This is a genomic window from Frankia sp. CpI1-P (assembly GCF_001421075.1).
GTDB lineage: Bacteria > Actinomycetota > Actinomycetes > Frankiales > Frankiaceae > Frankia > Frankia torreyi.
In genome coordinates, this window is sequence record NZ_LJJX01000015.1 from 57,672 (window position 1) to 145,545 (window position 87,874).

The following is an 87,874-nucleotide window of genomic DNA, read 5'->3' on the forward strand; positions in this document are numbered from 1 at the left end:
GTCGACCACGACTGCAATGCCGGGACCCGCGATCCCACGCCGGCGATGCGCATCGGCCTTCGGCGACCGCGGCTGGTCCTTCGATGATGACGAGAACCGGCTGAGTCGGACCACTGCGGACGCGCTTCTCGCCTGACGGTCCACCGGTGGCGGCCAAAGGTCAGCCGATCCCGCCCACGTGGTCGGGATGCCGGACCGGACCGGCCCGGCCGGTCAGATCAGGCCGACCGCGCCGCGCACAAGCCGCTGGGTGGCCCGGACAAGGCGGTCGTCGCTGAGCCGGTAGTCATGCCGGAACGCCCTGTCGAAGGCGTGCATGGTCGTGAAGAACAGCACCGCGGTCGCCTCCACGTCCTCGACGTGGTACGCGCCGGCGGCAACACCGGCGGTGAGCAGAGCGGCGATCGCCTCGACGAGGCGGTGATGGGCGGCGGTGTGGCCCAACTCCTGCGCGGCGGGACCCTCCCGGGGGTCCGCGTGGGCGCCGGGCAGATGCTGGAACAGCACGTCGTGCAGCTTCTCTTCGGCCCGGAAATGCTCGCAGCACACCAGAACCGCGGCGTCGAGCTTGCCCGGCCAGTCCGACCGCTCGGCTGCCGCGGTCGTGACGTGCGCGGCGAACTCGATGGCGAACTTCTCCTGTAGCGCGAAGACCAGTCCGTCCTTGGACGGGAAGTACTGGTAGAACAGGCCCTTGGAGACTCCGGCCCGCCGGGTGATGTCGTCAAGCGTGGCCGCCGCGACCCCCTTGGCCATGAAGATCTCGGCTCCCGCAGCCAGCAGGTCCGCCCGCCGCTCGTCGGCTGGCTTGGTTCTGGGCATCGGCCCACCTCCACCCACGCCCGCCCATGATACGGAGCCCGACTGACCGCCGGTCATTCCATTGACTGACGGTCAGTCGGACCGTAGTCTGCACCCGACGGAGATCAGTTCGTCGCGGACCGCAGCCAGCAGGCAACCTTCGGCCAGGCAAGCCACCGGCCGCAGAACCACCAACCACAGAACCACCGACCGCAGAACCACCGACCCAGGGCAGGACAGCCATGGACGAACGTCTCGCGCGATTCATCGGTGACCACCCGGACGCCGCCATGATCACGTTGCGGCCGGACGGGTCGGCGCACGCCGCGCGCATCGAGGTGGCGCTCGTGGAGGGCCGCCTGTGGAGTTCCGGCGCCCAGGCCCTGACACGGACCGGGAACCTGCGCCGCGACCCGCGCGGGACGCTGTTCGTTTTTGCCCCGCCGCCGGATCCTCGCTGGGCCGGACTGGCGACGACCGTTCGGCTGCTCGACGATCCGGACGCGCCGGACCTGCATGTCCGCCTCATGCGGGCCCGCCACGGCGACGCCGCCCCCGCCGGGATGCTCCTCGCCCACGACGACGCGGTCGGCGGCGACCGTCCCTGGCTGCCGGACGAGTACCGGACGCACGTCCAGGCCGAGCGGCGACTCATCTATGACTTCACCGTGACCCGGGCATACGGGAACTACTGATCTCACCTTCGCCGACCCCACCGTCACGGCCCTGCCACCGCCGCACCCGGTCCCCGGTCACCTCGGGCCGGCGCGAAACGTCAGACCATCACCGTCCGCCGCCGCGGGCGCTCCGGCCGGTTCCGGCAGTCCGGACGCGGCGCGCGGCAAACGATGTTCCAGGCCTCAGGGAGAGCTATGGATCGGAAGTGGTGGACGCTGCTGGTCGTCTGCGGCGCCACGTTCATGCTGTTGCTCGACGTGACGATCGTGATCGTCGCGCTGCCCGAGATCCAGAGCGGTCTGCACGCCGGCTTCGCCGACGTCCAGTGGGTCATCGACGCCTATGCGCTGACCCTGGCGGCGCTGCTGCTGACCGCCGGCTCGCTCGCCGATCTCTANGGGCGCCGGCTGCTGTTCACCATCGGGTTCACGATCTTCACGGCGGGGTCGCTGCTGTGCGGGCTCTCGCAGTCGGCGATCATGCTGATCATCTCGCGGGGCGTGCAGGGCGTGGGCGGCGCCGTGCTGTTCGCGACGTCGCTGGCGCTGCTCGCCCACAGCTTCCGCGGCCGGGACCGGGGAATCGCGTTCGGGGTGTGGGGTGCGGTCACCGGCGTCGCCACGTCGCTGGGGCCCATCCTCGGCGGCCTGATCACCAGCGGCATCAGCTGGCGGGGCATCTTCCTGGTCAACGTGCCGATCGGGATCGTCGCCGTCGCCCTGACAGTGTGGAAGGTCGAGGAGTCCCGGCCGCCGGCGGCGCACCGCCCCGACTGGCCCGGTTTCGCGGTGCTCACCGCGGGGCTCGCCGGCGTGGTCTACGGCCTGATCCGGGCGGGCGAGACGGCCTGGTCGGACACCGGCGTCGTGATCAGCCTGGGCCTGGGCGTCGCGTTCCTCGTCGCGTTCATCGCCGTGGAGGCCAGGGTCGCGCACCCGATGTTCGACCTGTCGCTGCTGCGCACCCCGACGTTCCTCGGCGGGTCGCTCGCGGCGGTCGCGATGAACGGTTCGCTGTTCGCGATGTTCGTCTACCTCGTCCTCTACCTGCAGAACGACCTGGGCTACTCCGCACTCGGGTCGGGCGTGCGGCTGCTGATCGTGAGCGCGGGCAGCTTCGTCGCCGCGACCGCGGCCGGGCGGCTGAGCAGCGTGGTGCCGGCGCGCTGGCTCATCGGTCCCGGCCTGGCGTTGGTCGGCGTCGGCCTGCTGCTCATGTCCGGCCTGGACGCGGGCAGCTCCTGGACGCACCTGATCCCGGGCTTCGTCCTGGCGGGCATCGGCAGCGGGATGGTGAATCCGCCGCTGGCCTCCACCGCCGTCGGGGTGGTGCCGCCGGCGCGTTCCGGCATGGCGTCGGGCGCGAACACCACGTTCCGCCAGATCGGCATGGCGATCAGCATCGCGGCCCTGGGTTCGATCTTCGCGGCCCGGTTGGAAAGCGGCATCAACGGTGCCCTGCGCGGGGTCCCGGCGCTGCGCGGGCAGGGTGGGCGGATCGCCGACACGCTGCGCCGCGGCGACACCGACCAGCTCTTCGCCGCCACGCCCCCGAGCGCCCGCGGCCCGCTGGCCGGCGCGGTCAAGGCCGGCTTCGCCGGTGCGATCAACGACCTGCTCCTCGTCACCGGGATCGTCGCGCTCGTGGGCGCGGTCTGCGCGCTCATCCTCATCCGCCGCAAGGACTTCGTCGCCCAGGGCCAGGCCGACCCCGCTCCGGCCGGCCCCACCTCGACCGGCGGCACGCCCGAGGATTCCCGGACGCCCTCGACCGTCGGTCCCGGGCCGCGACCGGGCGGCTGACCCGCTCACCGGTACCCGGCGTCCGGCCGGACGCCGGCCCGCTCAGCGGATGGGGTCGGGGATGACCGCGACCGGGCATCGCGCGTGGTGCACGCACTGGTGGGCGACCGAGCCCAGCAGCAGGCCGGCGAAACCGCCCTGACCACGGGCGCCGAGGACGAGCAGCCGGGCGTCGGCGGCCTCGGCGAGCAGGCTCCGCGCCGGCCCGCCGAGCGCCAGCCGGGTGTCGAGGGTGACGTCCGCCAGCCCCTCGTCGACCAGTCCCTTGCTGACGCTGTCGTCGAGGACGGCGTGCGCGGACTGTTCGAGCGCCGCCCGGTCGCGCGCGGCGCGGTGACCGGTGGGCAGCAGTGGTGGCTGCCAGGCGTGCACGACCCGCAGCGGTGCCGCGTGCAGCGCGGCCTGCTCGGCGGCCCAGCGCAACGCGGCCAGCGACGCCGCCGATCCGTCCACGCCGACCAGCACGGGCCGGCCGCTGCGGTCGTCCTCGGCGCTGCGGCCGTCCTCGGCGCTGCGGCCGTCCTCGGCGCTGCGGCCGTCCGCCCGGACGACGACGACCGGCCGGGTCGCCTGATGCAGGCAGGCGGCGGAGACCGACCCGACCAGGTACCGGCGCAGCCGGCTGGTCCCCCGGTAGCCGACGACGATCATGTCTGCGCCCGCGCCGGCCGACAGCAACGCCTCGACGGCGTCGGCGTAGACGGCCCGCTCGGTGACGGGCACCGGCCGGCGCGGGTCCTGGGTCCGCTGGACGCACTCCCGCAGCAGCGCCAGGGCGGTTTCCTCGATCGTGTGGGGGCCCGGCGCATAGGCGCGGTCGAGTACCTCGCGCGGGCAGTCGTCCGGGGTCCAGGCCAGGATCGCCTCGAGGCGGTCGCGGCGCAGCCACGCCTCTCCGGCGGCCCAGCGCAGCGCCGCGTCGGCGTCTCTGGATCCGTCCACTCCCACCACGATGCAGCCCGACACCACAAGCTCCAGATCCCCGATTGCCGGCTCCCCGGTCTCCATTCCAGGATGCCTGCCGCGACCCGGGCCGGCGAGTGCGCGGTGGCCCCCGCGGGGGATCCGAACGGCCCGCCGCCGGGGGTGCGTTCGGCCGCCGTCTCCTCCCCGTTCGGGGGGTACCGTGCGGCCGCGAGACCACCTCGGCTGGCCCGATCGGGGCAGGCAGTCCACTCCCCCGCCCGGTCGGGCGGGGCGGCGGCCCGTCCGGGGCATGGTCCGACGACCCGGCCGGTGAAGCCGGCGTCCGCAACGGACGCCCTGGCAGCGAGGGGTGGCAGGCCGCCCTGGGCCGGTCTGGGCCGGTCTGCGGCCGGCACGGTGCGGATCGCAGGGTAGGAAGTGCTCCACGATGTGCGCCTAAGGTCCCTGGGCGCCGGGGTGGGGCGGGGCCGAACATGGCAGATGACGTGTTGACCCGCCGCAGGTCGACCCGGGGCGCGCTGAGGCCGACCGCGCAGCGGCGAAACGGCGAAAGGCGCGCGGCGGGCCGGGATGGCTGACCCGGTGCCTTGGCCGCCGGTCCGGGCTCCGGTCGGTCGACGTGGTGGACAGGAGGCTACCCGTTGAGGGTGCGCGAAGTGAGGACGACGCGGATGCATGCCGTCGAGGCCACGGGACGAACCGCGCAAGCCGAACAGGCCGGGCGTGCCGGGCGTGCCGGGCGTGCCGGGCAGACGCGAACCCCCGCGGAACCGCCCGCGCCAACTCCACGATGACGTGGCGCCCACCACGGACGGATGGCCCCCGCCGGGACCCGCGGCCCATCCTCGCCGGGAACGTCTCGGCCGCGATCCGGATCTCGGCCGCCGCTCGGCGCGGATCGGTTATCGTGCTGGAAGCATGGAGTCCGAACGGGACCTCGCGCCGGCCGGCGCAGGGACCTCCGGGGCGGCCTGCGGGCAGACCTCCCCGTCAGGGTCGTCGGGAGATCTGATCTTCCCCGCTGTCGCTCGGCTCGAACTGGACGAGCTTCTCTCCCAACTGGTGGAGCGGGCCCAGGATGTGTTGGCCACCCAGGGCCGGCTGCGAGGTCTGCTGCGGGCCAACCGGATGGTCACCGCCGACCTCAGCCTCGACGTGGTGCTGCGACGCATCGTCGAGTCCGCCTGCGAGCTGGTCGACGCCCGCTACGGCGCGCTCGGCGTCATCGCCCGCGACGGTCACCTCGAACAGTTCATCCACGTCGGGATGGACCCGGGCCGCGTCGAGGCGATCGGCCGGACCCCCCGCGGCGACGGGGTGCTCGGCCTGCTCATCGCCGAGCCGGGGCCGGTGCGCCTCGACGACATCGCCGACCATCCCCGTGCCGTCGGCTTCCCCGCGGGGCACCCGCCGATGCGGGCGTTCCTCGGCGTGCCGATCAGGGTCCGCAACGAGGTCTTCGGCAACCTCTACCTGACCGAGAAGCGCGGCGGGCGGATCTTCACGGCCGAGGACGAGGAGCTCGTGCTGGCGCTCGCCGCCAACGCCGGCGTGGCGATCGACAACGCCCGCCTGTTCGGCGAGGCCCAGCACCGTCAGCAGTGGTCGCAGGCGTCGGCGGACATCACCCGCCACCTGCTCGCCGACGGCGACGACCCGTTGGAGCTGATCGTCCAACGGGCCCGCGACGTCGCCAGGGCGGACACGACGGCGCTGGCCCTGTGCGACCCGACGGCGCGGGAGCTGTCCTTCGACGTCGCCGAGGGCAACGACGCCGACCTGCTGCGCGGCCAGCGGGTGCCGCTGGAGACGTCGCTGGCGGGGCGGGCGGTGCACGACCGGGCCCCGCTCGTCGTCGCCGATGTGCGCACGCTGGGCGGCTCCGAGATCGACAAGCTCGACGTCGGCCCGATCATGATCGTGCCGCTGATCGCCTCACAGGTCACCTCCGGGGCGCTGATCCTCGGCCGGCGCCGCGGCGGCATCCTGTTCAGCGACGAGGACCTCGAACTCGCCGCCGCGTTCGCCGCCCACGTGGCGCTCGCTCTGGAACTGGCCCGCTCGCGGGCGGCGCGAGGCCGGCTGTCGCTGCTGGAGGACCGCGACCGGATCGCCCGCGACCTGCACGACCACGTGATGCAGCGATTGTTCGCGGTGGCGATGGGCCTGCAGGGCCTGGCCGCCAGCGAGGAGCGGGCGGCGCGCGCGGAGCGGATGAGCACCTATGTCGAGGACCTCGACGAGACCGTGCGGGAGATCCGCCAGACGATCTTCGAGCTGCGCGGCCGGGCCACCCCGGCCACGGGCAGCGGGCTGCGGGCGCAGATCCTCGGGATCATCGACGACATGGCCGGGGCGTTCGGCTTCACCCCGCGGCTGCACCTCGACGGCCCTGTCGACACGGCGATCGACGCCGCCGTCGGCGACCACCTCATCGCCGTGGTGCGCGAGACCCTGTCGAACGCCGCCCGCCACGCCCACGCCCGCGCCGTCGAGGTGACGGTGGCCGTCGCGGACGGCCGGGTGAGCGTGGACGTGGTGGACGACGGGGTCGGCCTGGGACCGACGACGCGGCGCAGCGGGCTGGCGAACCTGCGCGGCCGGGCCGAGAGCCTGGGCGGAACCTTCGCCGTGGAGCCCGGCCCCGCCGGCGGCACCCGGGTGCGCTGGTCGGCGCCCACCGGCTGAACCGGGCGCACCCGCCCCCCGGGCTGCGCCGGCGCGAGTCGCCCGCCGAAACGCCGCCACCCCGCCCCTCCCCCTCGGGCGGAACGGGGAAGGGACGGGGTGCGACGGGGTCGGCTGCGGAGTCGGGTGTCAGGCGCTGCCGCTGCCCGCCGCTGCGCCCGAGACGGCGGCCGCATCGGACTCGACCTCTTCGTCTGCGAACTCGTTGTCACGGGACTCGCCGTCCCGCCGCGGGCCCGCGTTCGTGGTGACGCCGTTCGTGGTGGCGCCGCTGGCGGGGGCGCCGCTGGCGGGGGCATCGCTGGCGGGGGCATCGCTCGTGGTGACGTGGTGCGGGCGGGTGCCGGCGGCGGCCTCGGCCTGCTCGGCCTGGCGGGCCGCCATCGCCGCGCCCTGCGCGGCCAGCATCATCGAGACCGGCTTGCCGCGCTCGGCCCGCAGCCGGGTGCGGCGGTTGAAGAACGGCCGGCCGACCGCGGTGAGCACGATGCCGACCGCCGCGTAGACGCCGATGACCGTCGCGCCGCGGCCGATCCCCGGCCCGGCGTCGTACACGATGCCGCGCAGCACGTCGAGGACACCGGTGCCGAACACGTACGGATGCAGCCACTTGAAGGGCTCCGGCACGAACGCGGCCGGGAACGCCCCGCCCGACGCCGGGATGTTGAGGAAGACGAACAGGATGAGCGCGGCGCCGGTGACGAACCGGCCGATGAAGTAGGACAGGCCGTTGACCACCAGGCCGACCGAGATCGTCGTCAGCCAGCCGAGCAGCCACAGCGACAGGAAGTGGCCGTGCACGGCGCNCACCACCGGACCGGCGAACAGCGTGCCAAGCAGCGAGAACACGAAGCCGGATCCGACGATCAGGCCGAGGCGGACGTGGTGCTTGAGCGTCTGGCCCATCATCCCGATGAACATGCCGACCATGTAGCCGGCGATGGTCCAGACCAGCGCGAGGTAGAAGCCCGAGGTGCCGTAGGAGTCGTGCTTGGGCAGCGGGGCGAGGTCGTCGACGGCGAGGGTGGTGCCCTCGGCCGCCGCCACGGGGGCGAACGTCTGCTGGACGACCTCGGCGAGCTGGAACTGCGCGCCGCTGGCGATGAGCAGCCGGGCCGGCTGGTTCGCCGCGCCGGGGGTGAAGGCCGCCGCCAGGTCGCCGTCGCGCACGTCGCTGCGGGCGGCGTCGACCGAGCCCGCCATCGACACCGACAGCATGCCGTTGCTCGTGCCCTCCAGCCGATCGGCGAGGGTCGCCGCCGCCGGGCCCGTCCCGACCACCGCGACCTTGATGTCCTTCGGCGTCGGCTGGTGGAAGGCGTTGATGTAGCACAGGCAGAAGGCGATGACGAAGACCAGCGGCAGCCAGAGCTGCAGGCCGATCATCTGGACCGGCGGCGAGAGCCGGGAGTACTGCCNCCGGAAGCGCATCCACGGGCCGAGCCCGGTCGCGGGCGCCCCGCTGGACGCCATGGTCTCCGCAGTCATAGGTCACTTTCCCGCGCGTGAAGTCCGATGAGGGGTACAGGAGGGCCAGCGGGCCGGCGCTGTGCCCGGGATGTCGCCCGGGGCTCGGTTCGCTGGGAGGTTCGAGTTCGCTGGGGAGGTTCGACCGGTGGTCGCAGCGAAACTGTAGCCCAAAGATGAGACTCAGTCCAACATGTGAGCCGGGATGCCGGATCTGGTATCCTCGTTTCGTGGTGAAGAACCCCGCGGCAGTCCCCGCCGACGCCGCAACCCCCGCGCGGGGCACCGATCTGCGCAGCCGGACGAGGCGGGCGTTGCAGGCGGAGATCACGGCCGTCGCCTTCGACCTGTTCGACCGACAGGGCTTCGAATGCACGACGATCAACCAGATCGCCGCCGAGGCCGGCCTGTCGCGCAGCAGCTTCTTCCGCTACTTCGCCACCAAGGAGGACGTGGTCCTGCTCGGGGTGGAGGAACGCGGCCTGGTCCTGCGCGACGCGCTCGCCGGCCGTCCCGCGGACGAGACGCCGTGGCAGGCGCTGCGTCAGGCGCTCAACGCGATCATCGGTTTCAACGTCGAGAACCCCGAACGGGCCCTGCGGCTGTCCCGGATGATGGTCGACACGCCGTCGTTGCAGGGCCGCCAGTTGCAGCGCCAGAACAGTTGGCAGCGGCTACTCGCCCCCGAGCTCGCCCGGCGCCTCGCCATCCCGCCGACGGACACGGCCGACCCGCGCCCACGCGCACTGGCCTCCGCGGCGCTCGGCTGCTACGACGCCGCCCTGACGGTCTGGCGCGACTGCGACGGGACGGCCGACCTCGCCGCCCTGCTCGATCAGGCGATGTCCGTCCTGACCGGCTGAGTCCCTGACCGGCTGACCGCGACGGTCAGGGATGCGTGGGCACGCCGTCGACGGACACCGTCACGCGTTCGTCGTAGAAGCAGACCAGGCCGGTGATCCGGGCGCTCTCCGGCAGCGGCGTGCGGTAGGTCCACACGACGTCGTCGTGGCGCCGGCCGTCGACCTCCACCGAGAAGTACTCGGCGTTGCCCTTGTACGGGCAGTGCGTGCGGGTGTCCGAGGGGCGCAGCAGCTCCTGACGGACGTCGACCAGGGGCAGGTAGTAGCGCGGCACCAGGCCGGTCTCGAACAGGATGACCGGGCGGTGGGAGTCTGCGACGACCACCCCGTCGATCTCGACCCGGACGTGCCGGGAGCTGGGCAACGCGTCGATGCGGGTGTAGGGGCTGCGCGGGTGGACGTAGACGGGCTCGTCCTCCTCCAGCCAGCGGTCCATTGCGGCCCAGTCGAAGCGGACCAGGTCCCGCAGTCCCTCCAGCGGGGACTGCGGGTACGCCCAGGCCGCCGCCGGCGCGGTGTGCCCCTCGACGACCACGTCGTAGTAGACGGCCTCGCCGCGGCTCGGGGAGTGCTCCGTGCGGGCGGTAGGCACCAGTTCGGCGACGACGTCGACCCGCGGCAGGTAGTAGGCCGGATAGTGCGGGTTCTCCCAGACCAGCGCCGGGCTGGTGGTGTCGACGACCAGCCGCCCGGCGAGGTAGGCGCGGACCCGCTTGCGCCCCTGCTCCAGCCGGACCCGGCCCCGCGCCTGCTGCGTCGTCGTCATCGGATCTCCCTCCCGTCGCCTCGCCTCAGCGCGCTCGCGTCGGCCCGCTGGTGGGCCTGTCCGCGCCGCGGCGGCGGGCGTCATCGGCCTCGTTCCGAGCAACCGGCGACAGGCCGGGAGCCTTCCCGTGATCCGGCCGGCGCCGGCCACGGGGAACCGGTGCCCGCCCGGGCGGGCTGGTCGGCGACGGGGGCCGTGGCCCGCGTGGGCGGGGCGAACTCGGCGGCCAGCAGGGCGACGTCGTCCCCCAGGGTCGCCTCGGTCCAGCGCCGCAGCGCCGCGACGAGATCGGCCAGTCCCGCGTCGAGCCGCCGGGCCGGGGCGAAGGCGGCCTGGGCGGCCGGCAGCATCGGGAAGAACTCCCGGGTTCGTGGGTGGCGGGCCTCGGCCAGGCCGTCGGTGTAGAACAGGAGCCGGTCGCCCGCGACGAGGCGGCTGCGTACGACGGTGGTGCCGGCCGCACCCAGGCCGAGCGGGGTACGCCGACCGGTCGCGTCGAGCAGGCGCGGCGCGCCCCGGCGCAGCAGCACCGGGTCGGGATGGCCCGCGTTGACCATCTCCAGCCGGGCGCCGTCGATCTGCGCGAACACGGCGGTGACGAAGTCCTCCGGCCCGCCCGAGCGGACCACCTCGGCGTCGAGGGCGGCCACGATCTCCTCCGGGTCGGCCAGGTGGCGGGCGAGAACCCGGAAGGTGGCCATCACCCGGCTGGCAAGCCGGACGGCGTCGAGCCCCTTGCCCCGGGCGTCGCCGACGAGGATCCGCACCCCCCACCGGGTCTGGGTCACCTCGTAGAGATCCCCGCCGACCCGGGCCTGCGCGGCGGCGCTGTCGTAGTTCACGGCCAGGCGCAGATCGCCCAGTCGGGCGGGGACGACGCCGAGGATGGCCCGCTGCGCCACGTCGGCCACCCGGGTGACGTCGCGCAGCTGCGCCTCGCGCAGCTGCCGGTCCCGGCTGGCGGCGACCGCGATGGCGCCGCCGACCGCGATCACCGCCAGCCGGATCAGCTGGGCAACGGGGCTCTCGTGGCCGACCCCGGTGTAGTAGCCGAGCGGGATGGCCTGCAGCGCGCCGAACAGCAGTGCCGCGCCGGCATAGGCGGCGGTCACCCGCGGCCCGGTCAGCGCCGCGGCGAGCAGCGGGCTGATCACCAGACTGGTGATGATCACATAGCGCCGGTCGCCGGTGAGGTCCATGACGACCACGGCGAGCAGGACGACCAGGGGGATGAGCGACCGCCCCCAGCTCGCCTCGGACGAGCCCACCGGCCGCCGCTCGGCGCCACGGCGGCTCGCTGACCTTCTGTCACGAATCACTACTACGAGTATGCGCGCCCCCGCCGCGGCGAGCCCGCCCGAACGGTGGCGAGGTTGCGCCGAGTGGCACGTCTACGGACGAAAATCCGCAATGGCCGTCGGCCCTCGGATGCGCAAGTCTGGCGGGACGGCAGCCGGCGTGGCGCCGGGCTGTGGGTGTCACCGCGCGTCGGGCCCGGCTACATCCGGCACCGAGCGACCAGCGGCTCGACGTCCCTGGAGGGCACCACCATGCAGACCGAGAAGACGCTCGACGCCACCGACGCCGCGAAGATCTTCGATGCGCAACGCCGGCACCGCTGGGTTACGAAGACGTCGACTGTCGAGGAGCGCACCGCGCATCTCACCCGACTGCGGACGGCGATCACCGATCATCTCGACGAGATCCGGGCCGCGCTGCACGCCGACCTGCTGCGCCCCCCGCGCCCGCGAATCCCGTCCGAGGTGGCGGCGGTGCTCGCCGACATCGACGACGCCGTCGCCCACCTCGCCGAGTGGACGGCGCCCACCCCGCTGACCCCGCCGCCGTACCTCGGCACCGGGGCCGCGGAGTTCGTGCAGTACGAGGCCCGCGGGATCTGCCTGCTGTTCGCGCCGTGGAACTTCCCGTTCGGCCTGCTGTTCCAGCCGCTGGTACCGATCATCGCCGCTGGGAACACCGCCATCGTCAAGCCGAACGAGCTCGCCCCGGCCACCTCCGCCATCAGCGCGCGGATCATCCGGGAGGTCTTCGACCCGGAGCACGTCGCCGTGTTCACCGGCGGGGTCGAGCTGGCGAACACGCTGCTGGAGCTGCCCGTCGACCACGTCTTCTTCACCGGCAGCCCCACGGTGGGGCGGGTGGTGATGGCCGGCGCGGCCCGCCATCTCGCCTCGGTCACCCTCGAACTCGGCGGGAAGTGTCCGGCGATCGTCGACGGGACCACCGACCTCGCGACGGCCGCGGCCCAGATCGCGCAGGCCAAGCACACCAACGCCGGGCAGATCTGTCTGTCGCCGGACCATCTGTGGGTGCGCCCGGAAGTCCGCGACGCATTCCTCCGCCATTACCAGACGTGGGTCGACCAGAACCTCTACCGCGAGGGGAGCCTCGTGCCCGAGGCTCTCGGGCGGATCGTCGACCGGCGCAACCTGGAGCGGCTGACCGGCTACCTCGACGACGCGGTCGCCCGGGGCGCGACGCTGGTCGGCGGCGGGGCGCCGGATCCCACCGGGACCGTCCTGCCGCCCTCGGTCCTGCTCGACGTGACCCCCGACATGAAGATCATGACCGAGGAGATCTTCGGGCCGATCCTGCCCGTGCTGACCTTCACCGACCCGGCGCAGGTCGTCGAGCATGTCCGCGCGGGTGGCAAGCNGCTGGCGATGTACGTCTACAGCGACGACCGGGGCCTGGTCGACGCGGTGCTCGCGGGCACGTCATCCGGCGGGGTCACCGTCAACGGCTGGGCACTGCACTTCGTCGACAGCCAGCTCCCCTTCGGCGGGATCGGCACCAGCGGGATGGGCAGCTACCACGGCGTACACGGATTCCGGGAGCTCTCCCACGCCCGATCGGTGTTCCTCGCGCCCGCCCCGCCCGCGCCGACGCCGGCCGGTACGGCGGCATGACCACCGTTCCGCCGCTCGCCGACCCTGTCGGCCCGGCCGGCCCCGCAGTCCCCACCGATCCCGCCGACCTGCGGCTCGATCACCAGCGCAGTGCGCCGAGGCGGTGCGCGGGCTGCTGACCGGCCCGGGTGCCGGCCCGGCTGCCGGCCCGGTCCTGCTGACCCGGGCCGAGCCCGACCAGGCTCGCGCGGCGCTCGCCGCCAACCCCGGCGGGACGGCCACCGGCACCGGGCCGCGGCACGTCCTGCTCGCCTGGCGGCCCGCACCGGCCCGGCCCGGCTTCGTGCCGGTGCTGACGGCCGGCACCGCGGACCTGCCGGTCGCCCGCGAGGTCGCCACCGGGCTCGGCGCCTACGGCTACGAGCCCCAGCTGGTCGGCGACGTCGGCGACGTCGGCGTGGCCGGGCTGCACCGGGTGCTCGCCGAGGCCGACCGCATCCGCGACGCCGACGTGCTGGTCGTCGTGGCCGGCATGGAGGGCGCGCTCGCCAGCGTCGCGGCCGGGCTGACGGCCGCGCCCGTCATCGCGGTCCCACGAGCACGGGGTACGGATCGGGGCTGGACGGTGTCATCGCCCTGCTCGCGATGCACGCCTCGTGCAGCCAAGGCTCAGGTGCGGGCGGCGTCGCGGGCCTGGGGGCTGGTGACGGCAGACAAGCCGGCCGCGGCCTGCCTGTCCAGCCGGATCGCCTACGGGCTGAGCACGCCCACAACCCGGACGCCGACGGCCGATGAACGTGTCATCAGGTGTCATCTTCGGCGTAAGGTGACACGTCGGGCGTCGCGCGATCCCGCCTTCGCGGCTGCACGCCCAGCAGACAGCCAACCCACAGCGGACAGGAGCGGCCGTGCGAGTTCTGGTCACCGGATCCCGAGGCAAGATCGGCTCCCGCGTCGTGGCGCGGCTGGGCGCCGACGGCCACCAGGTCGCCGGGACGGACATCGTCGCCGCCCACTACGGCCCGCCGTTCGACCCCTACCTGCGCGCCGACCTCACCGACTACGGGCAGGCCATCGCCGTTGTCCTGCGCACCCGTCCCGACGTCGTCATCCACACCGCGGGCATCCCCGAGCCCTCGCACGACCCCGGGCACGTCATCTTCGCGACCAACACCCAGTCGACGTACAACATCGCCGAGGCGATCGCCCGGACCGGCGTGCGCCGCCTGATCTACACCTCCAGCGAGACCGCCCCCGGCTTCGTCACCGCCGAGCGGCCGTTCCTACCCGACTACCTGCCCGTCGACGAGGACCACCCGCTGCGCCCCCAGGACGCCTACGGCCTGTCCAAGGCCCTCGGGGAGAACATCTGCGATGCGCTCGTCCGCCGCAGCGACGCCACCGCCGTCTCCGTGCGCCCCAGNCTCGTGCTGACCCCCGACGCCTACGAGTCCGTCCACGCCGGCGTGACCACCGATCCGCGCCGGGGTGCGTTCAACCAGTGGTCCTACGTCGACGCCGACGACCTCGCCGACCTGATCGCCCTCGCCGCGACCGCCGACACCGCCGGCCACGAGGTCGTCTACGCCGCCCAACCCGACAACATCGCCGGCCGCCCGCTCGCCGAGCTCGCCGCCGAGGTGTTCGGCCCGGACGCCCCACCGCTGCGGGAGCTGGACCGCCCCGACGCCGGCGGCATCTCCATCACGAAGGCCCGCGCCCTGTTCGGCTGGAAGCCCGGCCGCTCGTGGCGCGACCACGCGCACGACGGCGGCTGATCCCCCGACCCGACCCGTGATCCCCCGACCCGACCCGCGGACGCTCCGACGAAGGATGACGCCGATGAAGCACGTACGGCTAGGCCGGACCGGCCTGCACGTCTCCCGCCTGTGCCTGGGCACGATGACCTTCGGCCTGCAGTGCGACGAGGAACGCTCCCGGGCCATCCTCGTCGTCCGCGCGGGCAAGGTCCGCTACGTCGGTGTCTCGAACTACCTCGCCTACCAGCTCGCCCGCGCGATCGGCCGCAGCGAGACGCTCAACCTCGTCCGCTTCGACTCCGCCCAGCCCCGCCACAGCCTGCTGTTCCGCGAGGTCGAACGCGAGCTGTTCCCCCTGTGCCAGGAGGAGGGCGTCGGGGTCATCCCCTACAACCCGCTGGCCGGCGGACTGCTGTCCGGCAAGCACGACCGCACGAAGCCCCCGGCCGACGGCAGCCGGTTCACCCTCGGNACCGCCGCCGACCGCTACCAGCAGCGCTACTGGCAGGAGCGGATGTTCGACACCATCGACGAACTCGCCGCCGTCGCCGCGGACCTCGGCGTGACCCTGCCGACCCTGGCGGTCGCCTGGTCGCTGAGCCAGCCCGCGATCATCGCGCCGATCATCGGCGCCAGCCGCCCCGAGCAACTCGACGCCACCCTCGCCGCCGTGGACCTGCACCTCGACGACGCGACCCGGGAACGCCTCGACAAGATCACCATCGAATACCGCCGCGGTGACGCCGGGATCTGACCGCCGCGGGCGCCCCGTCCCCGATGGCCGTCCCCGGTCGGTGTCCCGGACCACCCCGATGGCAACCCGACGGCGACCCGTTCAGCGACCCCTTCGGCAATCCAATGGCTGACCCCTTCGGCAACAAGGAGTGACGATGAAGGTCGGTGACCTGAACGTTCAGCCCGTGTGGGACGGCGACGCCCGGGTGCGAGCCCGCGACGTACTCACCCCGCCTGGCGGCGACGAGGCCCACTGGGAGTGCAACGCCGAGCACTTCACCGCCGCCGGCGAGTTCGAGATGGCGCTCGGCGGCTTCCTGATCCGCACCGGCGACCAGGTCGTCCTCGTCGACGCCGGACTCGGCCCGCTCTCCGCCCGCGGCTTCCACGGCGGCCACCTCCTCGACAGCCTCACCGCGCTCGGCGTGCGGCCCGCCGACGTCACCGACGTGCTGCTCACCCACCTGCACGGTGACCACACCGGCTGGACCGCGCTCGAGGACCGGCCGGTCTTCCCGAACGCCACCTACCGCTGCCACGCCGCCGACTGGCACCACTTCGTCGACGGGCCGCAGCCCGACCGGCGCACCGCGGCGAAGCTGGCGCCGATCACCGGACAGGTCGAGCTGTTCGACACCGACCTCACCCTCGCCCCCGGCATCGACGCCCGCCACACCCCCGGCCACACCCCCGGCTCGACGATCTTCGTCGTCTCCAGCGGCCAGCACCGCGCCCTGCTGCTCGGCGACGTCGCCCACTCCCCCCTCGAACTCCTCGACGCCGGCTGGGAGACCGTCTACGACACCGACAGCCTCGCCGCCCAGGCCGCCCGCGCCCGCCTCATCGACGAGATCGAGTCCGACGGCACCCCCGTCGCCTCCCCGCACTTCGCCGGCCTGCGCTTCGGCCGCGTCCTCGCCGGCACCACCAGCCGCCGCTGGCTCTACCTCGACCACTGACGATCTTCGACTCCCGACGGCCTCGCCCCACCGACGCCGATCGCGGTGGGGCGGCCGGTTTTGACAGCGGGTCGCCGCTCATGGTCCCGTGAGACCGCTATGGAGATCGGACAGCTCAGAGCCTTCGTCACCGTCGCCGAGGAGGGCAACGTCGGCCGCGCGGCGACGCGGCTGCACCTGACTCCGTCGCCGGTCAGCCGCAGCATCCGCGCGCTGGAGCATGAACTGGGCGTGGAGCTGTTCGCCCGCGGCCATCACTCGCTGACGCTCACCGAGGCGGGCCGAGCCGCACTGCCTCGGATCGAGGCGGCGCTGCGCAGTCTGGAGGAGGCGCGCTTCGCCGCCCGCCAGGCCGCCGGCCACGTCGCGCCGCTGCGCCTGGGATCCACCCACTTCGCGCCGCCGCACGTCGTCGACCGCGTCGTCGACCGCGTCGTCGCGACCATCACCGCGTTCCCGACCGGCGCGCCGGGCCAGACCCCCACCTCGGACGTCCCGGACGCTCCGAGCGGCGGTCNGGCGGAGCTGGTCCACGGCCCGTCCAGCGAACTGCTGCCGACCCTGGCCCGTGGCGAGCTCGACCTCGCCCTGGTGCACCTGCCCGTCGACGATCCGTCACTGGATGTGCTGCCCCTGGTCACCTACCGGTTCCGCGTCGCGATGCGCGCCGACGATGAGCTGGCGGCCCGCACCTGCCTGTACCTGGCCGACCTGCGCGACCGGGAGATCCTGCTGACCCCCACCCGACTGCAGCCCATCGCCATGCGCCGGCTGCAGGACCGACTGGAGCAGGCGGGTCACGCGCACGTCGTCACCATGCGCGAGCAGGACCTGCTGCTGCTCGCGACCACCATCCGNCGATCCCGTCAGCTCACCCTGACCGGCTCGGCCAACTCCGGGCCCGCCGGACGGGTGTTCGCCGACCCGGCGTTCGCCCTGGTCCCACTGGCTCCCGGCGAGATCGACTTCCAGCTCGGCCTGGTCTGGTCGCGCGCCACGGCCGCCCGTGATCCACGGATCACCGCCGCCGTCGACCACCTGCGCGCCGCGTTCCCGTCCCGGTAGGACCGCCGCGCCGCACTGCGTCGGTCCGGAGTCCCTGCGGGCCGATCCGCCGGGTACGTCAAGCAGGCAGGCCGCCAACGCGTCGACAGACGTCACGGAACGCCGTCGTCATCGAGGTGATCGGCGGATGGATCCCGGCCTGACGCCACCCCCATCGCGCCACGTATACGGGGAATCTCGTCGACACCCCTCAAGGTAAGCCAATAACCCATACGTGTTACTTTCCGCACTACGTCGGACCCTGCCCGCAGGGCCCCTCGAGGAAAGGCGGGAAGTGACCGCACCGCACCTGCAGTACGACGCCGTGGACAGCGCGAGGGTCCTCCCGCCCCGGTTGGATCCGCGGGGGTCAGGACCCGGCCGGTCGGGACGTGGCGCGGGGCCCGGCGGGCCTCCCCCCCGGCGCCGACGCGGGTTGCTGGCCTTCCTCTCTCTCGTGTCCTGCTGCGTGCTGCTGGTCACGGTCGGCGGCTGGGCCGCCTACTCGTTCATCAACGGCAAGGTCAACCGCATCGATCTCGGCCTCTCCGACGGCGGCTCGAGCGGGGTGGGGGTGGCGAACTACCTGCTGGTCGGCACCGACAGCCGGGCCGGCACCGGTGGGGAGTACGGCGACGTCGAGGGGCAGCGCTCCGACACGACGATCCTCGCCCACCTGGACAAGGACGGGACCACGACGATGATCTCGTTCCCCCGGGACATGTACGTGACGATCCCCGAGTACACCGACACGAACGGCAAGCGCCACGCGTCGACGAAGGACAAGTTCAACGCGGCCATCTCCTCGGGCGGCCCGCCGCTGCTGGTCAGGACCATCGAGAGCCTCACGGGCATGCAGGTGGACCACTACATCTCGATGGACCTGCAGGGCTTCAAGAAGATCACCGATGCCATCGGNGGCGTCGAGGTCTGCATCAAACCGTCGAACGCGCCGCCCCAGCGCTTCCAGGACGACAACGGCCGGTGGCGGGTCAGCACGAACACCAACGACCCGATGAGCGGCTTCCGCGGAGGCCCGGGAACCATCCAGGTCAACGGGGACCAGGCGTTGGCCTTCGTCCGCCAGCGCCACGGCCTGCCCGCCGGCGACACCGACCGGATCAGCCGCCAGCAGCAGTTCATCGGCGCCATGTTCCACAAGATCATGAATGGCGACACGCTGTCGAATCCNATCAAGGCCGAACGGCTGGTGTCGACCGCGGCGGGCGCGCTCACCCTCGACGAGCACACGACCATCGCCGACCTGCGCGGCCTCGCGACCCGCATCAAGGGCCTCACCAACGGCGGGATCCGGATGCAGACCGTGCCCACCCACGCCCCGACCCGCGCCGAGGGCGCCGTCGACGACATGGGCGACATCCGCCTGCACGGCACCCGCGCGTCGGTGCAGTTCTACCAGCCCGACGACCTGCTGCGGATCGTCAGCCCACTCGGCGGCCGCGTCGAGGGCGCCAGCTCCTCGGGCGACGCGGGCGCGGGCGCGGGCCCCGCGCTCGCCCCGGGCGCCACCGCGGCCCCGTCGCAGGTGCGCGTCACCGTCTACAACGGCTCCTCCCGCTCCGGGCTTGCCTCCCAGGTCACCGGCGCGCTGACCAGCAAGGGCTTCCACGCGCGCAACGCCGGCAACGCCTCGGCGCTCACCCACGTGACGTCCCGGGTCATCTACGGACCGGGCCAGGATGCCGAGGCGCGCACCGTCGCCGCGGCTGTGCCGGGATCGAGCGTGCTGGCCGACTCCAGCGTGACCGGCGTCCAGCTCGTCCTCGGTTCCGGGTTCACCGAGGTCGTCACGCCGAGTGTCTCGTCGAGCGTCGGGACCTCCGGCGCCGCCCCAGCCCCGGCGGCCGGAACCGCGGCCGGCGGCGCGACGGCCGGCGTCCAAGGCCCGACCGCCCCGCCCGAGGCCCCCACCTGCACCTACTGACCAATCCCGCGCGGCCGGCGACATCGTCGCCGGGCCATTACCCCGGACATTCCTCGGGCAATGCGAAAACGGGCAATGGGAAAACTGCGACCGGATCCCATTGACGATTGGCCGAAAGTGCACCGGCGGCCACCCCGAAAAGGTAATGACGACCGCCTTACCGGCGGTTCTTCCGCGCCGGAAATCGCACGCCGAGTACGGGGCCGGCGGCGGGGGTGTCCGCGCGTCCGCTCGCCCGCGTCAGCGGCCGCCCACCGGGGTCGGGTGGGGCACCTCGGAGGGCGTGAACACCCGGCCGCGCTCGGCGGCGGCGACGAGGGTGAGCACGCCGTCGCGCCAGACGGGTCGCACGTGGTTGCGGGTGCGCAGGAGGTCCGACCGGCGGGGCTCCGCCTGCCCGGTGGGCACGACGACCCGGCCCACCGCGGTCTGCCCGAGCACGGTCTCCACCAGCACGGTGCCGCGCAGTCGGCCGACCCCCGGGTAGACGACGGCTCGCCCGCCCTGCCGGCCGGCGTGGTCCGCGACGGCCTGCGCGGCGCCGTCCGCGAGCTCGGGCGGCCCGATCCGCTCAGCCCCGCAGGCCAGCCCCACCGGCCCCGAGACCAGCGCACCGATGCCGAGGAACTCGACCATCGGCCCGGCCACCGCACCGGGCGCGCCGGCGCTGTCAAGCCCGCCGACCAGGTGTCCCGCGACCAGGTGTCCCCCGATCGGGTGCCCCCCGACCGGGTCTGCCCCGACCAGCGCGGCCGCGGCGGCGCGTCGGGCCGCCGCCAGCTCCACGATCGCGAGCTCACCGGCAAGGTGCGCCACGCGCCGCCAGCTGCCCGGCTCGCGCCACGTCGGCGGCAGCGCGAACGACAGGGCCACGTGTACACGGTGCGCGTCGACGAGGTGGGTGCAGGCGACGGTGTCCCCCGGCAGGTCCAGCAGCTCCACCAGCCGGTGGATCAGCAGGTCGGCGTCGTGCAGGGAGGCGCAGCCGGCGTCGACCCCGACGATGAGCGACCCGGTCATCGCGCGGGCGCCAGCACGGCCGGCGCCGCGGTGTCGGGCGGCGTCAGCCCACCGGCCGCGGCGGCCGGGCCCGGACGCCGACGCCCACCGCGACGATCCGCCCGGTGCTCGTGATCCCCCATGTCGATCCTTTCGATGACCGCCGCGCCGCACGTGAGCATCCGGCGCGCCGAGCAGAGGGTGGCAGCGCTGGATGAACGTCCGGCCAACAGGAGAGGGCCACACCGTTGTGACCACATCCTTTTTAGTCAGAAAACGGCAATGCGACTCGTTCCGTAGCCCATCTCGGCTATGACAAAGAGGCCGTTCCTAGTCACCTCACCTTTTGGTCAGTAGTTCCACGGATTCCGCCGGCCGATGGGGGACCACGATCGGGGGGGCGAGCCGGCGGCGCGCCACCGTGCGTCCGGTGGCACGCCCAGTCGGCACGCAACGCAATGGCGTCGACGCGACTACCGGGTGTTCGCTGGATCCGGCGCACACGATCGAGCGACGGCTCGGCCGGCAGGCGGGGATTCGTCCCCGCTCAGACCTCCTGCCAGCCGAGCGGCCAGGCAGCCGCGCGCGGTTCGCACCGCCGGCGCGGCGAAGGGAGACCCCATGACCGGTCGAACTGGGCCCCCCGGCGTGGACCTACCGCTGGCGGGGGTGCGGGTGCTGGACCTGGCGGACGGCCGCTGCGAGTCGACCGGCCGCTACCTGGCCGACCTCGGCGCCGAGGTGCTGCGAATCGAACCGCCGGGCGGNGCGGCGTCGCGACGGGTGGGGCCGTTCACCGAGGACGGGACGAGCCTGTCGTTCGCGGTCCACTCGATCAACAAGCGCGGCGTGGTGGTGGACCTGACCACGGCGGCGGGTCGGGAGCTCCTGGGCACGCTGGCGACGACCGCGGACATCCTGCTGCACACCGCCCGTCCGGACCGGCAGGCGGCGCTTGGCCTCGACCCCGAGGGCCTGCTGGCCGCCCACCCGGGCCTCGTCGTCGTCTCCATCACCGATTTCGGGCTGACGGGTCCGTACCGGGACTGGACGGGCAGCAGCGACGTGCACGTGGCGATCGGCGGCCTGCTGTCCCGCTCGGGTCTGCCCGGCCTGCCGCCGCTGCTGCCGCCGGCGTTCCTGGCCGACGAGTGCGCCGCCGCGCAGGCCGCCTGGGCCGCGCTGGTCGCGTACGCCAGCCGGCTGGACACGGGGCGCGGCGACGTCGTCGACTTCTCGGTGCTCACCGCGGTCGCCCAGGTCCTCGACCCGGGCTACGGCATCTCGGGCAGCGCCCGCGCGGGGGCGACGGTGCGCGACCTCCCGCGGGGGCGACCCGACGCCCGCCACCTGTACCNGATCTTCCCGGCGGCCGACGGCTGGGTGCGGATCTGCCTGCTCGCGGCGCGGCAGTGGCAGGGGATGTTCCGCTGGCTCGGCGAGCCGGCCCAGTTCGCCGATCCGAAATATGACAACATCGGCGTCCGCTTCGCCGCCGCCGGCGAGCTTTATCCGCTGATCGGGAAGCTGTTCGTCGAGCGCACCATGGAGACGATCGTGGCCGAGTCGATCGGGTTCGGCGTGCCCGCCGCCGCCCTGCTCGACGCCGCCGCGACGGTGGCCGGCGAGCACGTCCGCGCGCGGGGGACCTTCGTGCCCGTCGAGGTCGCCCCGGGCGTGACGGTGCCCGTCGCCGACGGCCTGGTGGAGATCGACGGCGTCCGGGCCGGCCGGCGGTACGGCCCGCCGCCGCTCGGCGAGTGCGACCCCACGGTCCTCGCCACCGCCGCGACCACGGCGGCCGCCCCGGGCCCGGGCGCCGGCGTCCCAGGGCTCCCTACCGCGCTCTCGGGGCCGGACACCGGGCGAGCGGACGTCCCAGCCGGTGCGGCGGCGGCACCACGCCATCCGTTCGCCGGGCTGCGGGTGCTCGACCTCGGGGTGATCGTCGTCGGGGCGGAACTGGGTCGGCTGTTCGCCGATCACGGCGCCGAGGTCATCAAGGTCGAGAACAGGGCGTTCCCGGACGGCTCGCGGCAGAACCGCAGCGGCGGGGAGATCAGCGAGAGCTTCGCCTGGGGCCATCGCAACAAGTCGAGCCTCGGGCTGAACCTGCGCGACCCGCGTGGCCAGGCGATCTTCCTGCGGCTGGCCGCGTCCGCCGACGTCGTGCTGTCGAACTTCAAGCCCGGCACGATGGAGTCGCTCGGACTCGGCTACGACGAGCTCGCCCGGGTGAACCCGGGGATCATCGTCGCTGACAGCAGCGCGTTCGGCTCGACCGGGCCGTGGAGCCGCCGCCTCGGCTACGGGCCGCTGGTGCGGGCCACCGCCGGTCTCAGCAAGCTGTGGCGCTACCCGGACCTCCCGGACGGGTTCTGCGACGCGATCACGATCTACCCCGATCATGTCGCCGCCAGGGTGAGCGCGGTGGCGGTGCTGGCGCTGCTGCTGCGCCGGCGGCGCACCGGCCGCGGCGGCACGATGAGTGCCGCCCAGATCGAGACGATCTTCTACCAGATGGGGGTCGGTCTCGCCGAGGAGTACCTGCGCCCGGGGTCGGTCCGCGCGGAGGGCAACGACCGGCGCGGCGACGCCCCACGCGGGCTGTTCGCCTGCGCCGGGGACGACGAGTGGTGCGTCGTCGACGTGAACGCCGGCGGCGACGGCGACGGGACGTTCGGCCGGCTCGCCGACGTCGTGGGCGAGCCGCGGTGGCGGGACGACCCCCGGTTCGCCACCGCGGCCGGCCGCGACGCCCACCGGGCGGAGATCAACGCCGTGGTGGGCCGCTGGACCGCGGCCCGCACCCCGGCGCAGGCCGCCCGCCGGCTGCAGGAACACGGCGTGCCCGCCGGGCAGATGCTGCGGGTGCACGAGCTGCCGGCCGATCCGCAGCTCGCCGCCCGGCGCCTCCTCGTCGAGCAGGACCAGCCCCAGCTTCCGCCGCCGCTGCTGACGCTGGGCGGTGCGGCCCACTACCGGGACGTCGCCGACCCGCTCGTCGGCCCGGCGCCGCTGGTCGCCGAGCACACCCGCGAGCTGGCCGAACGCCTGCTCGGGCTGTCCCCCGCGGAGGTGGACGAGCTGGTCGCCGCGGGCGTCCTCGAAGCGCCGCGAACCGCTCCACCCGTGCCTTGACGCGGGATCGGCCCGCGCCCGTCCGCGCAGGCAGAGTGACCAGCCACGTTCGGCACAACCAGGAGAAGCGATGAGCGCCCTCGACGGTCTTGATCCCGCGACCCCGGTGCTGGTCGGGGTCGGCCAGCACGCCGAGCAGCCCGGCCAGCCCGGCTACGCGCGGCTGTCCGCGGTGGAGCTGGCGGCGGCGGCGGCCCGGCGGGCGCTCGAGGATGCCGGCATCGATCCGGCCGCGATCGACACGATCGCCGGGGTCCGCCAGTTCGAGATCTCCGGCCCGCGGGCGAAGGCCCCGCTGGGCCGGTCGGACAACTACCCGCGCTCGGTCGCCGCCCGCCTCGGCGCCGACCCGGCGCACGCCGTGCTGGAGGTCGTCGGCGGCCAGTCGCCCCAGCACCTCGTCAACGAGTTCGCCGCCGCGATCGCGACCGGCACCGGACCCGACGTCGTGCTCCTGGTCGGCTCGGAGGCGATCTCCACCACGCGGGCACTCGCCGACGCCCCCGACCGGCCCGACTTCACCGAGCACGTCGGCGGCCAGCTCGACGACCGCGGCTACGGGCTGGCCGGGCTGTCGTCGCGCTACCACGCCGCCCACGGCCTGCTCGGCGCGCCCAGCCAGTACGCGCTGTTCGAGAACGCGCGGCGCGCCCGACTGAAGCTGTCCCGCGCCGACTACGCCCTCGCCATGGGCGCGCTGTTCGCCCCGTTCACGACGGTCGCCGCCGCCAACCCCTACGCCGCCNCCCCCGTCGAACGCGACGCCACCGAACTCGCCACCGTCACCGAACGCAACCGGATAATCGCCGATCCCTACCCACGGTTCGTCGTCGCCCGTGACCAGGTCAACCAGGGCGCCGCCGTCCTGCTCACCTCCGCCGGCACCGCCCGCCGCCTCGGCGTCCCACCCGAAAAACGGATCTTCCTCGCCGGCCACGCCGACCTGCGCGAACGTGACCTGCTCGCCCGCGCCGACCTGTCGGCCAGTCCCGCCGCGGTGCTGGCCGTCCGCCACGCCCTCGACGTCGCCGGCCGCGCCCTCGACGAGATCAGCACCTTCGACCTGTACAGCTGCTTCCCCATCGCCGTGTTCAACATCCTCGACGGCCTCGGCCTCTCCCCCGACGACCCCCGCGGGTTCACCCTCACCGGCGGCCTGCCGTTCTTCGGTGGCGCCGGCAACAACTACTCGATGCACGCCATCGCCGAGACCGTCACCCGCCTGCGCGCCACCGGCGGCCACGGCCTCGTCGGCGCCAACGGCGGCTCGCTGTCGAAGTACTCCGTCGGCGTCTACACCACCACCCCCACGCCCTGGCGGCCCGACGGCAGCGCCACCCTGCAGGCGGAGGTCAACTCCTGGGAGCCCGTCGAGGTGGCGACCCGCGCCGACGGCCCGGCGACGATCGAGACGTTCACCATCACCCACGGCCGCGACGGACGGCGCACCGGCATCCTCGTCGGCCGCCTCGACCACGACCACCGGCGCTTCCTCGNCACCACCGTGCGCGGCGACACCGACCTGCTCGATCTGCTGGCCGGCGAGTCCCCGTTCGGGGAACGGATCTTCGTGCGCGCCACCGCGGACGGCAACCGGGCCGCCGTCAGCCGCGCCGCCCTGACCGCCCTGCTACCCACCCGCAGCCCTGGTTTCCGCGACAGCTACGAGCACATCCTCGTCCNCCGAGACGGCCACCTGCTCGAGGTCACCATCAACCGGCCGCAGGCCCGCAACGCGCTGCATCCGCCGGCGANCACCGAGCTGGCCGAGGTCTTCGACGCCTACTTCGCCGACCCCGACCTGTGGGTCGCGATCATCACCGGTGCCGGGGACAAGGCGTTCAGCGCCGGCAACGACCTGGTCTGGACAGCCAGCGGCAAACGCGGCTCGGTGCCGCTGACCGGCTTCGCCGGGCTCACCAGCCGCCGGGACATGACCAAACCCGTCATCGCCGCCGTCAACGGCTACGCCCTCGGCGGCGGCTGCGAGATCGCCCTCGCCTGCCACCTCGTCGTCGCCGACACCACCGCCCGGTTCGCCCTGAGCGAGGTCCGTGTCGGCCTCGTCGCCGGCGCCGGCGGCCTGGTCCGCCTCCCCCGCGCCCTGCCGCCGAAGCTCGCCACCGAGATGATCCTCACCGGCCGCCGCCTCGACGCCGCCGAAGCCCACGCCCACGGCCTTGTCAACCGGATCGTGCCCGCCGGCACCGCCCTCGACGGCGCCCGCGCGCTCGCCGCCGAGATCCTCGCCGGTTCACCCACCTCGGTACGCGTCTCCCTGCAGATCATGAACGAGACCGCCGGGATCACCGACCCCCACGACGCCGTCGCCCACGACTCCCCCGCCATGGACGATCTTCTTCTCAGCGAGGACATGCTCGAAGGCCTCACGGCCTTCGCCGAGAAGCGCACCCCCCACTGGCGCAACCGCTGACCGCACTCAGCCGTTGGTGTAGGTCGGCGGGCGCTTCTCGCGGAACGCCGAGATCTGCTCGGTGTGGTCGCGGGTGAAGGCGGTCATGACCTGGGTGCGGTTCTCCAGGTCGATGCCGGCCTGCAGGCTGCCGACCTCGAGCTGGCTCCAGGCCACCTCCTTGGTCATCCACACGCCCATCGGGCTGTTCGCCGTGATCTGGGCGGCGATCTCCAGGGCGGCGTCGAGGGTCTCGCCGTCGGGGACGACCCGGCTGACCAGGCCGAGCCGCTCCGCCTCGGCGGCGTCGACGAGCCGGCCGGTGAGCAGCAGCTCGTGTGACCGCCCGGCGCCGATCAGCCGGGGCAGCAGCCAGCTCACCCCGATGTCGCAGCCGGACAGGCCGATGCGGACGAACGCGGCGTTGAACCGGGCGGAGGTGGCGGCGACCCGGATGTCCGCGGCCAGCGCCAGGCCGAATCCGCCGCCGGCCGCCGGCCCGTTCACCGCGGCGATCACCGGCTGTGCGAGGTTGCGCAGCCGGGGGACGAGAGCGGCGATGGCCTGTTGGGTGTGCAGGCGGGCCTGCGGGGAGGCGTCGGCCTCGCCCGCCCGCCTGCCCGGCATGCTGAACAGGTCCAGGCCGGCGCAGAACCCCCGCCCGGCGCCCGTGAGGACCACGACCCGGCAGTCCTCGTCGGCAGCCACGTCGTCGAGGGCATGGTGCAGGTCGCGGATCAGCTCCCCGGACAGTGCGTTGAGCCGCTGCGGCCGGTTCATCGTCAGCACGCGCACACCCGGCGCGGGCTCGGTCACCAGCACCGTGCGGCCCTCGGCCTCGGTGTCACGCAGATACAGATCGCCGTTGAGGTACACGGGCCCGCCCTTCGCTCGGATCGGCCGTCTCGGATCGCCAGCGCCGGCGCCGCGCCTTCGGGCACCGTGGGCGGCGCCGGCCCGGTCGGGTCAGCCCGTCGTCGGGGGCATCGGCCTCGGCCGGCTGGACTCGCGGTGGACGCGGAAGAGCGCCTCCTGGCTCAGGCTCGCGCCGAGGACCCCGTCGGCGGTGTGGATCGTGCCGGAGTACAGCCCGCGTCCCCCCGCCGCCGAGTTCGGGACCAGGTCGAGCAGCACCCAGTCGTCCATCCGGATCGGCCGGTGGAACCAGACGGCGTGGTCGAGGCTCGCGCCCGAGAGGGCCGCGCCGCCGGGGAACGCCGCGAGGCCGGTGAAGGTGTCCGACAGGTACGTCAGGACGCAGGCGTGCAGCAGCCGGTCGTCGGGCAGCGCGACGGTGCTGCGCGCCCACACCCGGGTGGGCCACCCGGAGTCCTCGTAGGGCTGCTTCGGCAGCCGGCCCTCGATCGAGAACAGCCGACCAAAGCGCAGCTGTTCGGCCGTGTCCGGGGCGCCGGCGTCGGGCATCGGGTCGACCTGATGGTCGGCGCCGTCCTCCGGGACCTGGAACGACACCGACATGTTGAAGATGACCTTGCCGCCCTGGACGGCGACGACCCGGCGGGCGGAGAACGACCGGCCGTCCCGGTCCCGCTCCACCCGGAAGATCGTCGGCCGAGAGGCGTCCCCACTGCGCAGGTAGTAGCCGTGCAGGGAGTGCGGGACGCGCCCGGCGGGCACCGTGCGTCCGGCGGCGAGCAGCGCCTGGGCGGCGACCTGCCCGCCGTAGAGGGAGTAGGGGTCCTGGAACACCGTCAGGGCCCGGTAGAGGTCCTGGTCCAGCTCCTCCAGCTCCAGCAGATCGAGAATCGAGGTCGTCGGCTCGGCCGGCGGCGGCACGCTGTTCACATTCGTCTCCTGCGTCAGCCGGCGGTGGCCAGGCCCCAGGCCTGTCTCACCTGAGCGAGGGTGGAACTGCCCACGGCCGGCCCCATCTCGGCGACCCGCCCCGGGGTGCGGGAGAAGCGCGGCGCCGGGGCCGGGGCCACCTCGTCGCCCAGGTCGACGAACACCCCCCGGGCGGCCAGGTGCGGGTGCGCACGAGCCTCCGACCAGCTCAGCACGGGCGCCGCGCAGGCGTCGGTGCCGTCGAACACCTGCTCCCACTCCGCCCGGGTGCNGCTGGCGAACACGGCGGCGAACGCCGCGCGCATCTGCGGCCAGCGGCTGGCGTCGTCCTGGAAGTCCGCCCACTCCGGCAGGCCCAGCAGCTCCACGAGCTTGGCGTAGAACTGCGCCTCGATGGCGCCGACGGAGAACCAGCCGCCGTCGGCGGTCTCGTAGACGTCGTACCAGGGCCGGCCAGTGTCCAGCATGTTCGTGCCCCGCGGCTCGCCCCACTCCTTGCGGGAGATCATCGACCACATCATCGCCGACAGCGACGCCACCCCGTCGACGATGGCACAGTCGACGACCTGCCCCCGGCCGGAGTCGCGGGCCTCGTGCAGCGCGGCGAGGATGCCGACGACGAGGTACAGCGCGCCGCCGCCGAAGTCGCCGACCAGGTTCAGCGGCACCTGCGGCGGCCCGCCCGCCCGGCCGATGGCGCCCAGCGCCCCGGTGATCGCGACGTAGTTGATGTCGTGGCCGGCGGAGCGCGACCAGGGACCCTCCTGGCCCCAGCCGGTCATCCGGCCGTAGACCAGCGCGGGGTTGCGGGCGAGCAGCGCCTCGGGGCCGAGGCCGAGCCGCTCGGTGACCCCCGGCCGGTAGCCCTCGATGAACACGTGCGCGGCGTCGAGCAGTTCCAGCAGCCCGGCGTGGTCGTCGGGGTTCTTCAGGTCGAGCGCGATGGACGGCCGACCGCGGGTCAGCCAGTCGGGCTGCGTGCCCACGGTGGCCGGCTTGTCCACCCGGATGACGTCCGCGCCGAGCTCGGTGAGCAGCGTGGCCGCGAACGGCGCCGGGCCGATGNCGGCCAGCTCGATGACCCGCACGCCGTGCAACGGGCCGTACGCAGCCGCGGGAGTGGGGGTCGAGGTGTCGGGCATCATCGCTCCTTCGGGTGGATCGCACCGACGAGGTGGATCGCGGCTTGCGGGTTGATCACGGCTTCGGGATGGATCATGACTTCGGGTGAAACGGGTCCTCCGCTCGGATCATGCCGTCCCCGCCCGCATGATGCCTGCTCAGCCGGCGGTGGGGACGCCGGAGGCGGCCGGCGCCGGGACGGCCGGAGCAGGTGTCCGAGCCCGCAGGAGACGCCGGGCGATGGCGTGCTTGTGCACCTCGGTCGGGCCGTCGTACAGGCGGAACGCCCGAATGTCCCGGAAGATCATCTCGACGACGGTCTCGTCGGTCACGCCGATGCCGCCGAGGACCTGCACGCAGCGGTCGGCGACGCGGAACAGCTCCTCGGACACGTAGCACTTGACCTTCGACGCCTCATGCCGGCCCTGCTCCCCCTGGTCGAGCAGCCAGCAGGCGCGCCAGATCGCCAGCCGGNAGTTGTCCAGCGCGATCTCNTTGTCCGCGAGCTGGAAGCCGACGCCCTGGTGCTCCCCGATCGGCCGGCCGAACGCCGTGCGGGTGCGGGCGTGCTCGACGGCGATGCTGTGCGCCCGGTCCGCCGCGCCCAGCCAGCGCATGCAGTGCGTCAACCGGGCCGGGGTGAGCCGGAGCTGGGCGTAGCGGAAGGCGTCGCCGGGCGTGCCGAGCACCGCCGAGGCGGGCAGCCGCAGGTCACGGAAGTTCACCACGCCATGTCCCTCGACGTAGTTGCGGTCCATGGTGTTCATGACCCGCTCCACCTCGATGCCGGGTGTGTCCCCCCGGGTGAGGAACAGCGTCGGGCCGCCCAGCCCGTCGGCGCCGGGGGCCAGCCGAGCCATGATGATCCAGGTCTGCGCGCCGTTCGCCCCGGTGATCAGCCACTTGCGCCCGTTGAGCACGTAGTCGTCGCCATCGCGGACNGCCTCGGTGAGCAACTGGTTCGGGTCGGAGCCGGCGCCGCCGGGCTCGGTCATCGCGAACACCGAGCGCGCCCCGCCCTCGATGACCGGCCGCAGGAACTCCTCCTGCTGTTCCGGGTCGGCGATCTTCGCCAGCAGCCCCATGTTCGCCTCGTCCGGGGCGGCGCAGTTCATCGCCACCGGCCCGAGCGTCGACCAGCCGGCCGCCTCGTAGACCACCGCCTGCTCGACGTGGGTGAGCTCCCGGCCGCCGAACCTCCTTGGTGCCTGGATGGTCAGCAGGCCGGCCTTGCGCGCCAGCCCCACGAGGTCCTGGCGCAGCTCGTCGGTGGGGCCGTGCGCGGTCAGCCGCGGATCGCGCTCGAACGGCACGATCTCGTTGTCNACGAACGACCGCACCCGCTCGCGGAGATCCACCAGTTCCTGCGGCAGACTGAAATCGATCATGATTCTTCCCTGCGGTCTCGTCGGAATGTTCCTGGTGCGCCAGGACGGCCGGGGCCAGGCGCGGCGGGGCAGGCCCCGGGCGGCTCAGGTGCAAGGCAGGTCAGGTGCAAGGCGGCTCAGGTGCAAGGCAGGTCAGGTGCAAGGCGGCTCAGGTGCGGGTGGCGGTGAGGTCCGCAGTCCAGCCGAGCACGGCGTCGGCGATCCGCGCGAACCCGGCGTAGCGCGGGCCGGCCACCGGATCGTCGGCGAAGCGCCGGTGGAGCTGCATCCAGGCGATCGCCAGCCGCAGCCGGGCCAGCGCCAGGTGGAAGCCGAGGTCGGCCGGCGGTCGGCCCGCCGCGGCGAAGTAGGCCGCGGCGACCTGCTCGCGCCGCGGGAAGCCGGGTTCGAGCGAGGGCACCTGGCGCAGCTCGTGCAGGGCCGGTGGGTCATCCGGCTCGATCCAGTAGGACAGCAGCACCGCCAGGTCGAACAGGGGGTCGCCGCGGGTCGCCATGTCCCAGTCGAGGACGGCGACCGGGGCGAGGGTCACCGGGTCGACGAGCATGTTGTCGAACTTGAGGTCGCAGTGGATCAGCCGCACCTCGCCCGCCGGCACGTCGGCGACGGCGTCGCGCAGCCAGCCGATCACCGCCGTGGCGGCGGCCGGCAGGCCCTCGGGGTACACCGCGGCCGCCCGCCGCGCCCAGCCCTCCACCTGCCGGCCGAGGAACCCCCCGGGCCGACCGAGCTCCCCAAGCCCGACCGACGCCGGGTCCAGGGCATGCAGGGCGGCCATCGCCGCCAGCAGGGTCGCGGTCAGCCGCCCGGGGACCGAGCCGGCGCCGGGCGGGCCGAGCCCATCGGGCCGCACAGGCGACGCGGGCCGCACAGGCGACGCGGGCGGTCGGGACGACGCGGGCGGCATGGACGGCTCGGACGGCATGGACGGCATGGACGGCATNGGCGGCATGGGCGGCTCGGCCGCGGCGAGCGCGGGCGGCACGGTGGCGCCGACGGTGACGCCGTCGCGGTACTCCAGCAACTGGAACTGGGCGCCGAGGACGCCGGTGTCGGTGCAGAAGTGCACCCCGCGCGGGGCGAGCGGGTAGCCCGCGCCGAGCTGGCGCAGCACCCGCCACTCGCGCGCCATGTCGTTGGCGCCCTCCGCCGACGGCCCGGGCGGCGGGCAGCGCAGCACGGTTGGGCTGCCGTCCACGGACACCAGGTAGTTGAGGTTCGCCAGGCCGCCGGCGAACTGCCGGGGGGCGACGTCGGTGTCCAGGTGCAGCCCGTGGCGGGCCAGCTCGGCGGCGACCCGGTCCCAGGGCTGGGCGACGGTGGCCTCGGGTGGGCGGAACCGCGGGTCGGCGTCGGTCACCCCGCGTCTCCCGAGCCGAACGCGGCGGGGGTGGCGGACGCGGCGGGGGTGGCGGAGGTGGCGGAGGTGGCGGAGGTGCCGTCCGCGGCGGGGGTGGCGGCGAGCTGGCCCCGGTTCCCGGCGACGATGCCGGCGCGGCGACCGGCGACGCCGCCGGCGTCGAAGCCGCGGTCCAGCCACGCGGCGGCGGCGCGCGACTCGGCGGCCAGCGCGTCGGCGGTGCCCAGCGCCGCGATGGCCCGCGCGGAGGCGAGGAACGCCACCCGGGTCGCCGGGTCCGACGCACGGATGCGCTGGCCGAGGCGGTGGGCGGCGGGCAGCAGGTCGTCGTGCGGGACGACCTCACTGACCAGACCCGCGTCCCGGGCGGCCACCGGGTCGAGGAATTCTCCGGACAGGCTCATCCGCAGCGCCCGACGCTCGCCGACCGCCCGCGCAAGAAGGACACTCATTCCCCAGCTCGGCAGGACGCCGACCCGGGTATGGGTGTCGGCGAACGCCGCCTTCTCCGAGGCGATGAGGATGTCGCAGTGCAGCGCCAGCTCGAAGCCGCCGGTGATCGCCGGGCCGTTGATCGCGCCGATCAGCGGCTTGCCGGTCGGCTCCCAGGGCAGACCGGGCGGCAGGCCGCCGTCGCCCGGGCGGGTCAGGGCCATGCGCAGGTTCTCGCCGCTGCCAGCGACCTCGCCGAGGTCGAGGCCGGCGCAGAACGCCGGATCGGCGCCGGTGAGGACGATGACGTCGACCGCGTCGTCGGCGTCCGCCGCGGCGAGCGCCGCCCGCAGGGCGCGGATCAGCCGGGCGGTCAGGGCGTTGCGCGCCTTCGGCCGGTGCAGGGTGAGGACGGCGGCCCCGTCCACCCGCTCGACCAGGAGATCATCGGTACCGGGATCGGCGTCGACCATGACGGCTCCTCGTTCGGAAGGGTTCGGATGTCGGGCGACGACGCGCCGGTCACAGCGGGGGAACCGCCGGCAGGTCCGGGTAGTCGGGGGCGCGCCCGCCCGCGCGCCCGCGCAGCGCCTCGGCGACCTCCTCGGCCTGGAAGGCCCCGGTCTGCCAGGTCGCGATCTGGTCGAGCCCGGCAGCGACGCCGTGGTCGCGGGCGTAGAGCAGGCTCTCCTTGCTGCCCCACACCGCCAGCGGGCTGCGTTCGGCGATCTCGGCGGCGACGGTGCGGACTCCCGCGAGCAGCGCGTCGTGGTCGGCGAACACCTCGTTGACGAGGCCGAGCTCGCGGGCCCGCGCGGCCGGCAGGCGCCGTCCGGTGTAGGCCAGTTCCCGGGCCACCCCGGCCGGGATGAGGGTCGGCAGGCGCTGCAGGGTGCCCAGGTCGGCGGTGATGCCGATGTTGGTCTCCTGGACGACGAAGAAGGCGTCGGCGGTGGCGTACCGCAGGTCGCAGGCGGTGATCAGGTCGAGGCCGCCGCCGAGGCAGCCGCCCTGCACGGCCGCGAGCACCGGCATCCGGGCCCGCTCCAGCGCGGTGAAGGCGTCCTGCATCCGGGCGATCAGCCGCTTGCGGCCGGCGTTGGCGCGCGCCGGGTCGCCGCCGGGCAGCAGGTCGGTGTGCTCGAAGGAGGACAGGTCCATCCCGGCGCAGAAGTGCCGGCCGGTCGAGGAGATGATCAGCGCCCGCACGTCACCGGCGTCGCTGAGCCGCGCGACGGCGTCGGGGAACTCCCGCCAGAACTCCGGCAACAGGGTGTTGAGCGCGGCCGGCCGGTTGAGCACGAGCTGGGCGACCCGACCGGCGACGTCGACCTCGAAGCAGCGGTGGCCCACGGCAGACTCCTTCTCTGTGCAGCACAGCTCCTCGGCGGTCCGACAACGACCAGCCCTCGGGTCTCCCGACCCCAGTCCCGATAAGAGTAAACTAAGTACACTAACTTGGCGACAACCGCCGGGGGTTCGCGCGGGCCCGTCGACCTGCCGTGGCCGGCCCGCGCGGGTCCACGGTCGACCGACTCCGGGGGCGCGGCGAGCGGGCACGACCGCCCTGCCGTGAGGTGGCCGATACCGGCGGCCGCGTCCCCGGGCCACCCGCCCCCCCCGGCGGAGATGTGCCGCGGGGGGCGAGCGGGGTCGGGGCCCGGTGGGTCGGGGCCCGGTGTGGTCAGGACAGGATGTAGCCGCCGTCGACAACGATCTGCTCGCCGGTCTGGTAGCGGGACGCCTCCGAGGCCAGGTAGACGGCGATGCCGCCCAGGTCCGCGGGGGTGCCCCAGCGCCGGCCCAGCAGCCGCGGCAGCGAGCGGGCGGCGAACTTCTCGTCGTCGAGCAGGTCGTCGGCCAGGGCGGTGCGGATGTAGCCGGGCAGAATCGCGTTGACCCGGATGCCGTCGCGGCCCAGCTCCACCGCGCAGCTTCGGACCAGGCCGGACAGCGCCGCCTTCGCCGTGCCGTACGCCTGGGTCCGCGCGAAGCCCCGGTTGGTCCCGATGATGCTCGACACCGCGACGAGGCTGCCACCCGCGCCGGCGGCGACCATGTGCCGCGCCGCGGTGCGGAAGGTGAGGAACACCCCGTCCAGATTGATCCGCAGGACCTGGTGCCACTGGTCAAGGGTCAGGTCCGTGAAGCGCATCGGCTCCCCGCCGATACCGGCGTTCGCGAAGCAGGAGTCGATCCGCCCGAACGCGCCCACCGCCTGCTCGAACGCGTCGATGACCTGCGCCTCGTCGCCGACATCGCAACGCAGCGCGAGCACCTTGCCGCCGTGGGCGGCAAGGGTCTGCTCCGCGGCGGCGTTCTTGCGCTCGTTCGTACCGAGAACGACGACGTCCGCCCCGGCGGCGGCCAGCGCCTCGGCGATGCCGAGGCCGATCCCACCGTTGCCCCCGGTGACGAGCGAGACCCGACCTCGCAGGTCGAAGGATGCGACGGCCGCCTCGGCGGGACGGTCCGTCGTGGCCGGCTGGCTCATCGTGTCGCGTCGAGCAGCAGCGGCCACAGCGCCGGGTCGGCCTTCCAGGTGTCGTAGAAGGCCGTCCGGGTGTAGATGCCGCTGATCTTCGCGATGAGGCCCTTGCCGACCTCCGCCGGCGTGCCGACGACCGAGAAGGTGTGCAGGATCTCGTCGGTGATGAGGTCGGCCATGCCGTCCCACTCGCCGCGCTTGGACAGGTTGGTCAGCTCCGGCTGCAGGTCGCCCCAGCCGTGCACGTCGAGGACGGCCTTGTAGGCCGGGGTGGAGGCGTAGAAGGCGATCTGCTTCTTGGTCCCGAAGACCGCCGCCGCCAGCTCCTCCTCGGTGCGCCCGACCGTCACGAACGACGGCCCGGCGATCGCGAAACCATCCAGATCGGCCTTGCCGGCCTTGGCCCGCCCGCGCAGCAGCGCCGGGACGGTGACCTCCTCCAGGTACTTCTTCGTGCTGAACGGGTGGACGAAGAAGCCGTCGGCCACCTCGCCGGCGACCTCGGTCATGCCCTCGCCGACGCCGGCGAGGTACACCGGCGGCGGGCCGTAGGGGTGCGGCGACGGCGCGAAGAACGGCGTCATGAGGGTGTGGGTGTAGAAGTCGCCGCGGAAGGCGAGCTTGGTGCCGTTCTGCCAGGCGTCCCAGATCGCCCGGGTGGCCAGGACCAGCTCGCGCATCCGGGCGGNCGGGTGCGACCAGGTCATCGAGAACCGCTTCTCGATGTGCGGCTTGATCTGCGAGCCCAGGCCCAGGATGAACCGGCCCTCGCTGTACTGGGCCAGGTCGTAGCCGAGGTAGGCCAGCGTCATCGGAGTCCGCGCGAAGGCGATCGCGATCGACGTGCCGACGCTCGCGGTCGAGGTCGCGTTGGTCGCCTGCAGCGTCTGCAGGAACGGGTCGTGGCGGGTCTCCCCCACCCAGATGCCGGCGTAGCCCTCCTTCTCGATGCGCGCCGCGCCCGCCGGCGTCGCCGCGAGGTCGTCCGACAGGTTTGCGTCGATCTTCATCCGCTCTCCTCCTGATGGCGGGGCCTGTCGACGACCGCCGCGCCCGTCTCATCATGCCGCCAGGCGCCNGCAGATGACCTGCCGACGTAGTTAACAAAGTATTCTTTGATGATGCCGGGCCGCGGCGCGACGCGCACACCCCCGGCCCACCGCGGCGATCGATACGGACAGCATCCGGACGATTCCGGGAGGTGCCTCCGACTCGGGAACCATGCGCCGCACCGCCAGGCCGATCGCGACCGCCTCGCCCGACGATCCTCAGCCCCTAGAAGGTTGACATAGTTTACTAGGTATTCGATGACGAGTGCCACGTGGCCGTGAGGCGCGGCGTCATCGACCGTCGGCGAGGATGTGGACGGGGGCGGACCGCCCGGCCGGGGCGGGCCGGACCGCCTCCCGACAGGGGCCGGACCGCCTCCCGACAGGGGCCGGACCGCCTCCCGGCGGGGGGCCAGCCGGCCCGCCGCGGCACCCGCAACCACGCCGCATTACCTGATTCGCGGGTAGGACGAAGGTGCCACCGTGGGCGACCTTCGACACGCGCGGTGCCCGTCTGGTTCTGCATCGGCGCGGCCGGACGCTGCCCGGCGCACTGTCCGCGGATGGCGACATAGCCGCCTGAGCAGGGAATATGCCAGACATCAAGAGCGGATCTCGGTGAACCGCCCGGCGAAGCACGGGATGCTAGCCCGCACCTGGATTACCGCGGGTAGCTGCCCCCGACCGGACTTTCGCCCCTATTACTGGCCACTCATCCATAAATGTAGGATGTTCATGTCGATCAGTCATCGACGCCCAGGCCGGGGCGATTACCGGCCTCAATCTTCTCCGCAGAGTGGCCGCGAGATGTCCGCGCGGCCACAGATCCCATAATTCCGCGGTTCCGACAATCGGAGGACGACGGCGTGACCGACAACGCCGCGGCGGCTCAGCCGCTGCACGTGCAGGGTCGAGATGCGGTGATCGCNGCCTCGCAGGGCGTGACCTGGCGCGACGGGGAGCCCCCGGACTACCACCTGTCTCACCAGACCATGCCGGCGGAACNCACCGTGCACCACGAGCCCGGTTCGCTCGCCGACATCGTGGAGCGGGTCGTCCAGGTCTTCGAGATGGAGCTGTCCCACAAGAAGAACCCGTCCGAGTGGGTCAGCATGGTCGCCGACAAGGTCAAGGTCAGCGTCAACGGCGGGCCCAAGGTGGGCAGCGCCGAGCTGGCCGAGCGGGGCAGCTACAACGTCCTGATCGGGGAGAACCCGTACTACTCGGCCAACGAAGAGTCCTTCGAATCGTCGCACCACGTGTTTCACGAGGCATTCCCCGGTGGCTTCTTCTGGGAGGTCCTGGAAGTTTACTCACCGCCGCCCGTGATCACCTTCAAGTGGCGACACTGGGGTACCTTCAGCGGCCCCTACAAGGGAGTCGAGCCCACCGGCGAGCGCATTGAGATGTACGGCGTGACGGTGGCCCATGTGACCGACGACCTGCGCCTCACCGATACCCAGCACTTCTACGACAACACCGATTTCCTGGGCCAGCTCGCCCGCGGTCAGCTCGCGCCCAACCCGCACGCCCACCAGTAGGAACCGCACTACCGGCCCCGGCCGGGCGCCGGCGACGGCGTTCTACCCGCGGGCGGATCAGTCGGCGGCGCCGCCGCGTGCGGCGGCGCCGCCGATCATTGCCGTGGACCGGCCCCGCGCCCCGCCGGGGCGCCGGCACCGGCGGTGGTGGAGGAGTCTGCGCTGGTGGAGGAGTCGGCGGCGGTCGCGGCGCCGATTGCGGCGACCTCGTCGTCGGTGAGCTCCACCCAGGCGGCGTCGACGTTGGCGTCGAGATGGCGAATCTTCGACGTGCCGGGGATCGGCAGCAGCACCGGGGAACGACGCAGCAGCCAGGCGAGCGCGACCTGCGCGGCGATCGCGTCGTGCGCGGCGGCGATGGTGTCGAGCACCGTGCCGAGGCGCGCGCCGACCAGCACCGGCGCCCACGGCAGGAACGCGAGTCCGTCGCGCTCGCAGACGGCCAGCACCGCCTCCGCCGTGCGGTCCCCGGCGTTGTAGCGGTTCTGGACGCTGACCACCTCGCCGAGCGAGCGGGCGAGCGCGAGCTGCTCGGGCGTCACGTTCGACACGCCGATGTGGCGGACCTTCCCCTCCCGCTGGAGGTCGAGGAAGGCCCCGACGGTGTCCTCGTAGGGCACCTGCGGGTCGGGGACGTGTACCTGGTAAAGATCGATGGCCTCGACCCGCAGCCGGCGCAGGCTCTTGTCGCACTCGGCCCGGATGTGCTCGGGGCGGCCCAGCGGCGGCAGGCTCGTCGCCCCCGGGGCGACCTTTCCCGGCCGGAAGCCCGCCTTCGTGGTGATGAGCAGGTCGTCGGGATAGGGGTGCAGTGCCTCGGCGATGATCTCCTCGGACTCGCCGTAGCCGTAGATGTTGGCGGTGTCGATGAGGTTGACGCCGCGCTCGTACACCCGGCGGGTGAGCGCGACGGCCTCCGCGCGGTCGCGGACCCCCTCGGCGTTGCGGGCGCCGGAGATCCGCATCGCGCCGAAGCCGAGGCGGCGCACGGTGTGGCCGGCCAGGGGGAAGGTGCCGGTCGTGGTGTCGTCGAGGGTGCGGTGTGCCATGTCTCGATCACAAGCCTTTCGCTGGCGGGATGGTGGCGGATCCCGGGGCTGTTCGCCCGACAGCGGCATCAAACGAGGNGATGTGGGACCGTACGTCAGGTGGTCGACGGTCCGTTCGCCAGCCCGCGCGGCCCGTCCGGGACGGCGTGTCGGCGGGTGCCGCCGCGGCCGTGGGGCGATCCGTCGCGGCGCGCCGCGACGGATCGATGACCACGGTGCACACCCCGCCATTAGAGCACTAAGTTAACTACCAGAACGCGGATTCCGGCCCGCCCACCCGGCCGGCCGCCCTCCGGGGCAACCGCAGCCGAAGCAATACAGTTTACTGTTTATACTTTTAGTCGGTCCCTTCGTCGCGAGTCCCACCTGCCGACGATCGGGCCGCCGCACCAGCTGGCCTGGCCGGCCCCGGGCCACCGTCCTTCCGAGAGGAACTCACGTGCAGATCGCGGATTCAGTCGCAGTGGTGACCGGCGGGGCGTCCGGCCTCGGCCTCGCCACCGCCACCCGGCTCGTCGACGCCGGCGCGAGCGTCGTCCTGCTCGACCTCCCGAGCTCCAACGGCGCCGCGGTCGCGGAGAAGTTCGGCAGCGCCGTGCGCTTCAGCCCCGGCGACGTCACCTCGCCCGCGGACGTCACCGCCGCGTTGGACGCGGCCGCCGAGCTCGGCCCGCTGCGGATCGCCGTCAACTGCGCGGGCATCGGCAACGCCGCCAAGACGCTGGGCAAGCAGGGGCCGTTCCCGCTCGACCTCTTCGAGCGGGTCGTGCGGGTGAACCTGATCGGCTCGTTCAATGTCATCCGGCTCGCGGCGGAGCGGATCAGCCAGGTTGAGGAGATCGAGGGCGAGCGCGGCGTCATCATCAACACCGCGTCGGTGGCGGCGTTCGACGGTCAGATCGGCCAGGCGGCCTACTCCGCCTCCAAGGGCGGCATCGTCGGCATGACCCTGCCGATCGCCCGCGACCTGGCCAACCTGAAGATCCGCGTGGTCACCATCGCCCCCGGCCTGTTCGACACCCCGCTGCTCGCCTCCCTGCCGGAGCCGGCCCGCATCTCCCTCGGCCAGCAGGTGCCGCACCCCTCCCGGCTGGGCTCTCCCGACGAGTACGGACTGCTCGCCACCCAGATCATCGTCAACCCGATGCTCAACGGCGAGACGATCCGCCTCGACGGCGCGATCCGGATGGCACCCAAGTAAATCGGCGCACCCCGCAGATCGGCGACCCCGGCGCGGCACGTCCATGACGGCGACCCGCGCCGGGAACCGCCGGCCGCACGAACATCCAGGTTCGTTCTAAGTTCGTCTAGATCCGTCTAGGTTGCCTGCCCCGGGGCGGGGACAGCCTGGCCGGGACTGCGCTGGGCGGGGACCGCAGGGCTCGCCGCCCAACTCGGCCGCCGCCGCTGCGCCGGGCGTTCGACCAGGTAGTAGGAGCCGGCGGCGAGCGCCGTGCTCAACACGATCGCGATCAGGACCTGCGGCAGGCTGCCCACCCGGTCGCCGAGCCTGTCCCGGACGGTGCCGGCGACCGGGAAGTGCCACAGGTAGAACGCGTAAGAAATCCGGCCGAACCAGGCCATCGGCGCGCTGCCGAGCACGACCGCGAGCGGCGCGTCGCGGCGCCGGTCGATGGAGCAGATGACCAGCCCGGCGAGCAGCGCGACACCGGTGAAGCCACCCAGGTCCATCGCGGTGATCCCGTCTCCGGGCTCGGGAGCGGTGACGGCGAGCACCACCAGGGCAGCCAGCGCCACCGGCCCGCCCACCGCCAGCAGCGTCCCGGACGAGGCACGCAGGCGGGCGGCGAGACCGGCCATCCGTACCGCGCCGGCGAACCGCCGCAGCCGGGTGCCCCGTGCACCCGCCGACGTGGGTAGCTTCGCGCCGGCCCAGCCCCAGGCGGCGAGACCGGCTCCCACCAGCAGCGCATCGGCCCGGGTGTCCAGGCCGAAGTAGATCCGGGGGTCGCCCACCCCGGCGGCGATGAGGATCTCCCGCCAGGCGAACACGGCGACGGCCGCGGCCCCGAGGATCGCCGGCAGCCGCCGCCGCGCCGCCGGGCGCCGGCACAGCAGGACCAGCACCGCGGGCCAGATCAGGTAGAACTGCTCCTCCAGCGACAGCGACCAGGTGTGGCCGAACCACGCGCCGCCGGAGTCCGGCCGGAACACCCGGTAGTAGTTGTTGACGTAGAGCAGCGAGGTGAGCGCGTTGTCGAGGAAGTCCCACTGGTCCGCACGGGTCTTCACCGCGACGACGAGCACTGCCCCGACCGCGACGAAGACCCCGAACGCCGGCAGCAGCCGGAAGGCCCGCCGCACGTAGAACCGACCCAGCGAGACGGCGCCGGTGCGGTCCCGCTCGGCCAGCAGCAGGCCGGTGATGAGGAAACCGCTGAGCACGAGGAACACGTCGACGCCGAGGTAGCCGCCGGACAGGGCGTTCATGTGGAAGCAGAGCACCGCGAGGACCGCGAGCGCCCGCAGCCCGTCGAGCGCCGGGTTGTACCCCACGGCCGCCCGCGGGACGCGGCGCCGACCGAATCCCCCATCGGCTTCGCCGACCGCCGGACCGACGCCGACGGATTCAGACGTCATTCTCCCACCCCCACGACAGAACGATCTGGTTCGCGCGGGGCCCGCCGACACGGGGCGCCACGCCGACACGTCCACATCCGGGCAGCTCACTCGGCCCTGTGCTACGCGACACCTGCGGACTCTAGTGCGACGTCGCCACGGAACGTGGACGNCTCGGACGGAACACGTCCGAAGGGCCCGGGCAGGCTCCCGCAGCCGTGCTGTGCCGGACATCTCGCCCCGAGTGCGGGCATCGGGCGTCCAGGCAGGCAAAAGTGGAACGGAAGGTCGTGCCGCGGGGCGCGCGGCCCGACGACGGGAGGGACACGGTGGCAGACGGGAGAGATGCCGGCGGCGCCGAGAAGTCGGCCGCGGAGCACCGCGAGTTCGTCGACCTCATCGAGGCGCTGCGCGCGGCCCAGGACACGATCACCGGCGCCAGCCCGCCCGAGGACGTCGCCCGCAAGGCCCGGGAGGGGCTGGAGGAGGTGATCCGGTTGCTCGCTCCGTTCACCGTGAGCGAGGCCGAGCAGCTCGCCGGCTACCTGATCACCGAGCCCGGCCACGCCCAGGCGCTCGCGCCGGTGCTCCACGTCGACGAGAGCAGCACCGAGCATGTCCGGGGCCGCCTGGTGCTCGGGCGTTACTACCTGGGCGGCAACGGCGCCGCGCACGGCGGCAGCATCCCGCTGTTCTTCGACGACGTGCTGGGCCGGCTGGCGAACGACGGCGGGCGGGGCACCTCCCGCACCGCCTACCTGCACGTCAACTATCGCAAGATCACGCCGGTCGGCCCCGAGCTGCTCGTCGAGGCCCACGTCGACCGGGTGGAGGGTCGCAAGCGCTTCGTGGTCGGGACGATCCACGACCCCGAGGGCGACCTCACCGTCGACGCCGAGGGACTGTTCATCGCGTTGCGCCCCGGCCAGCCCTGATCGCCCTCGCGACCGGGCCGGCGGGACGGACACCGACAACGACAACGACAGCGAGCCCTCGCGGGCGGCCCGAGGATTGGAGGAAGCGGTGNCAAGGGCGGGACATGCCTGGGGCCATGACGTGTCGCCCGCGGAGCACCCCGAGTTCGTCGGGCTGATCGAGGCGCTGCGCGCGGCGCAGGAGACGATCACCGGCGCCCGGCCACCGGAGGACGTCGCCCGCACGGCCCGGGAGAACCTGGCGGAGATCACCCGGCTGCTCACCCCGTTCACCGTGGGCGAGTCCGAGCAGCTCACCGGCCAGATGCGCGGCATTCCGGGCCGGGCGCAGGCACTGGCGCCGGCCTTCCACGTCGACGTCGAGGGCGACGGCCGGATAGCGGGCCGGGTCGTGTTCGGTCGCTTCTACCTGGGCGGCAACGGCGCGGCGCACGGTGGCAGCCTCCCGCTGCTGTTCGACGAGGTGCTCGGCCGGCTGGCGAACACCGGCGGTCGCAGCCCCTCCCGGACCGCCTACCTGCACGTCAACTACCGCAAGATCACCCCTGTCGGCCCGGAGTTGCGGGTGGAAGCCCACTTCGACCGGGAGGAAGGCCGCAAGCGTTACCTCGTCGGGACGATCCGCGATCCCGAGGGCGACGTCACCGCGGACGCCGAGGGACTGTTCGTCGCGTTGCGCCCCGGCCAGCCCTGACCGCCCCCGCTCGCCGCGTTCACCCCGGCTGAGCTGGGATTCTGCTTCAGCCCCACAGCGAGGGGGTAGTTGAGGCAGCATGAGGCTCGACCGCGACACGTGGCCCCCTCACCTGCTCGGCCCAGGTTGGATGCGGCCCGTCCTCGGGCTCGGCGGTGCCCCACGTTGACGGCACTGTCATCTCGGCCGGGGCGTTGGTTCACCGCACTGCTGCCACTGCTCATGTTGGCCGGGGTCGCCGCGTTGGAACTGAGCAACCGGGAGTGGACCGTCCTGGAACTGGCGGTGCTGAGCCCGATGCTCGCCGCCACGTTCGGTGGCCCTCGGTTGACCGCGCTGTACGGGGTGCTGGCGATCGGCGTGGGCGTCATGCTCGGCATTTACGATCATCTGTTCGGCCAGAGCGATGGCGGCCCGACCGCCCAGGCGGTACGCCTGGGCGGGGTTGCCGTGGGCGGTGTGCTGGCAGTGCTGGTCAGCCGGTACAACACCCGGCGGGAGACGAAACTGCAGAACGTCACCCGGGTGGCGGAGGTGGCCCAGCAGTCGATCCTCGCCGCGGTGCCGCGCTCGTCCGGGGGCCTGCACTTCGCGGTGCGCTACGAGAGCGCCGCGGCCGAGGCGCGGATCGGCGGGGATCTGTACGAGGTCGTCGACACCGCGTGGGGCACCCGCCTGCTCGTCGGCGACGTGCGCGGCAAGGGCCTCGACGCGGTGCGCATCGCCAGCCGGGTGCTCGGCTGCTTCCGGTTCGTCGGCCGGGCCGCGGACAACCTGCCCGCGGTGCTGGCGGGTCTGAACGCCGAGGTCGCCGAGGTCTGCGAGCTCGACGACTTCGTCACCGCGGTGGTCGGGCAGATCGACGGCCGGCGGCTGTGGCTGGCCAACGCGGGCCATCCCGATCCGGTGTTGGTGCGCGCCGGGCGGGCGAGCCTGCTCTGCGTCCCCACCCGGCTGCCGCCGTTGGGCCTGCTCGCCGATGCCACGGGCGCCATCGGGGGCGCCACCGAGAACACTGTCGAGGTCACGCTGCGGCCCGGGGATCGTCTGCTGCTCTACACCGACGGCATCACCGAGGCCCGCGACCCGACGACTGGCCGCTTCTTCCCGCTGCTGCCCGCGGCGCAGGCGGCGCTGTCCCGCGGCACNCTGGAGGAGTCCGTCGCCGACCTGGTGGACCGGGTGCGGGCGTGGAGCCGCTCGACCCTGAACGACGACGTGGCCCTGCTCGCCGCCGAACTGCCCCGCCCGGCGGGCCGGCAGCGCCGCGGCCCGCCGGGTGGCTGAACCTCCGCCGGGTGGCTGATCCCCGCCGGGTGGCCGGTGACGGCCGAGTCAGGAGGAGCGGGCGACGGCGCCGTCGCGGAACCGGTTCATCCGTTCGAGCCGCTCGTCGATCTCGTCGCGGAAGGCCGCCAGCCGGCTGATCTTCTCGTCGATCTCCGCGCGGAGCTTGACATACGCGGTCTCGCCCTCGGACAGCAGCCGCAGCCGGTCGCCGTCGTCGGAGGCGGCGTGGAACTCCACCCGGACCTGGGCGAGCCGGTCCTCGTAGGCGAGGATGGTCCCGATCTCATCCAGGTTGAAGCCGAGCAGGGTCTGCAGCTCCCGGATCCGGCGGACCCGGGCGAGGTCGGAGTCGGCGNAGAGTCGGTTGCCGCCGGAGGTCCGCCCGGACGGGGTGAGCAGGCCCACCTCCTGGTAGTACCGCAGCGCCCGCACCGAGACTCCGAGCTCCTGCGCGGCCTGGCCGATGCCGCACAGCTCGCGCGCCGTCTTCTTCACCTCGTCCTTGTCACGCACCCCACGATTGTTTCTCACGCCTGCGCCGCGGGCGGGTGGCGCCTCCTCGTCGTCGGCGGTATCGCCCATCGGCTGTCAGGACCTCTCTGGGCTGGGACGTGCCGGGTCAGGGGCCGCCCTCATCGTTCGGCGGCCCTTACCGTTCGGCGGCCCTTACCGTTCGGCGGCCAGTGTGTCACTGTCCGCCGTGGGCAGGGCGCTGCCCGCGCCATCCTCCATCGCCGCGATGTCGCCGGCGCCGGCCAGGCCCTCACCGACATCCTCGCGCAGCGAGTGGCGCACGTGCGGGGCGTCCTTGCCACGCAGCCAGGACAGCACCGCGCCGAGCGCGCAGGCGATGGCGGCGAAGTAGAAGGCCAGGTGCAGGCCGTCACCGAACGGACTGGCGATGAGGTTCGGGAAGAACGTGTGCCCCGTGAGGAACTGGGCCTTGCTCGGGGCGAGGGCGTGCAGCGTGTCCGGACCGAGGAGCTGCTCGGTCGGGTTGATCCCGAGGAACGCGGAGAACAGGCTGCCGATCGGCGGCAGGTTCGCCAGCTCGTGGGCCTTGGCCGGGTTGACGCCCTGCGCGGTGAGGCCGGAGAACATGGCGTCCGGCAGGCTGGAGGCGAGACCCAGCGCGATGANGGTGAAGAACACGCCGATGGACAGCACGCTGGCCGAGTTCTGGAACGTGTTGAGCATCCCGGCGCCGGCACCGNGCTGGTTCGGCGGCAGGGTGTTCATCACGGCGCTGGTGTTCGGCGCGGCGAACAGGCCCANGGACAGGCCCATCAGCAGCAGGATGGCCGCGAACGCCACGTAGTTGAAGTCGATCGGGATCACGTTGAACAGCAGGAACGCGACGGCCGTGGCGACCAGTCCGAGGGTGGCGAACGGGCGCGCGCCGTAGCGGTCGGCGAGCCGGCCGGCCACCGGTCCGGAGAGCAGGAAGCCGACGGTGAGCGGGATCATGTAGATGCCGGCCCACAGCGGCGTCCGCTCGAAGCTGTAGCCGTGCAGCGGCAGCCAGATCCCCTGCAACCAGATGATGATCATGAACTGCAGACCACCACGGGCGAGCGCGCCGAGCAGTGCGGCGAGGCTACCCATGGTGAAGGCGCGGTTCTTGAACAGCTCCAGCTTGAACATCGGGTCCNACGAGCGCAGCTCGATGAGGACGAATCCGATCAGCACGGCGAGCCCGCCGAACAGGCAGACCAGCACGAACGGCTTGGTCCAGCCCATCGTGTGGCCGCCGTAGGGCTGCAGCCCATAGACGATGCCGGTCAGGATCGCGATGAGCCCGATGGCGAAGGTGATGTTGCCGGCCCAGTCGATCCGGGCCTGGGTGCGCACGCCGTTGTCGCGCAGCTTCAGGTAGGCCCAGACCGTCCCGAAGATCCCGAACGGCACCGACACCAGGAACACCAGGTGCCACTCGACCGGGGCGAGNAGGCCGCCCACCAGCAGGCCGAGGAACGACCCGGCGATGGNCGCCACACCGTTGATGCCCAGGGCCAGTCCACGCTCGTTCTCCGGGAACGCGTCGGCGATGATCGCGCTGGAGTTGGCGAACAGGAACGCGCCGCCGACGCCCTGCCCGACCCGCATGATGATGATCCACAACGCGGCGGTCGTGCCGTGCATCCAGGTGACGGCCAGCAGGATCGAGAACGCGGTGAAGACCGCGAAGCCGAGGTTGTACATCCGCACCCGGCCGAACATGTCGCCGACCCGGCCGAGGCTCACCACGAGCACCGACGTGACCAGCATGAATCCCATCAGGGTCCACAGGAAGTACGAGGTGTTCCCCGGGGCGAGCGGGTCGACCTTGATGCCCCGGAAGATGTCCGGGAGCGCGATGATCAGGATCGAACTGTTGATCGTCGCCATCAGGATGCCGATGGTCGTGTTCGACAGGGCGATCCACTTGTAGTTGTCCGAACCGGACACGGTGGGGACGTCATCGGCCCCGGGCGGCGAGGTGCCGGCGGTGGTGTCGGAAGTCGTCACGGCTGGAAGGCTAGTGCCTCCATCTCACGTCAGCGGTAGATGTGATGCGGCTCATAGTGGCCGGGAGCACAAACGGGAACCTTCCACGCACCACCACCTCCGTTCCACCACCTCTGACGTGCATACGACACCCTTGGGCGGCAATTTCGCGGTATGGTTCATACCGTGAATACGGAGCCGAGCCGGACGTACCGGCAGCGCCGGCGGGCCGAGACCACCGACGCGAACACCGAGCGGATCCTGCGCGCGGCCACCGAGCTCTTCGTCGATCGTTCGTTCGAGCACATCACCCTGCCGGCGGTCGCCGAGCGGGCCGNCGTCGGCCTGCAGACCGTCATCCGCCGCGTCGGGACCAAGGACGGCCTCGTCCGAGCCGTCAACGGCTGGATCGTGCCGCAGATCGCCGCCACCCGCGGCGACCCGGGCGACATCCGCCCGGCCGGCGACGACCTCGCCGGGGTGACCGACCGGCTGGCCCGGCACTACGAGCAGTGGGGGCGGATCACCGAACGCGCCCTGCACCAGCAGGACGCCTCCCCGGCGCTGAAGGAGAGCGCCGACGCCGGCCGACGGGCCCACCGGGAGTGGATCGAGGCGGTCTTCGCCGCCGACCTCGATCCCCTGCCCCCCGCCGCCCGGGACGACCTCGCCGGCCGCCTCGCCGCCGTCTGCGGCGTCGAACTCTGGCTCGTCCTACGCCGCGACCAGGACCTGTCGGTGGCCGCCGCGCGCGNGGCCGTCGCCGACCTCGTCTCGGCCTGCCGCCACCATGCCCGCCTTCCCGCCCACTCGCCCGCCCACCGTCCCGCTCATCCAGAGGGATAGATCGGGCCCGGAAGCCTCTGGATAACCGGGGGCTCGTCCGTCAGACCGCGCGGCGACGACGTCCGCGCCGACGCCCGCCAGCGATCCCGATGCCCGCCGCAGGCCCGATGCCCGCCGCAGGCCCGACAGCCGCCGCAGCCCGGCACAGGTCGGGAGTCGGCGGTGGATGTCGCACGCCCTCCTCCGCTCCCCCACCCCGCCAGACCCCTGCAACGCCAGACCCCGCCACGCCAGGAGACCGCCATGACGCGTTACCTCGTCCACTGCTCAACCGCCGCCGGGCACCTGTTTCCCCTCGTCCCCGGCCTGCTCGCGCTCCAGGAACGCGGCCACGACGTCCGGCTGCGCGTCGGTGCCGCGCTCGTCGACACCGCCCGGCGCGCCGGTCTCGACGCCGAACCTCTCGATCCGCGCATCGACGAGATCGTCGTGCGCGACGACGCCGCCGGCAGCGGCGCCGACCAGCTCCGGCTGGCGCTGGCCGGGCTGATGGCCCGAGGACCGCTCGAACGGGCCGACCTGACCGCGGCGATCGACGCCGTCGACCCCGATGTCGTCCTCGTCGACACCAACGCCTACGGCGCCGCGGTGGCCGCGCAGGCGTCCGGCCGGCCGTGGGCGATCACGCTGCCGTCCCTCATCGCGCTGCCCGGACGCGGCATCCCGCCGTACGGGCTGGGCCTCGCCCCGGCCCGCGGGCCCCTCGGCTGGGTGCGGGACCGGGCGCTGTGGCCGCTGGTGATCCGCCAGTACGGCAAGGCGATGCTGCCGCCGCTCAACGCGCTGCGCGCCGGGGCGGGCCTGCCCGCGCTGACGAACCCGCTGGACCACTTCCTCAGCGCCGACCGGCTGCTGGTCCTCGCCGGCGACCCGCTGGAGTACCCGCGGGTGGACGCGCCGGCGAACGTCTGCTTCGTCGGCGCCCAGGTCTGGGACCCGCCGGCCGCGGTGCCCGACTGGCTGGCCGAGCCCGGCGACCCCTGGGTGCTCGTCACGATGTCCACCGACTACCAGGGCGACGAGCGGCTCGCCGAGGTGGCCGTCGAGGCGCTGCGCGACGAACCGGTACGGGTGCTCGTCACCCTCGCCGACGCCCACGGCCGGGTCGACCTGCCGGCGGCGGCCAACGTGCGCGCCGAGCGGTTCGTCCCGCACGGTCCGGTGCTCGAGCGGGCGGCGGCGGTCGTCTGCCACGGCGGGATGGGCATCGTCCACAAGGCGGTGGCGGCGGGGGTGCCGATCGTCGCGGTGCCGTTCGGCCGCGACCAGCCGGAGGTCGCCCGCCGGGTGGTCCAGGCCGGCGCCGGGGTCAGCCTGCCGGCGAAGCGGCTGACCCCCGACCGGCTGCGCGCCGCCCTGCACGCGGCGATGGCCGGCCGGGCCGGCAGCGCCGAGGCGTCCCGCCGGCTGCGGGCCCTCGCCGCGACCTCGGCCGTCCCGAGCGGCGACGTCGACCGCGCCGGCGACGTCGAGGATGTCGACGGGTTCGATCCGGCCCGTGGACCGGCCGGGCTGGGCGGGGCACGCTTCGCCGCCGCCGCGCAGGAGCTCGCCCTGCTCGCCCCGGCGGCCGGCGACACTCGGGCGACGATCACGGCGAGGTGAGCGGTGGACGTCCAAGCAGCGGCGTCGGCCCCAGTGATCGGGGTCAGGCTCCGGCCAGTGCGGGCGCGGCAGGGGAGGCGGGTTTCCAGCCCAGGGCGGGTGCGACCTCGGTGGCGATGAGTTCGAGCGCCCGGATCGCCACATCGTGGTCGAGGACCGCCGGGTTGAACTGGGCGATCAGATCCGTGGCGACCGGCAGGACCCGCTCCTGNCGCAGCTGCGCGACGATCTCCTCCGGATGGCCGTAGAAGGAGTGGAACCGGCGCAGCGCCTCGTCGGTGTCGATTCCCTTCGGGAAGGCGCTGTGTCCGTTCGGGAAGGCGTCGTGCTCGGAGAACCGTCGTGCGGCCGCGAGCACGTGCGGCCCGATCTGGGCCAGTGCGGTCCGCCGGTCGGCCGCGGGAAAGATGAACCGCGACAGTCCGATGCGCGGCGGGCGCGGCCGGTTCCACGCGGCGAGGTAAGCGTCGGCCCAGGGCCGCTGCACGGTGTCGGTGGGCTCGTCGTAGCCGTAGGCGGCGCGGTTGAGCAGCAGGTTCGAACCCGAGGCCGCGGCGTACTCGGCACCCGGACCGCTGAAGACGCCCTGCCAGATCCGGTCGGTGAAGTCCCGAGNGGGTGGCTGGATGGTGAAGCCGGGCGCGCCGACCTCCTCGTTCGCAAGCGCCTTGCGCAGCACCGCCAGCCCCTCGCTGGTCAGCTCGCGCCGGCGACCCACGTCCCGGCCGAAGGCGGCGTACTCCAGCTCGCTGCCACCGCTGCCGACGCCGATCTCGACCCGGCCGCCGCTGAGCGTGTCGACGACCGACACGTCCTCGGCCAACCGGACCGGGTCCTCCAGCGGCAGGATCGTGATCGCGGTGGCGAGCCGGATGCGCCGGGTGCGCGCGGCGGCGTAGGCCAGGAACGTCCAGGGTGAGGGCAGCCCACCGCCGCCCAGGGAGACGTGGTGCTGGGCCACCCAGCCGACGTCGAAGCCGAGTTCGTCGGCGGCGACGAACAGCTCCTGCGCGTGGTCGTAGGTGGCTNCCAGGTCGCCCGGACCCTGGACGTGGGTGAGGAAGCCGAGCCGGAAGCGCGGCGAAGCGGATCCGCCGGTGGCGGACTCGGCAGTGGCGGACTCGGCAGTGNCGGACTCAGCGGTCATACCGACGCCTTTCAGGATCGAGCGGATGCGGTCGCGCCGGCAGGGACGGNGACCTGCTCGACGCCGACGACCTGCTCGACGCCGATCACCTGGCCGGCACCGATCACCTGGCCGGCACCGAGGACGAGGTCGAGGACGGCGCCGGCGCCGGCGGTGGGAAGCTCGGCGCCGCGCCAGGCCACGTGCTGGTCGGGGCGGACCAGCACGTTGTCGGCGCCGTACAGCGCGCGCACCGCCGGGTCGGTGAGGTGGACGACCGTGAACGGCAGCGATCGGACGAGCGCCTCGGCGACGAGGGCCCGTTCCACCTCCCGGTCCGCGGACAGCACGAGCAGCGCGAAGCCGTTGCCGATGCGGTCGTAGAGGGTGCCGCCGTAGGGGTCGACGAAGCCGTCCGGTGCGCGGTGTCCCGGCCGCGGGTCGTCCTGGTAGACGTCCGCACGCCACGGTGGTTCGGCGTCGAGCTGGCCGTCCTCGTACCAGATCGCCGACGACGCGTCGTAGCGCTCGTCGAAGGTCACGCCGGGCGCGCCGAGAGCGCCCTGGCTGATCCGGGCGCGGATCTCGGCGCGGCGCGCCTCGGCCTGCGGGCTGTCGTCGGCGTCGTCGGGGATGCCGAGCCGGCGCAGTTCCGCCAGCAGTGCGTGCGAGTGCCGCGAACGCTCCAGCGCGTGCTCGGCGATCCGCCAGTTGTGCCGGCGGCGCTCCTGGTCGTAGGAGTCCAGCAGCTCCTCGGGGGCCTGACCGGCGAGCACGGCGGCGAGCTTCCAGCCGAGGTTGACCACATCGCCGAAGCCCTCGCCGAGGTTGCCGCCGGGGGTGCGCACGTGCGCGGCGTCGCCGGCCAGCAGCACCCGCCCGCGGCGGAACGTCCGCGCGATCCGGGTGGCGTCGTAGAAGGTCGTCGACGAGACCAGTTCCAGGTCGAGATCGAACCCGAAGGCGGCCCGGGCGGAGTCGAGCAGTTCCGCCTCGGTGGGGGTGTGGTCGAGCGGGTACGGCCCGGCGTACACGCGCCACTCGCGGGTGNTCACCGCGGCGAGGAAGCCGGCGGCCCGCTGGTTGAACACGATGTTGGTACCGCTGGGCGCCGGGCCGACCCGGTCGGAGATGTCCTGCGTGCGCACGATGAGCCGCAGCCGCTTCTCGGTGGCGTGGGCGCCGTCGCGTTCGATGCCGGCGAGCCGGCGGACGGTGCTGCTGCCACCGTCCGCGCCGAGCAGGTAGCGCGCCCGGATGGTGCGCCGCGCGCCGGACTCACCATCCTCGGGGAGCACGTCGGCCTCGATCCGGTCGACGCTCTCCCGCAGCGCCACCAGCCGCCAGCCGCCGGCCACCCCGACGCCGCGCCGGTCGAGGTGGTCGAGGAAGACCCGCTGCAGCGCGCTCTGCGGACGGCGCAGCGCCTCCGCGGCCGAGTGGCCACCGCCGGCCGAACCCGCGAAGGACGGGCGGCGGGGGGCGAGGAGCTCGTGACCGACGAGCGAGGTGACCAGCCGGATGCCCTGGTTCCACTCCGGCGGGAAGGTCCACTCGTCGCGGATCCGTTGCAGCAGCCCCCAGCGGCGGAAGTGCTCCACCGTGCGCGGGCTGTGGCCCATCGCGCCGGCCCGGACCAGCGTCGCGGTGCGGGCGCGGTCGACGACGGCGACCCGCACCCCCCGGGCGGTGAGCTCCACGGCCGCCGACAGGCCCACCGGGCCGGCGCCGACGATCAGCACGTCGACCTCGGTCGGCGGCGTGGCGGTGGGGAAGTGCACGGTGTGGACGTCGCGCCCACCCGTGGCCGAGTAGGCCAGGTCCGAGTCGGCCAGGCCCGCGGGAGCCTGGTCCGCCGAATACTCCGTCATGGTGGTCCTCCTCAGGCCTGTGCGGCCGCGGTCTCGCGCTCGCGCGCGTAGCGGTTGACCGGGATCGGCAGGCCGAGGTTGTCCCGCAGCGTGTCGCCGGTGTACTCGGTGCGGAACAGGCCGCGCTTCTGCAGCGACGGGACGACGTCGGCGACGAAGCGCTCGAGGTCGTCGTGGGTGCGGAAGCGGAGGTTCAGCCCGTCGGCCGCGCCGGTGGTGAACCACTGCTCGATCGCGTCGACGACGGTGTCCGGCGCGCCGGTGAACGGCGACGGCGCGTACTCGGTGACCGTCTCGACGACCTGCCGCAGGGTGAGCCCCTCGTCGCGGGCCTGCCGGACGATCTCCAGGCCGCGGGTGCGCCCGCCCTTCTCGGCCAGGTGCGCGAGGTCGGGGAACGGCGCGTCGAGGTCGTGCCCGCTGAAGTCGTAGGCACCGAAGCTGCGGCCGAGGAAGCCGAGCTTGCGGTCGAAGTCGTTGTCGGCCTCGAAGATGTCGCGCGAGAGCCGGTGCGCGTCGGCGTCGGTGGCGGCGACGACGGGGCTGGCGCCGACGAGGATGACGACGTGGTCGGGATCGCGCCCGAGCGCCGCGGCCCGCCGCTTGATGTCGGCGTAGTAGTCCTGCGATTCCGCCAGCGACCCCCCGGGGGCGTAGATGCCCTCCGCGACGTGGGCGGCCAGGGTGCGGCCCTCCTCGGAGACGCCCGCCTGGAAGATGACCGGCTGACCCTGCGGCGACCGGTCGAGGTTGAGCGGCCCGGCGACCTTGAAGTGCTCGCCGACGTGATCGAGGGCGTGCAGCTTCGTCGGGTCGAGGAAGAGGTTGCGTTCGACGTCAGCGGGGAAGGCATCGGGCTCGTAGGAGTCCCACAACCCGCGCACGACCTCGACCGCCTCGAGCGCCCGGCCGTAGCGGGTGCCGTAGTCGAGGTGCTCGTCGAGCCCGTAGTTACGCGAGGTGCCGGTGTCGAAGCTGGTCACGACGTTCCAGCCGGCGCGCCCGCCGCTGATGTGATCCAGCGAGGCGAACCGGCGGGCGAGGTTGAACGGCGAGTTGTACGTCGAACTCGCCGTACCGATCAGGCCGATGTGGCGGGTGTGGGTCGCGACCGCCGACAGCAGCGTCAGCGGTTCGAGCCGGCTGAGGTAGTGCGCCGGGTAGCCGGCGTTGATGAACTGGCTGTCGACGATGAAGTACGCGTCGAACAGCGCCTGCTCGGCGGTCTGCGCCTGGCGGATGTAGTAGTTGATGTCGACNCTGGCGTTGTTCGGGACGCGCGGGTCCTTCCACAGGCCGTGCTGGCCGGGGCCGCCGACGCCGTAGGCGCTCAGGGCGAGATGGAGCGTGCGGGCCATGTCGGGTTCCCTTCTGACGGATGACGTCCGGCCTGGTCAGGGGTCAGGCCGGACCGGGGTCAGGCGTGCAGCAGGGCGCGCAGCGCGTCGCGCTCGGCCCGGCTGGCGGCGGCGGAGCGCAGCGTCGGCGCCGAACCGACGAGCAGCCGGGCGTAGGGGTGTCGGGGGGCGCTGATGACCGCGCGGGCGTCCCCCACCTCGACGAACTCGCCCTGGTAGAGCACCGCGACGCGGTCGGCGACGCCGGCGACGGAGCCGAGGTCGTGCGAGATGAAGATCAGTGCGACGCCGGCGTCGCGTAGTTCCTTGAGGATCTCCAGGATTCCGACCCGGTTGGCGGAGTCCAGGGCGCTCACCGGCTCGTCCAGGATGATCAGCGCGGGCTCGGTGACCAGGGCGCGGGCCACCGCGACGCGCTGGCGCTGGCCGCCGGAGAGCTCCCCGGGCAGGCGGCCGAACAGCTCGCTGTCCAGGCGGACGCGCGCGAGGTAGGCGCGCCCGCGCTCGATCGCCTCCTTGCGGCCCACGCCCTGGACGAGCAACGGCTCGATGAGGGACTCCTCGATGGGCAGGTCGGGATCGAGGCTGCGCAGCGGATCCTGGAACACGTACTGGACGACGCCGCGGCGACGCAGCGCGCGCCACTGCCGGGGGGAGTACCGGGACACGTCCTCGCCGTCGATGAGGATCCGGCCGCCGGAGGCCCGCACCAGGCCGAGCACCGCACGGGCGAAGGTCGACTTGCCCGAGCCGGTCTCGCCGATCACGCCCACGGTCTCNCCGCAGGCCACCGACAGCGAGACACCCTGCAGCACCCGACGCCGGCGCCGCCGCAGTCCGTAATGGACCTCGAGATCGGCGACTTCCAGGACCGGCCGGCCGTCAGCGGACACCGTCCAGCTCCTTCCGCTGCTCGCCNCCGCCGCCGGCGCCGGTGTCGGTGTCGGTGTCGGCCAGGTAGCGGTCCAGGCCGTACTGCTCGTGTTCGGCGATCAGCAGGCGGGTGTACTCGTGGCGCGGGTGGTAGAGCACGTCCGCGGTCGCCCCGTGCTCGACGACCTCGCCCGCGCGCATCACCAGCACCTCGTCGCAGACCTGCGCGACGACGGCGAGGTCGTGGGACACGACGACGAGCGCGAGGCCGCGGCGCTCCCGCAGGTCGGCGAGCAGGTCGAGGATCTCGGCCTGCACGGTCACGTCCAGGGCGGTGGTCGCCTCGTCGGCGATGAGCACCTGCGGGTCGGCGGCGATCGCGGTGGCGATGAGGACGCGCTGGAGCATCCCGCCGGACAGCTCGTAGGTGTACTGGTCGTAGACGAGCTCGGGGTCGCGCAGGTGCACCGCGGTCAGCAGCTCGAGCGCGCGGCGACGCGCGTCGCGCCGCCGCAGCCCGGACTTGACCTGGATGACCTCCGCGATCTGCACTCCCACCTTGAGGGACGGGTTGAGGTAGGAGGCGGGGTCCTGGAACACCGCGCTGATCGTCGATCCGCGCAGGTCCGTCCACTGCGGGGTCGTCAGCCGGGCGATGTCGCGCCCGGCGATCTCGATCGACCCACCGGCCACGGCGAAGTGCGCCGGCAGGATGCCGAGGATCGCGCGGCAGGTCAGCGTCTTGCCGCTGCCCGACTCCCCCACGATGCCGACGGCCCGGCCGGGCCTGAGTTCGAACGAGACGCCGTGCACGATCTCGCGGTCGTTGACGTCGTCGCGGATCCGCACGTCGCGGACCGCCAGCACGGCGGCCTGGGCGGCCGGCGGATCCCCCGAGCCCACGGCCGGTGGGTCCACGGCAGGCACGTCCACTGCGGGCGAGTGCGCGGCGGGAGGGTCCGCCGGACGCGCCGCGGGCACCGTGGCGGTGACCGTGGCATTGGAACGGGTTCTCGTCATGGGGCGACGCCTCCGGCGGGAATCGGTTCGGCTGGGTCGAGGCGGCGGGNGCGCGCCCGGCGGCTGTGCAGCAGCGCGCGGCCCGCCTCCCCGGACACGTCACGGATCGCGTCGGCCAGCAGGTTGCTGCCCCACACCGTCGCCATGATCAGCAGGGCGGGGACAGCCGGGGCCCACGGCTGGTAGGACAGGTAGCCGAGGTCGGAGGCGAGCAGGCCACCCCAGGTCGGCGCCGGCGGCTGCACCCCGATGCCGAGGAAACTCAGGCTGGAGACGACGACGAAGCCGACGCCGATCGTCTGGGCCAGCGCCACCGCGACGGGCGGCAGCACCTTCCCCCACACGTGCCGGCGCGCGATCCAGCCGATCGACGCGCCGGAGATCAGCGCCGCCTCGACGTACTGCGAGCGGGCGACCGCCAGCGTCGCCGCCCGCGCGACCCGGTAGAACAGCGGGGAGACGAGCACGCCGACGGTGAACATCGCCTGCGGAATCCCGTTGCCGAGCAGCGCGGTGACGGCCACGGCGTAGATGAGGAACGGCAGCGCGATGAGCGTGTCGGCGATCCGCAGCGTGAGCCACTCGAACACCCGGCCGAAGTACACCGACAGGATGCCCGGGACGACGCCGACGGTCAGCGCGATCAGCGCGACCTCGACCGAGCCGAGCACGCTGGTGCGTGACCCGGCGAGCAGCCGGCTGAAGACGTCCCGGCCGAGGTAGTCCGTCCCGAGCCAGTGCTCCCAGGAGGGGCCGGTCAGGGTCAGTGCACTCGTCCCCAGCGGGTTGTGGGGAGCCAGGGTCGGGCCGAGGATCGCCAGCAGGACGATCAGGGACAGAATGCCGACGGCGAGCCGGCCGGTCGGCAGCGCCAGGACGCGACGGACCATGTCACACCCCCCGCTGCGAGGCCGGGGTGACCCGGCCCAGGACGATGTTGACGATCAGGTTGAAGGTGACGACCAGCACGATCGAGACGACGAGCACGCCCTGGACCGCCGGTACGTCCCCGGCCTGTGCGGAGTCGTTGGCGAACCGGCCGAAGCCCTGCAGCCCGAAGATCCACTCGGTGACCACGGAGCCGCCGATGAGCGTGGGGAACCGCCAGCCCAGCACGCTCAGGGCCGGCCCCACCCCGTTGCGCAGCACGTGCCGGAAGAAGATCCGCCGCGGGCTGAGCCCGCGCACGATCGCGCCGGTCACGTAGTTCTCCTGATAGGACGCGATGAGACCGGAGCGCAACTGGCGGGCGACGTCGGCCATCGGGTCGAGGCTGAGCGCCAGCGCCGGCAGCAGGATGTGGGTGAACCACGGCCACGTCCCCACGCTCGCCGGCACGTAGCCCGCGGCCGGCAGCCAGCCGAGCCCGACGGCGAAGACGGTCACCAGGACGATGCCGACCACGAAGGGCGGCATCACCGAGAAGACCGTCAGGAAGCCCGTGATCGCCCGGTCGATCCAGGTCGTGCGGCGCACCGCCGCCAGGGTGCCGAGCCCGAAGCCGAAGACCACGCCGATGATCAGTGCCAGCGTCACCACCGACAGGCTGATGGCCAGGCCGTTGCTGATCAGCTCGGCGATGTTCGTGCCGTTGGACCAGCTCGCGCCGAGCTGGCCGTGCAGGATGTCGGTGAACCAGCTCCAGTACTGGGCGAGGAACGGGCGGTCCAGGCCCCACTGGTGCTCGATGCGGGCGACCGCGTCCGGGGTGGCGCTCTCCCCGAGCTGGATGCTGGCNGGGCTCAGGCCGCTGAGCGCCCGCAGGGCGAAGGTCAGGAAGGTCGCCACCAGGAAGACCGGGACGAAGATCGCGACCGAGCGGGCGAGGGTGACCAGGACGCGGCCGGCGGCCCGCCGCGCCCTGGNGGCGGCGAGCGCGACGCCCGGGTCGGCAACGGCCGCGTGGTCAGCCGTGCTCACCGCCATGGGTTGCCTCCTCTCTTCAGGCCTGATGGGCGTGCGTGGATGATCGGCTAGATGCGTGGATCGGCGAGATGCGTGGATCGGCGAGATGCGTGGATCGGCGAGATCAGTTGCCGATGGTCACGCCGGTCCAGTCGATGTGGGCCGGGTTGGCGGGCAGCGCGGAGATCGCCTTGTTCTTGACGAACAGGTTCGGGCTGGAGTAGGTGAAGACGAGCGCCTTGCTCTGCAGGCCCACGCGGGTGGCCGCCTGCAGGATCTGCGGGTAGTCCGGCGCGTCCAGCGGCGTCTGGCGGACCTTGGCGATCGCGGCCTCGAAGCCGTCCGGCTCGTAGGGCGAGCTGAGGTTCAACGGGCCGTCCGGCCCGAAGTGCGCCGTGAGCGTCTGAGCGGCCGAGTCACGCCCGGTCGTGCCGTACAGCGAGAGCGTCAGATCCTTGGCGAAGAAGGGCGTCGCCCAGTTCTTGTTGATCTTGATGGTGATGGTGATCCCAACCGCCGCGAGCTGCGACTGCACGATCTCCGCCGCCGGGTCCTCCTTCGAGATGACCAGGTCCAGCTTGATCTGGCCCGGCTTGAAGCCGGCCTGCTCGAGCAGCTGCTTCGCCTTCGCCGGGTCGTAGGGGTACAGGTTCGCCGACTTCTCGTCGTAGGCGATGTACCCGGGCGGGAAGGGCTGGTTGGTCGGCTTGCCGTACCCGAAGGTGAGCTTGTCGACGAACTCCTGCCGGTTGGTGGCGTAGCGAACCGCGTCGACGACCTTGGGGTTGTTGAACGGCTCCTTGTTGATGTTCAGGCTGATGTTCGAGGCGTTGAAGCCCGGCTGCACGAAGACGTCGAGGCCGGCCGCCTTGGCGGCCTTCGCCTGGCTCGGGGCGAGGTCGGCGAAGTTGTAGACGCCCGTCTGCAGGCCGGAGACGACCGTCGACACGTCGGGCGCCGAAACCAGCTCCACGTTGTCGATGTGGATGTTCTTGGCGTCCCAGTAGTTCGGGTTCTTCTTCAGCAGGACCTTCGTGCCCGGAATCAACTGCGTGACGACGAACGGTCCGGCGCCGACCGGATTCTGGTCGAGCTTCGCCGGATCCGCCGCGGCTTTGGGACTCGCGATCTGCAGCACGCGCTCACCGAGCAGCAGCGGGATCTGGTGATCGACCTGGGTGAGGTGGACGACCACGTCCAGGTCGCCGCTGGTGGTGACCGACTTGATCGAGGTGAGGTCGCCGAACAGCGCCGAGTTCTTCTGCGACTTGGCCCGGTCGATGGCGTTCTTGACCGCCGCGGCATTCACCGGAGTGCCGTCGCTGAAGGTCAGCTTCGGGCGCAGGTGGAACGTGATCTCGTCGCCGGCGCTGTTGTAGGTCCAGCTCTGCGCCAGATCCGGGACCGCGTCGCCCTTCGCGTCCGTCCTCGTCAGCGCGGCATACGGCAGAGCGAGGATGCGGAACTGGGCACCGCTGCCCCCGACCACCGGATCCCAGTGCGCCGGGAAGAAGGAGGAGGCCCACTTCAGGGTGGCAGTCTTGCCGCCTCCGCCGCCGCCGCCGGCGGCGGCGGCGGCACCGGCACCGGAACCGGAACCGCAGGCGCTGAGAACGAGGGCCGCGAGGGCCAGCAGGGCCCCGAGGACGGCGCCGCGTCTCGTACGGCGGGCGGATGGCAGGTGTCGCTCGGAGGNCATCGTCTTCTTTCTCTGTTCGGGTTCGTGCTGTGTTCGGATTTCGACGGGAATGTGCGGCGGCTCAGGAGACGAGCGCCGGAGGCGCACTGTCGGCCTCCACCTCGCCGGCGACCTCCACCTCGCCGGCGGACTGCGCGTCGCCGGCGGACTGCGCCTGGCGGCGGGCCGCCGTGTATCTGTTCTCCGGAATCGGCAGGCCGAGATTGCCGCGCAGGGTGGTCGACTCGTATTCGCTGCGCACGACGCCCCGCTCACGCAGGATCGGCAGGACCTGGTCGGTGAAGCGCGCGAACTCGCTCGGCGCGTTCACGGTGATGTTGACGCCGTCGAAGCCGCCGGCGGTGAACCACCGCTCGATCTCGTTCGCGACGGTCAGGGGCGAGCCGACGAACGGCGAGCGGCGCGCCCGCAACTGGTGCTCGACCACCTGGCGAAGCGTCAGGCTGTTGTCCCGCGCCAGCTTCGTGATCGCCTCCGCGTGGGTGCGGAAGCTGCGCTCGGCGACATCTCCGACCTCGGGGAACGGCGCGTCCAGGTCGTACTGCGAGAAGTCGTGCCAGCCGAAGGGCCGGCCGAGCTCGGCCAGGGCCCGGTCGAAGCTTCCCTCGCCGAGGATCGCGTCCTCCTTGGCGCGGGCCTGCTCATCGGTGTCGGCGATGATCGGGGAAATCCCCGGAACGATGAGCAGGTTCTCCGGGTCGCGGCCCTTGGCGGCCGCCCGAGCCCGCAGCTCGGTCCGGAATGCCTGCGCCTGCTCGAGCGTCTGCGAGTGCGTGAAGATTGCGTCGGCGATAGTCGCGCCGAGATCACGGCCCTCCTCCGAGTCGCCCGCCTGGAAGATGACCGGCTGACCCTGGGGAGTGCGCTCCAGGTTCAGTGGTCCGACCACGGAGAAGTATTCGCCGGCGTGATTGAGCGCATGCTGACGGCTACGATCGAAGAACACTCCCCGCTCTTTGTCGCGGGGGAAGGCGTCTGCCTCGTAGGAATCCCACAGCCCCTGCGCGACTCGCACGTGTTCGATCGCTCGTCCGTATCGGGTCGGATAGTCGAAGTGTTCGTCGCGGCTGTAGTTGCCCGCCGTTCCGGAGTCGCCACTGGTGACGACGTTCCAGCCGGCCCGGCCGCCGCTGATGTGATCGAGCGAGGCGAGGCGGCGGGCGACGTTGAAGGGCTCGTTGTAGGACGTCGTGATCGTTCCGACCAGGCCGATGTGGTGGGTGTGAACGGCGATCGCGGACAGTAGCGTCAACGGCTCGAGNCGGCTGAGGTAGTGGTTCGGCGAGTCCGCGGTGATGAACTGGCTGTCGACGATGAAGACGTGATCGAACCTTGCCGCCTCCGCCTCCTGGGCGCGGGCGATGTACCAGCGGACATCCACGCTGGCGTCGCCCGGGATCTCGGGGTTCAGCCACGTGTTGTGCTGCCCCGGACCGCCGACGCCGATGAGGACGGCGCCCAGTTTGAGCGTGCGAACAGGCATGGTGGAACCTTCCCGGTCTGGGGGCGAAGCGCGCACGACGACGGCGTCGTCCGGCGGACCGAATCCGGTTCCGGACACGGCACAATGACGCGCTGGACCACGGGACGCGCTGGACTACGGGGCGCGCCGAAGTACGCGAAAAAAGAAGGAGATAGCTACATAGCGTCGCCGGAACGGGCGACGGCTTTGGNTGNGGCGGCGCAGCGACCGATCAGGTCAGCGACAGAGTGCTGCCTGGCCACGGGCAAGATCCAGCCAACGACAACACGTGAGCATCACGGCCNTCGACTGGGTCATGGGGATGAGCATGCTGGTCCGGCGGCCGGATGTCCAACGACGCTTCGTTATGGCGATCAATCGCGTTCGGTTATGAATGTCCAGTACCCTGACCGACATGCGACGGATACTGGACATCGCCCCGCTGCGCAGCTTCGTCGCTGTCGCGGAGTGTGGCGGATTCCAGCGGGCCGCGACGTCGCTGCACCTCAGCCAGGCGGCGGTGAGCCAGCACGTGCGCCGGCTCGAGTCCGCCACCGGGCGCGTGCTCGTCGAACGCCAGGGACGCGGCTCCCGACTGACCCCCGACGGCGAGCACCTGCTCCGCCAGGCCCGCCGGATCCTCGCCATCCACGACGAGACGCTGCACGGCTTCGGCATGGAGACCGAGGAGACCGTCGTGATCGGCTCGACGGAGCATGCCGCGGCGCAACTGCTGCCCTTCCTCGCCGCGGCGCTGGAGCAGTCGTTGCCCCGCTACCGCATCCGCTTCCGCATCGACCGCGGCACCAACCTTCGCGAGGGGCTCGAGGCGGGGCGGATCGATCTGGCGCTGCTGCTCGGCCCGGCCACCGATCCCCGCGCGACCACGGTCGGCGACCTGGAGCTGACCTGGTACTCCTCGCCCCTGTGGCGACGGCCGGCGGCGACGCAGCCGATGCCCGTGGTCGCCTTCGACCATCCCTGCGCGCTGCGCACCTGCGCGTTGGAGGCCCTGTCGTCGCATGCGATCCCCGCGGTGATCGGCGCTGAGGCGATCCAGCTCGCCGGCGTCCAGGCGGCCGTGGGGGCCGGTCTCGGAGTCGCCCTGATGGCCACCCTGGGGCAGACGCCCGAGGGGCTCATCGCCCGCGACGACCTGCCGAAGCCCGCGTCCCTGCCGCTCGCCGTCTGGTCCCGGCACGGCCTGGCCTCGATCATCTCGGAGCGGGTCGCGGCGGCCCTGGGGGGGCTGCTCGCCGAGCCGGCGGCGGCCGAGACGGCCGTCGAGAGCCGCCAGCTCGCCAGGAGAGGCTGAGGCTCGCCGGTCCAGGCCGGGGGCCCGGCAGCCGCCGCCCGCCCGCTCAGACGTGCGGGAGCACCTCGGCGGCGATCAGGTCGAGGTGGTCGAGGTCCGCCAGGTCGAGGACCTGCAGGTAGATCCGGCTCGCCCCGGCGCCGTCGGGGCCGAAGGTCGCGAGCCTGGCCAGGATCTCCTCGGGGGTGCCGGCGAAGCCGTTGGTGCGCAGCTCGTCGACCTCGCGGCCGATGCGCTCGGCCCGCCGGGCGAGTTCCGCGTCCGACTTCGCGCAGACGACGACGTTCGCGGTGGAGTAGACGAGGTCCNCCGGATCGCGGCCGGCCGCCGCGGCCACCTCCCGGACCCGGGCGAACCGCTGCCCGACCACCTCGGCGGGGGCGAAGGCGGCGTTGAACTCGGCCGCGTAGGTGGCGGCGAGCTGCGGGGTGCGCCGCGGCCCGGCTCCCCCGATGATGATCGGCGGCCGGGGCCGCTGTACCGGCTTCGGCAACGCCGGGCTGTCGGCGAGCTGGTAGTACCGGCCGTCGTGGGAGAACGTCTCGCCGGGCGGGGTTCCCCACAGCCCGGTGATGATCGCGAGCTGCTCGGTCAGCCGGTCGAACCGCTCCTCGACCGGGGGGAACGGGATGCCGTAGTCGGTGTGTTCCGCCTCGAACCAGCCGGCGCCGAGGCCCAGCTCCACGCGACCGCCGCTCATCGCGTCCACCTGCGCGACGGCGATGGCCAGCGGCCCGGGCAACCGGAAGGTCGCCGAGGTGACGAGCGTGCCCAGCCGGATCCGCGAGGTCTCGCGGGCCAGGGCCGCCAGCGTCACCCAGGAGTCCGAGGGCCCCGGCGACGGATCGCCCGGCCCCATCCGCAGGTAGTGGTCGGAACGGAAGAATCCGTCGAAGCCGGCGTCCTCGGCCGCCCTCGCCACGGCGAGCTGCTGCTCGTAGGAGGCGCCCTGTTGGGGCTCGATGAAGATGCGCAGGTCCATTCGTCCACCCTGGCAAACGGGCGCCCGACCCGCGCGACGGCCCCCGGCCGGGAGGTGGGGTCGGACCCGGGCGGGCGGCCCGACGGTCGGTAGGGTGATCGTCCAGGTCTTCCGGGAGGCGGTGGGGCCGGGAGGGGCATGACCCGCGACTGGACGCGACGAGGGCGACGGCGAGGAGGTGGCGCGGTGGCGGTCCCGGACGACCAGGACGACGAGCGAGAACTGATCATGGACGCCGCGTACCGGTGCCTGCTCGCGAGCGGCGGGGTCTCCGTGTCGATCACCGACATCCTGCACGCGGCGGGCCTGTCGACCCGCGCCTTCTACCGCCACTTCGCGTCCAAGGACAGCCTGCTGCTGGCGCTGTTCCGCCGCGACTGCGAGCGCGTCACCGCCGAGCTGACCGCGTCGATCGCCACGGCCACGACCGCCCGCGAGGCGTTGCGCCGCTGGATCGACGGCGTGCTGCACCTGATGTCCGCGGAACCCCGCCGGCGCCGCGCGCTGATCCTGAGCTCCGAGGAGACCCGCCGGGCCCGCGGTTTCGCCGCGGAGCGGGAACGGTTCCAGACCGACCAGGAGGCGGCCCTCGCGGCGATCCTGCGCCGGGGCGTCGAGGACGGCTCCTTTCCCTGGGCGGATGCGCGGGCCGACGCCGAGCAGATCCAGGCGGTGCTCGGCCGGGCCCTGGACCGCCAGCTCCTGTGCCCGCCGGTCGAGCGCCCCACCGAGACGGCGGACCGGGTCGCCGACTTCGTCTTCCGCGCCCTCGGCGCGTCCACCGGTCGGCCCGCCACCGGCGTGAGCTGAGCCCGCCACCACCCACGGCTCCCGTGCGACGGACTCCGTCCCGGGTTCGGCACCCGGTTGACAGCCGGGCCGACGGGAACAACTCTCCGAAAAAGACGTTTTCATTTGGATAGCCCCGGGCACGGCCACCAGCCGGGACGCGGCGGGCCCGGCGGATCATCCGGCGGGCGGGTCTCGTCGGGACTCGGGAACGCACATCGAGAGGGAGGTGCAGCCGCCGATGACGACAGTTCCCCTGCGGATCCTGCATCCGCGACACGGCATCCACGAACCGACCAGCGGCACGCCCGCCCGCGTGGCCGGCTCGGTCCGCCGCACNACCACGATCGACATGCTGCGCCCCGAGGGGTTCGGCGGCCCGCTGCACCTCGTCGCGCGGGGCCGCGACCTGCGCACCGCCGACGCCCGACCGGGCAGCGACGGCGCGGGCGGCACTGCCGCGGGCGCCGAGGTGCTGGGTGAGGCGATGGTGCACGCCGTGGTGGACTTCACCGCCGGGCGGGAGCTACGGCAGATCACCAGCGACCCGGCGCGCCCGGCGCTGGCCGGGCTGATCGGATACTCGGTCGCCGCGGGCTTCCGCGCCCGGCTCGACGAGGCCGACCCGGCCGTGGCCGCCGAGGAGGACCTGCTCTACCTGCTGCTGGACGACCTGCCCGGCGCGGCGCTCGTCTCCGGCCACGCCTACAGCGCGGCCGCGCAGGACGCGCGGGAGACCGGCACCCCGGCGATCCCGCCGATGCGCCAGGGCGACTACCGGTACGTCACGGACCTGTGCGCGGGTTTCGCCACGGGCGGGACGATCATGAACGAGGTCGAGGCGTTCGGCCGCTCACCCGTAGTGACCGGTCCGGTCGCCCCGTCGCTCGAACGCCCCGGTGACCCGCTGGCCTGGCACGACACGCCGCCGCTGCCCCCGCGCGGCATGCGCCGGGCGCGCCGGGTCGACGTCCNTCTCGACGGCTCCGCCGCCCGCGCCCACGTGGACGCCCTGTTCCGGGACTCCTACGTCCTGCCCGAGGGCGTGGCGACCGTCATCCACGAGTACACCGTGACCGCCGAGGTCGACACGGCCACGTCGACGTTCCTGAGCTGCGAGGCCANGCCCCGCGCGCTGCCGTTCGTCGAGTGCCCGGCCGCCGCCGCGAGCGCCACCCGGCTCGCCGGGATGCCGCTGGCCGGGCTGCGCCCGTTCGTACGCCGGACCTTCCTCGGGACGTCGACCTGCACCCATCTCAACGACACGCTGCGCGTGCTGGAGGACGTCCAGGCGCTGCTCGNCCCGCTGCGGGCCGGCTGAACGCGTTGGCCTCGACGAAAGACGGAGAAGGATTGATGAGCGACAACGTGATGTACGACTCGCCCACGTCCCACCAGCGGCTGTGGCGCCCTCAGCAAGATTGGTCTGCTGTCTCCGGGGCCTGGTCGTCCCTCGGTCGGAGGGTCAGCCGATGACGGCACGGGCCCGCAGGTCCTTGATCTCCTCGTCGCCGTAGCCGAGCTCGCGCAGGATGGCCTCGGTGTGCTCGCCTGCCAGGCAGCCGCCCGGGCTGCGGGTGGCCGACCGGGAAAAGCGCACCGGTGGGCCCATACGCAGGTGGTCGTCGAAGATGGGGCTCACGGCCGGCGAGGCGTACTCGGCGGCGAGCGCCGGGTCGGTCTGCAGCTGCAGCTCCGCGTCCATCTCGGTGACCTCGACGCAGCCCACGTCGGCGGCAGTCAGCCGCTGTTCCCACTCGGCGGCGGGGCGGGTGGCGAAGATCCGGCCGAGTTCGACGGCCAGCTCGTGATCGTGCTCGGCGCGGGCGGCGGCCGTGGCGAACCGAGGGTCAGCGGCAAGGGGGTCGACGGCAAGGGGGTCGGCGGCCAGCTCTACGGCCGGATCCGCCGCGAGGGTGGCGACGAGCGCCGCCCACTCCCGCGGTGTGGGCGAGGCGAGGAACACCCAGCCCCGCGCGGCCGGGTACATCCGGTAGAGCGCGGTCAGGCCGTGACCACCCTCGTCGACGACGGGCCGCGCCGGCCGGCCCGCGTACTCGACGACCTGCTCCAGCAGCGCGTGCATGCCCGTCGCGATCATGGTGACGGTCATCGGGCCGAGGGGGTGGCCACGGGTGCGGGCCAACAGGCCGAGCGAGATCGCCGAGGCCACGCCGAGCGCGGCGAGCCCGTCGGCCTGCAAGCTGGTCACCGCCGCGGCCGACCTGATCCGCACGGAGGCGGACTTGATCTCCGCGAGCGAGGTGGCGTTCGCCGCGCTCGGCGCCTCGGTCAGCGCGATTCCGGTGGCCGCGCCGATCGACGGCGCGTAGGCGGGCCTGTCCCCGCAGGGGCCGTCGGTGCCGTATCCCGGCGCGTTGACGTAGATCAGGTCCGGGTTGACCGCCCGCAGCGTGGCCGCGTCGACGCCGGCCCGCGCGGCGGCGCCGGCGCGGAACGCCTGCAGCACCACGTCGCTGCGGCGGGCCAGCTCGTGCACGATGCACCGGCCCTCGTCGGTGTCGAGATCGAGGGCGATGCTCTCCTTGCCCTGCATGACCCGCACCGCGCCGAGCTCCGGGAAGGGCAGGATCCGGCGGATGGTGTCGCCCGCCAGCGTCTCGACCTTGATCACGCGGGCGCCGAGGTCGGCCAGCATGGTCGTGCCGAACGGGGCCGCGAACATCAGCCCGAACTCCAGGATGGTGACGCCGGCCAGCGGCGGACCGACCGGCGCCGACACGGCGGGATCGGCAGCCGGGACGGCCGCAGGCGGGTCAGCGGCAGGCGGGCCGGCGGAGCGGGCGGCGGCCTCGGCGCGCAGGTCGGCGCCGTGCTCGTCCAGCCGGGGGGCGGGGCGCGGCGGCGTCAGCGGGGCGCCGTCGACGTGCACGAGGGTGGTGGGGCGGCGGACCGGGCCGTGCTCGGCGGTGTCGAGGACGACGACGCGGCCGTCATGACGGATCTGCGGATGGTCCAGCACGCCCGAGCCGACGGTGAACACCTCGGCGTTGATGTCCGGGTTGGTCGCGAAGACCTGCTGCCAGTCCGCGAGGGTGCGCTCCCCGACCTTGCGGATCATGATCTCCCAGAGCTCGGTGCGTAACTCCTGGGTCTCCAGGACGGGTAGTCCCGCCCACTTCGGGTCGGCGAGCAGCGGCGTGAGGCCGAACTCCGCCAGCATCGCCGCGAACAGGCGGGGCTCGACCTGGGCGAACTGCAACCAGTGACCGTCCCTGGTGGGCGCCACGAGCAGCGGGTAGACCAGCGCGCTGACCGGGTCGCCCGCCGGGGTGGTGGCATCGACGGTCCGGTAGGCGTCGGGAAAGCGCACCGCGACGAGGTGCTCGAACCAGCTCCAGGTGTCGATCATGCTGACGCCGCGGACCAGGTCGGCCTCCACGTGCTGGCCGCGCCCGCTCGACTCCCGCTCGACCAGCGCGGCCACGATCCCCTGCACGGCGGTGTGGGCGGCGCCCCAGGTGGCGAAGGCGACCGAGCTGTATGCCGGGCCGGGCCGGGAGACCAGCCGCCGCTTGGCGTGGAACATGCCGAGCTTGGCCATGACCAGGGCCTCGTAGCCCTTCAGGTCCGCCCAGGGTCCGGCCGAACCCCAGCCCGTGATCGCCACGCTGACCAGGCGCGGACTGTGCCGGGCGAGGTCGTCGGGGCCGAGGCCGAGGCGGCGGGCGGTCCTTGGGCGCAGCGTGGTCACCACGACGTCGGCACCGGCGAGCAGCCCGTCGAGCACGTCCCGGTCGGCCGGATGGTGCAGGTCCACGACGACGCTGCGCCGGCCGCCGCCGACAGCCGGCCAGGCCGGCGAGCGGCGCAGCGGGCTGCCCCCCGGCGGCTCGACCCCGACGACGTCGGCGCCGGCGTCGGCCAGGAACTGCGTCGCCAGCGCCCCCGGCATCGTCGTCGACAGGTCGATCACCCGCAGTCCGGCGAGCGGCGGACTCGACACGGGCACCGGGCCGTTCGGTCCCGGCCCGGAAAGGGAGGCAGTGCTCATGTCGACTCCAGACGCAGCCGCGGATCCGGGGAGGATTACCTAGAACACGTAGTTCTACATGTTAGGTAGATCACAGCAAGTGTCAAGAATCGAGATCGGCGGCCGGCGGCACCATGACTGTTGTCATGCGGGAGCGGTGACGGTCATGACTGGGACCGTCGGCGCGCGGCGGGGATCCTTGATCCATGACGAGGAACCCACCGCCGCCTGGCGCGCCGCCACACAGCGTGCATCTCGCCGGCCTACGCAAGCGGTACGGCGGCGTGCGGGCCGTCGACGGCGTCGATCTGGTCGTGGCCCCGGGCGAGGTGGTCGCCCTGCTGGGCCCGAACGGCGCCGGCAAGTCGACGACGATCGACATGCTGCTGGGCCTGACCCGCCCCGACTCCGGCGAGGTCCGGCTGTTCGGCCGCTCCCCCCGCCAGGCGTGCACCGCCGGGCTGGTCGGCGCGATGCTGCAGAACGGCGGGCTGCTGCCGGAGATCACCGTGGGGAAGATGCTGGCGGCCGTGCGCGCCCTGTACCCCCGCGCGCTGCCGACCCGGGAGGTGCTGGCCCGCGCCGGGGTCGGCGATCTCGCCGACACCCGCACCGACCGGCTCTCCGGCGGGCAGCGCCAGCGGGTCCGCTTCGCCCTGGCCCTGCTCCCCGACCCCGACCTGATCGTCCTCGACGAGCCGACGGCCGCGATGGACGTGGCGAGCCGCCGGGCGTTCTGGGCATCGATGCGGGCCTGGGCGGCCGGCGGGCGGACCGTGCTGTTCGCCACCCACTACCTGGAGGAGGCCGACGCCTTCGCCGACCGGATCGTCCTGCTGCGCCGCGGCCGGGTCATCGCCGACGGCCCGACCACGGAGGTCAAGGCGCTCGTCGGCGGCCGGACGATCCGGGCCACGCTGCGCGGGTTAAACGCGGCCGGGCTCGCCGGGCTCGGCCGGCTGCCGGGGGTGGCCCGGGTCGAGGGCCGCGGCGACGCGGTCACGCTCACCTGCCCCGACAGCGACGCGGCCCTGCGTGCGCTGCTCGCCGCCCACCCGGCCGCCGAGGACATCGAGGTCGTCGGCGCCGGCCTGGAAGACGCCTTCGTGGCGCTGACCACTGACGACGCCACCGACCCCAGCGCCCGACAGGAGATCACCCGGTGACCGGCAACCCCACAATCGCCTCCACCACGGCGGGCAGCTCCATGGCGGCAGACCCCACGGCCGCCTCCGCCACGGCCGCCTCCACCCCGGCCGCCACCTTCGCCGGCCCCCTGACCGGCGGCACCCGGGCCGGCGGCAACGGCACCGCGGACGCGGTGCTGACCTACGTCCGCTACGTCCGGTCCGAGATCACCCGGGTCTGGCGCAACACCCGACTGCTGATCTTCACCCTGCTTCTGCCGATCATCCTGTTCGGCGCGTTCAGTGCCGGGAGCGAGGGCGACCGCCTCGGCGACCTCGCCGTCGCCCCCTACATCATGATCAGCATGGCGTCGTTCGGGGCGATGAACGCCGTCCTCGGCAGCGCCGGGCGGATCGCGACCGAGNGGTCCATCGGCTGGAACCGGCAGCTACGGCTGACCGCCCTGACCGGGCCGCAGTACGTGCTGGCCAAGGCGACCACCGGCTTCACCCTGGCCGTGCTGCCGATCGTCGCGGTGTTCGTGGCCGGCGACGCGATGCGCGGGGTCCGGCTGTCGGNCGGGACGTACCTCGGCGCGGGCGCGTCGATCCTGCTCGGCCTGGTTCCGCTCGCGGCGTTCGCGATCTGGCTCGGCTACCTCGTGCGCCCCGAGAACATGCAGGCGATCACCGGTGGGGTGTTCAGCCTGCTGGCGCTGGCCGGCGGGATCTGGGTGCCCGTGGAGAACTTCCCGGGCTGGCTCGCCGACGTCGTGAAGCTGCTGCCCATGTACTGGTCGGCGCAGGCCGGGCGGGCGGTGCTCGCCGGCGGCTGGATCGGCGGGCGCGGCCTGGTGACCCTGGCGGTGTGGACCGTCGTGCTCGGCGCGGCCGCCGGCCGGGCCTATCTGCGAGACCAGCTCCGCACCTGACCGACGCGCACCTAGGAGAGGCAGTACTCACTCTCCTCCATTTTTAATCTATAGCACACTGGGGGGCTTGCGGCAAGACCCGGGTCGTGCCGCAGAATCGCTGGCCGAGGCCAGAAGCTGCGGCCAGAAGCTGCGGAAGAGGAGAGTCGCGGAATGCGGGTGTTGTCGTCGACGACGAGGTCGCGCGGGGTCACGAGCCCCAGATCGGACCTGATGCCGTGAACCCCCTGGCCACCAGCGCGTTCGACCTTCCCGACCACCTCGGTCCCAAGGCCGACCCGAAGCTGATCGCCGGCGACGAGCGGCACTTCGCGGCCATCGCGGAAAGCCTTGAGCAGTCGATCGCCGACCTGTCCGGCCGCCTCGACGCCGAGCGGATGGCACCCGGCGGCATCGGCCAGGCGGCGATGGACCGGGACCTGGAGATCCACCGGCTGAGCGCTCGGCTGCGCACCCTGCGGCGGTTCGGGTTGGACCTGTGCCTCGGCCACATCGTCCGTGTGGACGACCCCGAGCCCCTGTATATCGGACGACTCGGCCTCACGGACAGCGCGGGTCGTCGGCTGCTGCTCGACTGGCGTTCCCCCGCGGCGGAGCCGTTCTTCGGCGCGACCCACGCCAACCCGATGGGTCTGGCCAGCCGCCGCAGGTATCGCTGGACCCGCGGTCTGATCAGCGACTACTGGGACGAGGTGTTCAGCACCCAGGCCATCGCTGCGCGAGTGGCCCGGGGCCCCGCGTCGGACGGGTTCGACGGGCGCGCCGCGCTCGACGACCAGTCCNCCTTCATCGCCAGCCTTGGCGGCCACCGCTCGCCCCGGATGCGCGACGTGCTCGGCACCATCCAGGCCGATCAGGACGCCATCATCCGCGCGGGATCCGACGGCGCTCTCGTCGTCGACGGCGGTCCGGGGACGGGGAAGACCGTCGTCGCGCTGCACCGCTCCGCCTACCTGCTCTACTCCGATCCTCGGCTCGGTCACCGCCGGGGCGGCGTGCTGTTCGTCGGTCCGCACCGGCCCTACCTGGCCTACGTCGCCGACGTCCTGCCCGGCCTCGGCGAGGAGGGCGTGCAGACNTGCACCCTGCGGGATCTCGTCGCCGAGGGAGCCGCGGCGGAGATCGAGACCGACCCGGACGTGGCCGCGCTGAAGTCGTCCGCGAGCCTGGTGAAGGCGATCGAGACGGCCGTCCGGTTCTACGAGGAGCCGCCCACCAAGCCGATGACGGTCACGACCCACTGGTCCGACCTCCAGCTGAGCGCCGACGACTGGGCTGAGGCGTTCGACGTACCGACGCCCGGTACCGCACACAACGAAGCGCGCCAGGAGGTCTGGGCGGAGCTTCTCACGATCCTGCTGGACTCCCACGAGGCCGCTCACGGCAACGACGTCCCGGCCGACCAGCTCCGCAGGTCGCTGCTGCAGAACAGGCAGCTGCGGGCGGCCTTCAACCGGGCGTGGCCGCTGCTCGACGCGGCCGACCTCGTCGCGGACCTGTGGTCGGTGCCCGCCTACCTGCACAGATGCGCTCCCTGGCTCAGCCGCGGCGAGGTGCGGCAGCTACAGCGCGGCGACGCCCGCGCCTGGACGGTGTCCGACCTGCCGCTGCTGGACGCGGCGCGGCAGCGGCTCGGCGACCCGGCGGCGGCGCGGCACAAGCGTCAGCGGGACGCCGCCGTCGCCGCCGAACGTGAACAGAAGGCCAGGGTCGTCGACAACCTGCGCGAGGCCGACGACGAGTACGGCATGGGCCTGGTGACGATGCTGCGGGGAGAGGACTTCCACGACGTCCTGGTCGACGAATCCGCACTGGCCAGCGCCGACCCGGACCTGCTCGCCGGCCNGTTCGCGCACGTCGTCGTGGACGAGGCCCAGGAACTGACCGACGCGCAGTGGCAGATGCTGCTGCTGCGCTGCCCGTCGCGGAGCTTCACCATCGTCGGGGACCGGGCCCAGGCCAGGCACGGGTTCACCGAGTCGTGGCAGGAGCGGCTCAAGCGGATCGGGCTCGACCGGATCACGCTGGCCCCCCTGAGCATCAACTACCGGACGCCGGCGGAGGTCATGGCGCAGGCCGAGCCGGTCATCCGGGCCGCGCTCCCGGATGCCAACGTGCCGACCTCCATCCGCAGCAGCGGCGTCCCCGTCGTGTACGGATCCGTCGCCGAGCTGGGCTCGATCCTCGACACCTGGCTCGCCGCGCAGGCCGACGGGATCGCCTGCGTCATCAGCGTCGGCGACGACGGTGCGGCGATCCCGGCGACGCCCCGCGTCCGGTCACTGACCCCAGAGCTGTCGAAGGGGCTCGAGTTCGACCTGGTCATCCTCGTCGACCCGGAGGCGTTCGGCGACGGCATCGAAGGAGCGGTCGACCGCTACGTCGCGATGACCCGGGCGACCCAGCAACTCGTCATCCTCCGGCGGACCGAGCAGCCTGAGCGGACCNAACAGGCCAAGCAGCCTGAGCGGACCGTGCGGGCCGTGCGGGCCGTGGGGACCGGGACCGGGCGGGTCGGGGGGTGAGGACGACGGCCGGGTTGTCCGGCTCGGCCGCGGGCCGGGCGGCCACGGCTGGGGCGCTGCGCCGCTGGCTGTTGCAGCCGGCGCTGCCACAGCCGGGGCCGCCGGATCAGCGGGGCCGCATCGGCATGGACCCCTGGCGCTGGCGCCGGGTCGCCGGCGTGTTCCTGATCTATCTCGGCTACGCCGTCTCGGACATGTTCGCCCTGCACGACGGCGCCGGCATCATCGTGATCGGTTTCGCCGTGCTCGCCGCGTTCAGCCTGCTCTACCTGTGGGTGGTCCCGCTGGTCGCCTTCCGCGGCCGGCGGGAACTGCGGGTGCCGGTGCTGGCCGCCATGACGGCCTGCATCATCGTGTATCTGCCGGTCGTNGGCGGCGGTGGTCTGGTGATGACGGCCTACCTGGCCGTCGCCCTGGTCCTNCTGCTGCGCCCGGTCGTGTCCCTTCCGCTGGTCCTCGTGATCGCGACCGTGGNCACCTGGCTGCCCGAGCACATCGCGTGGTGGCAGACGCGCGGCGCGCTGTGGTCGCTGTCCGGACCGGTGCTGTTCGCCGCGCTGATCGTGTTCGGGGTCCGGGCCGGCGCGCGGAACCAGGTCGAGCTGTCCCGCGCCCATCGGGAGATCGAACGGCTGGCCAAGGAACAGGAGCGGCTGCGGATCGCCCGCGACCTGCACGACCTGCTCGGCCACGCACTCACCACGATCACGGTGAAGGCGGAGCTCGCCTCAAAGCTCGCGGCCCGGGACCCGGCGCGCGCAGCCGGCGAAATGGCCGAGGTCGCCGCGCTCGGCCGGCAGGGCCTGGCCGACGTGCGGGCCACCGTCGCCGGCTACCGGGAGGTGAGCCTGGTCACCGAGCTCGCCGCGGCCCGTCAGGTGCTCGCTGCGGCGGGCATCCGGGCCGAGCTGCCCGCGTCCGTCGACGAGGTGCCCGGGGGCCTGCGGGAGCTGTTCGGTTGGGTGGTGCGCGAGGGCGTGACCAACGCGGTGCGCCACAGCGGCGCGAAGCACCTGCGCGTCACCGTCGACGACCGCAGCATCGAGGTGGTCGACGACGGCATCGGCCCCGCCGACGCCGCAGGCCATGGCGACGCGGCGATTTCTGCCGTCGGCGCGGGCCCTGGCGTCGGCGCAGGTCCTGGCGGGGGCGCGGGCCTCGCGGGGCTCTCCGAGCGGGTCGCGGCGGCGAGGGGCCGGCTCGAAACCGGGCCCGCGACCGCGACCGACCTCGCGTCCGGGGCGATCGGCCCCACGCCCGGCTTCCGGCTGCGGGTCGTCGTCGCGCCACCGGCCCCCGCGGCTCCCCCGAACCTCCAGGTCACGCAGGCGATCGGCGGCCCTACGGACCCGACGGCGACGGCACGCCGATGATCAGGGTGCTGCTGGCCGACGACCAGCATCTCGTCCGCGGCGCGCTCGCCGCGCTGCTCTCCCTGGAGGACGACATCGAGGTCGTCGGCCAGGTCGGCCGCGGCGACGAGGTGGTCGCCGAGGTCGGCGCGCTGCGCCCGGACGTCGTGCTGATGGACGTCGAGATGCCCGGCATCGACGGCCTGGCCGCCGCGGCGGCGGTGCGCGCCACCGCGCCGGCGACCCAGGTCCTGATCGTGACCACCTTCGGCCGCACCGGCTACCTGCGCCGGGCGATGGAGGCCGGCGCGCTCGGCTTCGTCGTCAAGGACGCGCCCGCCGAGGCCCTCGCCGCCGCGATCCGACGGGTCGCCCGCGGGGAGCGGGTCGTCGACCCGACCCTCGCCGCCGCCACCCTCGCCGGCGGGGCGAGCCCGCTCACCGGCCGGGAGCGGGACGTCCTCGTCGCGGCCCGCGACGGCGCGACCGTCGCCGACATCGCCAGGCGGCTGTTCCTCTCCGAGGGCACCGTGCGCAACTACCTGTCGTCCGTGATCGCGAAGACCGGCACCCGCAACCGGATGGAGGCCCTGCGCGCCGCCGAGGAGTCCGGCTGGCTCTAACGCCCGACTCGGGTGCAGCCGGAACGGTTCGGTTGTCGGCCGGGCGACGGATGATTGCGCTCACGACAGCGAGGGCATGATCCTCGCCTGCGGAGTGGGACCTCGATCCCACCTCGTTCGATCTGGGGTTCGATCCCGGAGAGGCTTGATCCTGGAGGGGGACGACGGNCGTGCTGCTCGCCGAGGACCTGCTGCTACTCGCGCTCGACCCGGACCGCGGGACTCCGGTGAACTCCTCCCGCCAGCCGCTGGGCGTGGCGCTGTGCGGCGCGCTCGTCGCCGAGCTGGGGCTCGCGGGGCTGGTCACGGAGGACGGTCGGCGGCTCGCGCCGATCGGTGCCCGTCCCGCGCACCCGCTGCTCGCCGACGTCCACGCGGCGCTCGGCACGGTCCGCGGGCGGCGGGCGGCCGACCAGTTCCGTCGCCTGGACGGGGCGGTCGGCGGAGTCTGGTCCCGGGTCGTCGACGGGCTCGTCGACACCGGGGTGCTCGGGCGCCGGCGTGACCGGGTCCTGGTGGTGCGGATCACTCACCACCCCGTGCTGCGCGGCGAGGTGCGCGACGAGGTCGTGAAGCGGGTGCAGGCGGCCGCGGTCGGCGACGGGCCGCTGGACCCGCGCACGGGCACCGTGCTCGCTCTGTCCGGGCCGTCCCGCCTGCTGGAGGTGGTCGCTCCGCAGCGCGCCGACCGCCGCCACGCCAAGGCCCGCATCGCCGCGGCGACCGAGCAGACGCCGGTCGCGCCGATCGTCCGGAAGGTCATCCAGGAGGCGCAACAGGCGGCGGCCGCCGCCGCGACCACCGCGGCCGTCGCCAGCACAGCGTCGAACTGATCGGGATCCGATCGGGACGGGAACTCTCCCCCGTTCGCCCTGTGCAGTACCCCACGAAGGCCACACTCCCTACGGCCGCCTCCCCTCCACCCCGCAAGAATCTCACTTAAAGTCGTCATCTAACTCCCCTGCGCAATCTCTCTTCAGGAGTGACGCCGGATGACGCATGCCCGTGGCGCAGCCGATCCCGGCGGACGCCCCCGCCGATCCCGGGCCGCCCGCCGACCCCAGGCCGCCCGTCGTTCGGGGCAGCCGCCCGCCCGGGCGGACCGCGAGCCGGCGCCGGGCGGGGCAATCGGAGTGGGCGGGACAAACCGGGCCGGCGGGCTCGTCGCACGGACCGTCGCCGCGGCCGTGCTCGCGGTGCAGGTCGTCGCCCTGCTGCTGGTCGGCACCTACGCGCGGCGCGGGCCGCGGCTGTGGGGATTCCCGTTCTTCTACTGGTACACGCTGCTGTGGCTCCTGCTCGGCGCCACCGGGATGGCCGGCTGCACGTGGCTGCTGGGCCGAGCCACTCGGCCCCCCGCCGCGGCGGGCGCCCAGGCCAATCAGGCCAATCAGGCTCGACGGGACGCCGCCGGCGGCCGGGAGGACCGGTGACGCGGGGCGGCGCCAGGCTGGCGCCGACCGGCGGTGCTCCGCTCGCCGCGCAGCCGCTTCACACCCCCTTCCACGGGGTGGAGTTCGCGGTGTTCACCGTCCTGTTCGCCGCGGTGGCCATCCTCGGGTTCGGCGCGGTCCGCTGGCGGCGCACCGAGCCCGGACCGCTGGCCAGCCTCGACGAGTGGGGGCTCGGCGGGCGCGGATTCGGCTCGTTCGTCGCCTGGTTCCTCATCGGCGGCGACATCTTCACCGCGTACACGTTCGTCGCCGTGCCCGGCGCGATGTACGCGGCGGGCGCCGTGTCCGGCTGGTTCGCCGTCGCCTACACCACCATCGTCTGGCCGATGGTCTTCGTCCTGATGCCGCGGCTGTGGACGGTGTCGCACCGGCACGGCTACGTCACCCCGNCCGACCTCGTCCGCGGCCGGTACGGCTCGCGTGCGCTGGCCCTCGCGGTCGCCGTCACCGGCATCGTCGCGACCATGCCCTACATCGCCCTGCAGCTCGTCGGCATGCAGGCGGTGCTGGAGGNGATGGGCGTCGGGACGAACAGCGGCAACCCGATCGTCCGAGACCTGCCGATCATCGTGGCGTTCGGCATCCTCGCCGTCTGCACCTACACCGCCGGGCTGCGGGCGCCGGCCCTCATCGCGTTCGCCAAGGACCTGCTCATCTACGCCGTCGTACTGGTCGCCGTCGTCGTCCTCCCGCACCGGCTCGGCGGCTTCAGCGCGATCTTCGACGCGGCCGAGCGGAAGTTCGACGCGGCGAACGCCGTCGCGGCCGGGTCGGGTCGCCCGGCGACGGCCGTGTTCATCCCCGGGCCGAAGGACTTCCTCGCCTACGGCACCCTCGCGCTCGGCTCGGCGATGGCGCTGTTCCTGTATCCGCACGCGATCACCGGCGTGCTGGCGACCCGCGGCCGGGAGGTCATCCGCCGCAACACCGCCGTCCTGCCGCTGTACTCGCTGCTGCTGGCCTTCCTCGCGCTGCTCGGCTACGTGGCGATCGCCGCCGGGGTGCACACCACGAACCCGCGGCTGGCGGTGCCGCTGCTGTTCGAGCGGGAGTTCCCGGCGTGGTTCACCGGCGTCGCGTTCGCCGCGGTCGCGATCGGCGCACTGGTTCCCGCCGCGATCATGTCGATTGCGGCGGCGAACCTGTTCACCCGCACCATCTACGTCGGGCACCTGCGGCCGGGCGCGACGGCGGCCGAGCAGACCGCCGTGTCGAAGGTCGCGTCGCTGCTGGTGAAGGCCGGGGCGCTGCTGTTCGTCCTCGATCTGGACACCCAGAACTCGATCAATCTGCAGTTGCTCGGCGGGGTCTGGATCCTGCAGACGTTCCCGGCGGTCGTCCTCGCCCTGTGGCGGCCTCGACTGCACCGGCGAGCGCTGCTCGCCGGCTGGCTGGTGGGCATGTGCTACGGCACCGCGGAGGCGTACGCGCAGCACAGCGCGGCCGCCCGCCACTTCGGCGGGTCGCTGGCGACCGTGCCGGGGCTCGGCCACGCCGGCTACATCGCGGTGACGGCGTTCGCGCTCAACCTCGCCGTCGCCCTGTTCGGCACCCTGGTGCTGCGCGCCGCCGGCGTCCCGAACGGACCCGACGAGACCGCCTCCGACTCCGACTCCGACGAACCGGCTACCAGCGAACGCGACGCGAACGAACCCGACGGGAACGCACCTGATGCCCACGCATCTGACGAGACCGTGCCCGATCAGGCCCGCCAGGCAGTGGAGGCTGACGGCCAGACGCCGTCACAGCGATGACTCGATGACCGGACCGATCGAGGCCGCATCATGCCAGCGTCCTGGCCACCGGCTCGTCTTTCCGCCGCGAACCGGCGAGCTGGCTGCGCCCCACTGACGACGTCAGGCGTACACCTCGATCGTGCAGGTGGCCACACCGCCGCGCGCGATTCGGGCGTCGCTGGCGATCGGAGGAAGCCCCAGTGTCTCGGCGAGCGCGACGTACTGCGCGTCGTGGGCGCTGAGGTTGTGATGCAGCTCACGGACGCGCCGCCACAGAACCAGGGTTTCGTGCCGCACCAGCGGCAGAAGCCGATAGTCGGCGACTGCCTTCGCCGTCTCCCGCTCGGTCAGCTTGCCTCCCCGGCGCATCCCGAACAGTGCTGAAATCATCTCGTAGTCGAGCAGGCCGGGTGCCAGAAGCGACGCGACACCGGTGAGCCGGCGGCGCCCGGCAACGCCGCCCGTGCCGTGATCTGTCAGCGTTCGCACCAACGCCGAACAGTCGATGACCGCCATCTCGCCGCCCCTCAACGGCGCTTTCTGCCCTCGTCGATCGCGGCGAGGATGTCCGAGGTATCGACGTCGGACTGCGTCTCGCGGTCGAGGCGGGCCATCATGTCCGCCAGGGTCGGCGTCCGTGCCTCACGGGTGACCAGGTCGAGCAGGTAGGCCTGCAGGCTCCGCCCGCTCTGGGCGGCCTTGACCTTCAACGCCGCGAGAGTCGAATCTGGCACGTCACGAATGGTGATCGCGGTCACGACTGCATTCGTGCTGCCACGCCTGCAATATGCAGGCATGGCGCGCACGAGGTGGTCGCTACTGTCNATGTGCATGTCGGTCTGCCTCCGCAGGCGCCTGATCTCCCGGCTACCGTAGGTCCGCTGATGGTGCCCGGCCGGATCATTGTCCGGCGCGGGTCACCACACTGGCGTACAGGCTGGAGTCAGGGGCACCGCCGCACCTCGCCGGCGTCCGAGTCCTTTCCCTCCCCGCCCACCGAGAGGACCAGCCATGTCCGTGCTCGACGACGCGCGTTCCCTGTCGGACGACCTCGTGCACCTGCGACGTCGCCTGCACCGCGAGCCGGAGATCGGCCTGGATCTGCCGCGGACGCAGGACAAGGTGCTCGCCGCCCTCGACGGCCTCCCCCTGGAGGTCACCACCGGCCGCGGCGCGAGCTCGGTGACCGCCGTCCTACGCGGCACCGGCTACCAGACGGTTCCGGGGCGCGCGCCGTCGGTACTGCTACGCGGGGACATGGACGCGCTGCCGGTGCAGGAGAGCGCCGGGTTCGACCACGCCTCCACCGTCGAGGGCGTGATGCACGCCTGTGGCCACGACCTGCACACCGCCATGCTGGTCGGCGCGGCACACCTGCTCAGCGCGCGCCGTGACCGGCTGCCCGGCGACGTCGTGTTCATGTTCCAGCCCGGAGAGGAGGGCTGGGAGGGCGCCCAGCAGATGATCGATGAAGGAGTGCTCGACGCCTCCGGGCGACGGGTCTCGGCGGCCTACGGGCTGCACGTGTTCTCCGCGGCGCTGCCCCACGGCCAGTTCGGCGGCCGGACGGGCGCGATCACCTCGGCGTCGGCGATGCTGCGCGTCACCGTGCGCGGCGAGGGCGGGCACGGCTCGATGCCGCACCGCGCCCACGACCCCGTCCTCGCCACCGCCGAGATGGTCCTCGCCCTGCAGACGATGGTGACCCGTCGGTTCGACGTGTTCGACCCGGTGGTGCTGACCGTCGGCGTCCTGCGGGCCGGCACCCGGCGCACCGTGATCCCCGACGAGGCGTATTTCGAGGCGACCGTGCGCACCTTCTCCCCCGACACCGCCACACTGGTCGAGCAGGCCGCTCGCCGGCTGCTGCGAGGCATCGCCGACGGCCACGGCCTCACCGCGGACGTNGAGTTCGTCCCCGAACGACCGGCGACCGTGAACCACCCGGCCGAGACGGCACTCGCCGCCCGCGCCATCGCGGAGACGTTCGGCGAACGCCGCTACACCGACCTCGCGCACCCGCTGGCCTGCTCGGAAGACTTCTCCCGCGTACTCGCGCAGGTGCCCGGCAGCTTCGTCGCCATCGGCGCGACCCCCCCGGACGCCGACCCGCACACCGCGCCGTTCAACCACAGCCCCCGCGCCCGCTTCGACGAGACCGTCCTGCCCGACGGCGCCGCGCTCTACGCCGAGCTCGCCACCCGCGCCCTCGCCGCCGCCGCCGGCGGCCCGGAGCCGGACCCACGCCCCGGCCCGACCCGGCGATGACCCGACCCGGCGATGACCCGGCCCGGCGACGACTCGGCCCGGCGACGACCCGGCCCGGCCCGTCAAGATCGGATATGCCGGCAACGATCGGACTTGACAACAGGGCTTGCCGGCACGGCAAATGGGCCNCATGACCGCCACCGACCCGCAGCCGCCGGCGCGCGAGGTCCTCGACCGGGTGGGTCCGCGGCTGCGGGCCCTGCGCCGCGCGCGCCAGACGACCCTCGCCCAGTTGTCCGCCGCAACCGGGATCTCGGTGAGCACGCTGTCGCGGCTGGAGTCCGGCGGGCGGCGGGCGACCCTGGAGCTGCTGCTCCCGCTCGCCCGGGCGCACCAGGTGACCCTCGACGAGCTGGTCGACGCCCCGGCGACCGGAGATCCCCGGATCCACCCGCGGCCGACGGTCCGCGACGGCGTCGTCTTCCTGCCGATGACGCGCCGCCCGGGCGGCCCCCGGGCCTACAAGATGATCTATCCGCCGTGCACCCCGACGTGCCCGCCCGACCAACGGGTGCACGAGGGTTACGAGTGGCTGTACGTGCTGTCCGGGCGGCTGCGGCTGGTGCTCGGCGAACACGACCTGGTCCTCGGGCCGGGCGAGGCGGCGGAGTTCGACACCCGCACGCCGCACTGGTTCGGCAATCCGGACCCCGCTCCGCTCGAGCTGCTCAGCCTGTTCGGTCCGCAGGGCGAGCGGATGCACGTCCGGGCCCGGCCCTCAGCGGCCGGCGGCCCCGCCGGCCGCTGAGGGCCTCGACCCGCGACGACGGAGACCACGCCTCTGCCCGGCATCTCTCCCCACGCGCTCGTTCTCAAGCGCCTCACCCCGAGCGCCTCACCCGGTGCGATGTCCGGGACCGATCGCCGACCCGTTGCCCGGCCGTCAACGCGGCGTGCCCGGCGGCCGCGCCGGGGAATGGCGCAGCCCGTGCCATCATGAGGCCGTGGGATTCGCGGGCCGCCCGACCGGCCGCCCCGCCCACGCGCCGACGACGAGTACCGATGATGAGTACTGATGATGAATGAGGATTACAGATTGAATGATCGGGTGATCTCCGTGGTTCGGGACTATCTGGTCGCGTACCCGGCGGAGGCCGAGGGGCTGATCCCGCTGCTCGACCTGGCGACCACCGCGGCGCCGGTCACCGCCCGCACCACCCTGCCAGGCCACGTGACCTGCGGGGCGGTCGCCGTGGACACGACCTTTCGCGTCCTGCAGGTCCGCCACCGTAGCCTCGATCGCTGGCTTTTCCCCGGCGGGCACGTCGACGACGCCGACGCCACCCTCGCGGCCACCGCCCTGCGGGAGCTCGCCGAGGAGACCGGCGTTCTCCCCTCGGCCGTCCGGCCCCTGCGGGATCTCCCGGTCGACATTGACGTCCACGCGATTCCCGAGAATCCGGAGAAGGGCGAGCCGGAACACACTCACTACGATTTCCGGTTCATTTTCCAGATTCTGCGGTCCACGGGTCCGGGCACGGTGGACCTGCGCCTCGACGAGGTCACCGACCACCGGTGGATCCCGGTGTCGGATCTGGACGGACCCACCGGGGCGCGCATCTCCGCCGTGCTTGCCGGCTGACCTACCGCGCCGCGGTCGTCCGCCCGCGCTCGTCCGCCCCGCGCTCGTCCATCCCGCCGTCGCCCAGCCCGCCGTCGCCCAGCCCGCCGTCGCCCGCCGCCCGGTCCTCCTGGGCATGCCGGGTCGGCTGGGGATGCTGGGTCGGCTGGGGATGCCGCCGCGACCACACCCACCGGCCGCCCTCAATCGCCACGGTGACCGTCCCCGCCAGCCCGAACGCGAGCAGGAAGCCCTTCCACGGCGCGTCGGTGAAGGTGGACCCGCCCACGAAACCGAGCAACGCGTTGTAGCCGCTCCAACCGACGGCGCCGGCGGCGGCCGCCGGCACGAACCGCCGATAGTCGAAGTGCGTGGTGCCCGCCACCAGGGTGGTGGCGGTCCGGCCGCCCGGCACGAACCTGGCAGCGATGATCAGGGTGACGCCGCGGCGATCTAGGGTTCGCCGGGCCCAGTCGAGCGTCCGTTCCCCGCGTGGTCCCCGGACGACCAGGCGGGCGACGCGCTCACCGAACAGGCGCCCCAGGCCGTAGGCAAGGTTGTCGCCCGCGAACGCCCCGACGGCCCCGACAATCATGATCAGTATGAGGTTGAGGTCGCCGGAACTCGCGAGCACCCCGCCGGTGATGACCATCGTCTCACTGGGGACGACCGGCAGGACCGCGTCGAGCAGGCAGATCCCCCAGACCAGCAGATAGGTCCACCAGGCACCGGACATCGCGTCCACAAGTTGGTCGAACACAGCACAGGTCGTTTCCCGCCTGAGCCCGCGCAATCCGGCTGTGCGGCATGGTTATTGCCCGGAACGAAAGGCCGGCGCGTGGTCCGCGGCCCAGGTGGCGAAGGTACGCGCCGGCCGGCCCGTCACCGCACCGACGGTGTCCGACACCGCGACCGGCCTGCCGTCGCTGTCCGCCTGGTACCNCAGCAGCGTGTCGGCGATCCCGGGCCAGGCGGAGGGGCCCAGCTGCGCCTGTAGCTGAGCCCGTGCCTGGTCGAGCGAAAGGGCCTCGAAGCGCAGGGGGCGGCCGATCGCCGCACCGATCAGCTCGACCTGCTCGCGCGCCGTCAACGACTCCGGGCCGGTGAGGGCGTAGCGCTTCCCCTCGTGGCCGGGTTCGAGCAGCGCGCGGGCGGCCACCGCGGCCATGTCCCGCTCGTGGATCGGCGCGGAGTGGGACTCGGGGTAGGCACCGCGCACCACGCCCTCGGCCCGGATCGATGGCGCCCAGCCCAGCGCGTTCGTGGCGAACGCTCCGGGCCGGACGAAGGTCCACGCCAGCCCGGACGCCGCGATCGCCTCCTCCACGACCACGTGACGGCGGGCGATCGGGGTCGAGGTGTCGGGATCCTCGGCCGACAGCGAGGACAGCAGCACGATCCGTTCGACCTTCGCCGCTGCGGCGGCGTCGAGAAAACCGTCGATGCCCGCCGGTTCCGCGTAGAGGAACACGGCGGTGACGCCGTCGAGCACCGCCGGGATCGACTCCGGCCGGGCCAGGTCGGCCGCTGCGACCTGCACCCCCGCCGGCACGTCCGCCCGGGCCGGATCCCGGCTCACCACCCGCACCGGTGCGTCCACGGCCAGCAGTTCGTCGATCAGCGCACGGGCGACCGACCCGCGCCCACCCGTCACCAGAATCGTCATTCGCCTTCAGCCTCCTCGCGATGCACGGACTGATCCATCCTGTCGGTCCGCCCCGATCCCGCATCCGGCATCACGCTCGGCGACCATCGCCACCTGACGCGCCGCNGGATCCGCGATGACCGCCAGCCGAGCCAGTCCTCGTCGTGTTCAGCCTTCACGATGAAGTCCGGTTCACGTCAATCCGACGCGCCGGATATCTTTGTCCGGTGGACACAGTCGAGTTCCACATCAAACCCGCGGCGTTCCCGACTGGCACGGACACCGCCGTCGAGCCGTGGATGGGCTGTCGCTGCGGAGACCCGGGTTGCTGGCCGCTGACCGCCGACATTGTGCTGACCCCCGAGACGGTCGGTTGGCAGCATTTCCGCAACGGCCATCGGTCCTGGGATCTTCCTGCTCTCGGGCCGTTCCGATTCGCCACCTCGGACTACCTGGCCGCCCTGGAACGGACCAGCGACGGGCCCGATTCGACCCGGTGACGGACGGGACGGCCGGCACCCGTCCGACGAGGTCGCCGCGTGGCAGGACGCGCCCCTGCGGTACTACCGTTCAGGCATGGTGCGGCCGGCTCCCGTGATCGTGTCGAACGGTGTGGTGGTGCCCGCGGAGGCGGAGACGGTGCTGCGCGGTCAGGGCCTCGACCCGCAGCGCTGGTCCGCCGGCCCCGACGCCTGGTTCGCCGCGCATGCCCACCCGGAACACAAGATCCTCGTGTGCGTGGCCGGGGAGATCACGTTCTTCGGCGGCGACGAGCGGTGGCCGATGGCTCCGGGCGACCGCCTCGACCTGCCGGCCGGGACGCGCCACGAGGCGTCAGCCGGCCCGGCAGGCGTGACCTGCGTCGAGGCGTTCCGAGCCGGGTAGCCGCATTGTCGACAGCGCCCCGGTCGGAGTCAGGGGGCGCGGTCGGGCGGCGTCGGCGTCCAGATTCCGGCACGGCGCTCGACGACGACGGGAACGAGGCCGAACGGATCCGGGTGCAGGCGGCGGGTGAAGTCCATCAGCTCCAGCCGCAGGGGGTCGAGCCTCAGCAGCACGAAGTCGTCCCCGAGCGGGCCGGCGGGGAAGAAGGCGGCCAGACCGTCCTCCCACTTCGCGGCGCGCTCGCGCTCGTCGTCGACCACGCTGACGGTCGCCGAGACGCTCAGGTACGCCAACGCCGCCCGGTCCTCGACCGCGTACGCCACCCGGCTCTCGGGGTTCGCGGCGATGTCGGCGACCTTGCGGGAGCGCGGGCTGGTGCCGATCCACACGGTGAGGTCGTCGGTCACGGCGAGATGCTGGACGAGCCGGGCGTGGGGAGTGGCCTGGTCGCGGGCGGCCTGGTCGTGGGTGACCCGGCCGGACGCGTCGCGGCGAGCCGCGGCGCCCACAGTGGTCAGGAAGCCGTAGGGATTGCGGCGCAGCAGGGCCTGCGCGGCCGCCAGGGCCTCCTCGACGGGCCCCGCCCCCGCCGCGGACTCGGCACCGACATCGGGCATGGGACGGACGATAGCGACCGGCCGGGGCGACCACCCCGGCGCCCCGATCATCCCGGATCGGATAGCGTCTGGTGACAGGTACGGTTCCGGNCGGGCCACGGTCGGATCGCACCGCGGTGGGCAACCGCCGGGACGATGCGTCAGGGAGGCATGGGACTGTGCGAGCGACCCTGCTGGAGGACGTCGGGAAGATCGCGCTACGGGAGTCTCCCGACCCGGTCGTCCAGCGCCCCACCGACGCGGTGGTGCGCGTGACCGCGAGCTGCATCTGCGGCTCCGACCTGCATCCCTACCGGGGGAAGGTGCCGACCGCGTTCCCCAAGCGGGTCGGGCACGAGTTCGTCGGCGTCGTCGAGGACATCGGCGACGAGGTCACGACCGTGCGGCCCGGCGACGTGGTCGTCGCCCCCTTCCTGATCAGCTGCGGCACCTGCCGGTACTGCCGCGCCGGCCTGCAGACCTCGTGCGAGAACGGCTCGGTCTGGGGAACCGACGACCGGTCCGGTGCCCGCTCCGACGCCTGCCAGGGCGACTGGATCCGGGCACCCTTGGCCGACGGGACCCTGGTGCGGGTCGGCACCGAGCTGCCCGACGCGTTGCTGCCCGACGTCCTGGCGCTGTCCGATGTGATGGGCACCGGTCATCACGCCGCGGTCAGCGCGGGGGTGGGTCCGGGCTCCACCGTCGTGGTCGTCGGCGACGGCGCCGTGGGCCTGTGCGCGGTGCTCGCCGCCCGCCGCCTCGGAGCGGAGCGCGTCGTCGCGATGTCGCGGACGCCGAGCCGGCAGAAGCTGGCGGCCGAGTTCGGTGCCACCGACATCGTCGCCGGTCGTGGAGCGGAGGGCATCGCGCAGGTGGCCGAGCTGCTCGGCGATGGAGCCGACGCCGTTCTGGAGTGCGTCGGTTCACAGGAGTCGCTGGAGCAGGCCGCCGCGGTCGCCCACCCCGGTGGACGGCTGGGCTGTGTCGGCGCCCCGCTNGGCAACCTGCCGCTGGGCCTGTTGTTCATGAAGAACGTGCGGCTGGCGGGCGGGGTCGCGCCGGTGCGTGCCTACCTGCCCGAGCTGCTCGACGACGTGCTCGCCGGCCGGGTGCGGCCGGGGCGGATCTTCGATCTGGAACTGCCGTTGGACGAGGTCGCCGAGGGCTATNGGGCGATGGACGAACGCCGGGCGATCAAGGTGCTGCTGCGTCCCTGAGCGCCGCCGCCCCTGAGNCGGTCTGGCTGTCCGGATCGCTTTCGTGCCCACGGAAGCGGCGACTCACCGGGGGCGGCGACTCACCGGGTGCGGCGTTTCACCGTGCGCGGCAATGGACTGGACCCCGGCAGGGGCTTACCGTTGGGCCATGCGCGGAGATCCCACCCTGGTCTGCCGCCTGCACGTGGATTTCGCCCGGGTGGCGAGTGCGCTGTGTTGCGCCCCGCACTGCCCGGTGTCCCGCTGATCGGTGCCGCGGCCGGCCCCTCGGGCGGCTGATTCGCCGGCAGAATCCCGGACCACGCGTCCACCGGTCCGGACGCACCGTCGATTCGAGGCTCAGGCCTCCGATCCGTCCCTCGCCCGCCCCTCGCCCTCCGGCCATCCGGGAGACTCGCGTGAGCGTGCACGCCCACTGGTTCCTGCCCACCTCGGGGGACAGCCGCAACCTCGACGCCGCCGCGGTGAGCGCCAAGGAAACCCCCCACCTGCAGCCCGCCGCCCAGCGGCCGCCGAGCATCGGCTACCTCGCCCAGATCGCCGCCGCGGCCGAGCATCTCGGCTACGAGGCCGTGCTCACCCCGACCGGCACCTGGTGTGAGGATGCCTGGCTCACCACCGCGGCCCTGCTGCGCGAGACCACGCGGCTGCGTTTCCTGGTGGCGTTCCGGCCCGGTTTCCTCAGCCCCACCCTCGCCGCGCAGATGGCGGCGACCTATCAGCGCATCTCCGGCGGACGGCTCCTGCTCAACGTGGTCACCGGCGGCGACGCCGACGAGCAGCAGCGCTTCGGCGACTGGCTGAACCACGACGCCCGCTACCGGCGCACCGAGGAGTTCCTGCAGGTCGTCCGGGGGGTGTGGACGGGCCGGCCGGTCAACTACGACGGCGAGCACTACGCGGTGCGGGGTGCCACCGTCCGCGAGCGTCCCGATCCGACGCCACCGATCTTCTTCGGCGGCGCCTCCCCCGCAGCCGAACTCGTCGCCGCCCGGCAGGCCGACGTCTACCTGCTGTGGGGCGAGCCGCCGGCCGCCGTCGCCGAACGGCTCGACCGGATGCGGGCACTGGCCAAGGATCAGGATCGCGAGCTGCAGTTCGGCATCCGGCTGCACGTCATCACCCGGGACACCGCCGGCGCCGCCTGGGCGGTCGCCGACGAGCTGCTCGCCCAGCTCGATCCGGCGGCGATCGCCGCGGCGCAGCGACGTTTCGCCAGAACCGAGTCGGTCGGGCAGCAACGGATGGCGGCCCTGCACCGCGGCAGCCTAGACGCGCTGGAGATCTCCCCGAACCTCTGGGCGGGTTTCGGCCTCGTCCGCGGCGGCGCCGGTACCGCGCTCGTCGGCAGCCACGCCGAGGTCGCGGACCGCATCGCCGAGTACCACGATCTCGGCATCGAGCACGTCATCCTCTCCGGCCACCCGCATCTGGAGGAGGCGTACTGGTTCGCCGAGGGCGTCCTGCCCCTGCTGCGACACCGAGGACTGCTCGCGCCGTCACCGGTGTCGGCGGACGCGATCCGGGCCTGACGGCGCGGCCGCCGCACCCGGCTCGTCGATCGATGACGTCGCCGCCGGGGCACCCATACGGGGCGAGCTACGTGCCGGATACGCCCGATCCCGCACCGCAGGCGCGCAGTCACCCACTATGGTGGTTCCGTGACAATCCGCCAAGACGAAGGGCACAACGCGCCGGAGGGCGCCGGCTTCGACCTGAAGGTCGACGTGCCGCATCCGGCCCGCATGTACGACTACTTCCTCGGCGGCAAGGACAACTTCCCCGCCGACCGGAAGACCGCGGAACAGGTCCTCGACGTGTTTCCGAACTCCCGGATCGTGGTCCGGCAGAACCGCCTGTTCATGACCCGGACGACCCGCTACCTGGCCGCCGAGCTCGGGGTACGCCAGTTCCTCGACATCGGCACGGGCATCCCGACCTCGCCGAACCTGCACGAGGTCGCCCAGGGCGTCGCCCCGGACGCGCGGATCGTCTACACCGACAACGACCCGATCGTGCTCGCCCACGCCCGCGCCCTGCTGGCCAGCACCCCGCAGGGACGCACCGCCTACATCGACGCGGACCTGCGGGACACCCGCCGCATCCTCACCGCCCCCGAGCTGCACGAGACCCTCGACCTGACCAGGCCGGTCGCGCTGTCACTCATCGCGATCTTCCATTTCATCCCGGACGGCGACGACCCGTACGGGATCATGCGTCACCTCGTCGACCTGCTCCCGTCGGGCAGCTACGTCTCGCTGACCCACCTGACCGCCGACTTCGACCCGGCGATGCGCGAGGTCGAGCGGGCCTACCTGGCCAGCGGCGTCCCCATGCACCTGCGCACCCGAGCCGAGGTCGAGCGGTTCTTCGACGGCCTGGATCTCGTCGAGCCCGGACTGCAGGTCGTCCACCGCTGGCGGCCCGAGCTCGCCGCCCCGGCCGAGACGGACCCGGCCGGCGACGGCGCGACCGCGACAGACCCGGCCGCCCGAGTGAAGGCCATCCCGCTGTCGGAGCTGACCGACGCCCAGGTGAGCATCTACGGCGCAGTCGCCTACAAGCCCTGAGGGCGGGCTGGTGAACACCTCACCCACACGGGCGCCGTCTTGCGAAACCTTACCGACAGGCTGACATAACGAGGAATTGTCAAGACCTGTGGATGGTGATCGTTAGGCGGCTTGGTTGACGGGTGTGGTGGNGGGTCGTTCGACGAGCTGGCCGGCTTCGAAGACGGCGCCGGCGCGGACGAGGGCGACGAGGTGGGGTGCGTTGACCGCNCNCCAGCGGGCCTGGGCGGCCTCGATGAGCNTGAACGCCATCGCCAGCCCGGCGGCTCGTGATCCCGGTCCCTTGGTGACGCGGGCGCGGTGGCGCACGGTCGCGAACGTGGACTCGATCGGGTTCGTGGTCCGCAGGTGCACCCAGTGTTCGGCGGGGTAGTCGTAGAACGCCAGCAGCACGTCCAGATCGTCGATGACCTTCGCGACGGCCTTGGGGAACTTCGCCCCGTAGGCGGCGGCGAA

The 87,874-nt window shown here is 73.0% G+C and carries 60 protein-coding genes and 63 pseudogenes; 65 read left to right on the top strand and 58 right to left on the bottom strand.

Going from position 1 to position 87,874, the window contains the following annotated elements; all coding sequences use genetic code 11:
- Positions 1-213: 213 nt before the first annotated feature.
- Positions 214-822, bottom strand: coding sequence for a TetR/AcrR family transcriptional regulator (locus FF86_RS12435; protein WP_052681040.1), 609 nt, complete (start codon positions 820-822; stop codon positions 214-216).
- A 221-nt stretch (positions 823-1,043) separates the two neighbouring features.
- Here FF86_RS12435 and FF86_RS12440 point away from each other — a divergent pair, with 221 nt between their 5' ends.
- From FF86_RS12440 to FF86_RS12445, 3 genes and pseudogenes are all read left to right on the top strand, one after another.
- The gene (locus FF86_RS12440; RefSeq protein ID WP_044884845.1) at positions 1,044-1,496 is read left to right on the top strand and encodes a pyridoxamine 5'-phosphate oxidase family protein; all 453 of its coding nucleotides are present in this window, start codon (positions 1,044-1,046) and stop codon (positions 1,494-1,496) included.
- Positions 1,497-1,673: 177 nt separating this feature from the next.
- Positions 1,674-1,876: pseudogene (locus FF86_RS46970) on the top strand (MFS transporter); the annotation flags it as partial.
- A gap of 1 nt (position 1,877) precedes the next feature.
- Positions 1,878-3,281: pseudogene (locus tag FF86_RS12445) on the top strand (MFS transporter); the annotation flags it as partial.
- 42 nt (positions 3,282-3,323) lie between these two features.
- On the opposite strand, the gene FF86_RS12450 reads toward FF86_RS12445, so the two are convergent.
- Entirely contained in the window at positions 3,324-4,223 is a 900-nt protein-coding gene (locus FF86_RS12450) for a universal stress protein (RefSeq protein WP_242418642.1), read from the bottom strand.
- 903 nt (positions 4,224-5,126) lie between these two features.
- Here FF86_RS12450 and FF86_RS12455 point away from each other — a divergent pair.
- Entirely contained in the window at positions 5,127-6,896 is a 1,770-nt protein-coding gene (locus FF86_RS12455) for a GAF domain-containing protein (protein ID WP_044884843.1), read from the top strand.
- Between the two features lie 129 nt (positions 6,897-7,025).
- Here the strand turns inward: FF86_RS12455 and FF86_RS46975 are convergent.
- Both FF86_RS46975 and FF86_RS46980 read right to left on the bottom strand, forming a co-directional pair.
- Positions 7,026-7,702 (bottom strand): annotated as a pseudogene (locus FF86_RS46975) (DUF3533 domain-containing protein); the annotation flags it as partial.
- Position 7,703: 1 nt separating this feature from the next.
- Positions 7,704-8,282 (bottom strand): annotated as a pseudogene (locus FF86_RS46980) (ABC transporter permease); the annotation flags it as partial.
- A gap of 314 nt (positions 8,283-8,596) precedes the next feature.
- On the opposite strand from FF86_RS46980, the gene FF86_RS12465 reads away from it, so the two are divergent.
- Complete coding sequence (locus tag FF86_RS12465) at positions 8,597-9,226, top strand: TetR/AcrR family transcriptional regulator (RefSeq protein WP_242418644.1); 630 nt, start codon at positions 8,597-8,599, stop codon at positions 9,224-9,226.
- 25 nt (positions 9,227-9,251) lie between these two features.
- Here FF86_RS12465 and FF86_RS12470 read toward each other — a convergent pair whose 3' ends face one another.
- Both FF86_RS12470 and FF86_RS12475 read right to left on the bottom strand, forming a co-directional pair.
- On the bottom strand, positions 9,252-9,992 hold the full coding sequence (locus FF86_RS12470; protein WP_044884840.1) for a DUF427 domain-containing protein: 741 nt from the start codon (positions 9,990-9,992) through the stop codon (positions 9,252-9,254).
- Positions 9,993-10,072: 80 nt separating this feature from the next.
- Positions 10,073-11,260, bottom strand: coding sequence for a PP2C family protein-serine/threonine phosphatase (locus tag FF86_RS12475; RefSeq protein ID WP_044884839.1), 1,188 nt, complete (start codon positions 11,258-11,260; stop codon positions 10,073-10,075).
- Between the two features lie 282 nt (positions 11,261-11,542).
- On the opposite strand from FF86_RS12475, the gene FF86_RS12480 reads away from it, so the two are divergent.
- The coding region (locus FF86_RS12480; protein WP_242418645.1) for an aldehyde dehydrogenase family protein at positions 11,543-12,668 on the top strand (1,126 nt) is incomplete at its 3' end.
- Position 12,669: 1 nt separating this feature from the next.
- Positions 12,670-12,922: pseudogene (locus FF86_RS46985) on the top strand (aldehyde dehydrogenase family protein); the annotation flags it as partial.
- A gap of 79 nt (positions 12,923-13,001) precedes the next feature.
- On the opposite strand, the gene FF86_RS12485 reads toward FF86_RS46985, so the two are convergent.
- Complete coding sequence (locus tag FF86_RS12485; RefSeq protein ID WP_044884838.1) at positions 13,002-13,334, bottom strand: hypothetical protein; 333 nt, start codon at positions 13,332-13,334, stop codon at positions 13,002-13,004.
- A 436-nt stretch (positions 13,335-13,770) separates the two neighbouring features.
- Here FF86_RS12485 and FF86_RS46990 point away from each other — a divergent pair.
- The 11 genes and pseudogenes from FF86_RS46990 to FF86_RS47010 form a co-directional block, all read left to right on the top strand.
- Positions 13,771-14,285, top strand: a 515-nt coding sequence (locus FF86_RS46990; RefSeq protein ID WP_255355771.1) for an NAD(P)-dependent oxidoreductase, incomplete at its 3' end; no start/stop codon positions are given.
- 1 nt (position 14,286) lies between these two features.
- A pseudogene (locus FF86_RS46995) lies at positions 14,287-14,640 on the top strand (NAD(P)-dependent oxidoreductase); the annotation flags it as partial.
- 64 nt (positions 14,641-14,704) lie between these two features.
- Positions 14,705-15,093: aldo/keto reductase (locus FF86_RS65965; protein WP_396229846.1), on the top strand; the 389-nt coding region annotated here is incomplete at its 3' end.
- A 1-nt stretch (position 15,094) separates the two neighbouring features.
- Positions 15,095-15,376 (top strand): annotated as a pseudogene (locus FF86_RS65970) (aldo/keto reductase); the annotation flags it as partial.
- Positions 15,377-15,512: 136 nt separating this feature from the next.
- Positions 15,513-16,316 carry an MBL fold metallo-hydrolase gene (locus FF86_RS12500; protein WP_044884836.1) on the top strand — a complete coding sequence of 268 codons (804 nt, stop codon included), beginning with the start codon at positions 15,513-15,515 and terminating at the stop codon, positions 16,314-16,316.
- Positions 16,317-16,415: 99 nt separating this feature from the next.
- Positions 16,416-16,833, top strand: a 418-nt coding sequence (locus FF86_RS65975; RefSeq protein WP_396229848.1) for a LysR family transcriptional regulator, incomplete at its 3' end; no start/stop codon positions are given.
- 8 nt (positions 16,834-16,841) lie between these two features.
- Positions 16,842-17,173 (top strand): LysR family transcriptional regulator substrate-binding protein (locus FF86_RS65980; protein WP_396229853.1); only part of this gene is annotated, 332 nt, incomplete at its 3' end.
- 1 nt (position 17,174) lies between these two features.
- Positions 17,175-17,381: pseudogene (locus FF86_RS65985) on the top strand (hypothetical protein); the annotation flags it as partial.
- Positions 17,382-17,796: 415 nt separating this feature from the next.
- A partial coding sequence (locus FF86_RS47000; protein WP_242418646.1) for an LCP family protein occupies positions 17,797-18,278 on the top strand: 482 nt, incomplete at its 3' end.
- A 1-nt stretch (position 18,279) separates the two neighbouring features.
- Positions 18,280-18,551: pseudogene (locus FF86_RS47005) on the top strand (LCP family protein); the annotation flags it as partial.
- Between the two features lie 178 nt (positions 18,552-18,729).
- A complete protein-coding gene (locus tag FF86_RS47010) occupies positions 18,730-19,305 on the top strand; it encodes a LytR C-terminal domain-containing protein (RefSeq protein WP_313954325.1) in 576 nt (191 codons plus the stop codon).
- A gap of 240 nt (positions 19,306-19,545) precedes the next feature.
- Here the strand turns inward: FF86_RS47010 and FF86_RS12515 are convergent, their stop codons facing one another.
- On the bottom strand, positions 19,546-20,325 hold the full coding sequence (locus FF86_RS12515) for a hypothetical protein (protein WP_044884833.1): 780 nt from the start codon (positions 20,323-20,325) through the stop codon (positions 19,546-19,548).
- Between the two features lie 600 nt (positions 20,326-20,925).
- Here FF86_RS12515 and FF86_RS47015 point away from each other — a divergent pair.
- The 8 genes and pseudogenes from FF86_RS47015 to FF86_RS47040 all read left to right on the top strand — a co-directional run.
- Positions 20,926-21,071, top strand: a 146-nt coding sequence (locus FF86_RS47015) for a CoA transferase (protein ID WP_242418664.1), incomplete at its 3' end; no start/stop codon positions are given.
- Between the two features lies 1 nt (position 21,072).
- Positions 21,073-21,661 (top strand): annotated as a pseudogene (locus tag FF86_RS47020) (CoA transferase); the annotation flags it as partial.
- A 1-nt stretch (position 21,662) separates the two neighbouring features.
- Positions 21,663-23,445, top strand: a pseudogene (locus tag FF86_RS12520) (CoA transferase); the annotation flags it as partial.
- 70 nt (positions 23,446-23,515) lie between these two features.
- Positions 23,516-24,190, top strand: a pseudogene (locus tag FF86_RS47025) (acetyl-CoA acetyltransferase); the annotation flags it as partial.
- Between the two features lies 1 nt (position 24,191).
- Positions 24,192-24,941: pseudogene (locus FF86_RS47030) on the top strand (acetyl-CoA acetyltransferase); the annotation flags it as partial.
- Position 24,942: 1 nt separating this feature from the next.
- A pseudogene (locus tag FF86_RS47035) lies at positions 24,943-25,127 on the top strand (enoyl-CoA hydratase); the annotation flags it as partial.
- A gap of 1 nt (position 25,128) precedes the next feature.
- Positions 25,129-25,199 (top strand): annotated as a pseudogene (locus FF86_RS62235) (hypothetical protein); the annotation flags it as partial.
- Position 25,200: 1 nt separating this feature from the next.
- Positions 25,201-25,879 (top strand): annotated as a pseudogene (locus FF86_RS47040) (enoyl-CoA hydratase-related protein); the annotation flags it as partial.
- 6 nt (positions 25,880-25,885) lie between these two features.
- Here FF86_RS47040 and FF86_RS12530 read toward each other — a convergent pair.
- The 16 genes and pseudogenes from FF86_RS12530 to FF86_RS47075 all read right to left on the bottom strand — a co-directional run.
- On the bottom strand, positions 25,886-26,734 hold the full coding sequence (locus FF86_RS12530) for an enoyl-CoA hydratase/isomerase family protein (RefSeq protein ID WP_082121815.1): 849 nt from the start codon (positions 26,732-26,734) through the stop codon (positions 25,886-25,888).
- Between the two features lie 90 nt (positions 26,735-26,824).
- Positions 26,825-27,664, bottom strand: coding sequence for an acyl-CoA thioesterase II (locus FF86_RS12535; RefSeq protein ID WP_044884830.1), 840 nt, complete (start codon positions 27,662-27,664; stop codon positions 26,825-26,827).
- Positions 27,665-27,678: 14 nt separating this feature from the next.
- A partial coding sequence (locus FF86_RS47045; protein WP_242418647.1) for a CoA transferase occupies positions 27,679-27,935 on the bottom strand: 257 nt, incomplete at its 5' end.
- A gap of 1 nt (position 27,936) precedes the next feature.
- A pseudogene (locus tag FF86_RS12540) lies at positions 27,937-28,729 on the bottom strand (CaiB/BaiF CoA transferase family protein); the annotation flags it as partial.
- A gap of 1 nt (position 28,730) precedes the next feature.
- Positions 28,731-28,809, bottom strand: a pseudogene (locus FF86_RS62240) (hypothetical protein); the annotation flags it as partial.
- 135 nt (positions 28,810-28,944) lie between these two features.
- The coding region (locus FF86_RS47050; protein ID WP_255355772.1) for an acyl-CoA dehydrogenase family protein at positions 28,945-29,260 on the bottom strand (316 nt) is incomplete at its 5' end.
- A 21-nt stretch (positions 29,261-29,281) separates the two neighbouring features.
- Positions 29,282-29,727 (bottom strand): annotated as a pseudogene (locus tag FF86_RS47060) (acyl-CoA dehydrogenase); the annotation flags it as partial.
- Between the two features lies 1 nt (position 29,728).
- Positions 29,729-30,111 (bottom strand): annotated as a pseudogene (locus FF86_RS47065) (acyl-CoA dehydrogenase family protein); the annotation flags it as partial.
- Between the two features lies 1 nt (position 30,112).
- A pseudogene (locus FF86_RS62245) lies at positions 30,113-30,174 on the bottom strand (hypothetical protein); the annotation flags it as partial.
- A 148-nt stretch (positions 30,175-30,322) separates the two neighbouring features.
- Positions 30,323-31,117 (bottom strand): phosphotransferase (locus FF86_RS12550; protein ID WP_242418648.1); only part of this gene is annotated, 795 nt, incomplete at its 5' end.
- Position 31,118: 1 nt separating this feature from the next.
- Positions 31,119-31,459 (bottom strand): annotated as a pseudogene (locus FF86_RS62250) (phosphotransferase); the annotation flags it as partial.
- A 71-nt stretch (positions 31,460-31,530) separates the two neighbouring features.
- Positions 31,531-32,439, bottom strand: coding sequence for an enoyl-CoA hydratase (locus FF86_RS12555; RefSeq protein WP_063870381.1), 909 nt, complete (start codon positions 32,437-32,439; stop codon positions 31,531-31,533).
- A 49-nt stretch (positions 32,440-32,488) separates the two neighbouring features.
- A complete protein-coding gene (locus tag FF86_RS12560) occupies positions 32,489-33,319 on the bottom strand; it encodes an enoyl-CoA hydratase-related protein (RefSeq protein ID WP_044884827.1) in 831 nt (276 codons plus the stop codon).
- Between the two features lie 331 nt (positions 33,320-33,650).
- Positions 33,651-34,460: an SDR family NAD(P)-dependent oxidoreductase gene (locus FF86_RS12565; protein WP_044884826.1), complete on the bottom strand. Its 810-nt coding sequence runs from the start codon at positions 34,458-34,460 to the stop codon at positions 33,651-33,653.
- On the bottom strand, positions 34,457-35,142 hold a 686-nt coding region (locus FF86_RS12570), incomplete at its 5' end, for a TIGR03617 family F420-dependent LLM class oxidoreductase (RefSeq protein ID WP_242418649.1). The genes FF86_RS12570 and FF86_RS12565, both read right to left, overlap by 4 nt.
- 1 nt (position 35,143) lies before the next feature.
- Positions 35,144-35,464 (bottom strand): annotated as a pseudogene (locus tag FF86_RS47075) (LLM class flavin-dependent oxidoreductase); the annotation flags it as partial.
- A gap of 968 nt (positions 35,465-36,432) precedes the next feature.
- On the opposite strand from FF86_RS47075, the pseudogene FF86_RS65990 reads away from it, so the two are divergent.
- Positions 36,433-36,508 (top strand): annotated as a pseudogene (locus FF86_RS65990) (SnoaL-like polyketide cyclase); the annotation flags it as partial.
- Position 36,509: 1 nt separating this feature from the next.
- Positions 36,510-37,044, top strand: a pseudogene (locus FF86_RS47085) (SnoaL-like polyketide cyclase); the annotation flags it as partial.
- 95 nt (positions 37,045-37,139) lie between these two features.
- Here the strand turns inward: FF86_RS47085 and FF86_RS12580 are convergent.
- A complete protein-coding gene (locus FF86_RS12580) occupies positions 37,140-38,093 on the bottom strand; it encodes an aldo/keto reductase (RefSeq protein ID WP_044884823.1) in 954 nt (317 codons plus the stop codon).
- 439 nt (positions 38,094-38,532) lie between these two features.
- Between FF86_RS12580 and FF86_RS12585 the strand changes: the two genes are divergently transcribed.
- Positions 38,533-39,294: a 3-hydroxyacyl-CoA dehydrogenase gene (locus tag FF86_RS12585; protein ID WP_044884822.1), complete on the top strand. Its 762-nt coding sequence runs from the start codon at positions 38,533-38,535 to the stop codon at positions 39,292-39,294.
- A 116-nt stretch (positions 39,295-39,410) separates the two neighbouring features.
- Here FF86_RS12585 and FF86_RS12590 read toward each other — a convergent pair whose 3' ends face one another.
- The gene (locus FF86_RS12590; RefSeq protein ID WP_044884821.1) at positions 39,411-40,694 is read right to left on the bottom strand and encodes an acyltransferase; all 1,284 of its coding nucleotides are present in this window, start codon (positions 40,692-40,694) and stop codon (positions 39,411-39,413) included.
- A gap of 308 nt (positions 40,695-41,002) precedes the next feature.
- Between FF86_RS12590 and FF86_RS12595 the strand changes: the two genes are divergently transcribed.
- The 4 genes from FF86_RS12595 to FF86_RS47090 all read left to right on the top strand — a co-directional run bounded on the left by FF86_RS12595 (position 41,003) and on the right by FF86_RS47090 (position 43,589).
- Entirely contained in the window at positions 41,003-41,608 is a 606-nt protein-coding gene (locus FF86_RS12595; RefSeq protein WP_044884897.1) for a PaaI family thioesterase, read from the top strand.
- A gap of 304 nt (positions 41,609-41,912) precedes the next feature.
- Complete coding sequence (locus FF86_RS65995; protein WP_396229854.1) at positions 41,913-42,302, top strand: PaaI family thioesterase; 390 nt, start codon at positions 41,913-41,915, stop codon at positions 42,300-42,302.
- Between the two features lie 369 nt (positions 42,303-42,671).
- The coding region (locus FF86_RS12605; RefSeq protein WP_313954326.1) for a PP2C family protein-serine/threonine phosphatase at positions 42,672-43,450 on the top strand (779 nt) is incomplete at its 3' end.
- Between the two features lies 1 nt (position 43,451).
- Positions 43,452-43,589: a hypothetical protein gene (locus FF86_RS47090; RefSeq protein ID WP_313954327.1), complete on the top strand. Its 138-nt coding sequence runs from the start codon at positions 43,452-43,454 to the stop codon at positions 43,587-43,589.
- 48 nt (positions 43,590-43,637) lie between these two features.
- Here FF86_RS47090 and FF86_RS47095 read toward each other — a convergent pair.
- The 8 pseudogenes from FF86_RS47095 to FF86_RS47130 form a co-directional block, all read right to left on the bottom strand.
- Positions 43,638-43,947, bottom strand: a pseudogene (locus FF86_RS47095) (MerR family transcriptional regulator); the annotation flags it as partial.
- 1 nt (position 43,948) lies between these two features.
- Positions 43,949-44,174: pseudogene (locus FF86_RS47100) on the bottom strand (MerR family DNA-binding transcriptional regulator); the annotation flags it as partial.
- An 84-nt stretch (positions 44,175-44,258) separates the two neighbouring features.
- A pseudogene (locus FF86_RS47105) lies at positions 44,259-44,731 on the bottom strand (MFS transporter); the annotation flags it as partial.
- A 1-nt stretch (position 44,732) separates the two neighbouring features.
- Positions 44,733-44,805: pseudogene (locus FF86_RS66000) on the bottom strand (hypothetical protein); the annotation flags it as partial.
- Position 44,806: 1 nt separating this feature from the next.
- Positions 44,807-44,866 (bottom strand): annotated as a pseudogene (locus FF86_RS47110) (hypothetical protein); the annotation flags it as partial.
- Between the two features lies 1 nt (position 44,867).
- Positions 44,868-45,243, bottom strand: a pseudogene (locus tag FF86_RS47115) (MFS transporter); the annotation flags it as partial.
- Between the two features lies 1 nt (position 45,244).
- Positions 45,245-45,539 (bottom strand): annotated as a pseudogene (locus FF86_RS47120) (MFS transporter); the annotation flags it as partial.
- Positions 45,540-45,581: 42 nt separating this feature from the next.
- Positions 45,582-46,100, bottom strand: a pseudogene (locus FF86_RS47130) (MFS transporter); the annotation flags it as partial.
- A 153-nt stretch (positions 46,101-46,253) separates the two neighbouring features.
- Here FF86_RS47130 and FF86_RS47135 point away from each other — a divergent pair.
- The 3 genes and pseudogenes from FF86_RS47135 to FF86_RS12625 form a co-directional block, all read left to right on the top strand.
- Positions 46,254-46,416, top strand: a pseudogene (locus tag FF86_RS47135) (TetR/AcrR family transcriptional regulator); the annotation flags it as partial.
- Position 46,417: 1 nt separating this feature from the next.
- Positions 46,418-46,833, top strand: a pseudogene (locus tag FF86_RS62255) (TetR/AcrR family transcriptional regulator); the annotation flags it as partial.
- Between the two features lie 335 nt (positions 46,834-47,168).
- Positions 47,169-48,530: a glycosyltransferase gene (locus tag FF86_RS12625; protein WP_044884815.1), complete on the top strand. Its 1,362-nt coding sequence runs from the start codon at positions 47,169-47,171 to the stop codon at positions 48,528-48,530.
- 43 nt (positions 48,531-48,573) lie between these two features.
- On the opposite strand, the pseudogene FF86_RS66005 reads toward FF86_RS12625, so the two are convergent.
- The 15 genes and pseudogenes from FF86_RS66005 to FF86_RS47165 form a co-directional block, all read right to left on the bottom strand.
- Positions 48,574-48,741 (bottom strand): annotated as a pseudogene (locus FF86_RS66005) (LLM class flavin-dependent oxidoreductase); the annotation flags it as partial.
- Position 48,742: 1 nt separating this feature from the next.
- Positions 48,743-49,145 (bottom strand): annotated as a pseudogene (locus FF86_RS47140) (LLM class flavin-dependent oxidoreductase); the annotation flags it as partial.
- Between the two features lies 1 nt (position 49,146).
- Positions 49,147-49,558: pseudogene (locus FF86_RS47145) on the bottom strand (LLM class flavin-dependent oxidoreductase); the annotation flags it as partial.
- A 169-nt stretch (positions 49,559-49,727) separates the two neighbouring features.
- Positions 49,728-50,706, bottom strand: a pseudogene (locus tag FF86_RS47150) (FAD-dependent monooxygenase); the annotation flags it as partial.
- A gap of 1 nt (position 50,707) precedes the next feature.
- Positions 50,708-51,527: pseudogene (locus FF86_RS47155) on the bottom strand (FAD-dependent oxidoreductase); the annotation flags it as partial.
- Positions 51,528-51,538: 11 nt separating this feature from the next.
- The coding region (locus tag FF86_RS12640; RefSeq protein WP_242418650.1) for an NtaA/DmoA family FMN-dependent monooxygenase at positions 51,539-52,786 on the bottom strand (1,248 nt) is incomplete at its 5' end.
- Positions 52,787-52,944: 158 nt separating this feature from the next.
- The coding region (locus FF86_RS12645; protein WP_242418651.1) for an ABC transporter ATP-binding protein at positions 52,945-53,664 on the bottom strand (720 nt) is incomplete at its 5' end.
- Between the two features lies 1 nt (position 53,665).
- Positions 53,666-53,778, bottom strand: a pseudogene (locus tag FF86_RS66010) (ABC transporter ATP-binding protein); the annotation flags it as partial.
- A 26-nt stretch (positions 53,779-53,804) separates the two neighbouring features.
- Positions 53,805-54,778 (bottom strand): annotated as a pseudogene (locus FF86_RS12650) (ABC transporter ATP-binding protein); the annotation flags it as partial.
- Between the two features lie 50 nt (positions 54,779-54,828).
- A pseudogene (locus tag FF86_RS12655) lies at positions 54,829-55,668 on the bottom strand (ABC transporter permease); the annotation flags it as partial.
- Between the two features lies 1 nt (position 55,669).
- Positions 55,670-56,515: ABC transporter permease (locus FF86_RS12660; protein ID WP_242418652.1), on the bottom strand; the 846-nt coding region annotated here is incomplete at its 5' end.
- Position 56,516: 1 nt separating this feature from the next.
- Positions 56,517-56,643 (bottom strand): annotated as a pseudogene (locus tag FF86_RS62270) (ABC transporter permease); the annotation flags it as partial.
- 164 nt (positions 56,644-56,807) lie between these two features.
- Entirely contained in the window at positions 56,808-58,364 is a 1,557-nt protein-coding gene (locus tag FF86_RS12665; protein WP_396229855.1) for an ABC transporter substrate-binding protein, read from the bottom strand.
- Between the two features lie 79 nt (positions 58,365-58,443).
- Positions 58,444-59,643, bottom strand: a 1,200-nt coding sequence (locus FF86_RS12670; protein WP_242418653.1) for an NtaA/DmoA family FMN-dependent monooxygenase, incomplete at its 5' end; no start/stop codon positions are given.
- Position 59,644: 1 nt separating this feature from the next.
- A pseudogene (locus tag FF86_RS47165) lies at positions 59,645-59,865 on the bottom strand (LLM class flavin-dependent oxidoreductase); the annotation flags it as partial.
- A 373-nt stretch (positions 59,866-60,238) separates the two neighbouring features.
- Here FF86_RS47165 and FF86_RS12675 point away from each other — a divergent pair.
- Entirely contained in the window at positions 60,239-61,159 is a 921-nt protein-coding gene (locus FF86_RS12675) for a LysR family transcriptional regulator (protein ID WP_082121812.1), read from the top strand.
- Positions 61,160-61,205: 46 nt separating this feature from the next.
- Here the strand turns inward: FF86_RS12675 and FF86_RS47170 are convergent.
- A pseudogene (locus FF86_RS47170) lies at positions 61,206-61,467 on the bottom strand (LLM class F420-dependent oxidoreductase); the annotation flags it as partial.
- 1 nt (position 61,468) lies between these two features.
- Positions 61,469-62,141: pseudogene (locus tag FF86_RS12680) on the bottom strand (LLM class F420-dependent oxidoreductase); the annotation flags it as partial.
- 186 nt (positions 62,142-62,327) lie between these two features.
- Between FF86_RS12680 and FF86_RS12685 the strand changes: the two are divergent.
- From FF86_RS12685 to FF86_RS47185, 3 genes and pseudogenes are all read left to right on the top strand, one after another.
- Entirely contained in the window at positions 62,328-62,951 is a 624-nt protein-coding gene (locus tag FF86_RS12685) for a TetR/AcrR family transcriptional regulator (RefSeq protein ID WP_082121811.1), read from the top strand.
- Positions 62,952-63,905: 954 nt separating this feature from the next.
- Positions 63,906-64,054 (top strand): annotated as a pseudogene (locus FF86_RS47180) (hypothetical protein); the annotation flags it as partial.
- A gap of 1 nt (position 64,055) precedes the next feature.
- Positions 64,056-64,231, top strand: a pseudogene (locus FF86_RS47185) (DUF2889 domain-containing protein); the annotation flags it as partial.
- 164 nt (positions 64,232-64,395) lie between these two features.
- Here FF86_RS47185 and FF86_RS12695 read toward each other — a convergent pair.
- Positions 64,396-66,945, bottom strand: a complete 2,550-nt coding sequence (locus tag FF86_RS12695; protein ID WP_044884807.1) for a CaiB/BaiF CoA-transferase family protein — start codon at positions 66,943-66,945, stop codon at positions 64,396-64,398.
- 185 nt (positions 66,946-67,130) lie between these two features.
- On the opposite strand from FF86_RS12695, the gene FF86_RS12700 reads away from it, so the two are divergent.
- The 15 genes and pseudogenes from FF86_RS12700 to FF86_RS12735 all read left to right on the top strand — a co-directional run.
- Positions 67,131-68,090 (top strand): ABC transporter ATP-binding protein, encoded by a 960-nt coding sequence (locus FF86_RS12700; RefSeq protein WP_044884806.1) that lies wholly within the window; start codon positions 67,131-67,133, stop codon positions 68,088-68,090.
- Positions 68,087-68,476, top strand: a pseudogene (locus FF86_RS47190) (ABC transporter permease); the annotation flags it as partial. The gene FF86_RS12700 and the pseudogene FF86_RS47190, both read left to right, overlap by 4 nt.
- 1 nt (position 68,477) lies before the next feature.
- Positions 68,478-68,630 (top strand): annotated as a pseudogene (locus FF86_RS47195) (ABC transporter permease); the annotation flags it as partial.
- Between the two features lies 1 nt (position 68,631).
- Positions 68,632-68,983 (top strand): annotated as a pseudogene (locus FF86_RS47200) (ABC transporter permease); the annotation flags it as partial.
- 218 nt (positions 68,984-69,201) lie between these two features.
- Positions 69,202-69,765, top strand: a pseudogene (locus tag FF86_RS47205) (AAA family ATPase); the annotation flags it as partial.
- 1 nt (position 69,766) lies between these two features.
- A pseudogene (locus FF86_RS63670) lies at positions 69,767-70,061 on the top strand (AAA family ATPase); the annotation flags it as partial.
- A 1-nt stretch (position 70,062) separates the two neighbouring features.
- Positions 70,063-70,828, top strand: a pseudogene (locus FF86_RS63675) (AAA family ATPase); the annotation flags it as partial.
- Between the two features lies 1 nt (position 70,829).
- Positions 70,830-71,430: pseudogene (locus FF86_RS63680) on the top strand (AAA family ATPase); the annotation flags it as partial.
- A 641-nt stretch (positions 71,431-72,071) separates the two neighbouring features.
- Entirely contained in the window at positions 72,072-72,881 is an 810-nt protein-coding gene (locus FF86_RS47210; protein WP_242418666.1) for a sensor histidine kinase, read from the top strand.
- Positions 72,878-73,483 carry a response regulator gene (locus FF86_RS12720; RefSeq protein ID WP_044884804.1) on the top strand — a complete coding sequence of 202 codons (606 nt, stop codon included), beginning with the start codon at positions 72,878-72,880 and terminating at the stop codon, positions 73,481-73,483. The genes FF86_RS47210 and FF86_RS12720 overlap by 4 nt, the downstream gene beginning before the upstream one ends.
- A 170-nt stretch (positions 73,484-73,653) precedes the next feature.
- Entirely contained in the window at positions 73,654-74,316 is a 663-nt protein-coding gene (locus FF86_RS12725) for a GPP34 family phosphoprotein (RefSeq protein ID WP_044884803.1), read from the top strand.
- Positions 74,317-74,475: 159 nt separating this feature from the next.
- The gene (locus tag FF86_RS12730) at positions 74,476-74,916 is read left to right on the top strand and encodes a DUF3311 domain-containing protein (protein WP_082121809.1); all 441 of its coding nucleotides are present in this window, start codon (positions 74,476-74,478) and stop codon (positions 74,914-74,916) included.
- Positions 74,917-74,933: 17 nt separating this feature from the next.
- Positions 74,934-75,326, top strand: a pseudogene (locus FF86_RS47215) (sodium:solute symporter); the annotation flags it as partial.
- Position 75,327: 1 nt separating this feature from the next.
- Positions 75,328-75,450 (top strand): annotated as a pseudogene (locus FF86_RS47220) (hypothetical protein); the annotation flags it as partial.
- A gap of 1 nt (position 75,451) precedes the next feature.
- Positions 75,452-76,691, top strand: a pseudogene (locus FF86_RS12735) (sodium:solute symporter); the annotation flags it as partial.
- Positions 76,692-76,793: 102 nt separating this feature from the next.
- Here FF86_RS12735 and FF86_RS12740 read toward each other — a convergent pair.
- Entirely contained in the window at positions 76,794-77,189 is a 396-nt protein-coding gene (locus FF86_RS12740; protein ID WP_044884801.1) for a type II toxin-antitoxin system VapC family toxin, read from the bottom strand.
- An 11-nt stretch (positions 77,190-77,200) separates the two neighbouring features.
- Positions 77,201-77,497 (bottom strand): FitA-like ribbon-helix-helix domain-containing protein (locus FF86_RS12745; protein ID WP_242418654.1); only part of this gene is annotated, 297 nt, incomplete at its 5' end.
- Between the two features lie 187 nt (positions 77,498-77,684).
- Between FF86_RS12745 and FF86_RS12750 the strand changes: the two genes are divergently transcribed.
- From FF86_RS12750 to FF86_RS12760, 4 genes and pseudogenes are all read left to right on the top strand, one after another.
- The coding region (locus FF86_RS12750) for a M20 family metallopeptidase (RefSeq protein WP_242418655.1) at positions 77,685-78,580 on the top strand (896 nt) is incomplete at its 3' end.
- Position 78,581: 1 nt separating this feature from the next.
- A pseudogene (locus FF86_RS47225) lies at positions 78,582-78,941 on the top strand (M20/M25/M40 family metallo-hydrolase); the annotation flags it as partial.
- A gap of 130 nt (positions 78,942-79,071) precedes the next feature.
- Positions 79,072-79,689, top strand: a complete 618-nt coding sequence (locus tag FF86_RS12755) for a helix-turn-helix domain-containing protein (RefSeq protein WP_044884886.1) — start codon at positions 79,072-79,074, stop codon at positions 79,687-79,689.
- A 300-nt stretch (positions 79,690-79,989) separates the two neighbouring features.
- Positions 79,990-80,523 (top strand): NUDIX hydrolase, encoded by a 534-nt coding sequence (locus tag FF86_RS12760; protein ID WP_242418656.1) that lies wholly within the window; start codon positions 79,990-79,992, stop codon positions 80,521-80,523.
- Between the two features lies 1 nt (position 80,524).
- Here FF86_RS12760 and FF86_RS12765 read toward each other — a convergent pair whose 3' ends face one another.
- Both FF86_RS12765 and FF86_RS66015 read right to left on the bottom strand, forming a co-directional pair.
- A complete protein-coding gene (locus FF86_RS12765; RefSeq protein ID WP_236705376.1) occupies positions 80,525-81,262 on the bottom strand; it encodes a DedA family protein in 738 nt (245 codons plus the stop codon).
- Between the two features lie 183 nt (positions 81,263-81,445).
- Positions 81,446-82,168 (bottom strand): annotated as a pseudogene (locus FF86_RS66015) (SDR family oxidoreductase); the annotation flags it as partial.
- 206 nt (positions 82,169-82,374) lie between these two features.
- Between FF86_RS66015 and FF86_RS12775 the strand changes: the two are divergent.
- Positions 82,375-82,647 carry a hypothetical protein gene (locus FF86_RS12775; RefSeq protein WP_052681036.1) on the top strand — a complete coding sequence of 91 codons (273 nt, stop codon included), beginning with the start codon at positions 82,375-82,377 and terminating at the stop codon, positions 82,645-82,647.
- Positions 82,648-82,741: 94 nt separating this feature from the next.
- A complete protein-coding gene (locus FF86_RS12780; protein WP_242418657.1) occupies positions 82,742-83,032 on the top strand; it encodes a cupin domain-containing protein in 291 nt (96 codons plus the stop codon).
- Positions 83,033-83,061: 29 nt separating this feature from the next.
- On the opposite strand, the gene FF86_RS12785 is transcribed toward FF86_RS12780, so the two are convergent.
- Entirely contained in the window at positions 83,062-83,649 is a 588-nt protein-coding gene (locus FF86_RS12785) for a pyridoxamine 5'-phosphate oxidase family protein (protein ID WP_044884797.1), read from the bottom strand.
- Positions 83,650-83,807: 158 nt separating this feature from the next.
- On the opposite strand from FF86_RS12785, the gene FF86_RS12790 reads away from it, so the two are divergent.
- The 4 genes and pseudogenes from FF86_RS12790 to FF86_RS12800 form a co-directional block, all read left to right on the top strand.
- Positions 83,808-84,628, top strand: an 821-nt coding sequence (locus tag FF86_RS12790; RefSeq protein WP_396229849.1) for an alcohol dehydrogenase catalytic domain-containing protein, incomplete at its 3' end; no start/stop codon positions are given.
- 1 nt (position 84,629) lies between these two features.
- A pseudogene (locus FF86_RS47235) lies at positions 84,630-84,800 on the top strand (IMP dehydrogenase); the annotation flags it as partial.
- Between the two features lie 446 nt (positions 84,801-85,246).
- On the top strand, positions 85,247-86,380 hold the full coding sequence (locus FF86_RS12795) for an LLM class flavin-dependent oxidoreductase (protein ID WP_044884795.1): 1,134 nt from the start codon (positions 85,247-85,249) through the stop codon (positions 86,378-86,380).
- Positions 86,381-86,509: 129 nt separating this feature from the next.
- Positions 86,510-87,418: an SAM-dependent methyltransferase gene (locus FF86_RS12800; RefSeq protein WP_044884794.1), complete on the top strand. Its 909-nt coding sequence runs from the start codon at positions 86,510-86,512 to the stop codon at positions 87,416-87,418.
- Positions 87,419-87,660: 242 nt separating this feature from the next.
- Here the strand turns inward: FF86_RS12800 and FF86_RS47240 are convergent.
- Positions 87,661-87,874 (bottom strand): annotated as a pseudogene (locus FF86_RS47240) (transposase); the annotation flags it as partial.

Bases quoted from the DNA above. Each gene is read 5' to 3' on its own strand.
- FF86_RS12435 (WP_052681040.1), bottom strand. From the start codon at position 822: ATGCCCAGAACCAAGCCAGCCGACGAGCGGCGGGCGGACCTGCTGGCT.
- FF86_RS12440 (WP_044884845.1), top strand. From the start codon at position 1,044: ATGGACGAACGTCTCGCGCGATTCATCGGTGACCACCCGGACGCCGCC.
- FF86_RS12455 (WP_044884843.1), top strand. From the start codon at position 5,127: ATGGAGTCCGAACGGGACCTCGCGCCGGCCGGCGCAGGGACCTCCGGG.
- FF86_RS12470 (WP_044884840.1), bottom strand. From the start codon at position 9,992: ATGACGACGACGCAGCAGGCGCGGGGCCGGGTCCGGCTGGAGCAGGGG.
- FF86_RS12500 (WP_044884836.1), top strand. From the start codon at position 15,513: ATGAAGGTCGGTGACCTGAACGTTCAGCCCGTGTGGGACGGCGACGCC.
- FF86_RS47010 (WP_313954325.1), top strand. From the start codon at position 18,730: ATGGGCGACATCCGCCTGCACGGCACCCGCGCGTCGGTGCAGTTCTAC.
- FF86_RS12515 (WP_044884833.1), bottom strand. From the start codon at position 20,325: ATGACCGGGTCGCTCATCGTCGGGGTCGACGCCGGCTGCGCCTCCCTG.
- FF86_RS12555 (WP_063870381.1), bottom strand. From the start codon at position 32,439: ATGGTCGACGCCGATCCCGGTACCGATGATCTCCTGGTCGAGCGGGTG.
- FF86_RS12565 (WP_044884826.1), bottom strand. From the start codon at position 34,460: ATGAGCCAGCCGGCCACGACGGACCGTCCCGCCGAGGCGGCCGTCGCA.
- FF86_RS12580 (WP_044884823.1), bottom strand. From the start codon at position 38,093: ATGGCACACCGCACCCTCGACGACACCACGACCGGCACCTTCCCCCTG.
- FF86_RS12590 (WP_044884821.1), bottom strand. From the start codon at position 40,694: ATGACGTCTGAATCCGTCGGCGTCGGTCCGGCGGTCGGCGAAGCCGAT.
- FF86_RS65995 (WP_396229854.1), top strand. From the start codon at position 41,913: ATGCGCGGCATTCCGGGCCGGGCGCAGGCACTGGCGCCGGCCTTCCAC.
- FF86_RS12625 (WP_044884815.1), top strand. From the start codon at position 47,169: ATGACGCGTTACCTCGTCCACTGCTCAACCGCCGCCGGGCACCTGTTT.
- FF86_RS12675 (WP_082121812.1), top strand. From the start codon at position 60,239: ATGTCCAGTACCCTGACCGACATGCGACGGATACTGGACATCGCCCCG.
- FF86_RS12695 (WP_044884807.1), bottom strand. From the start codon at position 66,945: ATGAGCACTGCCTCCCTTTCCGGGCCGGGACCGAACGGCCCGGTGCCC.
- FF86_RS12700 (WP_044884806.1), top strand. From the start codon at position 67,131: ATGACGAGGAACCCACCGCCGCCTGGCGCGCCGCCACACAGCGTGCAT.
- FF86_RS12720 (WP_044884804.1), top strand. From the start codon at position 72,878: ATGATCAGGGTGCTGCTGGCCGACGACCAGCATCTCGTCCGCGGCGCG.
- FF86_RS12730 (WP_082121809.1), top strand. From the start codon at position 74,476: ATGACGCATGCCCGTGGCGCAGCCGATCCCGGCGGACGCCCCCGCCGA.
- FF86_RS12740 (WP_044884801.1), bottom strand. From the start codon at position 77,189: ATGGCGGTCATCGACTGTTCGGCGTTGGTGCGAACGCTGACAGATCAC.
- FF86_RS12755 (WP_044884886.1), top strand. From the start codon at position 79,072: ATGACCGCCACCGACCCGCAGCCGCCGGCGCGCGAGGTCCTCGACCGG.
- FF86_RS12785 (WP_044884797.1), bottom strand. From the start codon at position 83,649: ATGCCCGATGTCGGTGCCGAGTCCGCGGCGGGGGCGGGGCCCGTCGAG.